Genomic DNA, 115,343 nt, shown 5'->3' on the forward strand with positions numbered 1-115,343 from the left:
TAGCGCCCTGGCTGGCGAATTTCGCGCTGACCTTTGGTCCGGCGGAATACTTCGCGCTGTTCGTGCTGGCGTTCGCCACGTTGGGCGGCATCACCGGCAAGAATCCGGTGAAGACGATTCTGGCGGCGGCGCTGGGCTTGATGATGGCGACAGTGGGCATCGACATGAATACCGGCGTACAGCGTTTCACCTTCAACACGCTGGAGCTGTATGAAGGCGTCGACTTCATCATTCTGATCGTGGGGCTGTTCGCTATCTCGGAACTGCTGTTTTTCATCGAGGCGCATGCGGGGGAAGGCCGCAAGATGATTGCGATGAACAAGCTGAAAATGAAGTTGAAAGACTTCACCAGCATCCTCCCTACATCGCTTCGCGGCAGCGCTATCGGCTTTTTGGCGGGCGTATTGCCTGGCGCCGGCGCCTCACTGGGCAGCTTTGTCAGCTATACCCTGGAGAAGCGCATTCTGGGCAAGAAAGCCCAGTTCGGCGAGGGCGACCCGCGCGGCGTGGCTGCGCCGGAAGCGGGCAACAACGCCGCCGCCAATGGCGCGCTGGTGCCCATGCTGACCCTGGGCGTGCCCGGCAGCGGCACCACTGCTGTTCTGTTGGCGATGCTGATTTCCATGAACATCACCCCAGGCCCGCTGATGTTCCAACAGCATGGAGACATTGTCTGGGGCGTTATCGCTGCGCTGTTGATCGGCAACCTGATGCTGCTGTTGCTCAACATTCCGCTGGTCGGCGTGTTTGTGAAACTGCTGTCGGTGCCGCCCAAATACCTGTTGCCGATTGTCACCATGGTCGCTTTTGTGGGCGTCTATTCAATCAGCCACAGTGTGTTTGATCTGTACTTCATGATTTTCTTCGGCGTGCTCGGCTATGTCCTGCGCAAAGTCGAAATCCCGCTGGTGCCTGTCATTCTGGGCACCCTGCTGGGGCCGGAGATGGAGAAAAACCTGCGGCACGCCATGACGTTGTCGGACGGCGACTGGAGCATCCTCTGGGGCAGCGGTCTGTCCATCACGCTCTGGATTGTCGCGGGAGTGGGTCTCATCGCTCCCTACATTATCGGTCCTATCCTGCGCAAGCGCATGAAAGGCGTCGATCATGAAGTGGACGAGGCGGTGACCACCGACTGACCCCGGCGTCCAGGGATGGGCGCGCAACTGAGATTTGATTGTAAGTCTTGGTCCCATTTTGGGGTCGAAAGACCCTTTTTTCCTCGGTGTGGAAACTATGCCCGCTCTCCTCCTGTTAAAGTCATAGTTTCCATCGCCCTGGCTGCGCGGCCCCTGATTTTCGCCGTCGCAGCCTTTCTTTTCTCTTTTTTCTATTTTCCTTTTCTTTATTTCTTCACCTCTTCACTTCTTTATTCATTCGTTTCTTCACATGCCTTGTTGCAGATTGACCGTCCTGATTACGCGGGTTCTGGACGCACAGGTTTGCCTGGCTCCGCCTCCACATTAGCCGTCAGCCGGATGCGCCAGGTTCTGTCGTCGTCCGCCAGCTCGCCATCTTTCAGCGTCATCGGTTGCGCCACTGGCGCCACAAGACCTTCTGGATCGCATACGCGGACTTCAAGCGTCCAGGACTCTCCGGCAGGGATAGCGTCCACGCGCACGAACTGGGATTTGTCCGCCCGCAACAAACGCGCCTCCGCCTGCAGTTGTAATTGTGAGCCGTGCATGGGAATGACGGTGGGTTTTTCCCACTCAAAATCCCGGGGACTGGCGTTGGCGAAGGGCAGCGGCGCGTACAAGCCGGACGACACGATCTGCCACAACGTAACGGGTTTGCGGTTCGATACCGCCTGATCCGCAGGATTGGCCAGGGTCATGCGCGCCAGGGCGCAGAGATGCTGATCGCCGCCGACAAAGATTACGTTAGCGATCTGCCGCTCATAGATCAGCCTCATCACCGCCGCCAGAGTGTGAGGATAGCCGCACCAGCTGTCGTTATTGCGCCACAAGTCCGGGTGCTGCGTGAGGCGTTTTTCCACTGGCGCTATAACGCTGCCGGAGAAGATAAATTTGGGCCGCTCCGGGGTCAGTCGTTGTGCTTCTGATAACCAGTTGGATAAGGCGGCGAATTGCGTTGCGTCGATCATTTCCGCTTGGGCCCCGGCGACGCCGGCGCTGCGCAGCCGGCGTTCGGTGCGGGCGTCCATGACGAAGACCGGACAGTCGAACTCCCGCCTTGCGCTAACGCCCTGGGGATACCAGAGCGCGTCCGGCTGGCGTCCGCTGCATTGAAAACTGCGGGCGGCGCGGAGTGCGAAATCGAAACGTTCGCGTTCTTTCAGATGAGCGTCCAATTGCGGCGGACGTCCCGAGCAGTCGTCGCTGAACTCATGGTCATCCACGGCGAAGTGAACGGGCGCCAGTTGCAGCAGCTTTCGCATGTTGGGTGAGTTGAACGCATCCCGGTAGCGAGTGATGTAGCGTTCTTTCAAAGCTGTGTTGTCAAACGCCTCGGCGGTGGCGTCCGCGTATATCTGGTCCCCGATGAAGAAAACCGAATCCGCGCCAGGCAATTGGGCGTCGCCCCTGACCTGACGTCCCATACCGACGAAGACGCGATCAGCGAGATCGCGTTCCAGCACGGCGCCTGGATAACGGCATGATCCCACCAGAAAACGCATGGCTGGGCTGACGCCGCGATGCAGGCAAAGCTCGCGCAGGCGTTGCAGCCAACCCGTGGAGGCGGGGATATGCACTGTTTGCGACAGCGCCTGCTGCGCCGCAGGATCAAACTGACGCTGGGTCAGACTGAAGCGGATGCGCACATCCCGTTCCTGCGCCGGATCAACTTTCACCGCCACGTCCAGCAATAAATGATGAGGATCATTGGCGACGCAGAACTGACACTGAATCAACTCTGCGCCTTCCAACGCCAGACGTCGGGTGGGCGTGGCCTGCGCGTCCGCCAGGTCCGCCAGATCAGAGAGCTCCGCCCATAGTCGCAGCACAATGCGGGGGCGACCTATGCCTGTGTTGTCCAGCCAGGCCCCGCGGATAATTGGGCCAGCGCTGAACAGATTGGCGTTCGCGGCATGGAGATCGTCTGATGGACGATAGCTGTCAAATAACTGGTGGTGAAACTCGACGCGGTCGCCGGCGGAGTGGCGCAGACATTCCGCATCTTCGCTGAAAAAGGCGCGCACACTGGGAAAAACGTCCTTGTAAGCGTTTTGCGCCAGAATGACGTCCATATGACCGTAATGTGGCGCCCGTTTGAGCAGTACTGGCGGGACGGGCGTACAACCTTTCAGCATTTCACTGAGGCGGATGGCGGAACGGGTGGCGGATTGCGGATTGAATACCTTGCTTTGCTCGCCATGGAGGAACAGGGTGGGATAACGCCAGTGTTTGCGCACTGCAGAGGGGGTGAGAAACGTATTTTCGCCGTCCCGGGAAGTGACCCGTTGTTGCTGGGCGAAGTAATACAGGTGCCGATAGACGGCGCCTGGAGCTTGTCCCAGCATGTCCTGAAAGGCTTTGTGGGTGGCGGGGGAAATCTGGTCGTGCCGCCACATGCGGCCGTACAGAAAACTCATTTTGTCGCAGATGCCTTGGGAGATTTCCACACCGCCATCGGGCGCATGGTCGCTGTGCGTATGCCGCTCGCCGCCGTTGCGCGCTCTACCTTCTTCCGCCTCCTGCAGCTCGCCCAGGCGCGCGAAAGAGAAAGCCAGACGATCGAACATGGAATCGAAGGCGCTGGGGTTAGGCTGAGGTATAGGGTTGAGTTGAGCGTCATTGACGGAATCGCGCAGGAAGCTGCCCAGCTTTGCGCGGCTGCGGTTGACCGGGGAAGGGATGATCCAGGGGTGGATGGCGTTGAAGGCCACCCGGCCAATATAGGGATCGGCGGGATCGTCCAGCCAGCCTTTGAGAATGCCCATTGCGGCGGCGGTGGCGCCGACGCAATGGGCGAACAGGTTGATCTTGCCTGGGTTGACCCGGTGAATATGGCGCACCGCGGCGGGTATGTCGTAACGGGCGATCTCTTCAATGCTCCAGCCCTGCATGGGAACCGGGGCGGGCAGGGCGTTGCTGAGCCGATAATCCAGCACCCACACATCAAAGCCGGCGCGCCACAGATAGACCGCCATGTTCTCGGGGATGGCTTCGGAGCAATAAATAAGGCTGCCCTGGGCGAGTCCATGAATAAGCAGCAAAGGCTGACCCGGCCGCTGCGCGTTGGTTTGCGGATAGCGGGTCAAAACAATACCGATCTGCTCCGAGGACGTATCATTCAAGGGAACGCTGAGCTCGGTCCGCTGCGGGCTGATTACCCGGTTTCCCGCGACGCGCAACGCTCTGGGATGCGGATTGGAGGCGATGGGCTTGTCGGGATAGTGAGGCGAGCCGAAATCCCAGAACTGGGTTTGCAGCAAGCAGCGTAGAAACAGCATGCCCAACCCCGCCGCCGCCATGGCGGACTCCGGCAGATTGGGAGATTTGACCACCTGAGCCAGCCCCCTTTCCGACATGTACTCCATGTCCACGTACAGAGAGCCCGACGCGGCGTCGCCATGGCGTTCGTGGGACAGCTCGATGGGAAGATTGGTCAAGGCGCGCCAGAGTCTGGGAGCGCTGTTCTTCCAGGCCAGCAGCTTTTCTCCACGCAGATGAATCATTGCCCCGGGAATGTTTTCGAAAAGAGGGGCGTGCGAGCCCTTGGTGTTGGGTGTGAACTGGAAGTTGTAACTCATGCGGCGGTATTGCGCATGATGCTTGGCGACAGTCCAGAAGTGCTTGATTTGCTTGGCCAGCCCTGGCGCAGATTGTTTTTGCGAGGCGTCTGAATCCCAGCGACTGAGTCGCTGTTTGAGCTGACGCAAGGCGAAACCGGACAGGGATTGACGTCGGGTGCGGTAAGCGTTGAGCGCCTGAGCGCCGCGCCAGGCGGTGGCCAGCGGACCGGGCTCATCGCAGTGCAGCAGACGCACTACGCCTTCGCCGACGGCGATGGGAATGGCGTCTTGCAACAGTTCCGGAGGCAGGCCGTAAGTGTGCATTTTGGCGGTTTGCTCCGCGCTGAGCGGATTCAGGTACAGTTTCGCCGTCGCTTTCAGCTCCTTTCCTGGTTTCTGCAACCAGTCATGCAGATCATCTATCTGCGTTTCCACCTTGAAAATCAGTCCCTGATCGCCGGTGAGGCGCGCAGCGGCGCCACTGGCGGGCTGGGATGAAGAGGGAAGCGCCTCGGCCCACTGCCTGATCCAGCTTTCTATCCAGTCAGGCAGATCAGTGTGGACTTCCTGCGCCTGCAAACGGCCGAACATCTGTTCACTGATGCTTAGCGTCACCGTCGGGCTGGGTCTGGCCGTAGTGGTCGCCGCTGGCTGTCGCATTGGCGATAAGGCTTGCGCCAGCTCAGGATCGACCCGCTCCTGCGTCGGCGCAAGCCAGTCATGTTGTTTCTGAATCGCCTCCGCGGCCCGAAGGGACAGCGCGGATATGGTCAGGAATGGATTGACGCCCAGGGCGGCCGGCAGGATGGAGCCATCCAGCACATATAACCCTTCATGCAAAGCGGGCGCGTCAACGCCATGGGCGCGGTTGTCAGCCTTGAAGACCTGACCGTAATGGTTGACGACGCCAGTGTCGGGACCATCGCCCATGGCGCAGCCGCCCAGCGGGTGTACGGTGATGACGCGGCCGCCGGGAAGTTGGCCGCTCATGACGGTAGAGGCGTCGTCCGGCAGCGTTTTCCAAAGAGGGTTGGGGAGGTATTGGCCGCCGTCGAAGCCTTCCTTTCTGTCCTGGCTGCGCAACAACGCGTCAGCAGCGGTCAGACAGGCGTTCTCCGCCGCTTTGGGCCATTCGACGCGGATGCGGGAATAGTCCGTGTCAGCCTGCTGGGCGGGGTTATCGCTGGCGCGCAGAGAAAGTCCGCCGATGGCGCCGTCGTCCCCCATAATCAGAAGGATTTGCGAATGCGCCATGGCGTCGCTGTGATGAGCCAGAGGGTCTTTGAACACGCCGTTTTGGCCTGCATTGAGAAACCAGGCGGGCAAGGTCATGTCGGTGAGACGGTTCAGTTGGGCGCCGGTCGTGGCGATTTCGCCGAAAAGGCGCGCCACGCCATAGGGCGCGGCGCCATCCTCCAGGGTCAGGCGCACTTCGGCGCCGGTGTTGGGATGGCGCGCCATAGGGCGGGATACGGCGGTGATGGTGGGGCCAACCCTGGGCTCCTCGCCGGCTTGCAAAGAGTCGTCAGACCTGCCTATCGCCATGACCGGGTTCGCCTGTCCATAACTCATGGCGAAGCCGTCGCCGTTGGTGGAGAAGCGTTTGCCCAGTCTGTCGGAAAGCCGCATGCGGCCGGACTCCTGAGACCGCAACAGAATTTCCGTGCTGCCCAGGGCGCCCGCCGCCAGGATGACGGTGGCGGCTTCAATCCAGAATACCTCGTCGGCCAGACTGTTCTTTTCCGTGGCGGTGCGTCGCACCCGAACCCGCCAACGCCGCCTGTTCGACCCGGTCGTATTGTCGTCTGCTGACGGAACGATGGGCTCCAGTGTGAGAACCGTGGCGCCGGTATAAAATCTGGCGCCGCGGGCTTTCGCCAGTGGAATGACGTTCATGGCCAGCGTATTCTTCGCGCCCTGATTGCATCCGGAAACGCAGTTGCCGCAGAGGTTGCAGCCCGGCTGCTCAACGCCGACGGCGTTAGCGCCAGGGCGTAAGCTGACAGTCAATGGCGCTGTTTCCACTGGCGCGCCAATCGCCCTGGCGAGCCTGGTCAGCGCCTGAAACTTGGGGAGACGGCGTAGCCTGTCGCGGGTGGTTTGATCCTGATTGCGGACTCCCAACAAGTGACGCACTTTCTGAAAATGCGGTCGCAGCAGTCCTGGATGCTCCCGAAACTCACGAGGCCAGGCGGCCTGGGCCAAGGTTTCTGAATCCGGCTCCAGGGCCACATTGGCGTTAATCAACGATCCGCCGCCAAGCCCGCAGCCCAACAAAACATCCACTTCTTTACCAATGCGAAAATCATAGAGCGCGTCGGCGTAGCCAATAGGGCGGTTGGAGCCGGATTTCAGTAATTGCATGTGGCCGGGAATATCGCCCAGCGCTTCCGGGAAATCGCCAGGGCGGTATTCTTTGCCTCGTTCCAACACCGTCACTGACGCGCCGCTGGCCCTGGATTTGGAGGACTTGCCGCCCGCCAGTCGCATGGCGGCGATGGAGCCGCCATAGCCGGAGCCGATAATCAATACGTCGGTGTCGTGGACCCGCGTTTCGGGGAGCGCATCTTTAATTAAAGTTTCAAACGGTTCGGAAAGATGAAAGTGCATGGCCGGAACTCCTTCCCTAGCAAAGGACTTGTTATGAGGTTGATGTCCGTTCGGCGACGTTTGGACTGCGTTGTCCGGGCGCAGGGGAGCGCCGGACTTCGCCGCTCTGGTTCCAGGGTGGTGGGCTATGTCAACGCGTGGGTCGCATTGCATTGACCGACAATATGTTGACCGACAAGAGGATGGCGTTCGGCTTATCAGTCGATCGGGTCATTATTGTTAGAGGACTGCTTGAATCAGGATAACAATGAAAATTTGTTTTGGTTAATTTTTGAACAAAATACAGGTTGAATACGCAGAAAGGAATAAACGAGGGGCCTAAACCTAGGTTTACTTGCAATCGACGAAAATTCTGCTGTTAAACTGAAATTGAGTCGGCGTGCGGTAATCAAACTCATCTAAGATTAAAAGAGAGCGTGGCGTGACGCTCATCCACCGATGAGGCGCGTTCTCAGCCCAGCCCGGAGAGCAAGGTGAGACAAGAGCATAAAGCTAAGGATTCCAGTCGCTTAGGGACGGCGCCGGAGGAGTTTGAGCGCGCCCATCTGATCGAATCCGTCAAAATCCGCTGCCAACAAACGCTTCCTGCAGTGCAGGGCGTGTTTCTCATCATGGCGATCTTTCTATTCATGTTATGGGATCAGGCGCCCTTGTCGCGCATCCTGCTCTGGGTCGGCCCCGTTGCGGCGGCGCAATTGCTGCGTCTGCAGATCAGCCGCCAGATTATGCGTCAGCTGGACAGCATGATCTTTCAGGAAATTCTGCGCAGCGACAGGCGCTTGTTGCGCAGCAGTCTTATCAACCAGGCCCTGGTCGGTACGGGCATCTGGACTGTCGGCGCGGTGGAGACGGATAATGTCGCTTTTTTCATGACCCTGGCTATCAGCCTGTACGGGGTGGGGGCCATGGTGAATCTGGCGTCCGATTACCGTTCCTTTTTGTTGTCCATTCCCCTGTTGATGGGGCAGCCGATTTTGTACTGGTCCCTGCAAGGAGTGGATGAACTGCGCATCGCCGCGCCTCTGGCGACCCTGACTCTGTTGATGATCAGCTCCGTGCGCCGCAGCAGCCGCACCTTTGCGGAAAGCGTCGCGATGCGTTTTGAAAAAAACGCGTTGCTGAACAAAGTCGAGGCGGAGCGCAAAAAAGCCGAGGAAGCGTTAGCGGTGGCGCAGGAGGCGAATAAAGCCAAAACCTACTTCATGGCCGCCGCCAGTCACGACCTGCGCCAGCCCTTGTACGCGGTGTCACTGTTGACGGATACGCTGTCTTACCAGCCCTTGGGCGAGACGGCGCAGGAAATCGTCAGCAAACAACGGCAGGCCATTGAAGTATTGCGCACGCTGTTCAACAACCTGCTGGATTTGTCGCGCTTCGAAGCCGGCAAGTTTCAACCCAATATGAAGGCGTTGTCGCTGGATGAAGTCATGCGGCCTCTGGAGGCGGAGTTCCAGCCACTATGTCAGGCTAAAGGTCTGACATGGCGATGCAGTTATACGCGGGTCAGTCTTTATTCGGACCTGGAGCTGCTGAGTCGTTTACTCAATAACCTGATTTCCAATGCAATCCGTTACACCCATAAAGGCGAAGTCAGCGTGGAGGCGACGGTGGAAGGGCGTCAAGTGGCGTTCACCATCAGCGACACGGGGCCGGGCATTGAGCGTGACGACCAGGTGCGTATTTTTGAAGACTTTGTGCAACTCAATAATCCCAGCCGCAACCGGGACAAGGGCATCGGCATGGGGCTGGCCATAGTGCGCCGCATCAATGAACTCCTTGATGCGGGGCTGACCGTACAGTCTTCGCCGGGCAAGGGCTCGCGCTTTTCTTTTTACGCGCCCCTGGCGGAATATGCCTGTCTTGCCCCCAGTCTTCGCGATATGGAAGCCCCGGATAACGCCTTCATTGATCTCAATGTCTGGTTGGTGGAGGATGATCCGTTAGTGAGGTCGGCGCTCTCTTTTCAATTCGACGCCTGGGGGTGCCGCTACGAAATCGTCGCCAACAAAGATGAACTGCTGGCGCTGCGCCATCGCAGCCAGGGCTGGCCGGACGCGCTGATACTCGACGATATGCTGGACAAAGGCGAAGATGGACTGGATATCGCCGACAGTCTGTCCCGGCAAATGCCCAAGGAAAAGATGCTGCTGGTATCCGGCAATGTGCAGCCTGAGCGAGTAAGAGAGCTGCAGGAGAGTGGGTTCAGCTTTCTCACCAAACCCATCTCTTCGCACCAGCTGCAAACCTGGATAGAGTCTGTGGCGCACCACTAGCGACGGTGGATACGTTTCAGATCACGCCCAGCTGCCGCGCCTTCAGAATCGCCTGCGCGCGATTACGCACCCCTAATGCCCTGAAAATAGTGTTCATATGGGTTTTCACCGTGCCTTCCGCCATATCCAGGCGCGCGGCGATTACCTTATTGGGCATGCCTTCCAGCAAATAGTGAAACACCTGCTCCTGACGGGGAGAGAAGTACGGACGGGTCTCCACTGCAGTATTGCCGATGGCCACGGTTCCGGCCGCGGGCTCAAAACCCAGCATGCGGATGGCGTGAGGCGGGATGTAGCAACTACCGGCGAGCACGACTTTGACTGCGCTCACCACCACCTCCACAGGCGAGTTCTTCGGCACATAGCCGCGTACGCCATACTCGAACGCCTTGGCGATGGTGTCGGTGGAGTCGTCGCCGGAGAAGATAATGATGGGAATGTCGGGATAGGCCTCCCGCATGGTCATCATGGCGTGAATGCCCTCGGCGTCAGACAGGTGCAGATCAAGCAACACCAGGCTGAAATCCGCGTCGTTGGCCAGTTTTTCCTTGGCTTCCGCCAGCGTGTTGGCCTTGTCGATCCAGTTACACAGCTTCAACGCCAGCAATGAGGTGGAGAGTGCGTCGATCACAATAGGATGGTCATCGACCAGAAGGGCGCGAACGTCAGCGCAATGAGTGCTTTCCATGTTTTTCCCCTTGGCGAAATCGCGTATACGCCTTGATTTCCAGTGTAGTAATGCTGGCCCAGCGCAACAATAAAATCGATATTTCTTTGGCCCTAAACTTTGGTTTAGGCGGGACTGTGGATAGGCGGAAGAGGGCGGGAGGCGTATAAATGACAGTGAGACAGGAGATACGACGGGTGGGGACTGACAGTCATCTCTCTGAGAAGAAGCACGGGCGCGAAGGTTATCCTCCGCGCCCGTTTTTTTGGCTTCCTCGTCTCAATCTCTCGATGAGTGCGAGTTGCGTCGAGCCTCTCTGCACAGGGCTGTTTAGAACAGCACGCGGCAGCGAATAGTGCCTTTGACGGACTTGAGTTTTTGCAGGGCCAGATCGCTGTAATCTTTGTTCACGTCCACGACCACATAACCGACTTTGTCGTTGGTCTGCAGATACTGGCCGCAGATGTTGATGCCGTTGTCGGAGAACACGCTGTTGATCTCGGACAGTACGCCCGGCACGTTTTCGTGAATGTGCAGCAGACGGTGGTTCTGCGGGTGTGACGGCAGGGAAACTTCGGGGAAGTTCACGGAGGTCACGGTGGCGCCGGTGTCGCTGTATCTGGCCAGCTTTTCGCCGACTTCGCGACCGATGTTTTCCTGGGCTTCCATGGTGCTGCCGCCGACATGTGGCGTCAGAATGACGTTGTCGAATTCACGCAGGGGAGAAACGAACTCTTCGTCATTGGAGCGAGGCTCCACCGGGAATACGTCGATGGCGGCGCCGAGCAGCTTCTTGGCGCGCAACGCGTCCGCCAGGGCGTCGATATCCACGACAGTGCCGCGGGAAGCGTTGATGAAGATGCTCTTGTCCTTCATCGCTTCGAATTCCGCAGCGCCCATCATATCTTTGGTGCTTGGAGTTTCCGGCACGTGCAGGGTGACGATATCGCTGATGGCCAGTAAATCTTTCAGGCTGTCCATCTGTGTGGCGTTGCCCAGGGGCAGCTTGGTGGAAACGTCGTAGAAGTAGACTTTCATCCCCATGGCTTCCGCCATGACGCTCAACTGCGCGCCGATGCTGCCGTAACCGACGATGCCCAGGTTCTTGCCGCGAATTTCAAAGCTGTCTTTCGCGTGCTTCAACCAGCCGCCGCGGTGCGCCGAAGCGTTTTTCTCGGGAATGCCGCGCAACAGCAGAATGGCTTCCGCCAGCACCAGTTCGGCGACGGAGCGGGTGTTGGAGTAGGGGGCGTTGAAGACGGCGACGCCTTTCGCCAGCGCTGCGTCAAGGTCGACCTGGTTGGTTCCGATACAGAAACAGCCGATCGCAATCAGCTTTTTCGCTTCTTCCAGCACGCTTTCAGTGAGCTGGGTGCGGGAGCGTATTCCGATGAAGTGAGCGTCAGCGATGCGTTCTTTCAGTTCCTGTTCGGGCAGGGAGCCCTTGTGATACTCGATATTGGTGTAGCCAGCCGCTTGCAGGGTGTCTATCGCAGACTGGTGCACACCTTCGAGAAGAAGGAACTTGATCTTGCTCTTGTCTAAGGACGTCTGTGTCATATCGGTTCGGACCTTTTGTGTAATCGCACTTATTTCCGCCGCTAAGTTCTTAAACAGAAAGGCTTCCCGGGCCGCCTCCATCGTTATTCTGTTTTTCAGGCTGGGAACGGCGCCGACAAACTCCGCCACTGGCGCTTAGCATTTTGGGCTCTGCTGTTGGTGACCAAACCCCGGATTCAGACATAAATCGCATCAGGGATCTACAGCGCAGGGCGCGTATGATACCATAATCGCCGCTTTTTGAACTCGCATATTCATATAAATCGCCGGTTGACCGATGTCTCTCCACGCCATGTGGAAAAAGGCTGCGCGCGCAGTGGCGACGCGGTTTTCCGGACGCTGATTACAAGGTGTTGTTGAGAAATTCTATGAGTAAGGTTGCGGCGGAACAGATCGTTGAGAGGCTTAAGGCCATTGTCGTCTCCGGCAAAGTGTTGACGGACGCGGATTCATTACAGGCGTACGGCAAGGACTGGACCAAGAAATACGAGCCCGATCCCGTGGCTGTCGTACTGCCCAAAACCACGGAAGAAGTGCAGGCGATCGTGCTGGCGGCCAATGAGATGGGCTTCGCCCTGGTGCCTTCCGGCGGCCGCACTGGTCTGAGCGCTGGCGCTGTAGCGGCCTCCGGCGAGGTGGTGGTGGCGTTTGACGCCATGAACAGGATCAGCGACTTCAACCCCGCCGACCGCACGTTAGTGTGTCAGGCCGGAGTGATTACCGAGCAACTGCAGAACTTCGCCGAGGAGCAGGGGCTGTTCTATCCGGTGGACTTCGCCTCCGCGGGCTCCAGTCAGATCGGCGGCAACCTGTCCACCAACGCTGGCGGCATCAAGGTGATCCGCTGGGGCATGAGTCGCGACTGGGTGGCGGGCCTGAAAGTGGTCACCGGCAAGGGCGATATTCTCGAACTCAACAAAGGCCTGGCCAAGAACAACACCGGCTATGATCTGCGTCACCTGTTTATTGGCGCCGAGGGCACTCTGGGCTTCATCACCGAAGCCACCATGAAGCTGACCCGTCAGCCTAAAAACCTCACGGTGCTGGTGCTCGGCCTGAGCCATTTCAATCACGTGATGGATGTATTGCAGGCGTTCTCCCGCCGCATCGACCTCACTGCATTCGAATTTTTCTCCGACAAAGCCCTGCGCCATGTGCTGGCCAATGGCGATGTGACGGCGCCCTTCGAAGGCGAAGCGCCGTTTTACGCGTTGCTGGAGTTTGAGTCGCTGACGGAAGAAACTCTGGAAGAGGCCATGGGCGTATTCGAAGAGTGTATGGAGAACGGCTGGGTAGTGGATGGCGTCATCAGCCAGAGCGAAACCCAGGCTAAGAATCTGTGGCGTCTGCGCGAGGATATTTCCGAAACCATTTCCAAGTTCACGCCTTATAAGAACGATATCTCGGTCGTTCCCAGCAAGGTGCCTGCATTCCTGACTGAAATCGACGAAATTGTCGCCAGTCGTTATCCGGATTTCGAGATCATCTGGTTCGGCCACATCGGCGACGGCAACCTGCACTTGAATATTCTGAAGCCGGAAGGACTGGCCAAGGAAGAGTTCTTCGCCAAGTGTGAAGAAGTGAACACCCAGGTGTTTGAAACCGTGCAGCGTCATCAAGGCAGTGTTTCCGCTGAGCATGGCGTAGGCTTGCTGAAAAAAGACTATCTGCAATACACCCGCGCTCCGGAAGAAATCGCTTATCTGAAAGCGATCAAGGTAGCGTTTGATCCCAATAATGTGATGAATCCCGGCAAAGTGCTGGATATATAAGCGGAAAAACGGCAGCGGGAAAACGACGAGGTTCCTATGGTCAAGGCGCGTTTTATTGGCGGCGGCGATTTTGAGAGTCAGATTGGTAAAGTGGTGTGCGTAGGGCGCAATTACGCTGAGCACGCCCGGGAATTAAACAATCCGGTGCCGACCACCCCCATCCTGTTCATCAAGCCGAGCACGGCGGTGGTGGATATGCGGGGCCCACTCGTTATTCCTGAGGGGGATGTGCATTATGAAACGGAAATCGCCTTGCTGATCGGCAAGACGTTGAAAAACGCGACGCCCCAGGAAGCGCGTAGCGCTGTCATCGGCGTTGGGCTGGCCCTGGACCTGACCCGTCGCGACCTGCAATCCGCTCTGAAGGAAAAAGGCCTTCCGTGGGAAGTCGCCAAAAGCTTCGATGGCGCCTGCCCGTTGTCGGATTTCGTTTCCGTGACGGCGCAAGACGACCTTGCCGACCTGACTTTCAGCATGTATTTGAACGGCGAACTGCGCCAGGACGGCAAAGCGTCGGACATGATTACCGCGATAGCGCCTCTCCTGGCCTATATGTCCTCTCACTTCACATTGATGCCAGGCGATGTGGCGCTTACCGGCACGCCGGCGGGCGTTGGTCGTCTGCAATCCGGCGATCGCGTTGAGCTGTCTCTGTCACTGGGTCTTGATATCGCCACTTCCGTCGTGTGATAGAAATGGGCGCATTGCGCCCGTTCATTTCTTCTCTTCTTTTTTTTCTTTTTTTCTTTTTTTCTTTTTTTCTTTTTTTCTCTATTCGTATTACCTAAATCCACGGGTTTATCCTTGCTTGGCCCTGTTGCAATCCGCCTTTGAGCGTTCTGACTGCGCCGCTTCAACAACTTATTACAGTTGCGCCAGGTAAGCTCTCCAGCGCGGTCTATACTTAGTTGGTTGCACACCAAAAAAATAAATTTGTAGAGGTTGGTCATGAGGTTACCTACGTCAATGCGCTCGTTGATGACCATTAAGGCGCGCGTTATCTTCTTGTTCCTGGTTTTCATTCTTATCTCGGCGACGTCGTCCTACTTTTTGAATCTCCGCATTACTGAAATTTCCGATACGGTCTCTGTGCAGCTGCAAAGTATCGACGCCCAGAATGAGTTGGTCAGGGAACAAAATCAGTTGATGGCGGAGCAGCAGAAAATCTATGACCGGGTGGCGGCGATTACGCAGGCGCAGTTGTTGTTGAGCGAGTTGCAGTATTGGTTTTTTCACGCCTCGCTGGCGGCGGATCGTAATTCCCTGAGTCTCGGAGAAACCACATACGGAAGGGTGAAAACAATGCTCGCCGATCTGGCGGCGAATGATCCTGAGCGTGAGGAGCGTTTCAAGAAAATTCAGGATGCGCTGGACCGTTATCAAAATTTCGCGGTGAGAATGTTCGGGTTCTACGAGGAGCGCTCCATGACCATGGGGAAGTCCATGAGCGAGCGGGCCCGGGGAGAGGCCATCAAGTTCATCACTATGTTGAACCAGATTCGCGGCGAATATGAAGCGGCGCAGAAAACCTCCGCGGAGGGCGTAGCGGCGGCGGCCGACAAGGTCGCGCATCAAGGCAGTCTGGTGCAGGAAGGCGCCTTATCGATTGGCGGCGCCGTGGAGGATGCGCGCCGGGCCAGCCTGGCCGGACTGGGGTTTATGGTGATTTCCTGCCTGTTGTTGGGCGCCTTTTTCATCTGGTCGGTCGTGCGTCCGGTGCGCAAAGTGACCCGGGTGATTTCCGATATCGAAGCGCAAAATGATCTGACTCGAACCATCGATTACGACAACTCAGATGAGTTGCAGGATATCACTGAGGCCCTGGACCGCATGCTGCTCAAATTCCGCAGTCTGATCAGCGATGTGGGTAAAGCCACAGAAGTTTTACAGGGCGTGGCGGCGGAAGGAGCGGACGGGAGTCTGAAGCTGGCGGACCAAGTCAATCAGCAGCAGGCGGAAACCTCTATGGTGGCGGCGGCGACTAACCAGATGACGGCAACGGCCAAAGGCATTCAGGAGACGACGGACAGCGCTGCGCATATTGCGGAGGAAGTGACGGATCTGACGGAAGCGGGGCGCAGCGCAATGGCGGCGTCGGTGCGTTCGATCGAGGATCTTTCCCATCGCATTCAGAGCGCCAGTGAAGTTATTGGCAAGCTGGCGCAGCGCACCGAAGCCATTGGCGGCGTTTTAGACGTTATTCGCGGCATTTCTGAGCAAACCAACTTGTTGGCGTTGAACGCCGCCATCGAAGCGGCGCGGGCGGGCGAGCTGGGGCGCGGTTTCGCGGTGGTGGCGGATGAAGTGAGGAGTCTGGCCAAGCGCACCAATGAATCCACCACGGAAATACAGGAGGTGGTGCAAAACCTCCAGCGCGATGCGGAAAGCGCCGTGGGCGAAATTGGCGTCAGCATGAATGAAAGCAAGCTCAGCGTGGCGAAGATCGACGACTGCCGCAAAGCGCTGGAAGCTATTTCGGGCGCCGTGGCGCGTATGCACGAATTGAATCATCAAGTCGCGCAGGCGACGGCGGAGCAGTGTGAAGCGGTGCAGAGCATTGATCGCAGTATCGATAATCTGAGCGGGCAAACCAATGAGATTAACGGACTGGCGGAAGCCACCACGGATATGTCCTCAAGATTAAACGAGGTCAGCAGCGACATCCGCACGGCTGTTGGGTTGTTTAAATTCTAAACTCTTTGATAAACAGAAAAAGGAGCAGGCGGGAATACCGTCTGCTCCTTTTCGTTGTGTTTTCTGGTCGTTGTGCTTTCTGATCGTTGCGTTTTCTGGTCCAGATAAGCGTCAGCTTAGAAGATGGTTTTGCTCATCAGCTCGGAGAAGTCGCTTTCAACGCCGTCAGTGTCGATCGCGGTGATGGCGAAGTAGTGCGTGCCAGTCTCCAGATTGTCGAAGTAGTGGTAGTACTGACCGGCGGGCACGTTATAAGTCGCTTCCAGAGAACCTGCCTCGTTAGTTACATAGATGCGATAGCTTGAGATGTTTTCCAGAGCCAGCGCGCTGCCGTCCTCGCGAGTAGTGGGCGGCTGCCAGAACATGTTGGCGGTTCTGTCGACAAATACTGTGACTTGCGCGCTGTTGCTGACGACTGAGCCCGTGCTGTTAGAAACAATGACGTCGTAGGCTCCTTGGTCTTCCATGGTCGCTGCGCTGATGTCGTAGTAAGACTTGACTGCGTCAGGAATGGCGACGCCGTTCTTACGCCATTGATAAGACAGAGTTCCGCTGCCGGTGGCGGCGACGTTCAGCGTAGTCAGGTTGTTCACGGAAACATACTGAGACATCGGTTGAAAAGTAATGTTGATGTCTACCGCGACAGTTTGTTCTTGTGTGGTGTTTGTTGCGCTACTTTGCAAAGGGTTTACAGCGCTGACCTGTGTTTTATTGGCGCGTTTCCAGGAAGCGGCTTCCACCATAGGAGCCAATTGAGCCAACAGGCCGCTAGCCAGAATGACGCTGAAAACTTTTGCTGTGAATTTAGTAGTAGTAGTCATTTTGTTGTTCCCCCAGATGAATGGTGATTCGTAACTGATGGGGTCATTCTACGGTTTAATTTTTAGTCAAAAGTTGTAAAACGCACATAAAATGTACAAAAATGCGTCAAAAAATTGGCTATTTCTTGAACTGAGATCTAGTCCATTTGGGATATGTGAACTAATTGGGACAAAGGCGCCGATTAGTTCACGTCAAGAAAACCCGAAAAGGGAAAGCAGGCAAAAAGGTTGAAGGTTTTGGCGGGTGAAGATCGCTTGCCGACGAATTTATCTCTCCGCCAGGCGCTTTATTGAACGAAATGAGCGCCAAGAAAGTCCAAAAAAGCGCGAATGGCCGGACGCATGTAATGATTGTCGATGTAAGCCGCGTAGATCTCGCCGCCGTTTTCTGGATAGAGAGACGCGCGCCATTGCGGCAGCAGTGGCAGCAATCGTCCTTCATCTATATAGGGTTGCAATGACCATTGGGTGAGCAGCGTTATCCCCACGCCCTGTAAGGCGCTTTCCAACAAGGGCGTGCCGCCGGCGGAACGAAGGGAGCCTTGTACTTGCACGCGACGATGTTCCTGGCCTTTGTGAAAACGCCACCAAACCTGGCGGCGTCCGCGACTGATCAGCAGACAATTGTGGCGCGCCAAGTCTTCCGGGGCCTGGGGTGGGCCGAAGGACGCCACATAATCCGGACTGGCGCATAGCAACATGCGTCCGTCCGTTAATTTCTTGGCCTTGAGCCGCGAGTCCTCTGGCGGCCCTATGCGTATGGCGATATCCACCGCGTCCCGGTAGAGATCCACCATCTGATTTTCCAATTCAATATCGACGCTGACTTTGGGGTATAGCGCCAGGAACTTCGGCAACAGAGGGGAGATATGCAGTCTGCCGTAAGTCTCCAACACGGAGATGCGCAGTCGTCCCTCGGGTTCGCCGTGCAGCTGTCGTAGCGAGGCGACGGTGTCGTCGAGGCGGGCCAGAATGTCTTCCGCGCGCTCCAACAGGAAGCGGCCCTCGTCACTCAGGATAAGCTGCCTCGTGGTGCGCTGGAACAACTTGGTCTGCAGCTTGGTTTCCAGGCTGTCGATCTGCCGTGAGACGGAGGAAGGCGACAGGAGCAAAGTCTTGCCGGCGGCGGAGAAACTGCCGCACTCACAGCACTTTATAAAGGTTTTGAGTTCGTCGAGCATGACTGCATCTTACTGTTTTCGGCGAATGAATGGCTTTGCGTTATGCGCAAAACAGATTTGATTATAGAGATTATTCTCAATATTTTTGCATGGATTGATAATGATTTTGTCTCAAGTTGATATCGCTAACTTACAGAAGGAGCATGATGATGAGCACTCGTATCGCCCTGGCGGAAATTCCCAAGCCCTTATATGCGGCCATGATGACAGTGGAAAGCTATGTGCGTGAAAGCGGGCTTCCTCTAGAACTGCTGGAACTGGTGCGCCTGCGGGCGTCGCAGATTAACGGCTGCGCTTACTGTGTGGACATGCATTATAAGGACGCGGTGGCGGCTGGCTTCGACCCGTTGAAATTGAACGCCGTCGTAGTGTGGCGGGAAATGGCATGCTTTGATGACAAGGAGCGGGCGGCGCTGGCGTTGACGGAGACATTGACCTTGGTGGCGGAGCAGAAAGTGGAGGACGCCTTGATGGAAAAGGTAATCAGTCTGTTTGGGCATGCGCAGGCGGCGAATCTCGCTCTGGCTATCGCCCAGATCAACAGTTGGAACCGCCTGACGAAGTTGTTCGCGTATGAGCCAGGCAGTTACCAGGTTGGGCAGTTCGATTAACAGACCTTGCTGGATATCTCCGCGCGGCGGGAGCCTTCGCTCCTTCCGCTTTCTCCTTGCACTCCTGTTCGACTGTCATCGCTTCTTTTATTAATATGGCAATGATATTGGCATGTTAATAATCAGGCGCATGGATGCGCCTGCGCGGCGGCAAGCCGCGGGAGACAGGGCCTGACCTGTGCAGGCCCTGTCGTTGCAGACAAATAGAAGGAAGCTATTTGTCTGCCTGATTAATATATAGGCGATAGATCGCTTTAAGCTCTCCCTGTCTACGGATAATCATCCGGCCATCCCTCCGCGGCAGTTTAATCCTCACGCCCGATTACCTGGGCGGTAATTTTGCTAGTAATCTTTTGCACATGATTATCTACGTATTTTCACGTAAAATGACGCGCTCTTCGCTTGCTTCGGAACGGATGGGGACCCGTAATGAAGCGTCTGCGGCGATCTTTGCGGCATCATGTCGCACAGGTCTGTCGATGCGCGAAGGGATTCAGGAAACCACAAGAGAGTGTGTTGAGGCTTACTATGACAGATAGAGTACAAGTAGGCGGCTTACAGGTCGCCAAGGTTCTGTACGACTTTGTAAATGAAAAAGCGATCCCCGGAACTGGCGTTTCTGCGGATAAGTTCTGGTCCGAGCTGGAAGCCGTCGTTAACGAAATGGCTCCCAGAAACAAGGCGTTACTGAAAAAACGCGATGAACTGCAGGCGCAGATCGACGCCTGGCACCGCGAGAACCCAGGTAAGGTCGATCTGTCGGCCTATAAAACATTTCTACAAGACATCGGTTATTTGGCGCCGGAAGCGGACGACTTCCAGATCGCCACCGCCAATGTGGACCCGGAAATCGCCACTATGGCCGGTCCGCAGCTGGTTGTGCCGGTGATGAACGCCCGTTTCGCCCTTAATGCCGCCAATGCGCGCTGGGGCAGTCTGTACGACGCGCTGTACGGCACTGACGTTATCTCCGAAGAAAACGGCGCGGAAAAGGGTAAAGGCTATAATCCGGTGCGCGGCGCCATGGTCATCGAGTTCGCCCGTAAGTTTCTGGACGAAGCCGCTCCTCTGGCCTCCGGCAGCCATAAGGACTCCATCGGCTATAGCATAGAAAGCGGACGTCTGGCGGTGAAACTGCAGTCCGGCGCCAGCATCGGTCTGTTGGATGAAAGCAAACTGGCCGGCTACGTCGGCGAACCCTCCGCGCCTGAAGGCATTCTGCTGCAAAACAATGGATTGCGTTTCGAGGTTCAGATCGACGCTGACAGCCCTATCGGTAAAACCGATCCCGCCGGCGTTAAAGACGTTCTGATGGAAGCGGCCCTGACCACTATTCAGGACTGTGAAGACTCCGTCGCTGCGGTGGACGCGGAAGACAAAGTGGTGGTTTACGGCAACTGGCTGGGTCTGATGAAAGGCGATCTGGCGGAAACCTTCAACAAGGGAGGCAAATCCGTTACCCGTACGTTGCACGCAGACCGTGAGTATATCGCCCCGAATGGCGAGCGTTTCAGTTTGCCGGGACGCAGCCTGTTGTTCGTGCGCAACGTCGGTCATTTGATGACGATCGACGCCGTGCTCGACAGCAACGGTGAAGAAATTCCGGAAGGCATACTGGACGGCATGATGACGTCGCTGATCGCCATGCATGATCTGAAAGGCGCAGGCCCTCTGCGCAACAGCAAGACCGGCAGCGTTTATATTGTTAAGCCCAAGATGCATGGCCCGGAAGAGGTGACGTTCACCAACGACCTGTTCGCCCGTATCGAAGATGCGCTGGAATTGCCGCGCTTCACTCTGAAAGTCGGCATCATGGACGAAGAGCGTCGCACTACCATCAATTTGAAGGCGTGTATCAAGGCGGCGGCGGATCGGGTGGTGTTCATCAATACCGGATTCCTGGACCGCACGGGCGATGAAATCCACACCAGTATGGAAGCGGGCCCGGTGGTGCGTAAGGCGGCGATGAAGCAACAGCCCTGGATCAACGCTTATGAAGACTGGAACGTGGATACCGGTCTGGCGGCAGGTCTGAAAGGCAAAGCGCAAATCGGCAAAGGCATGTGGCCGATTCCCGATGAAATGGCGCAGATGCTTCAGGCCAAAATTGGCCACCCGCAAGCGGGCGCCAACTGCGCCTGGGTGCCGTCTCCCACTGCTGCGACCTTGCACGCCTTGCATTATCACAAGGTAAGCGTGGCGGCGCGTCAGGAGGAGCTCGCCTCCCGTAAGCGGGCGTCTCTGGATGATATCCTGACTATTCCATTGCTGGGCGACCAGGCTTTGTCCGCACAGGATATCCAGCAGGAGCTGGATAATAACGCGCAGGGCATCCTGGGGTATGTTGTACGCTGGGTCGATCAGGGCGTGGGTTGTTCCAAAGTGCCTGATATTAACGACGTGGGCCTGATGGAAGACCGCGCCACGTTGCGGATTTCCAGCCAGCATATCGCCAACTGGCTGCGCCATGGCGTTTGCTCGAAGGAGCAGGTGCTGGAAACCATGCAGCGTATGGCGGCGATCGTGGATCGTCAGAACGCTGGCGACCCCAGCTATCGCAACATGGCTCCGAATTTTGACGATAGCGTGGCGTTTCAAGCCGCCTGCGACTTGGTGCTGAAAGGTTGCGAACAGCCTAACGGTTACACCGAGCCGTTGCTGCATGCATATCGTCGCAAGGCGAAGGCAAAATTCGGCGGTTGATTCCCCATCGTCAAATGCAAAACGCCCGGCCTTAGCGTCGGGCGTTTTCGTTTATGGGCGAAGGATTTCGCCGAATGCGCGCCGACAGGCTCTTAAGTGACGGAACCCACCGCCAGCAATGGCGACGCGTCAATATCGGTGGCGTCCATCATGTCCGCTACCTTGGCGAGACTGGCCAGGATCAGATATTGCTCCCACTCCGGCAGATTGTCGAAGCGGGAGGTGAACAGTTCCTGCAGCGGCCGGGGGGCGCCGGCCAGCACTTCTTTGCCTTCATCCGTCAGCACCAGATAAATACGCCGCTTGTCCACCGAATCGCGAATGCGCGCCACCAGACTTTTCTTTTCCAGGCGGTCGACAATGCTGGTGACCGTCGCCTGGCTCAGACTGATGTTTTGCGCCACTTGGCTCATCGTTGTATTTCGGGAGTCGCCGATAGACCGAAGAATGAGTAACTGCGGCGCGGTGAGTCCGGTTTCTTTGCCCAATTGCTTGGAGCGGAGGTCTGCTGCACGAATAATCCTTCGTATCAGGACCAATACTTCATCGTGTCGAGTCATGAGTAAAAATTACATCAATGGAAAAACTCATATTATCCTTCATACTTGGTGGGCTATCCACCTTTTAATTTGTGACATAAATATTACATGACAAAATTTTTAAATTGCCTAAAAACAGAAGTATAGATGGATTTGTGCTTTGTGTTTACTTTGTTGTCAAAGTAAATGTGTGCTAATATTGATCAGCTATATGTTTGAACAAACCAAGGAGTTCATATGTGTGGCATATGCGGAGAGATCCGCTTCGACAACCACTCGCCCGATTTAAATTTCATCCGACTCGCCAACGACATTCAAACCCCCCGCGGCCCGGACGCCGAAGGCGTCTTCGCTCAAAACAATATCGCATTCGGCCACCGGCGCCTGAAAATCATGGACCTCTCCGACGCATCCCAGCAGCCTCTATACGATCCTGCGCTGGGCCTGGCGGTGGTGTTCAACGGCGCCATCTATAACCATCGTGAGTTGCGCTCCGAACTGGAGGGACAGGGTTACAAATTCTATTCCGACGGCGACACGGAAGTGGTGTTGAAAGCCTATCACGCCTGGGGCAGGGAGTGCCTGAGCCGCTTCAATGGCATGTTTGCGCTGGCGGTCTGGGAGCGCGATAGCGGCAAGACGTTGCTGGCGCGCGACCGTCTCGGCATCAAGCCGCTTTATTTTCAACATGACGCCAAGGCGCTGCGTTTCGCCTCATTTATGCCGGCGTTGGCGAAAGCTCCGGGTTTCAGCGCGAAGATCAATCCGAAAGCGCTGAACATGTATCTCAACTTCCACTCCGTCACACCAGCGCCTGATACGATTTTCGAAGGCATTTACAAGGTGCAGCCGGGCACCTGGATGGAGCTGGATAAAAGCGGAAACATCAACACGGGCAGCTATTGGAGCCTTACTTTCGGCATGCAGCCCGGCGACGAAGCGATGACGGCGGAAGACTGGCGCGATCGTCTGCTGGAAGCGCTGTTTGCGTCCGTACGCCGCCGCAATAACGCAGCGGTTGAGGTCGGCGTGCTACTTTCCGGTGGCGTCGACAGCAGCCTGCTGGTTGGATTGTTGGCGGAAGTCGTCCCGGACGGATTCCAGACCTTCTCCATTGGCTTTGAAGCTGTGGGCGGGGAAGAGGGAGATGAATTTCATTACTCCGATATCATCGCCAATCATTTCAACACTCGTCATCACAAGATTCAGATCGCATCAGATCGCATGTTCTCGGCGTTGCCGAAAGCTATCGACGCCATGTCAGAGCCCATGGTGAGTCACGACTGCGTGGCGTTCTATCTGTTGTCCCAGGAAGTCAGCAAGTATTGCCGGGTGGTGCAGAGCGGGCAGGGCGCTGATGAAGTGTTTGGCGGCTATCACTGGTATCCGCCTCTGGTGGGCGCGCAAGACCCCTACGCTTGTTATCGCGAAGCGTTTTTCGACCGCAGTTATGAGGAATACAGGCAGACAGTGCAACCCCGCTGGATAGCGCCGGATTACGCCGGCGAATTCGTCAAGCAGCACTTCCTGCGTCCTGGCGCTGATGATCCGGTGGACAAGGCGTTGCGCCTGGATATGAGCGTCATGTTGGTGGATGACCCGGTTAAGCGGGTGGATAACATGACCATGTCCGCCGGGCTGGAGGCGCGGGTGCCGTTCCTTGATCATGAACTGGTGGAGCTGGCGGCGCGTATTCCGTCGCCGCTGAAAGTACGGGATGAAGGCAAATGGATTTTGAAAGAGGCGGCGCGTCGTGTGATTCCTCACCAGGTGATCGACCGCCCCAAAGGCTATTTTCCGGTGCCTGCGCTGAAGTATCTGCGCGGAACCATTCTGGAATGGGTGAAGGAAGCCCTGTCCACGCAAAGCGCACGGGAGCGCGGCCTGTTTGATCAGGCATATGTGGACAACCTGTTGTTGTCGCCCGATATGCACATTACGCCGTTGCGCGGCTCCAAACTCTGGCAGCTTGGCCTGCTGGAGCTCTGGCTGCAGCGCCACAATTTATAACGGTAAGCATTATCAGCCGTGAAGCCCGCAGCGTCACACTGACGTTGCGGTAAGCAACCTCAGGCACGAAAGGTTACATCAATATGGCTATTACACCCCGCCATCATCATGAAAGGATGTTGCGCAAACAAATGCCGTCATATGAATCGCTGCAGGCGGAGCATATACGCACAGACGCGGAAGCGGACGCTCCCAGCAGTGTGAGCGTTCACTGCGGCTGGGGCCGTCTACTGCTGGCTAATACGTTTGAAAGCCCGAAAGAACTGGCGAAGAGTCTGGCGGAAGAATCCACCGGCGATCGCGATATCGCCCTCTACGTAGCGGACCCCCATGTGGTGCTGAGTCATGCGCCGCAGTCTCTGTTTCTGGACCCCTCCGACACCATGCGCTTGTGGATGAGCCAATATCGTCCGCGCACTCGCGCGCTGCCGGGCGTTACCGTTCGACGAGCCAGCAGCACGGTGGATGTGGAGGCGCTGAATGCGATTTTCACCCAGAGAAAAATGGTCTGTGCGCCAGTAGAGCATGTACTCGCGCATCGTCATTCCAAGGATATTGTCTATCTGGTCGCCGAGGCGCTGGGCAGCGGCAAGATCATCGGCACGGTTATGGGCGTGAACCATATCAAAGCGTTTGGCGACCCCAGCAAGGGCTCCAGCCTGTGGTGTCTGGCGGTGTCCCCGGACAGCAAGACCCCGGGCGTCGGCGAGGCGTTGGTGCGTTATCTGGCGGAATACTTTCAGACGCGGGAGTGTCAGTACATGGATCTCAGCGTGTTGCATGATAACTACGAGGCCAAAGCGCTGTACGAAAAGCTCGGGTTTCAGGCCATACGCACCTTCGCGCTGAAAAAGAAGAACGCCATCAACGAGAAACTGTTTGTAGGGCCGGAGCCGTCCGCGAAACTGAATCCGTACGCCAAAATCATCGTCAACGAAGCAATGCGTCGGGGCATTGAAGTGGTGATCGACGATGAGGTCAACAATCTGTTCACCCTCAGCTTCGGCGGTCGTCGCATACGTTGTCATGAGTCTCTCACCGACATGACCACGGCGCTGTCCATGTCGCTATGTCAGAACAAAATGCTGACGCATCGCTCCTGCGCCCGCGCCGGGTTGCGCACCCCCATTTATCAACTGTATCGCTCGCGGGAACAGGCGGAAGAGTTTCTCGCCGATCACGGAGCTGTGGTGGTGAAGCCCCTGGATAGCGAGCAGGGCAAAGGCATTTCCGTGGATGTCCGCAATGTGGACGACCTGCACGCCGCCATTAGCAAGGCGGAGAGCGTTTCCTCATCGGTGCTGCTGGAGACTTATCATCCAGGATTCGACCTGCGGGTGGTGGTGATCGACTTCGATACCGTGGCGGCGGCGATTCGTCGTCCGGCGGAGATTTACGGCAACGGCCGCGACTCTATTCGCACTCTGGTGGAAAAGCAGAGCCGTCGCCGCGCCGCCGCAACGGGAGGGGAAAGCCAGATTCCCATAGATGCGGAAACCGAGCGTTGCATCCGCGAGGCCGGTTACGACTGGGACAGTGTGCTGCCAGTGGAAGCGCATCTGTTTGTGCGTCGCACCGCCAATCTGCATACCGGCGGTACGCTGATTGACGTCACTGACGATCTGCATCCTGAGTTGCGGGCTGCGGCGGAAGAAGCCGCCAGAGCGCTACAGATTCCGGTGGTGGGCATGGACTTCATCGTCAAAGACCACACATCGCCGGATTACGTCATCATTGAAGCCAATGAACGTCCTGGACTGGAAAATCACGCGCCGCAGCCGACGGCGCAACGTTTTATCGATTTGCTGTTCCCGCTGACGCGGAGCGTACGACATGCATCTTAGAGGCGAAGTTATGATAGAAGAGAAAGGCTATACCCTGGACTCTGAGTACCTCACCAAAGTGTTACTCGAATTGCTGGCGATACCTTGCCCTACGGGATTCACCGATGGAGCGGTTGTATATGTATGTGAGCGTTTGAGCGATCTGGGCATCGATTATGAGTTGACCCGGCGCGGCACCATCAAAGGACGATTGCAGGGCAAACTGAATGCGCCGCAACGCGCCGTGGTGACGCATCTGGACACTATCGGCGCCATGGTGCGTGAAATCAAACCCAACGGTCGACTGTGTCTGACGCCGGTGGGGCACTGGTCGAGCCGCTTCGCGGAAGGTTCTCGCGTGACCATATTCAGCGACAGCGGTTGTTTCAGAGGGTCGGTATTGCCTTTGTATGCGGCGGGACATCGCTACAACGAAGAGGTGGATCGCCTCCCTGTCACCTGGGATCACGTGGAAATCCGCGTGGACGAATGCATATACTCGAAAGAAGACGCCTTCAGAATTGGCATTTCCGTTGGCGACTTTGTAGCCTTTGATCCCAATCCGGAATTTCTGCCCAATGGTTTCGTTGTTTCCCGCCATTTGGATAACAAAGCGGGCACCGCCGCGTTGTTGACGGGGTTGAAAGCTATAGTGGAGCACGATCTGCCGCTGGCCATGGATTGTCTGCCGATATTTACCCTGACGGAAGAAATCGGCTCAGGCGTCGGGCATGCGATCGAAGCGGACGTCACTGAGTTTGTCGGCATTGATATCGGTCCGGTGGCGGAAGGTCAGAACGCGAAAGAGCATGGCGTCACCATCGCCATGAAAGATTCCTCGGGGCCATTCGACTGGCATCTGACCCGGCATCTGATTCATCTGTGTCAGGATCATCATATTCCCCATCAGCGCGATGTGTTCCGCTACTACTACAGCGATGCGGTGTCGGCGGTGCAGGCGGGCCATGATATCCGCCATGCGCTGGTGACCTTCGGCACTGACGCCACGCATGGCTACGAACGCACCCATATTGACGCATTGACCGCCATTTCTGATCTGGTGGTGCGATACGCTCAGAGTGAACCGGTGCGTCCGCATGACGCACAGGCGAATATTCCCAAAGAGGACTTCCAGGATCAGATCACCTGGGATGAAATGCAGTTCGGCGGCACCGCCGTGCCGATGGTGAACGAAGTGCTGGGCGAGCGTGAGAAAGGCGGGCGAGGCAAAAAGCAGGTTCTGAAGTAGGCGTTAAAATTTTCCTTTGAGCATGTCGTCCATGTAAGTGTCGAAGACGCCGTCTTTGTCCATTTCCTCCAGGCTGACCGTCAGCAGGGAGGAAAGGCGCTCGCTGTCAGGATGGGCGCGGGAAAATAGAATGAAGCCCTGCGTGCTGGTCAGCGGCTTGGCCAGAGTGGTCAGCAGGTCCGCCATACCGGCGTCGAACTGCTCACGCACGATTCGCCAGCCGGTCATTTCGTCAATAGGGAAGAGGTCAATGCGGCGGCGTAGCAGCTTGCGGAAGTTGATGTCGTCGCGAGCGGTTTCTTCCAACCCGAATACGTTACTGCGGGCTGCGTTCCAGAACTCGTTGGAGTAGGTGTAGCCGATAGTGGCGCCGATCCGGTAAGGCTTCAGGTCGGAGAATTTGCTCCAATTGGGGATTGGGTTGGACTTGAGGTGAAAGAACACCTCGTTATGCCAGGAAACCGGCCCTACCTGATAGAACTCCGCGTTGCGTTCTTCATTGAAAAACCAGAAAGAGCTGGCGTGGACGCGCAAGGTGCGCACTTCCTCATAAGCGCGTTTCCAGGGCAGATAAACAAATTCCACCTTTATGTTTTTGCGCTTAAATGCTTCCCGCACCAGACGGTTGACATAACCGCCATAGGTGGACTTTTCGGTGGCCCAGGGGGAATAGTCGCCTGTGCTGATAGTGATGGTTTCCGCCGCGCTGCAGAAAGTCGCGGCGAGCGTCAGGATGATGCCTCCCAGAAAAGTCGTCACACGTCTATTCATAACATTCAACCCAGCACGCCGAGATGATGGCGCGACTCGGAAGACTGCGCCCGGCTGCTGCGGGAAGTCGAAGGGTCGCTATATTCTAAGCATAGGCCATAGTCGGGAAACCGCTAGGGTCTGTCGATGTTTGGGCGTCGCTGCCGTACGGGACTATCCGCGGGAGAAGGGGCTGACATGTGCAGGCCCTGTCGTTGCAGACAAATAGAAGGAAGCTATTTGTCTGCCTGATTAATAAAGCAGGTTCGGGTGCGAGACTATTTTCCTGTGCTTTCCTGTAACTTTTTCAGCACCCGCGACACCGCGATAAAACCGAAAGTGGCGGTGACCGCCGTGGCGGCGCCGAAGCCGGAAGCGCAGTCCAGACGCGTACTCTCCATGTTCCCCGGTTTGCTCTGGCAGACTTCTCCCTCCGCATCCGGATAGACCTGCTGTTCGGTGGAGAACACCGCCTCCACGCCGAAACGGCGTTGCGGGTTATCGGGAAAGTTGTACTCCTGGCGCAAACGCTTGCGGGTTTTCGCCAGCAGCGGATCGTGATAGGTGCGGCTCAAGTCGCAGGCCTCGATGCGGGTCGGGTCGGTCTGGCCGCCGGCGCCGCCGACGGTGACGAGCTTGATCTTGTTGCGTCGACAGTAGGCGATGATGGCGCATTTATGGCGCACGCTATCGATAGCGTCGATGACGAAGTCATAGCCGCGATCCAGCAGCTCCGCCACATTTTTCTCGGTGACGAATTTAAACTCGGTGCGCACGTTGCATTCTGGATTGATCGCCTTGATACGCTCCGCCATGACATCGGTTTTATTGCGTCCGACGGTGCTTTGCAGGGCGTGAATCTGCCGGTTGGTGTTGGAGACGCAGATGTCGTCCATATCGATCAGGGTGATGGCCCCCACGCCTGAGCGAGCCAGCGCCTCAGCCGCCCAGGAGCCGACGCCGCCAATGCCGATCACGCAGACGTGGGCGTTGCGAAAGCGCTCCAGGGCGCGTTGGCCGTACAGGCGGGCGATGCCCCCGAAACGAAAACTGTAATCTGAATCTGTCATGGCGGTCTGATCCGGGACTAATGCTGAATGAATCCGGCTGGGCGCGCGGGAACCTTGGCGCGGCGCAGGCAAAGCGCGGATTATAAGCGCCATCGGGCAATTTTTCTAAATTTTCCAAGCCCTCATGGGCGGCTCTTTTTTTGCTAATAAGGGCAAGATGATCTTTACTTATCTACAAGATATCGGCAAGAGCGCGCCTAAAATTTCGACTTCATAAGCCAACCAGAGGAAGATTTTGACCACCTGCAAATTGGCTGCTGACGAAAGACAGGTGGAGACCGTTCGCTGGACTCAGCAGTCACATCCAAACAACCGCTATCGTATATGCAGACAACTATAACTGGACTTATACATGACCATTCCCATTCTTATTTGCGATGACTCAGGCGTAGCGCGCAAGCAGATGGCCAAGTCGCTGCCTGCGGGCTGGGATGTTGAGGTCAATTTCGCCGCCAACGGCCAGGAAGCGATTGATATGATTCATCAGGGGCTGGGGGATGTGTTGTTTCTCGACCTCAACATGCCGGTTATGGACGGCTACCAGACGCTTGAAGTGATCAGCAAAGAAGAGTTGCCGACCGTCGTCATTGTCGTATCCGGCGACATTCAGCCCGACGCTAAAAAACGCGTGATTGGGCTTGGCGCTTTCGATTTCATTAAAAAGCCGATCAACAGTGACGAGCTGACGGCGATTCTGCAGAAGACCGGTCTTTATGCCGAAACCGACGAGCCGGCCCAAGCCGCCGCCCCTGCGGTGGATCGCGCCGCCAGTCATCAGGGCTCCATTTCCATGTTCGACGCCTTTCAGGAGGTGGCCAACGTCGCCATGGGGCAGGCGGCCGACCTGCTGGCGCGCTTATTGGACGTATTTGTGCTGTTGCCGATACCGCGGGTGAATCTGCTGGAGATATCCGAACTGCAAATGGCGCTACAGGCGACGGAAGACAATGATACGTATTCCGGCGTGTGTCAGGGTTTTATTGGTTCAGGCATCGCCGGCGAAGCCTTCCTGCTGTTCCATGACTCCAGCTTCAAGGATATGGCGAAGCTGATGCGCTATGACGGCAAACTGAATGAGCTGGTTGAGCTGGAGTTGCTGATGGATGTGTCCTCGGTGCTGATCGGCGCCTGCATCAAAGGCATCGCCGAGCAGCTGGACATCGCCTTCAGCCAGGGACATCCGGTAGTGCTGGGGCAACATGTGAACGTCGGCGATCTGTTGAGCAACAACAACTGGCGCTGGACCAAAACCCTGGCCATTGAAATTTGCTACAGCATTGAGAATTACAACATCAATTGCGATCTGCTGCTGCTTTTTACGGAAGACTCGCTGCCGGTATTTCGCGATAAAGTGGCGTACCTAATATAAGGGCGTACGTAATGTCAGGCGTATGTAATAAAAAAATATAAGGAAAACGATAAATCCATGGCTGAGAATCACTTCGACATTACAGAATTCCACTGGGTAATGGATATGCTCCAGACCATCGATGTCGGGTTGGTGGTGCTGGATTCGGAATACCGCATTAACGTATGGAACAGCTTCATGGAGAACCATAGCGGGCTGCGGCCGCATGTGGTGAAGGATCGTGTGTTGTTTGAGGTCTTCAAGGAGATCCCTGAGGAGTGGTTCAAGCATAAAACCCAATCCGTGTTCCTGCTTAAAAACCGCACTTTCACTACCTGGGAGCAGCGTCCCTTTCTGTTTCGCTTCAAAAACTACCGTCCGATTACCGGGACGGAAGAGTTCATGTACCAGAACATCACCATTACGCCTCTGGTGTCGCCTAACGGCGAGGTGCAGAACATCTGCCTGATCATTTATGACGTCACCGACATCGCCAGTAACCGGCGCCAGTTGGAAGCCGCCAATTCCAAGCTGGAGAAGCTTAGCCGCATCGACCGGCTGACCCAGCTCAACAATCGCGGCTATTGGGAGGAGCAGTTGGTGAAAGAGTATCAGCGGGTGAAGCGCACCAATGAAGCCAGTACGCTGATTATGTTCGATATCGACCACTTTAAGAAGGTCAACGACACTTATGGCCATCCGGCGGGAGATGAAGTGATTCGAGTGGTCTCCGCCGCGTTGCGGGACACCATGCGCAGCACTGATATTGCGGGCCGATACGGCGGCGAAGAATTCAGCGTCATTTTGGTGAATACCGATGGTAAAAACGCGATGAACTTCGCTGAGCGTCTGCGCACCCGTATTGAGAACCTGGAAGTGACCCACGAGGGGCGCGATATCCGTTTCACCATCAGTTTGGGCCTGGCTGAGTTGGATAAAAAGATTAAAGATCATAAAGAATGGATCGAGCGCGCCGACACGGCTTTGTACGCTTCCAAACAGGGTGGACGCAACCGCGCCACGACCTATGAAAAATAACGAGCGAATTCAGCGAACTGCGCGTCCCCAAAGGCTTAGGTCGGAGTTATGATGTGATAAAAAGTCACCGCTAGGGAAAGTGGGCGCTATCAACATTTTTTTGCTTTTAAACGGTCGTTTGGTTAGAGTTTCGGCGGTCGTTTGTCGCGAGAACCAGAAATGAAGGCGTCCCCAAGGAGTCGGTTGAAAAATCCAGCTACCCACCTGCATGCTGAATTGAAAATCAAGCGAGGACTGTTGTCGCGGGAGTGGGTAAAGGTGCAGATTCTGCAATTTTCTGCAGAAGGCATGCTATTGCGCACCGATGAAAACCTTCAGGTCGGAGGCAAGGCGGTTATTTCTCTCAAACTGCCCATGGACTTTGGCGATATCGCCATTAATAAAGTCGAAATCAACGTCAAAGACCGCCAGAAGGTGTGCAGCTGCTTCGACTACGAGGTTGAGTTCAATTTGGGCGGCGGCATGCTGCAGAGCGACAGGGTCCGTAAGGACCTCAAACAGATTGAATCCCTTCTTTCCCGCTACGACTCCCTGATCAATAAAATCCGTAACGGTCCGCTGTCCAGCAATAATCCCGGCTGATCTTTCCCGCCCGTCAACCGGTGCGCGCTCCGCTTCATTCTTACGTAATCCCAAGTCAAAACTGGCGGCTTCCGCTGTTGTCTGAAAAACTTGTAAAGCAAACCATGTTAACCCAGGTTAATGTATGGAGTATGCTAGTCCCGCCAGAGAGTTTAATCGCCGTGGAGGTAAATTTTGGCTAAGCGGACAAAGGACGACAGCAAGCAAAAAACAGCGCCGGCTACCAGAACCAAGCGGTTTCTGAAGCTGGCCGGCATGACGGCGTCCGTGGCGGGCAGTTATGCGGCTGAACGGGTGCGACGGGCCTTCAATGAGGAAGACAAGGAAGAACGTCAGGCTCGCGCCTATGACAAGATGGCCAATCAGATCGCTGATACTCTGGGCGAATTGAAAGGCGCGGTGATGAAAGTGGGGCAGATCGCCTCGCAAACCCAGGACTTTTTGCCCAAAGAGTTTTCTCAGGCGCTGCAGCGCTTGCAAAAAGAAGCGCCGCCCATGGACTATGAGGTGATCGCCAGGCAGGTTGAAAGAGAGCTGGGCGCGCCGCCGGAAGAATTGTTCAAAGAATTCAGCGAGGAGCCCTACGCTGCGGCCTCTATTGGTCAGGTTCACAAGGCCGTCACCTTGGATGGCAAAGAGGTCATCGTCAAGGTGCAGTACCCTGGCGTGGATCGATCCGTGGACTCCGATCTCAAGCAACTTAAGTTGACGCTGAAGTTGGGTGGGCTGCTCAAGCTGCCGAAAGAGAGCGTCGATCAGCTGTTCGAGGAAATTCGCGAGCGCCTTAACGAAGAGCTCGATTATGAGAATGAAGCCCGCAACATTGCGGATTTTCAGCGCTTTCACGCCAAAGACGAAGGCTTGATCATTCCCAGCGTGGTGCGTCAGCTGTCCAGCAAGCGGGTGTTGACGATGGAGTGCGTGGAAGGGGATCACATCAGCGCGGTCAGCGCAGAGGCATATGGCCAGGAGGTCATCAATCTTATCGGTCGACGTCTGTTCCGCATCATGGCGGATCAGTTATTCAAGTTCCACGCGATTCACGGCGACCCGCACGCCGGCAATTTCGCCTTTCGGCCTGACGGCTCCATCATCATGTACGACTTCGGTTGCGTGAAACGCCTGAAGCCGGAAATCGTGCATGCCTATAGCCAGGCGTTGACGGCGGGGCTTAATGCGGACTACGACGCGCTGGACAATTACCTGGTCGACCTGGGTGTCAGAGTGAGCGGAAAGCCGGCGGTGGAGCAGGACTACTACGCGATGTGGCGCGATATCTTCATACGTCCGTTTCGCAGTAAGGATGAAGAGTTCGACTTCGCCAGCTCCAATCTGCATAAGCAAGTGGCCTCCAAGGCGACCACTGTCTTCAAGTACATGGACTTCTTTCAGCCGCCGGTGGAGAGCCTGTTTATCGACAGGATGATCGCTGGCCACTATTGGATGATGATGCGTTTAGGGGTGCAAGCGGCCTTCCGCAAGGAACTGGAAGACTACCTCGATCTTTCCTCAGCCGCCTGACAGGGCGCCAAAAATGGTCACATTCTGCCCTTTTCGGGCGGAATTGTGACGTGGTTTGGGTTTGTAACGCCGTATTTCTCACGGAAAACGAGCTGGCTCAGTGGCAATATAGACGCTCGCGAAAAGCTAAGCGTTGTTGTATTGATAGGGTAGTGAGTTAGTAAGTCCATGTTGAAAAATCTTCGTGAAACACTGATGGGACGAATCGCCGGCGAGAAGCGTTCCAGTAAGCAGGCTGAGGAGAAAAAGGCGGAAGTCAAAGCTCCTCAAGTGGAATTTGAAATGAGCGCACTTGAAGCACTGCGCGTTTCCACAGTGACTCGCCGGGTGTAATAGCCCGCTGAACAAAACAACATAACGCCAAAAGATGTAGCTGAGCGCTTTCTTTTGTGTGAATAGGGACCTGGATGGTCCCTGTTTTTTTTGCCCCCTTTGAAACAAATCTCAAACTTTTTCAAGTATCAGTAATACCCCACAAACCCTGACGCAATGTGGGGGGAATGTTGGAAAGTTTACCCTCAAGCCCTTACACCCGCCTTTAAATCTGTTATATAACAGGGCTTTATTCGCCCGGATTAACAACGTGTCTGTCGTCAATCATCCCGAATGCGCTATCTACCTTGCTGACATCCGCCAGATCGACCCGGATCTTGACGCCCGTTACTGCGCCATGCTGGGTCCCGGGGAAGATGAGCGCCTGTCTTCTTTTCGCTTTCCCGAAGGCCGTTTGAGCTATTTGCTGGGGCGTGCGCTGGTTCGGACTCAATTGGCGGATAGGCTGGGCTGCGAGCCAGCGGGTGTGGCGATCGGTATAAGCGAAAAAGGCAAGCCCTTCCTAAGTGATAGGGAGGCGCCATGGTGTTTCAGCATCGCCCACGCTGGCGCATGGGTGGCGGTGGCGGTCGCCAGGGCTTCGGTGGGGCTTGATCTTGAGCGTGCGGAACAACGTAACGTCAAGGCGCTGGCGCGTCGCTTTTATACAGAGCGGGAATATCAGTGGGTATGCGCGCAGCCGGAAGAGACCCAGGCGCATTGCTTTTTTCGCATCTGGACCTTGAAAGAGGCGGAGGTGAAACGGCGCGGCTCGACCATGTCGGAGCTGCTGTCCGGGGCTCCGTTTGCTCTGCATGACGACTTGGCGGTGGCGGAATTTGCTGAAGGCGCGGCCTGTGGCTATGGGCTGTTTCAATGGCGTGAAGAGCAGTTGCTAGGGGTGGCCCTGAGCGAGCCGCGCCCTATGTGCTTTTTTGAGGGCTTGCCAGGACAGGGCTACGCCCAGGTTGCGCCATGTCTCCTGGCTGGTTCAGAAAACTGGCGACATCAATAATAGAAAGAGAGTGGATACTAATAATGTCAGAATACTCAACACTTAGCGTTACACAGGAAGGCGGCGTCGCCGTCATTGAATTGAATCGTCCCGATAAGGCCAACGCGCTGAACATGGCGATGTGGGAAGAAATCGGACTGGCGTTTCGCCGGGCGGATCAGGAAAGCACGGTGCGGGTGGTGGTGCTGCGCGGCGCGGGTAAGCATTTCTGCTCAGGTATCGACTTGATGGATTTCGCTTCCGTGATGACGGGCAAGGAAAAGTGCGACGGCCGTCGTCGTGAAGAGCTGCGCCGTCTGATTCTCAAACTACAGGGGTGTCTTTCCGCTATTGAAGAATGCCGTAAGCCTGTGCTGGCGGCTCTGCACGGCGGTTGTATCGGCGGCGGCGTGGACATGGTGGCCAGCTGCGATATGCGCTACATCTCTGCGGAAGGCTATCTACAGATCAAGGAGATAGATATCGGCATGACGGCGGATGTGGGTACGCTACAAAGGTTGCCTCATATCATCGGCGATGGCGTCATGCGGGAGCTGGCGTATACCGGCCGCAAAGTCGATGCGGAAGAGGCGCGGGCCATCGGTTTGGTCAATCGTGTTTATGAGTCGCCGGAAGCCTTGATGGCGGGCGTCATGGAAACCGCTCAGGTGATCGCCGGCAAGTCGCCCTTGGCGATTCGCGGCACGAAAGAGATGATCAAGTACACTCGCGATCACAGTGTCGCAGACAGTCTGAATTACGTCGCTACCTGGAATGCGGCGATGTTGATCAGTGAGGATATTCAGGAAGCCATGATGGCGCAGATGCAGAAACGGGAGCCCAAATTCAGGGACTAGCCGGCGGTAGATGAAGGGGAGGATGATCCTCCCCTGAAATGATAAGCCTTACTTTTTGTTCCCGCGTCTCGGTCTTTCTTCGTTGATCTTCAGGAACATATCCCGCGCTCTGACGCCCAGGTCAGGGTTGTCCGTGAAAAATCCGCTCACTCCAAGGCCCAGCATTTGAATGGCTTCGCCAGTCAGCGTCTGCGGCTCATCGTTCGGGTGTAAGGTCAGGAACTGTTCTTCCACGCGTAGCGTGTAAGGGTGAATCTCCAGCCCGTTCGCCAGGGCTTCCTGTAAGAAGGGATGCACGCCGCCGGTCAGCTTGCTGCCGACTTCCGCCACGCCGTCGCCGTTGGTGTCCTGCTTTTCGTCAAGACTGGCGCGTAGCAGGAAACTGTTCTTCCAGGGACCGACGCCCTCTGCGTAGTTATCCGCAATAAACTTGACTGTTTTCGGGGTGACCAGTTTGCCGTAACCGGTGGTATCGGTGACGCCGCCTTCGATCAGCTCATTCAACTCGCCATAGATTGTCGCCACGTCCGCGCCGTGTTTCGCGTTGTAGTACATGTCGTAGGGGCGGGAGAAGTTGCTGGCGGGCTGCACATAGATATCGTCAAAGTCGCCATACAACTGCACCAGCGGCAAATCCACGTTGTTGCTCGGCATGATGTCCTTTTGCAACTCCATCAGGTTCTCAACCTCGAAAGACTGGATATAAACCCGCGTGGGATCGGTGAAGTTTTCGCTGACCAGGGTTTCGATCAGCTTGCGGCCGAGGGACATGTTAATTTTGCCGCCCCCCAGAAACTCGCCTTCTTTGGCGAAGTAGGTGGGGTGCTTGGTTTCTGGATAGATGCCGACTTTTTTGCCGGTATTGTGTTCGATCAGACGCACCATGCCAATGATTTCTTCCAGCGTGGGAATCGCGAATTTGCCGTCAAAACGGGTATTACGGGGACGCACATCTGGAATGCGCTCTTTGGCGCGCAAGGTTTTGATTTCCGCCAGGGTGAAGTCTTCGCTGAACCAGCCGGTCATGGCGACGCCATCTATCATCTTGGTGGCTTTGCGGTCAGCGAATTCAGGGTGGTCCGCTACGTCAGTGGAGCCGCCCAGTTCGTTTTCATGGCGGGCGATCAGGTGGCCGTCTTTGGTCGGTACGAGGTCAGGTTCGATAAAATCCGCGCCCTGGCGAATGGCCAGCCAGTAGCTGGCGAGCGTGTGCTCAGGACGGTATCCGGGGGCGCCTCGATGGCCGATGACGATAGGGTGGTCGGCGGCTGCGGTGACGACCGTAGGTTGCTTGGCCTGCGCTGCGGTAGCTCCTGCGCTGAGCGCGGCCGCGGCGATCCAGGGTAGACACTTCGGCCAAGTGAAATACTGTTTCATCGTTATATCCCTAATTAGATTTCTCATTCACAATCAGTAGAGTACAAACTAATCGAAGAAAATGACAGTTTAAGGTCACGCTATTTTTAGCCGCTTAAAGCCATCGTCAGCAAGTTTCAATTTGGTCATGAAAACCAGGTTTGCAGGCGTTTACAGACGCTCTTCAAGCGCTCTCAGAGGCTTTCATGGCGACGGCCAGCCGCCGTTTTGGGTGCGCTTTACGGAAATTTAATGCGCCTTTTTACAAGGGGAAGATATTGAACGTTGCGTTTGGATCGACGAGGCGGCGTTGACTTGTAAAAACGGACATTGTTTTCAAGGAAAGGTAGAACAAAAAACGGGGCCAAAGGCCCCTAATGACATCGTTGGGAAAAGACGGTTAAGAGGGCCCCTCAGGGCTCAGAAAATCTGCTTGCTCATGACGTTGGAGAAGTCGCTCTCAATGCCTGAGGTGTCCACCACGGTGACTGCGAAGTAGTGAACGCCGCTGTCCAGCTCACTGAATGTGTATTCGGTCGAGTCAGGCTGCGCTTCCACGCTGGCGCCCCAGGAACCATCTTCGGTGGTGTGATAAATACGATAAGCGGAAATGTCCTGCTGAGGCAGTGCGCTGCCGTCCTCACGGGAACTCGGCGCGCTCCAGGCCAGGCGCACGCTGCGGTCAACCGTCAAAGACAGTGTCGCGCCGCTGCTGGTTACTGATCCGGTGGCGTTGCTGATGATGACGTCATAAACGCCTGCGTCGTTGTCGTCCAGGTTTGACAGGCTCAGATAAGACTGTACGGCGTCAGCGATGATTGCGCCGTCTTTACGCCATTGGTAGTTCAACGCGCCGCTGCCTGATGCGCTGACGTTGAGCGTCACGTCGCCGCCTTTGTCTGCGCTCTGCGAAACAGGTTGCAGGCTGATCGCGATATCCAGTTCAACACTGTTTTCCTGGCTGGCGTCCTGAGAGTCGTTCTGGACCTGATCTTGTTGGTCTGTCTGTTGTGTATCCTGCTGAGTTTGTGTGGAAGAGCCGGAGCTGGCCTGGCTGTTATCCACTGTATTGTCGTCAGTAGTCGTTGTGTTGGTGGCGTCCGTTTGAGTAGATGTTTGCGAGCTGGAGTCAGACGCCGAGCTTGTATCTTCCGCTTCTGAAGATGAGGTTCCTTGAACTGAGACGGAGCCGTTGTCGGAACTTTCACCCGCCGCCCCGCCGCCGCAGCCATGTAACGCCAGCGTCGCGGCTAAAATCGCGGTGGACAGTAATCTGGTTTGGGTGGTTTGAGCAGCCATCGGTCACTTCCTTCGTTATATGTCAACTTATGATCAATAGTAGATGGCTATAAATGAAAAAGACTGTAAAACGTCACACGTGGCGCACTGAAATCGTCAAAAAAATGGCGAATTGGGCTGAATCTTGAACTTTGTATGAAAAGTGTGCGGTTCCTCTCAGTTTGTGAGAGCCGGAAAGAGTCCGAGAAAGGAAAAAGAGCGAGGATCGAATAGTCCAATGCGCGGATGTACGTTCTGATAGCTATCGAGTAAAGTGGCCGGCCCTCGCAATCGCTAACATGGCGAGCGGCTCAGACGAGCGTTGTCGTTATCTTTACCTTTACTTTACTTAACTTAGGGATGAGCGCCTCCATGAACCTCTATGAACAATATCTTGCGCCCTGGCTGACGGACTGGACCGATTGGGCGTTGCTGGCGTGCGGCGTCTATACGGTTATATTTGGGATGTTTGAGATGTTCTGGCGGCGGACAAGGGCGTATGATTATTTGTCTACTGCAAACTTTGTCCTGCTTCTGTTACTGCAATTCCTGTTACCTGTAATGGCCGTCTGGGGCGCTGAATTTGTACAGCCAGGGCTGGTTTTCATGGCGATATACACGGCGCTCTTTTTTATCAGCACCTCTCATGTAAACGAGGGCGGAATCGCTTTTATGATCCACCTCCAACTATTGATGGTAATCCTTCCCCTCGCGATTCTGATCCGGGTGATCCGGTTTATTTGGATGCTGTTTTAAGGGAGAACAGGGAGTAGAAAGGCCCTCATCCGAGGGCCTTTTGCGTATTATTCATTGCTAAGCACAATCAACGTAAGCTTTCTATCAAGCTTTCACATTCGCTGGCGCTGATATTTTCACCGCAGACCGGGATTTGATTTTGCGGTTTGCCGTTGGCGATGTCGTTTACCAAGGTGTTGCCGAGAACGTGGTTGACGGCGTTGAGGTTGTAGCCGTTGTCCTGCTCCGCCATCCAGAAGAAAACGCCGGCGAAACCGTTGTCTTTGGCGTACTGCGCTTTTAGTGCGGCGGTTCTCGGCGACTCTATCGTGATGAAGGAGCCGATGGCGGGCTGTACGAGATAGTCGGCGTTGGAGGCTTTGTCGGTGTACAGCTTATACCCGTTGTAGGGACGCAACGACGGATCAAGGAAGCTCTGATACATGTCGTAGCCTTCCAGAACACCGGCTTCCCAGCTGCCGTATCCGGCGATGGCGAGAATGAAATTGGTCGTTCCCGGCGCCTGATTCGGCTGGTGAGCAGTCGCGCCGGCGATTCCGTCGCTGTACTCAGTGATGTCCGCCGCGCTGTTAAGGCGCTTGGCGCGATGATAATTCGCCACACCGACCATCAGTTTATTATTGGGAACGCCTTTGCTTTGCAGATAAGACATCGCTGTGGTGACCGAGGTATTGGCGGATGAGCCCTGAGCGCTCGGATTGACCTGCATGGGCGTATGATTGCTCAATTCGCGCTCCCAGGCGCCGGTCAGGTCGTAAGTCATCACATACAGGCGGTCCATATAAGGATGCGCGGCGGGCCAGTCGATCAGGTCGAGACGACCGGTTCCTGCAGGGATTGCGGAAGACAGGCGATACTGCTTGCCGGTTTTCCGCCCCAGCCAGTCCATGCCTGCGCGAATTTCCTTCAACAGGCGCACATAATTGGCGGCGTCTTCCGGTCTGTCCGCGTCGGGAACGGCGCCGTCGGAGGCGGGGTACTCCCAGTCAATATCGATGCCGTCAAAGTCGAAGCGTTGCAAGAAGTGAATCAGAGAGTCGACGAAGGCTTTGCGTCTGGCGTCATCCCGCGACATCCAGCCGAAGCCTTCGGACAAGGTCCAACCGCCGACGGAGAGATCCAGCTTCAGATGCGGATTTTCTTTTCTCAGTTTATAGAGCACGCCGAATACGCCGCCGACGCTCGCCGGCTCCAGTTCATACATGCTTTCTGTACCGGTTACGCCGCCGGGAACGCCTACGTTGCGCACGAAAGCCGCTTCGAAATCGGCGATGGCCATGGCGCCGTCAGGCAGGTTGCTTTGATTGCAGGTGCGATTCACCGCCGCGGGAGCGGAAGTGGGGAAGCCCGGGTCCTGAGTGTCGGAGGCGTCGGGATAACAGATGCCGGAAAAGCCGTAGACGATGCGATGCAGGTTTTTCACTGGAAGCTTGGTGAAATCATAGCGACGACCGTAAATCACCCAGTCGCCGATATAGGTGACAATTTCCGTTCCTGCGCGCAGGGAGTAGGTATTGTGTTGCAACGGCACGGTTCCGGGAGGCAGTTTGGAGACTCTGGCTCCGTTGTCTGCGTCGAAGCCGGGATGATCCCCTCCTGGATCGGTGGACGGAACTGAAGAGCGCGGCGTACCGGTGGATGGCGTATTGGAGATGCGCGCCGCGCCGATGACGCCGCCAGGGAAGGTGACCCCTGCGTTGGGGTTGCCGTCGACAGGTTGCGGATCGCCATAATCGATGTCGTTGGGAATAGGCACTGGGCATAAACTGTCATCGGGGACCCCCACCAGTTTCCAGCGATCAGGGTAAGTAGGATCATTGGGAGGAATGCCCCAAACATCTACCTGGGCCTGGTAAACGCCGCCTTGATAAGCCGCCACGGCTCCGGTCCGATAGACTTTGCTGGCGTTCCATGCGCTGGCGCAGAATGGCGTATCCGGTCCTGGTCCGGGATCATCTGGGTCGTCGGGATCGTCTGTTCCGCAAGGTCCTATTAAGGTCCAGGCGGAACTCCAGCTACTGCCGACGCCAGGCTCATACGCCCAGGCGGCGGCGGATGAGCACCAGCCGGGGACGTCGCAGCGATAGTCGTTACCAATATTCTGCACGACTTGTCCTGCGCTGTAGGCGGTTCCGGCGGAATATTGCGGAGCGTCACAGGCGCTGGGGTCATCATCGGGGCCTCCATCGTCGGGTGGCGAATCGCCGTCGCAGGCGCCGAGCCCGTTCCAGGCCTGCTCCCAGGCCCAGCCTACGCCGGGTTCATAGGCTCCGCCCAATCCGCACCAGCCGCTGACGTTGCAGCGGTAAGCATTGTCGTGATGCTGGCGAATGGCGCCGGCGCCGATAGCGCCGGTTTCAAAAGGAGCTACGTCTGTGCAGTCATAAGCGTAGCTGTTGGCGGCGATGGTCCAAACGCCGCCAGCTAAGAGGGTGGCCAATAGCTTCTTCATGGTCCATTTCTCTCGTGTGGTTGGTTAACAATCCTGGGTCAGCCAACTGTCATACCACCAAAATGGCTTCGCCAAGCGGTGGCCGAGCGCACCCGTGCTGGACCGGCGCACGGTCAGTTTTGGTGGGCCGGATTCGTCGCGGGGAGCAAGGAATCCGGCCCGGTACTGCAGAGGTTCTTTATAGTAGTTGGTGAGTTTTTAACCTTTTTTCCCGTTGTTGGCAATAGGCCGGTTGGAAGAAGAAAATAGCCGCTAAAATAGAGGGTTATGCGATTTTGTCGGAGAAGCCTTTAACCGTCTTTGCCGGCTTGGGCGTCAACGTGCAACAAACCGGCTTTTCCCCAATTACTGTCGTCATAGTCCTGCAAAAATATGGTGACCGACTCCGGTTTTACGCCGTAGCTGGTCACAAAGGCGTCGGTAATCTTTTTCACCAACTCCCGTTTCTGCTCCAAGGACCGGCCGGGGGATTGCGCGATGGTGACGACGGGCATAATTGTCTCCTGCAAATATATGAATGGAAGGATGGATGCGTCAGCTTTGTTGTCTGGCCAGCGAGGCAGGACGCCACCAGAGTTTGGAGACCATCAAGAAATTACCGAAGATGATGACGCCAACGCCGGAGAACGTTGTGGCGTCCCATCGATAGTCTTCAAACAGGGTGGAGATAAGGATAGCGACGACCGGAAAAGCCACCATGCAATACGCGGCTTTGTTGATGCCGATCTTATTCACCAGAGTCAGATAGATCGTAAAGCCGAGCACTGACGCGAAAATAGCCAAATACAACAGGCTAAAAATATATTGGGAAGTGAAGCTGAACCTGAGCGGCGTGTCGGTGGCGAATACGGCGATTAACAGCACCATGGCGCCGTAAGCCATTGAATAGCCATTTCCGGTGAGCGGCGTGATGCCCTTGGCTCCGTTGCGCACAGAGACCATGTTGCCCAGCGAAAAGATCAGTGTGCCCAGTAAGGCGAACAACATGCCGGTGAAAAAATCCGCGCCGAAGTTTTGTTGCGTCAGCTCCCGCCAAAACAAAAGCACAATGCCGACAATGCCGAAAGCGATGCCGATAAACTCGCTTTGCGAAGTGCTCTGACGCAGAAACAGCCAGCGGTTGATGCTGTTGAACAGCAATACGGTGGAGAAAATGATCGCAACGATGCCGCTGGGGATGTATTGGGTGGCGTGATAGAAACACAGAAAGTTCAGGGAAAAAAAGCATAACCCCTGCCCGGCGAACCAAAGGTGGTCGACAGGCTGCGTTTTCTGGATCTTCTTAAGTAGAAACAAGGTGGGCAGCAGCAATAATGCGGCGATGGCGAAGCGATAGAAAATGGAAGTCAGAATGGGAACTTCGCCTAACTGCATGTGGATAGCGATCCATGACGTGCCCCACAGCAGAATGCAGGCGATATATAAAAAAGCGGTCATAACGAGCTTGTCTCCCTTGCTCTCTAGCTGGCGGCCGCCGTTTCGGGCGTGCGCAGGGCCAGACGTTCCTTGATAAAGTCGCGCAGGCGTGAAACTCCTTCGCTGATCTGCTCTGGCGTCAGGTAACTGAATGAGAGCCTGATTTCATTGGACTCTCTGGGGGGCGAGTAAAACATCTCCATAGGCGTCCAAAGCACCCCGTATTGCTCCGCCGACGCTTTCAGCTGCGTCAGGGTAACAGTGAACGGCAGCTTGAGCACGAGAAAAAAGCCGCCGTCCGGTCTGTTCCAGGTGATTTGCGAACGCATGGTCGATCCCTTGGGAAAGGCGATCTCAAGCTGATGCAGCAGGTGTTTCAGGTTGTTCTGATAAAAGTGAATCCGGTTTTCACAATGCAGGCGAAGATCTCCCTTGCACTCCAGTAGAACGCCGCCGACCACCGCCTGACAGATCGGCGAGGTGTTTAGCGTCAGCATGCTTTTGATTTTGGTGAGCGCTTGCGCCAGTCGCCGGGATACAACAAACCCCATGCGCACGCCGGGAAACAGAGTTTTGGAGAACGAGCCCAGATACGCCACGGAGCGGCCGTGTCTATCCAGCGAGGCGAGAGTAGGCTTGATGGCGCTCGCCGCGCCGAAAATGCCGTAAGGATTGTCTTCCAGCACGGTGAAGTGATAGGTGTGGGAAAGCCAGACCAGATCCATGCGCTGGCTAAGCGGTAGCGAGACGCCGGTGGGATTGCAGAAGTCGGCGTTGATATAGAGCGCTTTGACTTTATTGCCTTCCGCCTCCAGCGCTTGAATCTTGCTTTCGACTTCACTGATATCCACGCCTTGATCGTGAATATCGAAAGTTTCGACCCGGATATCCAGCAGTCTGGCGGCGCCGATGATGCCGACATACACCGGCTGTGGGACCAGCAGGACATCGCGCGGATCAGCAAACAGGGCGCGCAGCGTTAAAATCATCCCCTCCTGCGCGCCGGAGGTGACCACGATATCCTCCGGGCGACAGGCGACGCCGTCGGTTTTCTCCAGCATATCGGCGATGAGCGCGCGAATGTGTCCTTCCGAGGGGCCGTACTGGAAAAGCTGGGTAATAACGGCGCCTTCGGAGCGATGCTCATGTTGGGTAAGGTGTTCGACATAGCGTTGCAGATAACGGTCGATATCTTCGATCCGAAAGTCCTTCTCGATAGGTCGTCCGGGTGCGAACGATATCGCCTTGGGATATTGCCCGGCGATATCGTTGAGAAAGGTCATGGAATTAAGACAGGGGTCCGCCAGGGATGCGTGCAGTGGCGGCTCTTCATGCCTGTCCTGGGATGGCGTTACGCTCATGGTTCACTCCTTCCAGATTTGCGGACAAAAATCCGGGTCGGCGTAATCCGGATCGCCGTTTTGGTTTTGGCGGCAAAAATAATCGTTGTTGTATTTCAGCGGCTTCCCGTCCGCCATCTGGTGGCGTTTGTATCTATTGCCGCCATCCTGCAGGTGAAGGGAAATCGATACCCGGTCGATCTGGCTGTAATTGGGGGCGCTGCCATGGAAGGTGTGACAGTTGTGGAAGCTGATGTGGCCGCGTTTGCTGGTCATGGGTATTTTTCTGACGGTGTCGCCATTAAGCTGGGCGGTTTCTTCCAGCATGGTTTGCAGCTCATCGATGCTGCGACGCCCGAAGTGACGCGTGACGCTGTCGTCGGCGTCGATTTCCCGCCAGCGATGGCTGCCGTCGATCATTTCCAGCGCGCCCATGCCCTCGAAGCAGTCGTAAAAGTTGATAAAGGCGGTCAGCAGATTGTTGGAAGTGCAGGTAGACCAGTAATGGGCGTCCTTATGCCAGGGCACCACCGGCCGGAACATGCCCTCCGCTGCGAAGTCGCCCCGCGCGGGTTTGGTGATAAGGGCGCTGTTCCACACGCGGATTTCGTCAGTCTGCGCCAGCCGGGCGGCGATGGCGCCAATGATGGGTTTGGTCAGCAGGCGTCGAAACGTATCGCTTTCATAATGCACGTAGTCGTTGTTACGAGCCACGTCGCCGTCTTCGGGAGTCCAGTAGGCCAATGTGGAAGGCATGGTCGGCAAGCGTCTGTCGCGCTTGCCTGCATAATAATCGCGACTTTCCTGAGCGAAGGCGTCCAGCTCCTCATCTGTGAAAACCTTGCCGGTCATGAACCAACCGTGCTCTTGATAAAAACGCACGTCCTCATCGCTGGGCAACAGTGCGCGCTCCTGTTCGCTCAGTGGGTATTCCGCTATAAACACGTCGTCATCCTTTCTAAATTTGTTGTCGGAGAGAGTCGCCGCAGTATGGCGGCGTTTATCAGTAGGCGTCGCTGGCTTCCAGTTGTCGGAACAGGTCCTCGACGTTCTGTTCCGAAAAGCCTTCTTCTTCGTTGCGCTCTATGAACTCGATCATGACCCCGGAGTTGGGGCAACGCACGGTGAAGCGCTGGATGAGTTCCGGGCCTTTGATGGTTTTGGTGCTGAAGTCCAGTCCCTGTTTTTCCAGCTCCTTGCACAGGCTTTCCACATTCTCCACCTCAATGGCGATATGCTGTGGTCCGGGGCCGTATTCGTTGATGAAACGGGTAATCTGGGAGGTTTCGTTGGCGCCTTCCAGCAGAACGAATTTGATCGGTCCTGCTTCCATGACGGCGGAATGCATGGCGCTATGCGCGCCGGTGGTGGTCATGCGGTCGGAGAGGGTGAATCCCATCATGCTGAAATAGCCGATGGCTTGCTCCAGATCCAGCACCGCAATGGCAACGTGATCGATTTTTTTCGCTTTATGCCTGAGCATTAACTTAGACATGCTTTCCCAACCTGTCGTCATAGGGGGTCTCCTTGATATGAGGGATGTTTGGTGCAAATGATTTCCTGGTTAATGTCCGCCAGAGATGCGCAGCCGCAGATATGCATGCTGAGTATGAGGTCGTCGATGAGCTGTCGTAACACGGCGGCGACGCCCTGTGCGCCGGCGGCGGCCAGCCCCCACAACGCCGGACGGCCCACGCCCACGGCGTCGGCCCCCAGGGCCAAAGCTTTGAGAATGTCTGCGCCGCTGCGTATACCGCCGTCCACGATCAGCGGCATGGCCGCGCCCAGGCGCTGACGGATATGTGGCAGCATGTCGATGGCGGAGACGTGATGGTCAAGTTGCCGGCCGCCGTGATTCGATAGATACAGAGCGTCGACTTCGTGTTTCTGTGCGATTTCCGCATCCTGTGGATGCAGCACGCCTTTCAATATCAGCGGCATGCGGGTCTGGCTTTTCACCCAGGCGACATCGGTCCAGGAAATCGCTGGCTCCAGGTGCTCGGCGACGAAAGCGGCGACTCTGGACCGCCCGGAATTGTGTGGTTGAATCAGCGGTTGCTCGCCAGACCTGTCTGCGCTTTTTCGATATCGATTAACATCGAACTCATTACGACGGTCGCGCAGGCGCGCCCCCATGCGGGGAACGTCAACGGTGAGCATGAGGGCGCTGCATCCGGCGTCTTGCGCCTGCTGAATGATATCTCTGTTGCGAGCCCGGTCTTTGTACAGATAGAGCTGGAACATGACCGGCGCTGTCGATTGTTTGCAGACTGTTTCCAGCGGCGTATCGGACATCGTGCTGAGCGCAAGGGGAGCGCCGCACTGGTTGGCGGCGGCGAGCGTCGCCAGTTCGCCGTCTGGATGAACAAGCTGGTGGTGCGCGCTGGGAGCGATGATAAGCGGGGTGGCCGGGGTGCGGCCGTGTTGAACGGGTGACAGGCGGGGCGCGCTGATATCGACTTTGCTAACGCCTCGCAACACTCTGGATATCAGCCTGATTTGACTCAGAGCGTTGATGTTTTCCTTTAAAGTCCGCTCTCGCCCTGCGCCGCCGGCGATAAAGTCATAGACTTCCGGCGCTAAGCGGCGTTTGGCGAGATCTTCCCAGTCTTCAATACAAACCGGCTCCATGCTGGCTCCCTGTGATTGGTTCGGCTTCCTTGTCCGCTGAGGGGCGCATCCTGTGACGATGTTTCGCCTGCTGCCCCTCAGTCGGACGGAAAATATCCAGATTCGTCTATGATTGAATATTTTCGTAAATTTTCTAATTTGTAAGTATTTTTTACTGTATTGGCCACATTAATTCTCTGTCAATGAAAATTTGATGAGATTTCGAATAATGACGAATATTGGGAAGACTGGGAATAAATTGCTCATAACGGGCGTTATGAATGTTTTTCCCCGCTTTCCGTTGCGATCTGTGGCATGGCCAGGCGGGAAAAAGAAAGTTTTTCTCTTTTCTATGCAATCCCTGCGTCGCAACTAGACTATGTCTACATGACCGTTTACATGAACGGATGAAAGGAGCTCAGACCATGACGAAATCGTTGCAGGATCTTCAAGTTGGTGAAAATTTGGGCGAAAGTCGGTGGGTGACCATAGATCAGCCTCTTATCGAACAATTCGCCGACTGCACTCGTGACAGACAGTGGATTCATGTCGATGAGGAGCGTTGCCGGAGGGAGAGTCCCTACGGCCAGCCTATTGCTCATGGCTTTTTGGCGTTATCGCTGTTGCCGGGATTGTTATACGAGCTGATCTCGCCGCCAGGGGAGGGTTATGCGCTGATTAATTATGGCCTGGAGCAAGTGCGATTTCTGGAGGCTGTGCGAAGCGGCGATGAAATTCGTCTGGAGGCGGCGCTGGATGGCATTCAACAAAAGCAAAGCGGAACGCTTTATCGCATAAACTGTGCGGCGCGCATTCATCATCGGGAGAAGCCAGCCTTGGCGGCTGCATTGTTGGTGCTGTGTGCGGAGCTGAAGCCGTAGCCTGTATTGACGCCGGCTTCAGCGCTATCTTGTGTTCGTTTAGAAACCTTGCAGGCTGGCGAGGTCTTTGACTTTACCTGCGCTGACGGTGCAAAAGCTTAAAGGAGCTTGCTTTTGCTGATCGCTGATAACCTTTACCTGAGCCGCCGCCACTTTGCGCAGGCTGTCGAAAGGCAGTGTGGTCACGGAATCGTCTTTTTGGGTGAGGGCTCTAAGAAGTTTGCTGAACATGATGTCGTATCCCGTAATTATTGTTGCTTACATTCAGTAGCGACCTTCTCTGACCAATCCCGTCAAAAAAGTAAAAAAATGTCATATTTGGCTGGGCGAGCGGCGGGTCTCTGCGGTCCTCTTGGGTGCGCGGACAATAAAAACATGAGATTATCACCGCCCATCTTTCGAAATACCCTGTAAGAGAATTTCCTGAATGCAACGAAAACTCGAAGACCGATCCTTTCTGCTACTGTTGCTGGTTGTGACTTTTGGGTTCGGGCTGCTGATATTGCCGTTCTTCTACGCCATATTCTGGGCGGCGATGTTAGCGATACTGTTTGCGCCGCTGCATCGCTGGCTGATTCGGCGCTTCCCCGGGAGAGACAATATCAGCGCCCTGCTGACGCTCCTGGCCAGTCTGTTGATTGTGGTGATTCCTCTGGCGGTGATGATGACGATGCTGGCGAAAGAGGGCGCCAGGGTATATCAGCAGGTAAGCTCCGGCGAAATCCAGCTGCAGGCGTTGGTGGATAAGGCGAGGGCGACCATGCCGGTGATTCAGGAGCTGGCTGAACGCTTTGATATTGATCTGGGCAACGTCAAGCAGATGTTGTCGCAAGCCGCGTTGACCGGCAGTAAGTTTTTCGCCACCCAGGCATTCAATTTTGGCCAAGAGTATCTGCAGTTCACTGTCAGTTTTGTGTTGATGCTATATCTGACATTTTTCTTTCTGCGGGACGGCGGCAGTCTGATACAACTTTTAATCCGCGCTCTGCCATTGGGCGACACCCGTGAAATGCATCTCTTTCAGAAGTTTGCGGAGGTATCCCGGGCGACGGTGAAGGGAAACCTGGTGGTGGCTATCGTACAGGGTACCCTGGGAGGGCTGATCTTCTGGGCGCTGGGGATCAAAGGCGCGCTCCTTTGGGGTGTGGTGATGGTGGTGTTGTCTTTATTGCCGGCGGTGGGATCAGCTCTGGTCTGGGCCCCGGCGGCGGCGTATTTGTTTTTTAGTGGCGACGTCTTCAAAGGCGTTGTGCTGGTGCTGTTCGGCTTTTTTGTCATTGGGCTGGTGGATAATGTTTTGCGTCCGGTATTGGTGGGGCGCGACACCAAAATGCCGGACTATCTGGTCTTGCTGTCGACGCTGGGAGGTTTGTCGCTGTTCGGCTTGAACGGGTTTGTATTAGGACCGGTGTTGACCGCCTTGTTCCTGGCGTTTTGGCAGATCTTTATGGAAGAGTTCAACAATAACGAAGAGAAAAGTATTTCGGATGAGGAAGACGCGTCCGGTGGGTGATCAAGCCGGGCGCGCGGCGCCCGGCAATGGCTGTCAGCCGAGGTAGAACGAGGCTTCCGGCATCGTCATTAAGCTGTCCGCACCAGCACTGACGCTTGTCGCCAGAGAGCGTGTGCGAGGCAGCAGGCGCTCAAAGTAGAACTCCGCTGTGTGCAGCTTGGCCTGATAAAAGTCGTTGTCTCCGATCTGTGAGTCCAGCTTCTCCTTCGCTGTAACCGCTATCCGCAGCCAGAAATAAGCCAGGCAGACATAGCCGGAGTACATCAGAAACTCCACTGACGCGGCGCCGATCTCATCTGGATTGGTTTTAGCCTTTTCCGCTACGCCCTGGGCGAGTTGCAGCCATTCATCCAGGTGTTGCAGAAGGGCGTCCGTCCAGGCGCTGAAACGACGGGCCTCATTTTGGCCTTCACAGTAAGCGCGGGCTTCATTGACGAACTGACGCAGCAGTTCGCCTTGGCTGCCGATAATTTTGCGAGCCAGTAAATCAATGGCCTGGATGCCGGTGGTGCCTTCATACATGGTGCAAATGCGGGTGTCTCTGGCCAATTGCTCCATGCCCCATTCCTTGATGAAGCCATGACCGCCGTAAACCTGCATGCCGTAGCTCGCGCACTCCTGCGCGGTTTCCGTCAAAAAGGCTTTGACGATTGGCGTCAGCAGCGCCAGTTTCGCCTCGGCGGCGGCTTTAACGTCAGCATCTTCGCTGTACAGGGTCAGGTCTATCTGCTGGGTGCAATACATCGCCAGGGCGCGTCCGCCTTCTCGAATCGCTTTCTGCGTCAGCAGCATGCGCCGTACATCGGGATGCACGATGATCGGATCGGCGGGTTTGTCCTTGTTAACGGGGCCTTTGAGCGAGCGCATCTGGAGACGATCGCGAGCGTAGCTGATCGCGCCTTGAAACGCCGCTTCCGTGGCGGCCAGCCCTTCCAGTCCTACGCCAACGCGAGCCGCGTTCATGAAGGTGAACATACAGTTGAGGCCGCGGTTGGGCTCGCCGATCAGATAGCCGCGCGCGCCGTCGAAATTCATAACGCAGGTGGCGCTGCCTTTGATGCCCATCTTATGTTCAAGGGAGCCGCAGGAAAGTGAGTTGGGCGTTGTGATTTCGCCGCCGTCGGACACATTGAACTTGGGAACGATAAACAGGGAGATTCCTTTAGTGCCTGCCGGCGCGTCCGGCAGGCGGGCCAGGACGACGTGGACGATGTTGTCGGACAGGTCATGGTCGCCGGCGGAGATGAATATTTTGGTTCCGGTGATCGCATAGGCGCCGTCAGGCAGGGGCTCGGCTTTGGTTTTCAGGAGTCCCAGATCAGATCCGCAATGGGGCTCAGTGAGACACATGGTGCCGGTCCAGCGACCCGCAATAAGATGAGGTAAAAAGCGCTGTTTTTGTGAGTCCGAACCGTGGGCGAGGATAGTTTCAATACAACCCTGACTCAGTCCGGGATACATGGCCCAGGCGTGATTGGCGCCGGAAAACCACTCGGATAGAATGCTCGACAACGAATAGGGCAAACCCTGACCGTCGTACTCTAACGGCTGCGACATGGCCGGCCAGCCGCCCTCGACATACTGCTGGTAGGCTTCTTTAAACCCTTTAGGCGTCGTCACTACGCCGTCATTCCAGGAACAACCCTCTGTATCACCCACCGCATTCAGCGGCGCCAGGATATTCTCCGCAAACTTGCCGCCTTCCTGCAGGATCGCCTTCACCATATCCGGCGTCGCATCCGCGAACCTCAGCCTTTCGTAATGCTCGAAGAAACCCAACAGTTCATCCATCACAAACGCCACATCACGCTGTGGAGCTTTGTAGTTCAACATATGCCTACCTCGTATTATCAATCCCGAACAGCCAAATAGACTCAGCCCATGAACCCAGTTTACCCGTAGAGGCAGGTTAAGCCGTTGGTGGTTTTTGACAAAAATGATGCTACTTCAGACGATAGGGGGAGTAGATGTTTTGTAAAGGGGGATGATTTATTGATGGGAAAAAAGTGATAGGGTCATGTGTTTGGCGTTGTGATCAGGGTGGGAGAAAGGTGCGCACTGCTCATGAAGAGAACTCAGTTACAGCAATTTTGCTAAGTTATTTACGACCTGAAAATGTCCAGAAGATATTTGGGCAATTGGCAAAGAGTAAATATATTGGCAAAATTATTGTTTCTAATAACAACCCTGACATTGATCTTTGTCTATATATTGAACAGCACCCGAAGCTAAGTTTAATTCAGCAGGTCGTTCACTATCCGCCTTGGATAAGATTTGAATTTGCTGCTCATGATTCCGCCAACTATTTTTTGTCCATTGATGACGACATTTTTTTATCATTGGAACAAATTGATCTCTTACTTGAGCGATTATTTAATGGCCCTGCCGTGCCGCATGGAGTGTGGGGACAACGAATAGTTAATACTCCTAAGGGGCTCAAGTTGGTTGACGGCGTCCAGAGGGAGAACCGAAGCGTAGATGTGCTTAATAGAGTGTACGCCTGTACAAAAGAGCATGTTTTAAACTCCTTTAGACTGTTAAAAATTTTAGGCTTGAATCACGCCAGAAAAATCGGCCCCTTCGAAGATGTTCTTCTAAGTTTCGGGTCAATGGAGAAACCACTATGCCATGACTTGGGAGTATTAGATGAGTGTGACTCTTCGAGTAGCATGGAAAAAGCGTTGCATATGAAACCCGGCTTTATTGGGCTCAGACAGCAGTTGGTTTTAGATATATTTGAGCGTTCTAAAGATATACCTTGGCTTGGAGCAGATAGATGCAAGGTTGTTGAATTTTTAGACGGATATGAGCGTTTTTTGCTCGAAACGTAGCTTGGGTCAGATTGTTGCCAGTTATGATGTATGGTGATTAAATGACATTATCTTTTTTCTATAGAGAGCTGTTAGGTGAAGCGTTGTAAGGATACTGTAACGAGGATGCGTTTCTTCCTTTTAGCTCAGTTCACATCGTTTATATTATATAAAGCAATAGGCCGCTGACGACAGGCGCAAAGTCTGCCGTCAGCGGCTTTTTTATGCGTTAAAAAAGTCAGTCGAAGTATTTCAGGAGTCATCGAATGGTTGCGGTCGTTTCAGGGGAAGGTCTGGGATTGTTTGGCGCGTCCTTGTCAGGCGCGGGCGCGGGGTTATCGCAAGCGGGCGTCGGTCAGAGCGGCGAGCGGGTCTACGTCAACGCCGTCACGGGCAACCTGGTGCTGCAGCGCCGCGATGAACTGCTGTTAGGCGCGGGGCGCGACGCCAGCCTGATCCGCACCTACAACAGCCAGGGCCGCTTCACCGACGACAACGGCGACAACTTCTACTTCAGCTTCAACCAGCGTCTGGAATTCAACGGCGGCAATCTGAACAAAGCCGGCAGTCTGATCACGCGGATCGCCGGCGACGGCAGCCGCACGGACTATCATTATGACGAGAGCCGCGGGCTGTATGTCTCCAGCGTCGGCGAAGGGGCCCACGACACCCTGGAGTTCCGCGGCGGCACCGGTTCTGACGCGTTCCTGTGGACGGAAGGCGAGAGCGGCGCGCAGGAAGTGTACAGCTGGCAGGGCAAACTGAGCGCGCTGGCCCATCGCGACGAACCGGGACGAGTGACCATCAGCCGCAGCGCGGCCGCAACGACCCTGACGACGGCGTCGGGGGAGAAACTGGAGATTCAGTACGACGGCGCCGGCCGGGCGGTGCTGGTGAAGACGGTGGGCGCGGACGGCGCGCAACGCAACCAGACATATTACGGCTATGACGCCCAGGGCCGTCTGACGACGGTGACGGTGGACCTGACCCCGGCGGACAACAGCATCGGCGACGGCCGCACCTTCGTGACGCGCTACAGCTACGACGGCGACAGCAAACGGGTGGCGAAGATGCAGGCCAGCGACGGCGTGTCGGTGAGCTTCCAGTACCAGGACATCGGCGGCGAATACCGGGTGACCCGGGTGACCCAGGGCGACGGCGCGGACGCTATTGTCACCACTTACGCCTACGATCTGGCGCAGCGCACCGCGACGGTGACGCGGGTGTTGGACCCCGCGACGCTGAGCGGCCTGCAGACGGTGCTGCGCTACGACGAACGCACGCGCCTGGTGGAAATGCGCCTGCCGCAGCAGGACGGAACCCAGAGCGTGCGCCGCTACGCCTACGACGCCGACGACAATCTCATCCAAAGCACGGACGCCGACGGCCACAGCGAGACCTACCGCTACGACGCCATGGGCAATCTGCTGACCCATACCGACCGTTTGGGGGGCGCCACCGACTACACCTATAACGCCCACAACCAGACCCTGACGGAGACCACGGACGGCGCCACCCAGCGCTACGTTTACGACAGCGCGCACCGTTTGCGTTACCGCGTGGACGCCGAGGGCGGGGTCACCGAATTCCGCTACAACCACCTGGGCCAGCTGACGGCGACCCAGGGGTACTTGGCGCGCTACGACCTGAGCGGCCTGAGTTCCAATCAAGCGCTGAGCGAAGGACCTCTTAATACGTGGGCGCCCGGCGCCCGGGCGCAGGGAACCAGCCTGACGGAATACGCCTACGACTTCCGCGGCCAGCTGAGCCGTCAGACCCGCTACAGCAAGACTGACGCCACGGGCGCGGGAATCGGCGCGGCGACGACGCACTTTATCTACGACGCGGAAGGACGCCTGCTGAAACAGGTCAACCCCGAGCAGGCGGCGCCGACGGAGAACGCGAGCGCGGCCCCGGAGAGCCTGGGGCATCGCACGGGAGAAACGCTGTACGTCTACGACGGCCTGGGCCGGCTGCTGTCGGTGAAGGACGCGCTGGGCGCGGTGACCACGCAGACCGAATACCAGGGCGCGACCATCCTGAGCCGCGACGCGGCGGGTCTGCAAAGCGTGAAGACGTACAACAGCGCCGGCGCGCTGATCGACGTGGTGGAGCGCGACGCCGGCGGCGCCCAGCTGGGCAAGGCGCAACAGTACTACGACGCCCAGGGCCGGGTGATCCGCAGCGTGGACGCGCAGGGCGCGCAGACCCGCTACATCTATGACGGCCAGGACCGGGTGCGTTTTGAAATCGACGCCCTGGGCTACGTCACGGAGAACCGCTATGACGCCCTGGGCCGGGTGACGCAAACGCGTCGCTACGAGGCCGCCTATGGCGGCGCCGACGTGAACCTGACGGCGCTGGAAACGTTCGCCGCGGGCCAGAGCGCGATCACGACGCGACGCTTCTATGACGCGGCGGGCCAGGTGCGTTTCGAAATCGACGCCCAGGGCTATGTGACCGGCTACGAGTACGACGGACAAGGGCGCGTTGCGAAGAAGACCCGCTACGACAAGGCGGCGGACCTGAACGCGGCGAATCTGGCGTCGCTGGCGGCGCATGCGCCGAGCTGGCGCGGCGACGGCGTCGTGCAGATCGACGCGGGACGGATTATCAAGACCGCCGCCACCGGACTCAGCGGAGGCCGGGCGGTGGCGAACGAAACGCTGCGACAAGGCCGCGGCGCGCTGGAGTTCACCGTGGCGGCGCTGCCGACCGGGGCGTCCCTGGGCGCGGTGGGTTTCAACAAGACCCCGGAGACCGTCCTGAGCGGGAACGCTTACCTGAATGAAGTGGACCTGGGCGTTTTCATCCGCGACCCGGACGGGGCGGGTTCGCAGGGCCACAGCCTGATGATCCAGGTGAACGGCGTGCGCACGGAGCCAACCTCGGCGACGCCGATTCAGGTCGGCGACCGCCTGCGCATCGAAATGCGGGGCGCGGACGCGCGCATCCTGCTTCAGCGTCCTGGCCAGCACGGCTTCACATTGATACAGACCCTGACGGGCGTGGTGGATGCGAACGCGAATTACACGGCGCAAACCAACCTGTACGGCGCCGGCGCGGCCATTGAGGCGGTGGCGCTCAGCGGCGATGCGGACTACCACAGCGCGGGCGTCTCCACCCGCTACGTCTATGACGCCAAGGGACAGGCGCGCTTTGAGGTGGACGCGCAAGGCTACGTCACGGAGAACCGCTACGACGCCCAGGGGCGCGTGGTGGAGACGGTGCGTTACCTGGACGCGCAGGCGTTGACGCCGGCGCAGCTGGCGCAACTGCAGCGGCAGGCGGACAGCGGCGCGGCGGGGGGCGTGGGAGACGTCGTCTTGGACAGCGAAACCCTGCCGGCGCCGGCGGGCTGGAGCGAGTCAACCAGCACAGCGGGCTATGAAGGCCGACAGTACCTGACGGCCAAAGGGGCGTCTGCTGCGGTCGAGTGGCGCTCGGCGCTGACGCAGGCGGGACGCCATGGCGTGTACGCGACCTGGACCGCGCACGCCAATCGGGCGAGCAATGCGACCTATCGGGTTCATCATGTGGACGCCGCAGGCAAGGCGAGCGTGACGGACGTGAAAGTGAACCAGCGGACGCAGGGTGGTCAGTGGGTGTTGCTGGGCGACTTTGATTTCGGCGCAGAAGGCCGGGTGGAGCTGCTGGGCGGCGGAGATGGCTATGTGGTGGCCGATGCGGTGAAATTCGCGCGCGCGAACTACGCCACGCAGAGCAAGAAAGTCGTGTACGACGCCCAGGGTCGTGCGCGTTTCAGTCTGGACGAACAGGGCTATGTCACCGAGAACCGCTATGACGCGGCGGGCCGGGTCGTGGCCACCCTTCGCTACGATAGCGCTTACCAGGGCGACGCATGGGGCGAGAGCGACCTGGAGACCTTCGTCAACGGCGAACCCCCGGCTTCCCACTCCCAACGGGTCTACGACGCGAAAGGCCAGACGCGCTTCACGATTGACGGTTTGGGCTACGTCACCGAGAACCGGTACGACGCGCTGGGCCGTATAACCGAAAAACCCAGTTACAGCTCCGCCTACACGGGCGCCGCTTTTACCGAAAGCGCCCTGCAGAGCTTTATCAGCGGCAAAACGCCAGCTGCCCATTCCCGGTTGGTCTACGACGTCAAAGGCCAGGCGCGCTTCACCCTCGACGCCCTGGGCCAGGTAACGGAGACCCGTTACGACAGCCTGGGGCGGGTAATTGAAACGCTAACTTACAAAGGCGTTTATACCGCTGCGAGCACTACCGAAAGCGATCTGCAATCCTTTGTCAATGGTAAAACCATTCTTACTAAATCTCGTGTGATCTATGACGCCAGAGGCCAGGCGCGCTTCACCCTCGACGCTTTGGGGTATGTCACCGAGAACCGCTACGACGCCCAAGGGCGGGTAACGGAGAAACAACGCTTTAATGCGATCTACACCGGTGCGGACTTTAGTGAAAGCGCCTTGCAGACGTTCACGAACGGCAAAACCCCGGCTTCCCATTCCCGATTGGTCTACGACGCTAAAGGCCAGGCGCGCTTCACTCTGGACGCTCTGGGTCAAGTGACGGAGAACCGCTACGATGCGTTGGGTCGAATAACCGAAAAACTCAGTTACAGTTCTACATACACCGGCGCGGCATTTACTGAAAGCGCCTTGCAGACGTTCACGAACGGCAAAACCCCGGCTTCCCATTCCCGGTTGGTCTACGACGCCAAAGGCCAGACGCGCTTCATCCTCGACGCCCTGGGTCAGGTGACGGAGAACCGTTACGACGCCCTGGGCCGGGTGACCGAAAAACGCAGCTACAGCCATGCTTATACCGGCGGCGTATTCACCGAAAGCGCCCTGCAGACGTTCGCAAACGGTGAGCCCCCCGCCTCCCGCACTCGTTTGGTCTATGACGCCAAAAACCAGGTGCGTTTTGAGGTCGACGCGTTGGGACAAGTAACCGAGACCCGCTACGACGCGTTGGGACAAGTGATCGAAACGCGCAGTTACGATGGCGTTTATACGGGGACCAGCGCTACCGAAAGCGCTTTGCAGTCCTTTGTCAGCGGCAAAACCGTTCACGCTCGATCTCGCGTGGCCTACGACGCCAAAGGCCAGGCGCGCTTCATCATCGACGCCCTGGGTTACGTCACCGAGAGCCGTTACGACGCCCTGGGACAGGTGGCGGAAAAACTCAGCTATGACCGCGTTTACGCCGGTTCGGATTACAGCGAAGCGGCGCTGACCCAGTTCGTCAGCGCGCAAAGTCAGCCGCGCAGCGCGCGTCTGGTGTATAACGCCAAGGGACAGGCGCGGTTTGAAATCGACGCTCTGGGCCATGTGACGGAGCGGGAATACGACGCGGCGGGACGGGTGATCGCCACCTACCAATACGATGGAGCGCTGCCGGCGGATGCGACCTACACCGAAGCGGGCGTGGAGCAATGGCTGCCGCAGGCGGCGGAGTGGTCGAAGCGCACCGGCGCGCTGGTGGGCGGTTCGTCGCGCATTGAGCAGCTGGACGTACCGGAAGCGAGAGAGTTTACCGGCAGCGTGAGATCGCGGCAGACCATCCGCGGTGAAGGCTATGTGGAGTTCAGCTTGCCCTCGGAAGGCGTCAATGCGGTGTTCTGTGGTTTCAGCGAGAAGGATGCGGGGACTTCCTACGAGGATCTGAACTTCGCGTTTTACCGCAAGCAGGGCGGCGTGGTGCGCTGCTATGAAGATTCGGCCAAGGTGAAAGAGCTGGGCGTGTTGCCTGGGGACACCCGTTACCGCATCGAGCTGAAAGACGGCAAGGTCAACTACTACATCAAGCGGGAAAGCGACGCGACTTTCACTTTGGTGCACACCTCCACCAGAACGGTGGAGCCCGGCAAGGCGTACGCCATCGACAGCTCCTTCTACAAAGGCGGCTCCCTGCTGAAAGACGTGGTGATCGGAACGCGACTGGACGCCCCGGCGGGACGCGTGAACGTCAGCCGCACGATCTACGACGCGCGCGGTCTGGCGCGCTTCAGCCTGAACGCCCTGGGGCAGGTGACGGAGACCCGTTACGATGCGGCGGGCAGAGCGACGCAGACGCTGCGCTATGAGACCGCCTACAGCGGCGCCGATTACAGTGAGGCGGCGCTGGCGCAGTTCGTCGCGGGCGAGACCCGGGCGCAACATGCCTACATGGTGTACGACAGCCTGGGTCAGGCGCGCTTCAAGCTGGACCACCAGGGCCATATCACCGAACTGGAATACGATCACAACGGTCAGGTGACGCGCACGCTGAGTTACGTCGCGGCCTATGACCTGAGCCAGCCGCTGACGGCGGCGGCGCTGGAAACTTATGTGCAAGGCCACGCTTCAGCCGGGGACCGGGTGGAGCAGGTCTTCTACGACGCCCGCGGCCTGGAAATCTACCGGATAGACGCTGGCGGACGCCTCACCGCACAGGAATATGACCACGCCGGTCGTCTGACCCACCGCGTGCGCTACGCCGCCAGCCTGAATCTCGGAACCGCCGCGACCCTGACGCAAGTGACGCAGGCGGCGGACGCCCATCGCAGCGTGGCGGCGAACCAGCACAGCCGTCTGGTTTACGACGCCCTGGGACGTCTGCGCTACAGCCTGGACGGCGAGAATTACGTCTCGGAAACCCTGTACAACGGACAGGGGCAGGTGACGGAAGAACGCCGTTACGCCGCCCCCTGGACCCAGGCGGCGACCCTGAGCGCCCTGACGGGGCTGCACCCGGACGCCGAGACCCGCATCACCCGCTACGCCTATGACGACGCCGGCCGCAAGATCAGCCAGTCGCAGCGGCTGATGACCGGCGGCGCGGAGACCTGGATTACTGAAAGCTACGCCTACGACGCCCACGGCAACCGCACGGCGGTGACCGACGCGCGGGGCAACGTCACCAGCTTCGCCTACGATGCGGACAACCGCCTGATCGCCAAGCTGACGCCGAAAGACGCTATCGACGATGCGGACATCAGCGCCAGCGCGCGCAAAGGCGCGGTGACGCGCTACCAGTACGACGGCTTCGACAACCTGATCCAGGAAAGCCAGTACGTCACCGAAGTATCGATCCATGAACGCACGGCGGCGGATTACGCCACGGCGAACGTCCCGGCCAATAACGATCCGGTCAGCGGAGACCGGCATACCCGCTACGAATACGACGCGCTCAACCGTCAGGAGCGCATCCGCACGCCGGAGCTGAATGGCGTCTCCACACTGACGCGCAAGGAATACGACCGCTACGGCAACGTCACGGCCTTGATCGAAGCGGAAGGCTCCGCTCTGGAGCGCACCACGCGTTACGAATTCGACGACCTGAACCGGGTGGTGAAAGAAACCAAAGCGTTCGGCACGGCGAACGCCAGCAGCACGGGCTATGTTTACGACGCCTTCGGCCAGGTGGAGCGGGTGATCGATCCGCGCGCCTACGAGATTCTCGACAGTCAAAGCGACTGGGCCAAAGGGGAGCGGGCGCGGTTGCGCCTGCTGGCGGAAAACTATCAGGCCAACCCTGCGGGACTGTGGCAGTCTCAGCAGGCGCAGTGGCTAAAGGACAATGCGTTATTGCTGAGCTTCCTGAGCCGGGAGCACCTGCCGGAGGGCGAGCACCGGGCGTTGCTGCTGCAGATTTACAGCAAATCGCAGACGTTCGACGCGCGGGGCCTGAAAACCTCGGAAACCAACGGCGAAGGCTATACGACGCACACGCAATACGACGCGTTCGGCAACATCACCTCGGTGACCGACCCGAACGGCGCCACCGGCTACTTCTTCTATGACGCCCTCAACCGCCAGACGCTGCAGGTCAGCGCCGGCGGCGCGGCGAAGGACTTCACCTACAACGCGGCGGGACAGGTGATCGCCCAGCGCAGCTGGGCCAACCGGATCAACGCGGCGTCCCTGGCGGGCAAAACCGAGGCGCAGGCGCGGGCGATGCTGACGGTGGACGCGGCGCATGACCAGTTCACCCGCAGCGACTTCGACAGCCTGGGCCGACTGAAGACGCAGACGGCGCAAGCGACGTCTGCGCAACAGGTCAGTGAAAGCTACAGCTATGACGCGCAGGGCAACCGGATCAGCTGGACCGACCGTGGCGGCCATGTTTACGCCTACCGTTACGACGCGCAGGGACGCCTGCTGGAGACCATCAAACCCAGCGTGCGGGTGACCTTCAACGCCGATGCGAGCCTGACGGGAGAGCGGCGTCTGAGCGACCGCAACAGTTACGACGCACTGGGCAACCGCATTCGCGTGGTGGAAGGCGGCTATCGCGATGCGGACGGCTCCTACAAAACCATCAGCGGGCAGACGCGCGCGACGGAATACGTTTACGACAAACTGAACCGGGAAGTTCAGGTGTGGTCGGACCTCATCGACATCGGCTTCGCCAACGACGCGGGCGAGATCCGACGCTATAACCGGGTGCGGCAGGTGACCCAGCGCGAATACGACGCCTTGGGCAACCAACTGAAAGAGACCGTGCAGGCGTTTCAGGTGGACGGCGCCAACCGGCCCACCACGGCGGTGGGCGCGCAGCGCAAGCAACTGTTCGAATACGATAACCTGAGTCGGGTGAAGGCGGCGGTGGACGCGGCCGGCGGCGTGACCGCCTACGACTACGACCCCAGCGGCAACCGCATCCTGGAGCGACGTTACGGCGAGGCCTTGAGCAATCCCGGCAATGCCGCGCTGGCGGCGTTGCTGGGCAAAGATACGGACGATTACCGGGAACTGCGTTACACATTCGACCTGAACAACCGCCAGGTGGAGACACGCACCCGGGGCGAGACCCACTTTGATCTGGCGCTGAGCAATCAGCAACTGGCGGCGCTGACCCAGGGCGAAAGCGCAGTGAGCAAGGGCTTCTACAGCTCCGCGTACAGCCAGGAGGAGGTGGTGACGCAAACGCTCTACAACCGCAACGGCGACGTGATCGCGGAGCGGGACGGTCGCGGCGGCGTGACGCGTCACTTCTATACGGCGCAGGGCGACCTGCAGGCGACGCTGGCGGCGGGCGTCACGGATTACCAGCGCGAAGGGGGAGCGGTGACGGTGACGCGCCGTCACGCCCTGACGCAATGGACGACGGACGCATTAGGCCAGATCCGGGAGCAGGTCCAGTACGCCTATGAGGCGAAAAAACCCGCAGAAACGGCGACCCTGGCGGAGCTGCTGGCGAACGTGGCGGCGCAGCGGGCGGCGGCGGAGAGCGACGCGGCGAAGCTGGCCGGGCGCGACCTGACGGACCTGAGCGACGCGGAAGTGGCGCAGAAACTGGTGCGGGGCGACCGCAGACAGACATACGACTATGACCGCCTGGGACGCCGCATCACGGAAACCGTGCACGGGGTGGAGGACTACCAGTTCGTGAACGGGGCGCCAAAGAAGACCACGGCGAGCAGTCGCAGCACCCGCTACGACTACGACAACCTGAACCGCCTGCAACGCACGATTGCGCCGGGAGAAGGCGCGGAGACGCTGCGCACGCTGGAGACGACCTACGACGCCCTGGGCCGCAAGACGACGGAGAAAGGACAGAGCTTTACGGACTACAAAGGCCGCATGGCGCGCGCGACCGTGACCTATGGTTATGACGCGTTAGGACGTCAGGTGACGCAGACGCGAGTGGCGCTGGAGGCGGGCGCCAACCAGACCAGCCGCACGCTGGTGAACGCGCTGGGCTTTGCGGTGGCGGACATTGACGCCAGCGGCGCGCGGACGGATTACGCGACGGACGCGTTCGGCGCGGTGGCGGAGAAAAGCTGGAGCCAGCGGCAGGCGGAAGGTGGTAGCCAGAGCTATTGGAACCGTTACTGGTATGACGGCGCCGGCCGTGAAATCAAGCGCGTGGACACCACCGGCCTGAGCCACGAGACGCGTTATAACGGCTACGGCGACATCACGGCGAAAGGGATGAACGGGCAATACCAGGAGCAGTTCAAGTACGACCGCCTGGGCCGTCTGTTCAGCACCAACAAGGAAACCGGCGCGCCGCAGCTTTACCTGTACGACAAGAACGGCAACGCCTCGGCGGAATTCATTCTGGTGGACGACCTGAAGGACGCGTCAGGCAATCCGATCGACCTGGCGACGCTGACGTCGCCGGAGCAGGTGAAGGCGCTGGGCGTACTGCAGACGCAGATGAAAGTCAGCGTGTATGACGAACGCAACCGCCATACGGACACCTTTGAGGCGCCTCATGATTATAGCCAGTTGAGCGCTTCTTTGACGGAAGAGGAGGTTGATAAGAATTGGAGTTCAACCGTCGACTTTGAGGAGTACAGGCAACGACTGCTGGGAACGCAGGCGCCTCAGCCTGGGCTTACAGCTTGGGAGGATGTCAAAGAGGAAACGACGGTAGAGTATAACGAAAAGAATGTTGGGTATTATTCCAGTGCTCCAGGCACAAGTTCTTCTACCTCTCCTATTGGATTCGATGGCTTTGATTTAACTCAGGTCGAATCTGCGCTGGCGTTGCAGTATGAGTTAACAAAAGTAGGTAAAGGCTTAAGTGACGTTGCATTAAGTAACGCCACCAATAGCTACGACTCCGCCTGGCAAGCGGAGAGAGTGGAAAAAGATCCAGCAAACGAAAATAGGTATATCAAAACAACTGTCCGAATCTGGCGAGCTGCTGAGCCAGTAGGGACCGCCCATAATTACTATATCTATCGTGACGTGCAGACGCAGGAGTTTACCTTCAAACCTGATCTTGAGTTGGACGCGGAGGCGCTTTCAAGCCTCAAAATCGAGGAGAAGGAAAACAGCTATCACGTATTGATCAGTTATGAGCGTGGCGGAACTGTGACAGTGACTGCCCCTATGAAAACCACTCATGACACTAAGAGAGTCAGGCTTGAAAGAAGTGTTGTTGATGAGTATGTGAAGGTAGGCGGAAAAAAAGGAGAGGTCAAGGCTATTGGCAGGGATGTGGTGGAAATAGAAGGAGCAATAGATGTAACGCATGCTATAGGAACATATGGTCAAGCTACTGCGGCAATATGGAAAAATTTATATAAAGTAAAAATTCCACAGCAACTTAGAGAATTAGGGCTTCCATTAAAAGTCGATTTTTATTATGGATCTAAGCTGGTTAACACAGGGGTGTCGACCAATATTTCTGACTATGTTGAGTTTCAACATAATGGGAGTGTCGGGAAAGGGGGGATTCATGATCAGACTGTCTCCTTTAAGATTTATGTTCCATCGCTCGGTGGTTTAAAGTTATTTGAAGGTAGTTATAGTTTTTCGTTAAATCAAGGACGACGAACGACGAGGGTATCTAAACCTACTGAATTTGGTATGTTGATTATCGGTGAGCCAAATACTCTGGATTCAATTGTGGGCTCGCTTTCTGCTCCAAAAGATCATGGGCTTCCAAGTAAAACAACAGTCACAATCAACGGGAAAGAAGATGTTGTATATGCGGATGAAAAATACGGTTGGCCAACTACCGCAAGATGGAGTAACTCATATACAGTTGAAATTCCTCCTGAGCTGAAACGGCTTGGGGTTCCGCTAAAAATAAAGTTTTCCAGTTCTGAGAAGGTTGATGAAAAGATAGTTAATCCGGGGCAGCAAAGTATTGTTTTTACCCATGTAGGGCGGGTCGAAAGGTTTGGTCGTAATGACTTTCCTGGTCAGACAGTAGGTTTTAGTATTTATGTTCCAAGCATAAGTAATATTAAAGTTTTTGATGGCGTATATAACTATTCTCTTCAGGAAGGGAGAAAAACTGGTTCAGCTACAAGTACTAGTTTTGTTGAATCCGCAGAGTTAGGCGGGCGGGCTATAAAATATAAAGATAGATTTTACTTTACGCTTTCTGAAGGGGCATATCAGTTAGATTATGAAACACGTAACGCACAAGGGGGAGTTCAAAATAGAGCTTCAGCCAGCGTTTATGTAGGAATGGGATCTGGTAATGTAGATGGCTATAAGTATGAGTTTATTCATAATTACGTAGTATCTAAGAAAACACACACAGAGTCAGCCCAGACAACATCGTCAGAAAATATAGGCGGCTCCTGGAAGCTAGAGAGTCCTGAGCAAAGAAATGTAATTCAAAATTACCGCGTTAGTTGGTTGTTAGGTGAGCAGTCAAGTTATCAGATTCACCGCAGTCAGAGATACAACGCGTTTGGCGAGATTGTAAAAGAGGTGGATGGTAACGGTAACGCCACTCACATGGCCTATGACGCTCAAGGCAGACTTACTTATAAAGTTGATCCGAAAGTGGCTGTATATCAGGATCATGGGCCTGAGTCCGCAAGCGATTCTAATAGTTCATTGAAGTCGCTAAACGCCCATCCTGTAACTAAATACTATTACGACGGTCAGAATAACCTCGTCGCAAGTCAAGATGCGAACAGCTATTTGCATCAACAGAAATCGGGGTATTCCAATGAATGGAAAGGCGATACAGCATTTTATCGTGGTCAGGAGTACGCTGCAGGACAAGTCGCGTCTGAAGTAGATGCGATGGGAGCGAAGAAGACTTATAAGTACGATCAGTTAGGCAATAAGCGTTTAATGATCGATGAGTTGGGTCGCTATCATTCTTTCATTTATGACAAAGCGAACCGTTTGCAGGAAGTTCGTCAATTTAGCTCTCTCAGCAACTATCTCCAGGGCTCGTCATATTCCAGTGAGCGTTATAGTTATGACGAAGCTGGCAATAGGATCACTCATACTAATGCGGCGAACTTTCAACAGAAGTATTTTTATGATGGTGAAGGGCGTATCACTAAGCATATCAGCTTCGACGATGGCGATATCTCCAATAACAGCGCCAAATGGGAAAGAAGAGAAACCTATTATAAATATTCCTATGACGCTGAAATCGGCGGCATTGGCGGTTTCAGAAAAACGACGGAAAATGGTCTTAATACAGAAACCAACGCTAACTATAGAACGAATCACCTTTTAACCGATGACGTCGATTATTTTGGAAAAATTCGCTACCACAAGGACCTGGGGGGGCATGAATTCTATTATGAGTATAACCAAGCTGGCTGGTTAACAAAGCAAACCAGCAATACAGCATTTAACTACTCTGATAGCATCATTCCTGCAGACACAGGAATTGCCGATAGGGTGAGGCAGCGTAAGTCACAAAAGATTGAGTATAAGTACTATGCGAATGGAAGTTTGCATCAAGTACTTGATGAGGGAGCTAAAAGCTTTACTGAATTTCGGTATGACGCCAATGGAAATGTTGTTGGCGAAACCTATCGTAGTAAGCCATTTTCTGACTTGGCGGGTGGGCTCGAGAACGACACGCTTCCTTATCAAAATGTGACGGCTAAATATGATGCGCTAAATCGTGTCTATGAAATTGATGATTATGACTACAAGCTCAATTACTTTTATGACGCGGTGGGCAATCGTCGTAGGGTGAAAGCTGAGTATGACAATGCGGCTATTTCAAGCGATAAATATGGAGAAAATAAGCTAACGCAGGATTTCTATTATCTCTACGATAAAGAGAATCGCTTCCTGGTAACCATGGGTGCGCTAAATCAAGCTGCTAATGGAGTGCGGAGGATTGGCGCAGGGAATACGGGATATTCTATCAAGTATGACGCTATGGGGCGTCGCCTCAGTAGCGATAGCGCGCAACTATCCGAAAATAGCGGTTCTCCACAAGAGGTTCGGCAGAAATACGGCTATGACGAAAGAGGCAACCTGGAAACCATCTGGTTATATGACGAAAAATTTAAAGATGCTACTGGCGCAAACTTTGATGCTGGGTATGTTTTAATCTCACGGAGAGAGAACATTGATCCGTTAGGAAGAACGAAAAAGAAAACCGAGTATAAGTACGAAAAATATAATGGAAACGTTCAGACGTTCAAGGTCAGTGAAGAATCCTATGATTATAATGCTGATAACCGTCTATTAGAAAGTAAGATTACTGTCGCTGATAGCCGCGCTGTCGATAGAAGTATTAAATATCACTATCTAAATGACGGTCAGACTCTGCGTCAAACGGAGTTTAAAGGAAGTGGCGATGATGCGAATAGTGTTACTGACTATTTCTATGATTCTCAAGACCGCTGGGATACTTATAAGGAAAGTAAAGTTACCATCACGGCTACAAAGAGTGGCGTAGATAACTGGAAACCAGGAACTTCGTATTACGCATACGACGCCAACGGCCATAATCTGTTTGTATACGACCATGCAGCGGACCGTAGCCTGAGTTACGTCAATAATCATAATGGGCAAATACTTTTCCGGGATGAAGTGGACTGGGAGGAAAAAGGAGGTAAGGCGCCGGTCCGACGCAAATTCTTCTATCTGAACGGTATTGTTCGAGGCGATATGGGGAGTGATGATGTTCCATCTCGCACTGACTATGTTCAGCATTTGGCTAACATGCCGGATACAGAACACGTTGTTGGCCAGGAGCAGGTGACGATCCCGGTTGGAAAAGAGGGACACTTTACCTTCAATCGGGATGTTAAGCGTAAGGTAGGGTACTCAAATCTGAAGCGAATAGTTCCTGTTACCTCTGCGGACTTCGATCAAAACTTTCAGCCTATAAACTCGAACTATCCGGGTAAGGCGCCGACATATTATCGCGTAAACAGTGGCGACACTTTGGCGACGATTGCTTCAAGACTCTGGGGCGACGCCAGTCTTTGGTATCTGATTGCTGATGCGAACGGGTTGTCAGGAGATCAGGATCTAAAAGCAGACTTGAATCTGGTCGTCCCGAACGTGGTAACGAACATCCACAATAATGCGTCAACGTTCAGGCCTTACGATCCTGGTCTGGCGTTGGGCGATACGACGCCGACACTGCCTGAACCGCCTCCTCCGCCCAAGAAGGGCAAATGTGCCGGCGCCGCGATATTTGTGATGATTATCGCAATCGCCGTAACCGCTATAGTGGCTCCGGCAATGGCGGGCGTTGTTGGTGATGCGCTGTTCTCTGCAGGCATGACTACCGTTACCAGCATAGGCGCAGGTGGCGCCACTATAACCACGCTAACAGCGGGAGCAAGCGCCTTTGCAACAGCGGCGGGGGCATTTGTCGGCGGCCTTGCCGGCAGCGCTGTTTCTCAACTTGCGGCAAAAGAGCTGGACCTTCAGGACCACTTTTCACTTCGGTCTGCGCTACGCGGAGGGCTTACTGCCGCCGCCACGGCTGGGGTCAGCCAGTACATGGGGTGGGGGAAAGATATATCTTGGTCGGCAACCGCCGGCAAAGCTTTGACGGCGGTAGGCGCAAACTACGCCGCAGGTAAACTCGTCAATCAAGAGACTCACTTCAGATGGCGAGATGTCGCTGCAAGTCTGGCGACGAGCGCCATTATGGGGGGAACCGGACTCGGTAAGACAGGCAGTATTCTTCACAGCGGACTGGAAGCGCAAAGCTGGATGCCGAGCCCCCTGAGCACGCCTCTATCCTATTCAGCGATAAGCGGAATAACGTCGGGAGTCGTGTCTGAAGCAGTGAAGACTGCTGTTTATGACAGTGAAGACTATCGTCCTGACTATGTGGGGATGATAGCGGGGGTTGTTGGGAGTACTTTAGGTAGATTGGCAGTTGATGGATTAGCAGGAAGGAGCCAGCGCAGCAACGCTTTGGAAGTAAAAGCTGAAGCAGCAAAGAGCCAGGGTGGCAATGCATTGGAAGAAAAAGCTGAAGCAGCAAAGAACCAGAGTGGCAATACTTTGGAAGTAAAGGCTGAAGCAGCCAAGAGCCAGAGTAGCAATGCTTTGGAAGTAAAATCTGAAACAACCTACCCTAAAAAAATTATATATGAAGACGGTCGGCCAGGCTTTTTATATGAGGATGGTACTATATCAATAGGCTTGCCTGACTCTCCTTTATTATTGGTGGAAGACCTCCCTGAATACCCAACGAATACAGGGGGAGATGTAAATAAGGAAAAGATTAATACAAATTCTTATGGCGCGCCTAGGACGCTAGGTGCCACGGAACCTAGTATGCTGGAATCGTTAGGGACGCAATATGATTATTTCTTCGGTGAGTGGGAATTAGGGACGAAATATGATTATTTCTTAGGTGCATGGGAGTTAGGGAAGCAAAGGGTGTTAGACAACCTTGACCAAGCAGCAATACAGGATGATGGTGGCATTATAACTTTTGCAGCAGCATTTATTAAATTCCCTGCTGAGATTGGGTTTGGGCTAATTGATACAGGCTTATCTCTTGGTGGAATTGCTGTATCGCCAAAGGTACGCCAATACCAAGTAGAACAGTGGGAATCTGCATGGAAAGACTTTACTACTACGTCACCCCTCATCATTGATGAGCTTGCTACAGATATCTTCTCTGGAGAGGATGATATCAGGTTTACTATAGATAGTGATAGGGAGGTGATTAATGGGAAGGTGGTGATTGGGACTGATTTTTACGGGGCACAGTTTAAAAATGTCAATACGGCTGAAAAAAAAGGAGGGCGGTTTAAGACGGATGACGTGGTTAGATACGCTTCTGATTGGGATGGTAATAATTCAACCTCTATAATTCTTGAAAAAACAATGGAATCTTTCTTTTTTCCATTACCTAAAGCATGGAAAGAAGCCGGTATAAAAATGGAGGTTTCAGCTGGGGCAAGATACAACCTGACTAGTTCGCAAGTTCGGTCTGCAGTTAACTTTAAGTTTAAAACGCCAGTACTGGACTTTGGTATTGATTGGAGAGGTGCGAGTCACAAGACCTCTAATGAGGAAGATTTTTATAATATTCTTGATGAGGGTGACGGCTATGATAACAGCGATTATTAAATCCTCTATGTTTTCCGAAAATGTTTTTTGTAAATCGGAGGACGTCAACTTGTCTATGTATTCGTATTCTCTAAATGGTTTCTTTATTGATATTGTTAGGAGTGGTGATGTTGTTGCAAGAAGTGACTGTCTGAATGAGCTTGAATACCCTATTGGGAAGAAGTGGAATATACATAGATGTTATAAAGGAAAATTGATTGATAAAGTGATTGACTCTGATGGTTGTGAGCTGCTAAATATTGAGCGAGATTACAGGCCTGGTACATATTCGTTTTTTAATAATTATCTAAAAATAGATGTTCTTAATGAACGGTTTTCGATGGTTACTGAGCGTAAGCAGTGGAAGCTGTTTTCTCCAATAGAAGTTAAAGCTTTCTGTGAGGGGGATGTTGATATGGATTTATTGGTGATAAGTCTATTGTTGGCTTGGTTTAGATATGAGTATAGCTCTCATGATCAAATGTATTAATTTTCTTTTTTGGGAATATAAACTTCCCCTCTCGCGTGGGGGGGTGACTGAAAAAAGGGGGTGAAAATCATTTTGTGATATAAATCCGTATTTGTTGAAATTATATGTATATATGTTTTTCGAGTTAATATGAGCGTTTGTTAAAGTTTGTCTACAGCTGTGCGAGCACTTCAGTGGCGACATGTAAGTCTTCTTTTTACTGTAATGAAATAGCTTCTGGTTAGGGTCTATCAAATTCCCAGGCTATTAGAAACATTCCGATAGCTGGAATGTTCAGAGTTTTTCTGGGGTTAAATAATTTGATGCATGGATCATGTTTATTAATAAAAAAACTATCCTACTAGCCTGGGAATGGGGTGAAGGTTTAGGGCATTTAAGCAACTTGTTATTCGTTGCCAATTCGTTGCGGGAGTCTGGATGTGAGGTTGTTGTTGCAGTAAGAGATAAGGTTGCGGCATCTAAGCTTATTCGTGACCCGAATATTAAACTCATTCAGGCTCCTGCATGGAGACGAAGAGCTAGGTCGATTGTTCATGATGTATCTAGCTTTTCAACAGTTTTATATAACTTTGGATTTACGGATCTTGCTTGTCTATATGACTGCGTCAGCGGTTGGAAGAGAGTGCTTCAAAATTACCAGCCGCAGATAGTTGTTTGTGAATTTGCGCCAGGGCTACAAGTCGCGGCTTATGGCTTGGGTATTGATACTGTTGCTGTTGGGAGCAGCTTTGCTGAACCTGACCCCAACCGCTATGGACTCAAAATTACAGGCGAAGCTGAAAAGCCTGAGGACATCGATCTTCATATGGCGGTGCAAGACAACATTAATCGGGTCTTATCGCGCTTAAAAATGGCGACGCTGGAGTCTCTGGATGAACTCTTCAGAGTAAAGGGAACGTTGCTAACAACCTTGCCAGAAATTGATGTTTACCAGAGAAGGGTGGGTGGAGACTATCTTGGTCCTTTATCCATGACGCTTGGTGAATCTGAAATCCGCTGGACTGAGCATGATAAACCCAAAGTTCTGGCTTACGTTAAGCCAGACTCTATGTTCTTCGAAGCTTTGATGCTAATGCTGTCGCGTTCGGGATGTAATGTGATCGCTTACGTCCCTAAGTCTGATAAAAGAGTCGCCGCCTCTGAATATGTCAGTGACACTATGAAAGTCTTTTCAAGCCCATTGGATGTAGTCTCGTTGATAGAGGGTGCGGACATTGTCGTCCATCATGGTGGGAATGGGCTTTTGTGCCAAACCTTATTAAAAGGCAAACCTCAGCTCCTTGCGCCAAATCACCAGGAACAGCAGCTAAATGCGTTTAAACTTCAGGACCTGGGAGTGGGCTTGGTTGTGGAAAATGCTGATCTTGAGGAATGTGAGGAGTCTTTTAAGCAGCTTCTGGCAGATGTGTCCTATTCTGAATGCGCAAAAGGAGTTGCTGCTCGTTATAGTTTTATGACACAGGACTGGCAGAGAGAAAAAGTACGCTCAGTATTTTCGCAAAGCTAGGCGCCGATAAGCGCCGTTATTTGCATCAAAAAAGCCCGCAACAGCGGGCTTCTAATTCAAGTCATTAACTTTGGACTTTGCCTTTAGGCAGTCCAATGACAATCGATATCAGCGCCATAAGCCCCAGTAGCCAGCAGTAGTGGATATTGCCGATCAGTTCTACTGGGGAGACTTTGGCCAGGGATGACGCCAGCAGGGCTTGTGCGCCGTAGGGGATGACGCCCTGGACGACGCAGGAGAAAATGTCCATGAGGCTGGCGCTGCGACGTGGGTCGACCTGATAGCGGTCGGCGATATCTTTCGCCAGGCTGCCGGATAGAAGAATTGCAACGGTGTTATTGGCGGTGCAGACGTTGGTCAGGGCGACGGTGGCGCTGATGCTCAGTTCGCCGGCGCGGCTGGTGTGTTGTTTGGCTCCGCCCAGTCTGCTGATGCGGTCGATGGTTTTCGCCAGCCAGTCCAGGCCGCCCTGAGACTTCATCATGGCGCCGAGGCCGCCGATCAGCAGCGATAGGATCAGAATTTCCTGCATCCCTGTGTAGCCGGCGTAGATGTCCTTGGACCAGGCCGCCACGCTGTAGTCAGGCTGCATGAACAGACCAATCCCACCCGCCAGCACAATACCGCTGAACAGCACCAGCATAACGTTGACGCCCAATACCGCCAGCGCCAGCACTGCCACATAGGGCAGGATGCGGATCAATTCATAGTCTTTGGGCGCTTCCACTACCGCACTGCTGCTTTGGAAATACAGCCAGATCAGGGTCAATATGGCCGCTGGCGCCGCGATCATGAAGTTCAGCTTGAATTTGTCGCGCATTTCGCAGCCTTGGGTGCGAGTCGCGGCGATGGTGGTGTCGGAAATAATAGACAGGTTGTCGCCGAACATGGCGCCCCCTACTACGGTGCCGATGGTCAGCAGCATGGGGAGTTCCGTTGCGTCAGCAACGCCCACAGCGATAGGGGCGATAGCGGCGATGGTGCCCATGGAGGTGCCCATGGCGGTAGCGACGAAAGCGGTGATGATGAACAGCCCCGGCAGCACCAGAGAAGGCGGTATCACGCTGAGTCCGAAGTTGACCGTGGCGTCCACACCGCCTACGGCTTTGGCGACGCTGGCGAAACCGCCCGCCAGCAGATAAATCAGAACCATGGTGATGATCGTGTTGTCGCCGACGCCTTTGATAAAGGTTTCTATGCGCTCATTCAAGGTTCCGCGGGCCATCATTACCGCTAATAGAATGGCGGGCAGGATCGCGACCGGCGCGGAGATTTGATAAAAGGCGTATTCAACGCCTTCCGCCTGATACCAGAGGCCGCTGCCGACAAACAGCGCCAGGAACAGCGCCAGCGGAAGCAAAGCTAAGGGAGATGCTTGGGACATATTACTTCTTTATTCCACGATTGGTTGAGAGCCGCTCTGGTTGTGTGCAGACGCAGAGCGTGGACTGTAAAAAGGCGAAAGATTATAGGAAACGAAAAATTAATCTCTAATAATTTATCGTGATCGGGAGCTTAGTTTCGGTTATAAGCTTCGGCTTTTTAAGGCCATCTGGAAATATTTGGCGCTAAAACAAATCTTTATGTCTCTTCATTATTGAGGAGTAACCGCGTCGCCTTGAGCGCGCCATGAGTTTTTCGTAGAGTCAACAAGCTGTCAGCTTTTCCGGGTGTCGGGTTTTCTGTAAATCCTTGGAAGTAGGGAAGCGCTGGCTGCTCACTGCAGTACTTTACGCAACTTCAGTCAAGGAATGATGGTTATGAGATTAGCTTTGTTGTTGATGACGGCAGTAGTATTGACAGGACTTCAGGGAGAGAGTGTTTTAGCGCAAGATTTCACTCTCCGACCGCAACGACTTATTGTTCACTATGCAGGCGATGCTTCGCCGCCTCGATCCTCTTCTTCCTTCTCTATAATTTCTCCCTCCGCACGCAACGCTTTGCAAAGCATGGATTATCTACGCCCCCTCGCTGTTGGCGCCCGCCGCTTGTATCAGGCAAAACGACGGCTGACGCAGAGTGAGCTGGCGCAGTTGAAACGAGACTTACTCAGTGACGCCAGTATCCTTGATGTGGAAGAGGACATATTGCTGCAAAAGGCGACGGCGCCTAATGACCCACGTTATGGCGAGCAATGGGGATATTTCGACGAAGTGGCTGGCGTCAACGCACCGGCCGCCTGGTCCCTGGCTACAGGCGCGGGCGTGATTGCGGCTGTGTTGGATACGGGAATCGTCGCCCATTCGGATATGGACGCGAATGTTGTTCCGGGGTACGACTTTATCAGTGATCCAATCGTCGCCAATGATGGCGATGGGCGTGACGCTGATGCTGGCGACCCAGGGGACTGGGTGGCGCAAGATGAGTGCTATGACGGGTCGGAAGCAGAGAACTCCAGCTGGCACGGTTCGCATGTGGCGGGAACGATCGCTGCTGTCACCAATAACCAGGTTGGCGTTGCAGGCCTTGCGTTTAACGCTCGCATATTGCCCGTTCGCGTACTGGGCAAGTGTGGTGGGTATCTGTCGGATATTGCGGACGCTCTGGTATGGGCGGCGGGGGCTCCTGTCGATGGCGCGCCAGAGAATTTACATCCCGCCAAGGTTATCAACATGAGTCTGACAGGGCAGGGGCGTTGCGGTGGAACCATGCAGTCGGCGATCAATATGGCGCGCCAGCGTCATGTCAGTGTGGTGGTCGCCGCTGGCAACGCCAATGCGGATGTCCGCCAGTTTTTACCGGCGAACTGCAAAGGCGTGATCGCGGTGGCCGCCAACAACAGAGAGGGCGCGCGGGCCTGGTATTCCAACTTCGGGCGCAAAGTCGATGTCTCCGCGCCGGGTGGCGAGACTGATGTGCCCGGCAATGGCGTGCTGTCCATTTGGAATACTGGCCTGACTGTGCCGGGGGAGGAGGCCTATCAATTCTATCAAGGCACCAGTATGGCGACGCCCCATGTGGCCGGGATAGCTACTCTTCTGTATGAAGCTGACCCGGGGGCGACGCCGGGACGGATCGAAAGCGCTATAAAACTGGGAGCGAGACCCCTGCCCGGAGATTGTGACGGCGGATGCGGCGCAGGCATCGCTGACGCTGCGCGGGCGCTGGCGGCGCTGAATGGCGACCTGCCGGCGCCGGCGCGGGGCGTGTTAAGGCTGGAGAATCTGCAAGGGGAGGAAAACGCATGGGACTACTATCGCTTCGAAGTTCCGCGCGGCGCTATTGAAATGGTGGTCAGAAGCTTTGGCGGGACTGGCGACGTAGATCTTTATGTCGCCGACGATGTACGCCCCACACCGAATAAATATGATTGCCGCCCTTTCATAGACGGCAATGAAGAGCAATGCGTGTTTCCCAATCCTGAACCCGGCGTGTGGTTTATCGGGTTGCGCGGACGCCATAGCTATCGCGGCGTCAGCGTCACCGCCAGTTGGCGTAAACCCTAGCCGCCGCTATTTCCATTCAGACTGAGTTGACCTGCCTGATGCTGTCAAAATGAAGGCCGTATTTGGCCAGATATTGACGCAACCGATGGGAGTCGTTCGTCTGTTTTTTGCGCAGGCGGGATGCATTATAAATCGTGCGTCCCGCCTCCGCGCCGTCCCGGCAGTTTCTGCACACTTCGATGACGGCTTTCAGTTGCACTTTCTCAATGTAATCAACATGCTCAAGCTGTTCGAGGTCGAGATATTGGGCCAGAAAGTCATCCAGAGATAAGCTGCTCGCCATGGTCGGCGATTCTGCATGCGACCATAAATAACGCAGTCGCTGTAGCTCCTCGTCCACATGATCCGTCTTGATGCGCCCTTTGTCCGCCAGAGTCGCCATGCGCACGATGCTGGCGTTGAGGTCGCGGAAATTGGCGGGCCAAAGCGCTTCAGGAGACAATGCGAACTCAAGATAGCGGGCGCGGGCTTCTTTGTTGAACGTCACCCTCTCACCGTGGTTGCGCTCAAATCGATCCAGTTCGTACTCAATATTGGGTTCGACGTCCTGTTTTCGCTCCGCCAGTCCGGGAAGACGGTAAGTCCATAAATTGATGCGGGCAAAAAGATCTTCTCTGAAGCGTCCTTCCCTGACTTCCTTGCGCAGGTCCTTATTAGTGCCGGCGATCAGCTGAAAGTCGCTTTTCTCCTCCAGGTCCGCGCCCATGGGCAGAAAGCATTTGTCTTCGATGGCGCGTAACAGCATGGCCTGTTCATCCAGGCCCAGTTCGCCGACTTCATCAAGAAACACCATGCCTTTATCGGCGCGTTTCAGTAAGCCGTCCCGCTTGTCTACGGCACCGGTGAATGCGCCTTTTTTATGGCCGAATAAGGTGGACATGGCGTTGTCGCCCACCAGTGTGGCGCAGTTGGTTTCCACGAAGTCGCCGCTTACCAGGTTGCGTTTCTTCTTCAGCTCATAGATACGGCGAGCGATATGGGACTTGCCGGCGCCGGTCGGACCGGTGATTAACATAGGCGCGATAGAGCGCTGCGCGACCAGTTCGATTTGCTGAATCATCCGGTTGAACGCCGGGTTGCGGGTCTGAATGCCGGATTTCAGAAAATCCTCACCCTCAAGGTGATCCTTGCGAAAACGCTCCGCAATTGCGTCGTACTTGGAAAGATCCAAATCAATGATCTGGTGGCCCGGTTCGGTCGCGCCTTCCTTGGGCGGCGCTGTTTGCAATAGCTTGCCAGGAAAGAGCCGAGACTCATGTAGCAGGAAGATAACGATCTGCTGAATATGCGAGCCGGTGGTGATGTGGAAGAAATAGTTGGCGCTGGGATCAAACCTGAAGTCGGAAAGAAAGTCTCGTAACTGCAGATAGGTGACTTCCAATTCCCATGGGGAGGAGAAGTTCACTTCATGAATGGCGATTTGCGTGTCAGGGCTGATGACCTTGACGTCTCCCGCGACCTCTTCGGCAAGCGCCATATCTTTGCGGGAGCTGAGTAAATGCAGCTCATCCACCGGAAAATGCTCAGGACGTTGCGCGATAGAGACATTCGGCCGCCAGCGCTCCCAGCGCTTCTCAAACTTGCCGCGACGCTTGGACACGACATCCAAAGTCGTGCCGAGAATAGATAGGACGATATTTTTTCTGTTCATCGAAATTTGGGGCGTATCCAAGGCAATATTTTGATATCCAGCATGATATTTATTGCCGCGCTTATAAGCTACGACCAATACGGTATTTTCTACTCGGTAATTTTATAAATCATTATAAAACAATGTCTTATTGTTATGTTTGGTGAGGCGAAAATAAGTTGGCACGCCGCTCGCTATAACAGCTACAGATTCTGGCTGGCAGCCATACCTTCAGAATCCGGCTCATCTTGCATAAGAGAGCCGCTTTACGCCGCCTTAGCTTAATCGGTTAGAGCAATGGCCTCATAAGCCATAGGTTGTCGGTTCGAGTCCGACAGGCGGCATCAAAAAAGAGGTCGTGGCAGAGCGGTAATGCATCAGTCTGCAAAACTGACGATCGCGGGTTCAAATCCCGCCGACCTCTCCAACACGCAAATATCCACGTTCCATTGCGCCAGTCGTCTAATGGTGAGGACGCAAGGTTTTCAACCTTGCAATGTCGGTTCGACTCCGTCCTGGCGCACCAATACTTTCCCGCGTAGAAATGATAAGGCGTCAGCCACTTTGTGAATAAACACAGACTTACGTCCGGCTTTGCGCGCCTTTGTCCACAACATTACTCACCGACATGCCGTGAGTCGGGTAACCGGTGAATAAGCCAATACCCTACGCTCATTGCCAGAACAACTGCCCCCAAAGCCAGAATGTACATCGGGTCGGCTTGTTCCGTGTCCAGTATTATCACTTTCCGCGCAATGGCCATCAAAGCTGTCGCCAATACAATTTTGACGTGGATGACATCTTCCCGCAGGTAAACGGTAATATTGATAAAGATCTCAATCGCGATGAGCTCCGCCATAAAAGCGCCAAAGGTGGCGAGCATATCCGAGATAGTGAGTATGAAGCGAGGCGGCGCATTTAGCTTCTGGTAAAGCGTCCAGGCAACATCCACGACCCCCATGACAATCACAAACACCATGAGAATTGCCAATACCCGAACAGACCAGTGGATAATATGCTGCAGGTAACCAATCAGCCTGTCGTTATTGTCGATCTTCATACTCACCTCATCCACGCACGGTTAATGCATCTTCTTAGGCTGCTCTTAGTTTACCGTCCTCTATAGCGCCACTGGTTTGCGGCTCTCCCGAGGGAACTTCATAAACATGAAAGGCCTCGGGGCCAAAGGTATCCAGCGCCGTGTCTCTGTATACGTAGTTCATTGGCACAGGCTTACCCGTTAGCACGACAACAAACTCTGTAGCAATGAAAGGCGCATCGACGGAAAGCGGTTCTTCCACCCAAATAAAAACGGCTTTTTCTGTTAATAAATATTCTGAGCGGACAAGGCGATAACCTTGACGTAAATTCAGGGTGTTAATGACCGCTCCACTTTGCAATCGATATTTATGAATCGTTTTCATCTCGGATTCTCCCCTATGTGTTCGACACAGGCAGTCTGCGATAACTCATGCTCAGATAAAATCAGATTATCCGGTATCGTTAATACGTCTTTTTCGATCTATTTACAGGTGAGAACCTCATGATGAAGTAGACGGCGCTAATGACTCAGTCAGATCTTGTTCGGGCTCACTGCAAAGGCGTCAGTGCTGGTAGCGTTTACAGATCGCCTCGACAGCCAAATTGCCCGACAGACGACTTCTGGTGATCGCAAACAGATTTTCCATTACCACGTCTATGTTGCCTATCGATTCAACCTGATACTGCCTGCAGACCTCGTCCGCTACGATGGTGGGAGCGGCGAAGACTCCCAACCCATGGGCGCCAAAAACTTTGATCAGAGCGCTGTCATCAATTTCTGCTCGCACAATTGGCTTGATGCCCTGATTGTTTAACCATTGCATCAACTGATGAAAGTATGGTGATTCCAGCGTGGCCGCCAGGAAAGGCTGGCCGTGAAGACTTTTGGGAAAGCGGGAGCGCAGATCTCTTGCAAGAGAGGGGGCGGCAAACAGGCTGATGGTCGACTCTTCAAGTTTGTACCAGTGGATGGAGCTGCTTCGTTGTATCGTAGGCAACCGGTCAGCCAGGACAATATCGAACCGATGGTGATCCAGTTCCTGCACCAAATACTCGACCTGGCCTGTTTGGCAGCTGAAATCCACCTGACGCTCCAGTTTCATTGCCGGCTCCAGCATCCGGTAGGCGAACAACTTATGAATTGAGGCTGAAATACCCACGGAAACCTTGATGGCCTGCTGAGTCGTAATCATTGAGGTCACATGTTTCAGCTCCTCAGCGACTCTGAACATCTCATCAGCGTATTTCAGTGCAGTATGGCCGAGATGGGTCAACACTAATTGCTTGCCCTGGCGCTTGAATAAAAGCCCTCCTAGTTGGCTTTCCAGGGACGCCAGCTGACCGCTCAACGTTTGCGGCGCCAGATTCAGTTCTCGACTGGCTGCAACTAGCGAACCCTCTCTGGCTATCACCCAAAAGTAATATAAGTGCTTGAAATTGATTGAACTAGGCATGGCGCTCCTACAAGCCGAAAAATACCTGAATTCCAGACAAAATGTTCGTCACGGCCAACGCCGCCAGAATCATTCCCATCACCCGACTAATAATGCTCGTTCCCAGTGTGCCGACAAACCTGTGGATGAAGCTTGAAAGCAGCATCAAGATGAGAGTAATGAACAGTACCAGGCACATGATCGCAGTGGTCAGAAACTGCTCCCATAGATCAAATCGATTATTCTCTGTCAGCAATACCGCCGCCAAAATAGCTCCAGGGCTGGCGATTGACGGAATAGCCAGCGGAAAGGTCGCAGTCTCGGACTCTCTGTTAATCATTTTGATTTCTTCTTCGGGCTTGCTCTCGCCAAAGATCATGGTTAGCGCAAAGAGAAATAAAATGATCCCGCCTGACACTTGAAAAGCGGACAAAGGAATGTCGATGCTGGTTAAGATCAGCTCTCCTGCAATGACAAAAAACACCAGTACAGCGGCTGCAATGGCGATGGACTTGGCCGCCACTCTCCGTTTGGCCGGTTCAGTCATCCCTGCGGTCACCGCCATATATACGGGAATGGTTCCAATTGGATCTATCACAGCGAAGAAGAATACAAACGTGGCGATGAACTCATGCATCTTATCAATCCTGGATGTCTTAACGACCCGAGGCGAGCGCAGGGGGGAGGCCAAGGCCGCCAGCCTATTTCTAGATTATAGAAAGTGTATATGAACTCCCATTGGGCGGCATTTCATTCAAGCTTCACCGGATCTGCCGGCTTTTGTGGTTACTTTCCAGAACGGTTTCACGTGCGGCGCTCATGTTAGGGCGAATAATTGATCCATCGCTGTTACGAAGGCGCACTTTACTTATAAAAAGATATGATATAACGTATCTTTATGGTGAAAAAGTAATCGGCTCGCAAAGAAACAGAAAGCAATAGAAGTGAGTAATGGATGCATTTTATCGCGCGCTTAGAGAGAGCCGGCAGCTGGAGGGCGACGAACTGGGCGGTGAATCAAGCTCGGCAAGGCGCAGTATCGCTGGAGCCGAATAAACCTGGGATCGAGTTTAGGTGGTCATCATGAATCACGTTGATAGCATCATTCATAAAGCAGAGCTGCAATGCAAAGCTCATGGCGCACGCTTAACAGTAAAACGAAAACAAGTCTTAGCCGGGCTTATTCAATCCAAAAAGGCGCTTTCCGCATATGAACTGATCAATTTCTGCAAGGAGCGTTACGGCGAGGTTATACCTGCAATGTCGGTCTACCGCATTCTAGAGTTTTTGAAAGAGGAAAACCTGGTGCATAAGCTCAACCTTGCAAACAAGTATGTCGTGTGTGCGCATATTAGTTGTGATCATGCTCATGCAACCCCGCAATTCTTGATTTGCCAAAAATGCAGCAAAGTGAAAGAAATCAGCGTCAAACTCGCCACGATTACTGAGCTTCAGCAAAGCGTACAAGAAGCCGGGTTCAAGCTGACAAGCCCCCAGTTAGAAATGAACTGCCTGTGTGATGATTGCCTCGCACAAGCGGCCTGACCTGACCGAAAACCTGGAAAATCCCCCTATGAAGGCAACACAGGCAATAACGGATAAGTTGGCCATTGGCTTATCGGCGGTGGGCTCCATCTAATGAGGCGCGACTATTTTATTGGCATAGAACAGCACAGTAGCAACAGCCCGCTGGCGTTACCTGATGTCATAGCTGAGCTTGCCTTTAATGAGCAGGGTTTAATTCCTGTTATCACGCAAGACGCCAGCACCAAGTCCATACTGATGTTCGCCTGGATGAACGTTGAGGCGCTCGAAAAAACCATTTCAACCAGACGCATGACTTATTGGTCGCGAAGCCGTCAACGGTTATGGGTCAAAGGTGAGACTAGCGGCCACGTGCAAAGGTTAGTCTCTATGTCATTTGATTGTGATGGCGACGCTATTCTCTGTCTGGTCGATCAACAAGGCGCGGCCTGCCATACAGGCAGACAGACGTGCTTTTATCTACAAGTCGAACCAGATAAACAGCTCGTTTGGGTAGAGAGAGGCTGTGCGTAATTATGTCCGCTACGCTCATAAAACACGCCCGCGTGGTGAACGAAGGTCTGATCAGAGAAATGGATCTGCGTATTGTCGGCTCTATAATTGAAAAGATAGCGACTGATATTAGAGCAGAACACACGGATCGCATCATTGAAGCGGCTGGTTGCTATTTATTGCCAGGCATGATTGATGATCAGGTGCATTTTCGTGAGCCTGGTTTTACTTATAAGGGAACCATCGCCAGTGAATCTCTCGCAGCAGTGGTGGGGGGCATTACCAGCTATATGGAAATGCCTAACGTCAACCCTGCCACGATAACCATCGAGGCCCTCAATCAAAAATACGCCATCGCCGCAAAGCGATCATATGCTAACTATGCATTCTATTTAGGGGCGACCGAAGATAACCTTGCACAAATACAGCAACTCGACCCTGCCAGGCACTGCGGTGTAAAAGTATTTATGGGAGCATCGACAGGGGGATTGCTAGTAGAAGCCCCTCAAGCTCTCGAAGCCATTTTTCGCGAATCTCCTGTGCTTATCGTTACGCATTGCGAGAGCAACTCAGTCATTCAAAAAAGTCGAGAGGCGCTTCTACGCTCAAAAGCAGTATTGACCATTGAAGATCACCCCAGGATTCGCAACGTCAACGCCTGTTATGAGTCTTCTTCCTATGCCGTTAGTCTGGCCAAGAGATACCAAAGTCAGCTGCATGTATTACATATTACAACGGCAAAGGAATTGGGGCTGTTCGAGCCGGGCTCCATTGAGAATAAACATATTACTTCTGAAGCCTGTGTTCATCATTTATGGTTTAGCGAAGAAGATTACGCAAGTTTAGGTAATTTAATTAAATGTAATCCATCAATTAAAAGCCGGAGCGATCGAGATGCGTTAATTCAGGGGCTGCATACTAACCAGATTGATATTATCGCAACAGATCACGCCCCTCATACCTTGGAGGAGAAGCAGCTTGATTATGATCAGGCCCCAGCAGGGTTACCGCTGGTGCAGCACGCATTATTGAGTTTGCTGGAGCATGTGAGGCATGGACGTCTTAGCTTAACTCAGGTAGTTGAAAAAACTGCACATAACCCGGCAATTCGATACGCCATTACTGGGCGCGGGTTTATCCGTGAGGGCTATTATGCAGATTTGGTTCTTATCGACAGCCAGTCTTCAACAACGATTACACACGAAAATAGTTTGTACCACTGCGCCTGGACACCTTTCGTTGGGCAGGTGTTTTCTTCACGGATTAAAAGTACCTGGGTTAATGGTCAGCGTATGTTTGGCGATGATGGCGTCGTCTCAGGAAAACCGTCTGCTATGGCGCTTGCCTTTTCTCGGTAGGTATCAGCTTTTTAAGCATTGGAAACTAACCTAATTATTCAAACGGAAATTAAATGCAAATAGTAAGAGCACTACCCGATATCGCTAAAACCCGCACCGAATTTGAAACTTATACTTTACAGTGGGTGGGCATGGAAGATATCGCCGTTCCACTAACTCTTAATATTGGCGGCGGGAAACAGCAATCGCTGCCTGCAAAAGCGAACGTGTATGTCAGTCTCGATGACGCTGCCGAGAAAGGCATTCATATGTCGCGCTTACATGCGATTCTCAATCAACTCGCCTCTCAGGTGTGTGACAAGGAAGGACTCGACTTACTGCTGAGAAACATGGTTGCTTCTCAAGGAAAGATCAGCAGAAGCGCAAAGGTTGAATTGGTGTTTGATTTACTGTTGCCAAAGCCCTCGCTTCTAAGCAATGAAACTGGGTTTCAGACCTATCGTATCGAAATAGGCGGTCAATGCTTAAGTGAAAAATACGATTATAGCCTGAAAATTACTGTTCCCTATTCAAGCACTTGTCCTTGTTCTGCTGCACTTTCACGCCAGTTATTTTCCGACGCCATAGATAATGAATTCTCAACGTCGCGTATCGACAAACAAGAGCTGTTGTCATGGGCGCTCACGTCCACCGTCGCCACTCCGCATAGTCAGCGGTCATACGCCTATTTGAACTTATTGCTTGGAAATCATGGTTGGCCTTCCTTGTCATCATTCATTATGCAAATCGAAGAGGCGATTGGTACGCCGGTGCAAACCATGGTTAAGCGTACTGACGAGCAAGAGTTTGCCCGGTTGAATGCTGACAATCTAATGTTCTGCGAGGATGCTGCGCGGAATGTCAAAACCTTGCTGGAGCAATCCTCATGGATTGAAGACTACTGGTTCAAAGTGGAGCACCAAGAAAGTTTGCATGCGCACAATGCTGTGGTGATCGATCAAAAATATTCCAAAGGAGCAATGTTATGAAGTCGTTAGAGTCACAACAGCTATCCGAAAGGGAAATTCTCGCCGCGCCTGAATCGGATTATATGAGCGCTGAACAGCTCGCGTTTTTTAAGGATCGACTTATGGCGCTCCATGAATCAACCTGTGATCGAATACAAGAAGCCAGGGATCAAATAACCGGACCGATGGACTTTAGCGATGAGAATGATCGCGCCTCTCGTGAGGAACAATCCGCCATCGCACTCCGAATTGTTGATCGAGAACAAAAGCTGTTGCCTAAAATTCAACAGTCGCTAAAGCGTATCCGCCTGGGAACATATGGCTATTGTCTGGAGTCGGGTGAGCCGATAGGGATTCCACGTCTTCTGGCGAGACCTACCGCTGAGTATTGCGCAGAAGTTAAGGCGCTGAAAGAAATCAAAGAGCATCACTACAAAAGTTGATCCTTGATAAAAGAAAATACTCTCTTTAACGAATCTTCAAATACGGGTGATAGGTGTTGCAGCATTACATATTGCTGCCTCCAGTAAAGCGGACCTGTTTCTGAAAGCTAAGATATAGACACGTAAAAGGCTGAAGTAAAAAGATTGCGCATCACTCGTTAATATATGGTTTTTGTAAGGAAGAGAATGATGTCTTTCCTGGATTTAATGTTATGAAAATAAAAGGCTGGCGAATGGTGCTTGATCATGTGGCGCGCAGTCAGCAGACGCTTGCTCTAATTCAGATTATATTCGGGTTGATAGCGCTTGCCGGCTTGTACTGGTTTAGTGGCGCTTCGTCACAGGCAGGGACTTCCCAATCTGGTCAGTCCTCCATATCGCAGGTATCCATCAGTCAACAACGCAGCCAAGAACAAATGGATGGCGCTGAGCAGGCGCACCAAGCGCGCAGTCACGCCTCAGAAGAAGCGTCGAAAGAGGAAAAACTTCGCGATCTACAATACATGGTGGAGCCGGGCGATACTCTCGAAGCGATTTTCAGGAAAAGCCAGTTCCCCATAACTGAACTCTACGAGATTCTTGAAGCCGATGAGCCTTATTTGGCGTTGGATGTCTTGCGGCCGGGCGATCGGCTTTCCTTCCGAATTGATCCGTCAAATAAGCTATATGCGCTATCGCTTGTGGTTGACCCCAGTAAAACCGTCAGTTATCTGCGTGGCGAAGACGGTCGCTATGTCTACGATGAAACCTTGACGCCGACGGCCTGGATTACGGAAGTTGTGCGCGGAGAGGTTTCTGGCAGCTTTTTTGTTTCTGCCTCTAATTCGGGTCTCTCGGAAAATATGGTCATGACCATACATCAACTCTTGAAGAACACCCTCAACTTTCGTCGCGACCTTCGTGCTGGAGATCAGTTTCAAGTAGTGATTGAGCGTGAGGTCATCGACGGCATAGCCATCGGTCATGATCGATTACTCGCGGCGCGTATCAATGCGCGCCGCAAGGAGTTTGGCGCTTATCTCCACGGCGATGGCTCTTATTACGATGCGGATGGCTCCAGCTTAATTCCGGCGTTATTACGGTACCCGACGCAAAAGCGGTTTCGCATCAGCTCACCATTCAATCCTCGACGTCTTCATCCTGTTACTGGGCGTTACGCGCCACACAACGGCGTTGATTTCGCTATGCCGGTTGGCTCCCCGGTGATTTCGACGGGTAACGGCCGCGTCACTCGCGTCGCCAACCACCGCTATGCAGGCAAATATATTGCAATTGATGAATTTGGCCCATACTCGGCGCGTTATTTGCGCTTAAGCAAGATATTGGTAACTAAGGGACAGCTTGTTGAACGTGGTCAGGTTATCGCTTTATCTGGTAACACCGGACGCTCTACCGGGCCACACTTACACTATGAATTGCATATCAAAGGCAAACCGGTTAATCCCATGACGGCTGATATACCGGTGCTTCAATCCATTCCCGCTGCCGATATCGCCAGTTTTCGTATGCATGTGCAGAGCATGCAGACATTGATGCTTGATGAGAGCCAGATAGCCAAACGTTTTGAGCATCCCGCCAGTGGAAGTCCGCAAGCCACTGATCCCGCCCAAAAAGAAAACCTATAGTGGTTCAATTATTTTAGAGATCAAAACTCGGTGCTATCCACAGCCTTTTAATGATGGGCTCGGGTTGCGTTTGAGGGGGCGTTTTTCGAGGTCTGGCGGAAGGTTAATTTTCCCAGACTGGGGAAGTCATGATAGATACAGCGTTGCTTTTTATAAGCATGGGAGAAGCAGTGTGGTTTTTGCTTGAGGCTAGAAACAAAAAAAGCGCCTTCAAGCGCTCATTTGTTAGAGTCGATGTTCAACTCTTTAATGTCTTTATCCTTAAATTAAATGGTGCCGAGGAGAGGACTTGAACCTCCACGGGGTTGCCCCCACTAGCACCTGAAGCTAGCGTGTCTACCAATTTCACCACCTCGGCACTTCAGGATGGCGCGAACTTTACGCGTCACCTGGATCTTTGTCAACGCTTTTTTGAGGGTTGGTTTTAAGTTTTTTTAAAACAGCGTTTAAATTGAAAAAATTGAATAAAAAACGGGCGTTAAGGAGTTGTGAATGCCCAGTTTGTTCTAAATTTGTACATGTGGTGAGTGCAGTTCTGAGTGGTTTTTAAATGCGGGAATTATGTTAATGTGATGGAAAACCAACCATATCGGTTGCAGGTCCCGCTATGTTGATGAATTTTGTAGATTTAAGGTCCTTTTAATGGGAAAAAAGAAAAAGAGTAGTTTGGATCCTTTTGCGGAGCGCGAAGCCGCCCGTTATGAACACCCCACTGCAAGTCGCGAATTTATTCTTGCCTTTCTTGAGGAGCGCGGGGCTCCCGCGACCATCGAAGAAATAGCTTCCTCTTTTAATGTTGTGCAGCCTGAGCCCTATGAAGGTTTGCGCCGCCGATTGATCGCCATGTGTCGGGATGGGCAATTGGTGTGCAATCGCAGGGGCGCTTATGGACTGCCGAAGAAAATGAACCTGATTCGTGGCCGGGTCCAGGGACATAAAGATGGCTATGGTTTTGTCATTCCTGAGGAGGGCGGTTCAGATCTGTACCTGTCGTCGCGTCAAATGAAGCGAGTCTTTGATGGCGATATTGTGTTGGTGCGCGAGGAGGGACGCGAATTTAAAGGCAAGCGTGAAGGCGTCATTGTTGAAGTCGTCGAGCGCCGCACTTTCGAAGCCGTTGGGCGTATATATATGGAAAGTGGAGTTGCCTTCGTTGTTCCAGACAATCCTCGCATTACCCAGGATATCCTGGTGCCGGAGCATGCTCTCAATGGAGCCAAACATGGGCAATATGTGACATTGGAGATTGTACGTCAGCCCGATGTGCGCGTTAACCCGATGGGCCATGTTAAAGAAGTGCTGGGTGAGCACATGGCGCCGGGTATGGAAATCGATGTCGCTCTGCGCACCTATTCGATTCCATTCCGGTGGCCTGAAGAGGTTGATGCGGAGGCCGCCAAGTTCAAGTCTAAGTTGAGTGCTCGAGACAAAGCGCACCGAGTCGATATTCGACATCTGCCGTTGGTGACAATCGATGGCGAGGACGCACGGGATTTTGATGACGCGGTCTATTGTGAAGCGAAGAAGTCGGGCGGTTGGCGTTTGTATGTGGCGATTGCCGATGTTTCTCATTATGTGAAGCCGCAGACGGCGCTGGACAAAGAGGCCTTTCAGCGCGGGAACTCAGTTTACTTCCCTAATCGGGTGGTTCCCATGCTGCCCGAGGTGCTCTCCAATGGACTGTGCTCGCTCAATCCTGATGTAGAACGCCTGTGTATGGTCTGTGAAATGACCATTAGTCAGAAGGGCAAGCTGAGCGGCTATAAGTTTTATGAAGGACTGATGTTTTCCAAGGCGCGACTGACCTATACCAAGGTGGGCGCGTATATTGATGACCCGGATTCCGCAGAAGGAAGAGCCTTTGCAGAAAGATATGCGGACTTGGCTCCGCATATTCGAGAGCTGCATAATTTGTATTTGGCTTTGAGGCAGGCTCGGGAAGAGCGTGGCGCTATAGACTTCGAAACTGTTGAAACCCGTATTCTTTTCGATTCGGACCGCAAGATCGACAAAATTGTACCGGTAGTGCGCAATGACGCCCACAAGCTAATTGAAGAGTGCATGCTGTGCGCTAATGTCGCGACGGCGAAGCTGCTGGAGAAGTATGAAATACCCTCGCTGTTTCGTGTGCATGAAGGGCCTACGATGGAGCGGTTGGAAAATCTGCGCGCGTTTCTTGGCGAGTTAAGTTTAAGTCTGGGGGGCGGCTCCAATCCGAAGCCCTCTGATTATCAGGCGCTGACGGAGACTATCCGGGGGCGCCCAGATAGCGCTACGTTGCAGACTGTGATGTTGCGTTCGTTGAGCCAGGCGGTATATCAGCCTGAGAACAAGGGGCACTTTGGACTGGGGTATGAAGCGTATACACATTTTACCTCGCCGATTCGCCGCTATCCGGACCTGTTGGTGCACAGAGCGATCAGAGATCTGATACGAAGTGAACGGCCCTGCAAGAATGTGCAAAGGGTGGCGGGCGCGCCAGCTTTACCTAAAAACGCGCGTTATAACTACGACATGCAGGCGCTGCTGGTTCTTGGGGAGCAGTGCTCAATGACCGAGCGCCGCGCGGATGAGGCCACCCGCGATGTTATGAGTTGGCTCAAATGCGAGTACCTGACTCAACACGTTGGCGAGAAATTTGACGGCATTGTCGCCGCCGTCACTGCATTCGGGCTCTTTGTCGAGCTTAAAGATCTGTATGTCGAAGGGCTTGTCCATGTGTCCTCGCTGAAGAGTGATTATTATCAGTTCGACGCGGTGAAGCATCGTCTCGTCGGCGAGCGCACGGGCGTTACGCATCGCCTGGGCGATGAGGTGAGGGTGCAAGTGGTTCGAGTCGGGCTTGAAGATCGTAAGATCGACTTGGAAATGATTGGCGAGCCCAGACGCTCAGCGCCGGGTAAAAAGAACAAGCGTAAGGAAATTCTGGCGCAATGGAATGAAGAGTGGAAAAGGGAAAAGAAAGCAGGTGGCGGACAGCCTGCAAAAGGCGCCAAGGGAGGTAAGCGTTCGGAGGCGAGTGGTCCTTTGCGTAAGCCGCAAAAAAAAGGACGCCGCAAACGCTCCTAGCAGTATGAAAAAGCTGGCGTAAAGCAAACATTAAACCGGTAGAATGCCGGTTTTTTAACGTACGGAACGAGTTTAACTGTGTCTGAATCAAACATTGTGTTTGGGATGCATGCGGTAAGAGCATTGCTGCAGAAGCATCCGGGTAAAATTGACCGTTTACTGCTGTCGGAGCAGCGCCATGATCACCGCCTGCAGGAGATAGCGCAGCTGGCTCAAGAGCGCCGGGTGCCCTTTTCTCAGGTGGGTAAGTCGGCGTTGGATAAAGCGGCCGATGGCGCACATCAGGGGGTTGTGGCTTACTTGAAAGCGGATCGAATGAGCAATGAGACCGATTTGGAAGAGTTGCTTGAAAAACTGGAAGAGCCCGCGTTGCTGCTTGTCCTGGATGGCGTCACTGATCCCCATAACCTCGGAGCCTGTTTGCGCTCAGCCAATGCGGCGGGCGTGCACGCCGTTATTGTGCCCAAAGATAAGTCCGCTCCGTTGAATGCGGCCGCCAGAAAAGTGGCCTGTGGCGCAGCAGAAGTGACGCCGCTGATTCGTGTCACGAATCTGGCGCGTACATTGAAGCATATTCAAACCTATGGCGTTTGGCTGGTCGGTGCGGCGGGAGAAGCGGAGCAAAGTTTGTATCAGGCGGATCTTAAGGGCTCCGTGGCCATTGTTATGGGGGCGGAGGATAAAGGGATGCGCCGCCTTACCCGCGAAAACTGCGACAGTCTTGTCAATATTCCCATGCTGGGTGAAGTCAGCAGTCTGAATGTGTCTGTCGCAACTGGCGTATGTCTTTTCGAGGCGGTGCGACAGCGTCAGGCTGGTTAGTTTTTGTTCGTGCGCGGGCTTGCAAGTCTTGCTGAACAGGCATAGAATGCTGCCCTCTTAAAACCACCATCAACTCCTTGCTTTACGAAAACGCAACGTAAGGCTGTTAAACCGAAGGGAGCTACAATGCGTCACTACGAAATCGTGATCATGGTTCATCCTGATCAAAGCGAGCAGGTGCCTGCAATGGTTGAGCGTTACACCTCCAGCGTAAACGCTGGCGGCGGTAAAGTTCACCGTCTGGAAGACTGGGGTCGCCGTCACATGGCTTATCCCATCAACAAAATTCACAAAGCGCACTATGTGTTGATGAATATTGAGTGTTCTCAAGAAGTCATCGACGAACTGATGCACAACTTCCGTTTTAACGACGCCATCCTCCGTGACCTGGTTATTCGTCGTAAGGATGCTGTGACCGAAGTGTCGCCCATCAAAGCAGCTGAGTCCCGCGAACAGCGCGCTCCTCGTGGCGAAGATCGTCCCGCCCGCGTCGTTGCTGACGACGTTGACGACTCTGACGACGATACTGACGACGAAGACAGCAACGACGAATAAGTTATAGGAGGCTAACCATGGCTCGTTTCTTTCGCAGAAGAAAGTTCTGCCGTTTTACTGCCGAAGGCGTAAAAGAGATCGATTACAAAGATGTAGAAGTACTGAAAGGCTACATCACTGAAACTGGCAAAATCGTGCCCAGCCGCATCACCGGCACCAAGGCGCGTTATCAGCGTCAGCTCGCTACTGCTATCAAGCGTGCGCGTTACCTGGCTCTGCTGCCTTACACTGATCGCCACGACGACTAAGCGCCTGAAAAGTCTCTCGCCATTTTGTCATCAGCGAAATGGTATAGAAAATCAGGTTCTTAAAGGTTTGCCAATCGGAAGCTCTGAAGCTTCCGATTGTTATAAGATTTGAGGTAAACAAGATGGAAGTTATTCTTCTCGAAAAAGTAGCCAACCTCGGAAACCTTGGCGATAAAGTTAAGGTTCGCGCTGGTTATGGCCGTAACTTTCTGGTGCCTTATGGCAAAGCTGTTCCTGCAACTAAAGCAAATGTAGAGCAGTTCGAAGCTCGTCGCGCAGAGCTTGAAAAATCCGCTGCCGAGAAGCTGTCCGCAGCTCAAGCTCGTGCAGAAGCTATCAACGGTAAAGAAGTAACCATCGTTGCCAAATCTGGCGACGAAGGTAAGTTGTTCGGCTCTGTTGGTACTAAAGACATTGCTGACGCAGTCACTGCTTTGGGCGTTGAGGTTGAGAAAAGCGAAGTTCGCTTGCCTGAAGGCGCTCTGCGCAACACAGGCGAGTACGAAGTAGACGTGCAGATGCACACTGACGTTACTGCTACCGTTAAGGTAATCGTAGTCGGCGAGTAATCTCTGGTCATGCAAGAAAAGGCAGTCCGCTCCATGCGCACTGCCTTTTTTTATGCTCTCAAGACTTCACCACGGTCGTGTTGTCGATGCCTGCAAATTAGCGATAATAAGCGCTACCCTTTAAAGCTCTGCAAGTCACTATGAATGAGTCAGTAATACGTAAAGATTCGACCAAGTCGGAAGGGCAGGGCCCTGGCGGCGCTGCGCTGGTCAGCTCCTCGGCGGTCAAAGCGCCGCCCCATTCAATTGAGGCGGAACAGTCTGTTCTGGGTGGTCTGATGCTGGATAACGCCAGTTGGGACAAGATTTCAGATATCATTACAGCGAAAGACTTTTATCGTCTGGACCATCGCCTGATATTTGGCTCAATTTCACGATTGGCGAATCTCGGCAGTCCTTTGGACGCCATCACCGTCTCAGAAGAGCTGGATAATCGCAACGAGTTAAACTCTGCTGGTGGATTGGCCTACCTGAGTGAGCTGGCCAAGAATACTCCTAGCGCCGCCAATATTCGCGCCTATGCGGAAATTATTCGCGAACGTTCTGTGTTGCGCCAGTTAATCACCGTCGCTAATGAAATCGCCGACGAGGCGTATCAGACGGAAGGGCGCACCAGTACAGAGGTGTTGGACGATGCGGAGCGACGGGTCTTTCAGATAGCGGAGTCGCGGCCAAATCAGGGCGGACCGGAATCGGTGAATCCGATTCTAACGAAGACCCTGAAAAAAATTGATGAGCTGTTTCACTCGGATGGCGCTATCACGGGTGTTACTACAGGGTTTCGCGACCTGGATGATCGCACCTCGGGGATGCAGGCTTCAGACCTGATTATCGTTGCCGGTCGTCCCTCAATGGGTAAGACCACATTCGCTATGAACCTGGTGGAGAACGCACTGATACTGGGAGGGAAGCCTGTCTTGGTTTTCAGTATGGAGATGCCTTCCGACTCCATCGTAATGCGTATGCTGTCTTCCTTGGGGCGCATTGATCAGACTAAAGTGAGAAGCGGAAAACTGGATGAGGATGATTGGCCCCGTCTCACATCAGCCGTCAATATGTTGAAAGACAAGCCTTTATATATCGATGATACGGCAGCGTTAAGTCCAACTGAAATGCGCTCCAGGGCTAGAAGAGTGGCGCGAGATCACAATGGTGAAATTGGCTTGATCATGGTGGATTACCTTCAGCTGATGAGGGTGCCGGGGATGACGGAAGGTCGTACGGCTGAGATTTCTGAAATTTCACGAGGCTTGAAAGCCCTGGCGAAGGAGCTGAACTGTCCTGTAGTCGCGCTCTCCCAGCTTAACCGCAGCTTGGAACAAAGGCCCAATAAGCGCCCGGTCAACTCCGACTTGCGGGAGTCTGGGGCGATTGAGCAGGATGCTGACTTGATTATGTTTATCTATCGGGATGAGGTTTATCACGAGGATAGTCCAGACAAAGGTATTGCAGAAATTATTATCGGTAAGCAGCGTAACGGCCCTATTGGGACGGTGCGCTTGGCGTTCATGGGTAGGTTCACCCGCTTTGAAGATTTGGCCCACGATTATGGCGGGGATTACGAGTAATGCGTCCATCCCGCGCTCTTATTGATCTGGACGCGTTGCGTCACAATATTCGCCTGTTGAACTCCATCGCGCATAACGCCAGGTGTGCAGCGGTAATCAAAGCCGATGCATATGGTCATGGCGCAGTGGAAATTGCCCGTGCGCTGAAAGGGGAAGCCCCCAAGTTGGCGGTGGCTTGTTACGATGAGGCGGTGAGCCTGCGCGAAGCGGGCGTTACGACGCCGCTTCTGGTGCTTGAAGGGTTCTACAGCTCGGAAGAGTTGGCTGACTCCACTCGCTGGTGTGACATAGAGTGGGTTGTGCATGACATGGAGCAGCTGGATATGCTGTCCGAGGTGGCGCCGTTGCGTAAGGCGGGGCCTGACTCCACCCGAATGCAAACCTGGATTAAGCTAAATACAGGTATGAACCGCTTGGGATTGCCGTTAAATAAATTGGCTCACGTCGCAGAGAAACTGCAGCAGTTTCCTGGGCTTTCAGTTATCGGCTTAATGACCCACTTTGCATGTGCTGATGAGTTAGATAGTCTTCTGCAGCAGAGGCAGTGGCGGGCGTTTCAGGCTGGTATGCAGGCAGCGGGGGCGAATGGCTGGAGTTATTCCTCTGCTAATTCTGCGGCTTTGCTGCAGTATCCGGAAACTCATCTGGATTGGGTGCGCCCGGGTATTGCAATGTACGGCGCGTCCCCCATGGCGGATAAGACGGGGGCAGATTTTGGTTTGAAGCCGGTAATGACCTTTGAGTCACGTTTGATTGCTACCAGGGAGCTGCAAGCTGGAGACTCTATTGGCTATGGCGCCGCCTGGACTGCGGACGCCCCAACGCGAATGGGAGTGGTCGCGGTGGGATACGGCGATGGTTATCCAAGGCAGATGCAGAATGGGGCTCCTGTCGCCGTGTGCGGTAAGCGGACAAAAATTATTGGGCGTGTATCCATGGATATGTTGACGGTGGATATCTCCCATATTCCAGAGGCTCGCATTGGGTCTGAAGTGGAGTTGTGGGGCGGGACTGTTTCCGCGGATGAGGTTGCAGGATATGCGTCAACAATCTCCTATACTTTATTTACGGGTATGACCTCGCGGGTTCCCAGAGTATATATTAATCGTTCGGAAGTAGTTTAAGGCGCTGCGTTGGCGGGGGCTCTCGAGGGAGGCTTTGGCGCGGCCTACGGGATGTAAGGCGGGGGAACCCCGATGCGCAGGGTTTGCTAAAATCCCGTCAAGCAGCCAATATTGTAAACATAATATCTTCAGGCGGCCCCGTATTCTGGGGGCTGCCAAAGGCCACGAGATGCATTTAAGGGGTACATGAGTGATTGTTTGTGTGACGGGAATCGATTCGCCATTAGGTAAGGCTATAGCTCAGCGTTTGCAGCAGAGCGGTATAGTGGTGGAGGGCGTCCCCTACGAACAGTTTCTGATGACCAATGATGCGATCGTGCGGGGAATGAAGTCGATGCCGTCAGCGGACTTTGTCGTTCATGCTGCGGAGATGAGCGATTTGTTCAAAGCGGAGCAGCACCCGGACCTGGCGTATCAGGTTAACGTGTCCGCTTGTGCGGCGGTTGCGGAGGTTGCGGACTTATGGAAGGCGCCGATTGTTCATCTTTCCAGTCATCTTGTTTTCGACGGCGTCAAAAAGAATCCTTATATTTCCGCCAACAAAGGGCGTCCTCTCTCTGTGTATGGGCGGACAAAGTTGCAGAGTGAGCAATGGCTTCAGGAAAACTATAGCAAGCATCTGATCTTGAGGGTTGGTTGGTTGCTGGAGGCGGGCGCTCAAGGCTGGTTGCAGACCATGCTTTCGGCATTGTCGTCAGGCAAGCGTCTTAACGCCAGTACCGATATGCAGCTGACCCCTGTTGCGGTGGATGATGTGGCGAGAGTGGTGGACGCTGTTATCAAACAGTTAAGCTGTAACATCTCCGTATGGGGTGTTTACCATTATGCTGGCGCTGAAGCGGTCACCCACTATGAATTGTTGAAGGCGATTGTGTTGCAGGCCTTTGGCCAGGAGGAAATGCTACAGGCTCTGATCGAGAAGAAGGGCGCTGATGTCTTGCCTGGAGTGGCGCTTCCCGCGAATGGGGCGTTGGGCTGCATCAAGCTGCGCAACACCTTTGGCGTCAAACAGCTTCCCTGGCGTCGCTACCTGCCTGCACTGATTGAGCAATGCCAGCAACGTGGGGGCGTGAAGCCCGCTGAAAACTGCTTGGAAGAGAGCCGTTAACGGCCGTTAACGGCGGACTCTTTTTGGTGTTCCAGACACTTAGTGTCGTGGCGGAGAACTTTCTGTAGCTCTTCCAATTGCAAAATCTGAACTTCCCTTCCTTGGACCTTAATAATGCCGTTGTTCTGGAAGCGGGTAATAACCCGACTCACAGTTTCGACCGCCAAACCTAAATAGTTGCCTATATCGCTGCGAGGCATGGGGAGCCTGAAGTTTGTGCCGGACAGGCGACGACGGCTGAAGCGAGTTGATAAGGACAATAGCAGCGAGGCTATGCGCTCTTCCGCAGAGTTTTTGCTCAGTAGCATAGTAAGCTGCCTGCTTTCCTGAATTTCTTTACTCATCAGCGAGAAAAAGTGGTGCTGCAGGCTGGGAATGTCTGAGGCTAAGTCTTCAAATTTTTCCAAAGGAATTTCGCACACGCTAGTGCGTTCGAGAGCGACGGCGGAGCAGGAGTATTTTTCCATGCTAACGCTGTCCAGCCCGATAATCTCACCTGGCAGGTAGAAGCCGGTTACCTGCTCCTCGCCTTCCTCAGATACGGTGAATGTTTTGATTGCGCCGCTACGAACGGCGAAGCAGGAGCGAAATGGCGTATGCTGCTCAAAGATATATTCACCGCGATTGAGCATTTTGCCCTGGCGAATGATTTCTTCCAGGCGATCAATGTCTTCAGCCCCGACCGCTATTGGAATGCAAAGTTTGCTCAAGTTACATTCATGGCAGCCCCTGTGTAAGCTAAAAGGAGAGGAGGTTGCTATATGCTTGCTTTCCATCGGTCGCCTCGTGGCTGAATGAGTGAAACTGCTTAAAGAGGCTTCTAGGATAGCCAATAGCCATTTAAAAGCAAATCCCCACAGCAGGAAATTTACAGGGAAAACCTACGCTCGCCGTTGTTTCTACATAGCTTTCACCTTTTGTTACAACTGTGTCTGAGTGTAACGAATTGCTCTTGCCGGGAGTCCTCCGTTGTCCAGGATTTTGTAGTAGTCATCCAGCTGGGTGGCGTTGCGCAACTGGTAGTGGGGCGTGTAAGAGAATGCGCCCAACCCGACGCCATGCAGACAACTGACGCCTTGGCTTATTAAGCCTGTCCAGGGTAGCGCGAAAAAGTCCTGGGTGATCGGAATAAACGATGCGGACTTAATGCGTCGCTTGAAATCTTTTAGCGCTGTTTCCAGGCTAGGTGTGCTGGTGAACTCTGGTTTATGGCTGGAAAGAAGGATGCCCTGCGGTCTTTCCGTCAGAATTTCCTCAAGATGCTGGGACAGTGCGGAGAATGTGATGGGTGACACTTTCAGACGCAGATAGACGGCTTTAAAGTCGAATGCCCTAATGGTTTGTAGCCAATCCTTAAGGTCCTCAATAGGACAGGACTGCGCATATTCACCGGGATCATTGATGCAGATGATGTTAAAGCCCAACCCTTTGATCAGGGCTAGCGCTTCCTCTGAGTCTGGACGAGCGTCCAACTCGATGACATGACGGGCATCGGCGCCGAAGTTCAGCTTGAACTCCCGCCCTAAATAGTACATGACCTGCGTTTGCGCTGCGGGAGTAAGCTGGCGCACCAGATCGCCGAACCAATGCAGGTACTTAACCTGGCAACCGGCAGGAAGGCTTTGCTTGAGTAGTCTCACTTCCTTTACGACATAGTCGATGTACTTCTGCAGATTTGCGCTCATGGATGGAAGTCGGCGGGTATAATTTTCCGCGCTTACGAGTGTGGTGAAGCAGGGCGCTTGAACGCTCAATGCGAACCCGCCTTCATAGTATCGAGCCAGAGAGCTGTTGCGATAGTCCGCATCATAGGCTCCCTCGTTTAAGGCGCTCCAGTTCTCGCTGGAGAACTCTTTGGGAGGGGAGTTGAGCAAATAAACCCAGCTATCATTACCCCCATTTTGTATCGCTTGTTCGACAACCTTTCCAACTGGCATATTGGGTCTCCAACCAGGTAAGAAAACATCTGCGCGCGCTTGACTGTCGTTGTTGGCGAATTGGCGCGCGCGCCTGCTGTCACACTTGCTGGCAAGTGAGTCCCCCTCTCTCCATGCTCAGTGTATCCAGCTCCCAGCGGGGCGCCTTGATATTGATCAAGGGGTGAGCGGGTGGCTGCCTGTGTGGGTGGACTTTAGTCGCAAAAGCCCTCAAACATTGGGTTTCTGGGGCATTGAGGGATAACATTCATTGCAGCTTTGGGCGGGGAGTTGATATCCTTTGCGGGCATTGAAAAAAGGCGGGCAAAAGTGCAGGCATTTCAGCTATTTCGGTCTTTCGTTTTTTACCTTGGGTATGCTTGGGGCGTCATCATCACATCATTAGTTGGTATGTTGGTGGGTCCTTACGTCAATTTTGAAAAGCGCTATTACATCGTATCCCGGTTTAATGTGTTTGCGCTTTGGTGGGCGCGCGTTGTTTGCGGCATACGTTATGAGATTGAGGGGCTGGAGAACATTCCGAAAACAAGCTGTGTGGTTGTCAGCAATCATCAAAGCGCCTGGGAAACCTATTTGTTAGGCGTCATATTCCGTCCTCAATGCACAGTACTGAAACAGGAGTTGATGAAAATTCCGTTTTTTGGCTGGGCGCTAAAAAGATTGAAGCCCATCGCCATTGACCGGAGTAAGCCTTCTGCGGCGCTTAAGCAATTGCTAAAGCAGGGAAAGGAGCGTCTGACTTCTGGGTATTGGGTTGTGATTTACCCTGAAGGAACGCGCGTTCGTCCTGGACAAGTTGGCAAATACAATAAGGGGGGCGCCTTGTTGGCGGTCAGCGCGGGCGTACCTTTACTGCCAGTGGCGCATAATGCAGGCGATTGCTGGCCTGCTGGCAGTATTAGTAAGCGCCCAGGTTTGATAAGGGTCAGGATCGGTGCGCCGATTGAAACCAGTGGGCGCGCTACCGATGAAGTTCATAAGGAAATGGAAGAGTGGATAAGGCGGACCTCCGCCGCCTTAAGCCAGGCGTAAGACTTTCTATTTGTAGTTTGAATATACTTTGTCCAAATAGCCTTCAGTACGCATCTTATCGAGCACTTTATTGAGGTGCTCAATGTGCTCATCAGGCGTGTCCTTGTTCATCGCCAAGTATAGACTGGTGTCTCGTATAGTAAATATAGGTTTGATGTCGGAAACACCGGCCAGCTTAGCGTAGTAATAGCCTGATGCGGTGCTGGAGATCCATAGGTCCACCTGTCTTTGTTGCAGCCTCTTTGGGTTGAGGCTGTCATCTTCCAGCTCTGAAGCGTTGAAGCCGTTGTTCTTCAAAAATTGCGCTCTGGAGTCATCCTTATAGCAACCAATGAGATAAGGCTTGGCGTCCTCTACAGAGTTAATTTTGATAGTAGTGTCATTTCTTGCGAAGAATACCCAGTCGTTCTTGGCGAGTGGACCTACCCACTTGAACAGCGGTTTGCGCGCATCGGTCAATGTAGTGCCGAATACGCCACGGAACTCTTTGCGTTGCGCGAAGTTGTAAGCGTAATTCCAATTTCTGAGCTTCATACGATAGTCATAACCCGAGCGTTTAAAGAGCTCTTTGACTATATCCACATTGATGCCGCTGATAGCGTCAGCTTTGTGTTCGTATTTGTGGTCTTCCTCGCCCATATTAAAAGGCGGGAAATTTTCCGTGACCAGGTTAAAGGTTTCGCCACGTGCAATGGCGGACAGAAAGAGAACAGAAACCAACAATAGCTTCTTAGCGATCATTAAATCACCTCAAACGGCTGGGCGGAATATTGTTCTGACTAACGATTAGTCTGGTTGCTTATTAAACAGCTGGTGTAGGTGTCTTCCTAATAAGTAGTTTTCCGGATGAGTGGGGAGGAAAGGGGAGGAATACCCCTGCGAGCCCCATGAAATAGGGGCTCGCAGGATTTGTAAGGCTCTGTTGTTTATCTGTATCTGGCGGTAATTTTTTCCAATTCGCCACTAGAGCGCATTTTTTCCAGGGCCTCATTGAGCTTGTTGACGTATTCATCCGGCGTTTCTTTGTTAACTGCTAAATACAGTTGTGTCTCCTTAACGGTGAATACAGGTTGAATGTTGGTAACGCCGTTTTTGGCTGCATAGTAGGGGCCGGAAACGGGTCCTGAGATCCAAAGGTCAATTTGACCGTTTTGTAGTCGCTTGGGATTCAAAGCGTCATCGTCGAGGCTGGAGGTCTCAAAGCCATTGGAAAGTAGCCATTGCTCTCTCACATCGCCTTTATACGCTCCAATCTTGTACTTCTTGGCGTCTTCAATCGAGTTTATTTTGATGGAGGAGCCTGATTTTGCGTAGAGGACCCAGCCGTCGGAGGCGATTGGGCCAACCCATTTAAATAGAGGTTTGCGAGCATCGGTGAGTGTGGTTCCGAATACACCTCGAAAATCTTTGCGCTGAGCGTAGTTGTATGCGTAGCTCCAATTACGCAGTTTCATGGTGTAACCGATTTTCGCCTTGGTGAAAATCTGTTTGACAACATCTGTAATCAGACCGGTGATGTCCTCGGGTCTGTGTTCATACTCAGCATCATTAACGCTCATGTTGTAGGGAGGGAAGTTTTCAGTAACCAGGTTGAAAGTTACCTCTTCCGCATTTGCTGATACGCAGAGAGTGGCGCATAACGCCAAAAGAAGGGAGCGAAAATAATACATGTCTTAACCTCGAATGTAGCTACCCCATTAAGGATAGTCCGTCTATCCGAAAAATCCACGGTATGCCGAGAATTTTTTTTGTTATTTTGTTGATTTTATTAACAAAAGTACACACTGAAAATAGAAGCGCTGTATTTTAATGCGTTTTGGTCGATTGGTGCTTAGTGGTGGTGCAAGGGGGAAGGTGAGGGGGAACAAAAAAGCCCGCTTAAAAAGCGGGCTCTCGAAACTTGGTAGCAAGGGGCGGATTTGAACCGCCGACCCCAGCATTATGAGTGCTGTGCTCTAACCAACTGAGCTACCTTGCCGTCTCATTTGAGGCGCGTATTCTGTTGTTTTTTGCTGGGCTTGTCAACCCTAAAAAATCATCAGTTTATACGTTAAATCTGAAATGAATGACGTCGCCGTCCTGAACGATGTAATCCTTGCCTTCCAAGCGCCATTTTCCTGCTTCTTTCGCGCCTTGCTCTCCGTTGAAAGATGTGAAGTCGTCATAGCCGACCACTTCCGCTCGGATGAATCCGCGTTCGAAATCGGAGTGTATGACGCCTGCCGCTTGTGGTGCGGTTGCGCCGATCTTAACGGTCCATGCGCGGACTTCTTTTACGCCCGCCGTAAAATAAGTCTGCAGGCCAAGTAACTTGTAGCCTGCACGAATGACGCGATCAAGTCCGGGTTCTTCCATGCCCAGGTCGGCCAGGAACTCGGCTTTTTCTTCGTCTTCCAGCTCTGCGATTTCCGATTCCAGCTTATTGCAGATGGGGACGACGACAGCGCCTTCTTTTTCGGCAATCGCTCTTACCACGTCGAGGTGGGGGTTGTTTTCGAAGCCGTCTTCAGCAACGTTGGCGATGTACATGGTTGGCTTTACAGTGAGCAGGCACAGCTCTCTGATCACCAGCATTTCCTCCGCGCTCAGATTCAGGGCGCGTACGGGCTTGGCTTCATTCAGGTGCGGCAGTAATTTTTCCATCACCTCAATTTGCTGCTTGGCGAATTTATCCCCGCCTTTGGCGATGCGCGAGATCCGCTTGATGCCCTTTTCTACGGTGTCCAGGTCGGCGAGAGCCAGCTCGGTATTAATGACATCGATATCTGCGGCAGGATCGACTTTATTCGCCACGTGAACCACGTTTTCATCTGCAAAGCAGCGCACTACGTGTGCGATGGCGTCGGTCTGTCTGATGTTCGCCAGGAATTGATTCCCCAGTCCCTCTCCTTTGGAGGCTCCGGCCACCAGGCCGGCGATGTCGACAAACTCCATAGTGGTAGGGATGACTTTCTGCGGCTTGACGATTTCCGCCAGCTTTTGCAGCCGAGGGTCGGGCATGGCGACGATGCCTGAGTTGGGCTCAATGGTGCAAAAAGGGAAGTTTTCGGCGTCGATGCCCGCTTGGGTGAGTGCATTAAACAGGGTTGATTTGCCTACGTTAGGGAGTCCGACTATGCCGCAATTAAATCCCATGATATGTCCTCAAGCTTGGAAATTTAAGTAATTAGGTCTCTATAAGTCTCGTCGGCCCATCCTATGCAGACAATGCAATAACTTGATGTCTGGCGCGGAAGGCGGAAAAACTAAACCGCAGGCTCAAACTTTGAGGGCTGCGGATCAAAATTTTGAAACCGGTGCGCTTTAGGCGCGTTAGTGGGCGCAAATTATACGCATTCGGGAGGGCGTGAGCCAGCTGGGCAGGGTAGGAAATGCGTCAGGCGCGGAAGCTGTGCAGGCGGTTCATGGCGGTGTCCCACTGGCCGGAAATGATGGCTTCCAGGTGGGTGTCCAGCTGATAGAATGCTGACTCCAGCTTGTCCATATCCTCTTTACTGATTCTGCCAAGAACATGGCTGGTCACCTTGCTTTTATCTCCGGGGTGGCCAATGCCTAGCCGCATGCGAGGGAAGTCTTTATTTCCGCCAAAGCAGCGAATGATGTCGCGCAGGCCATTGTGTCCTCCATGTCCGCCGCCAAACTTGAGGCGGAGTGTTCCGGCGTCAATGTCCAGTTCATCGTGCGCCACCAGTATATTTTCCAGTTCGATTTTGTAGAACTGGCTGAGGCTCAGAACGGATTGACCGCTGCGATTCATGAACGTGCTGGGAAATAGAAGGTGGATGTCTTCGCCGGCGATGGATATTTTGCAATAGTCGCCGTGAAGTTTTTTGTCCGGCCTTAAGAATTGGCCTTTTTTTCTGGCCAGATGCTCCAGCCAGAGAGCCCCGGCGTTATGCCGGGTCTGGGCGTAGTCGGGGCCGGGATTTCCCAGCCCGACAATGGCGCGAACAGGCTTCGCCATGGAGCCTTATTCAGCCTCGCCTTCGCCTTCAGCTTCGTCAGCTTTGGCGCCTTTCGGCTTGTGTACTGCAACAACAGGCAGGTCGTGATCTGAGCCTTTTGTCAGCTCAGCCAGTTCAACGCCTTCTGGCAGTTTCAAGTCGGAAAGGTGCAGGATTTGCTCAACCTGTACGGAAGTCATGTCAACTTCGATGAATTCAGGCAGGTTAGCGGGTAAACAGATTACTTCAACTTCTGTTTGTTGATGAGAAATGCTGCCGCCGCCCTGGCGTACGCCTTCACACTTATCTTCGTTGATGAAGTGCAGGGGAACGTTTACGTGCAGTTTTTGATCTTTTTGTACGCGGAGGAAGTCGGCGTGCATGATGATCGGCTTGTACGGATGGCGTTGCAGATCTTTCAGGATGACGGACTCATTGGTTCCTTCAACGTCCAGAGTCAGAATGTGAGAGTAGAACGCTTCATTCTGCAGGGCGTGGCTTAGTTGGTTGTGGCTAACAGAAATTGCTACAGGAGCAGTTTCGCCACCGTAGATGATGCCAGGAACCTTGCCGTCAACGCGACGTAGGCGGCGGCTCGCACCTTTCCCCTGAACGTCACGCTTTTCAGCGTTTAAGCTAAATTCATTACTCATGATGATTTCCTCAGTTTTGAACCCGGCAGGCCCGCGACCAGACCTGAAGGGCGTTGTGGTTACCGGTCGAAAATCGCCGGCGTCTTAAACAAACAAAGCTTCCTGAGAGGAAGCTTTGTCGCTTTATCCCGATGTGGCGGGATAATTATCCGAACATGGCGCTGATCGACTCTTCGTTGCAAACGCGGCGAATCGATTCGGCCAATAGGCCCGCCAAAGAAAGCTGGCGGATTTTATCACACTTCTGGGCTTTGTCACTCAATGGAATTGTGTCTGTGACCACAAGTTCATCCAGGACCGAGTTCTCGATGTTTTCGATGGCTGGGCCGGATAGGACGGGGTGAGTGATATAAGCAATGACTTTACTTGCGCCATGCTCTTTCAGTGCATTAGCCGCTTTGCAAAGTGTCCCTGCCGTATCCACGATGTCGTCGACCAGAATGCAGACCTTGTCCTGCACTTCGCCGATGATGTGCATAACCTGGGCTTCGTTGGCTCGTGGGCGACGTTTGTCGATGATGGCCAAGTCTGCATCGTCCAGGCGTTTGGCGAATGCGCGAGCGCGTACAACGCCGCCGACATCCGGAGATACGACAACAAAATTCTCAAAATTGCGACGCTCTATATCGTCAAGCATAACCGGGGTGGCGTAAGCGTTGTCCACAGGAATGTGGAAGAAGCCCTGAATCTGGTCTGCGTGAAGATCGACGGTCAGTACGCGATTGATGCCGACGCCGGTAAGAATATCCGCCACTACTTTTGCGCTTATGGGGACGCGGGAAGAGCGTGGTCTGCGATCCTGGCGGGCGTAGCCGTAATAAGGGATTACAGCGGTGATTCTTCCTGCCGAAGCTCTTCTCAGCGCATCAGCCATAACCACCAGCTCCATCAAATTATCATTGGTGGGGGCGCAAGTGGGCTGGATAATGAAAACGTCCCGACCGCGCACGTTTTCATTGATTTCCACCGATACTTCACCATCGCTGAAGCGGGTGACGGCGGCGGCGCCCATAGGGATATGGAGCGTATCAACGACGTTCTTGGCAAGTTCGGGGTTTGCTTGGCCGGTAAAAACCATTAACTTGGACACGGGACGTACCTTCATAATAGCGTCTAGGCAAATAATGAATTTTTAAAGGAATGGATTTTGAAGTTGGCTGGGGTGGTAGGATTCGAACCTACGCATGACGGGATCAAAACCCGCTGCCTTACCGCTTGGCTACACCCCAGTGGAGTCGCATCTCTGCTGTTAGTTTTAATGATTTCGCCATTGTTTGAGTTCGTTAAGAACTGGCGATTCATTAATGCTCTTGGCGACAAAGCCTTGATATTTTGTCGGCATTTGGGAGAGAACATATTCCGCTCGCTTTTTGTCGGAGAAGCTTGCAAAAATGCAGGCCCCTGTTCCGGTTAATCTAGCTGGCGAAAACTGATCTAGCCAATTTATCGCCTCGCGAATCTCTGGGTACATCCTGCAAACCACTGTTTCACAGTCGTTTCGGAGGTTTTCGAGATCTCCCTCAAGAGCGGGCGCTATTGTGCTTTTTGGTGTGTCTCTTGTCAACCACTTATCTGAAAAAATTTTCGCGGTAGATATATGAAGATTTGGGTGGACGACTAAATACCATTTTTCCTGAGTGTCAACGGGATGGAGTATGTCTCCCACGCCTTCAGCGAAAGCCGTCGCGCCGCGGACGAATACGGGTACGTCGGCGCCCAGTTTTAACCCAAGCGCAGCTAAAGTCTCGGTATTGATATCGGCATTCCACAACCTATTTAGCGCCAACAATGTCGTTGCTGCGTTTGAACTGCCGCCGCCTATGCCGCCGCCCATTGGCAGCTTCTTATTTATATAGATGGATACTCCGCTGATTTGCCCGGCCTTGTCTGGGCTTGTCGCCGTAATATGTTCTTTCAATAAGCGGGCGGCTTTGATGATGAGGTTGTCGGCTTCTGGCACGCCAGGGAGGCTTGGCTCCAGCGTTATACGTTGATCATCCCTGGGAGTGAAGCTCAGGCTGTCGCCGTAATCCAACAATTGAAACAACGTCTGTAATTCATGGTAGCCATCGGGGCGTCTGCCGGTGATGTGTAGAAAAAGATTAAGCTTGGCGGGAGAGCTTAGGGTCAGGGTTTCGTTGCGCATAAAAGAGTGAGTAGGTTAAAGCTGGTTATTGCCGGGGTGAGATTAAGGCGCTCAGGGGCGCCATTCTGTTATGGCCAGCTTGACGCGGGCGTCTTCGCTGGTAAGGGTGATTTTTTCCGGTAGCGACAGATCGCCGACTTGTTTGAAACGACTATATTCAACCAGCCAGCCGTTTTGTTCGATGCTGATCAGCTCCCCATCAACGCTAAAGGTAAGTTGGTTAGGCTCTCTGACGTCAGGCACGCCGCGCACCCAATAGGGGAGTGATTCGATCGGTATCGACCAGCCGAGTGCGTGCTCCAGTAGTTGCTGAGGGCGTTCGGAGAATAAAGGCTCATTGTCGGGCTGCGAGAGGCGGATGCCTTTGGGCGAGCCTTCTATCTGTGTGGCGCCCAACCCCAATAAAGAAGAAGAAACATGAATGGCGAAGCGCTCGCCCTGTTGATTCCACTCATTGATGATGGCGCTATCCAGTCGATCGCCTCTGCGTACGCTCAGCTTGCCTTGCAGCCGCCAGTGGTCGAACGCCAGTAGTGCGCTTTTACGTTGTGACCAGTCATCTGGCGCATTTAGCGTTGTTTCTTTGGGTGGAGTTAGCTGACAACCGCTCAAAGCGACCAGAGTTGTTAGCAGGGTGGCGAAAAGGCGTCCGCCAGAAAATGTTTTTGACATCTATCGCGTCCGTTTACATGGATTGCTTGGCTGGATTGACGGACGGGCGTGAAAGGCGCCCGTCCGAAAATATGTTATGGGGGAATTAAAGGTCTACGTTCAGGCGCTTTAGGGTTTCATTCAGAAGCTGATGATCGGGTTTTGTATTCAGCGCTTCGCGCCATATATTTTTTGCATCGTCCTGTCTGCCCAGTGACCAGAGTACTTCGCCCAGGTGGGAGGCGACCTCTGGATCAGGAAACTTGGAGTAAGCTTCTTGTAGAAAGCCAACTGCTTCGCCAGATTTGCCTAAACGGAACAGCACCCAGCCCATGCTATCGAGTATGGCGGGATTGCCAGGGTCCAGCTCTAACGCTTTGTTGATCAGGTTGTATGCCTCTTGAGTGCGCTCAGTGCGGTCTGCAAGGGTGTAGCCCAGTGCGTTCAAGGCGACGGCGTTGTCTGGATCAAGAGCAATAATATGGCGCAGGTCGTCTTCCATACCTTGCAGTAAACCCATGCGGTCTTTCAGCATGGCTCTGGCGTATAACAATTGCAGGTCTTCGGGATATTCCTCCACCGCTTGGTTTGAAAACTTCAACGCGGCGTCAAGGTCATCCAGCTCCAGCATGAGGTTGATTTGCAGTTCCCATAATTGACTGGCCTGGGAGGGTAAATTCTCCCGGGCTTCGGTGAACGCGGCTTCCGCTTCGCTTTGGCGACCGGAGCGGATCAGCAGGTAGGCGGAGCGAGCCAAAGCGTTAAAATAGTGGCCGCCGCGGGTCACGTTCTGATAATGCTGGATGGCGTCTTCAACTCTGTCTTCCTGATCGGCGATGCGCGCCAGATAAAAGTGAGCTTCATTGAGATGTTGCCCTTGCTTGACCAGTTCTTCTAAGTGCTTACGGGCTTCCTGGATATGCTGATTTTCCAGGGAGACCAGCGCATAAGAGAGTTTGAGGTGCGGCGTATTAGGGAAGCGATTCATCAGCTCCTTATATATAGACTGCGCAGCGTCGAAATTGTGCGCCTCAATCTGCGTGCGGGCGTACAGCGCGCCTACTTGTACTTCATCGGGATGCTTGGCGTACTGTTTTTTCAAATACGCGAGAGAAACATCAACGCCTTTGACGCTCTTCAGGAGGCGGGCGCGCAAGGCTATCACCGCCGGATTGTCTGGTGAGGTCTTTAGCAGCGGGTCGGTGCTGGCGAGCGCTGCTTCTTCCATGCCGTTGATTTCCTGCAGCACGGCGTAGCCGTACATGAGCTCCCCGTTTTCCGGATGACGCTCCAGAATCTTCTTGTACAGGTTGAGCAGTTCTTTCTTTTCCTCGTCGGTCAGGTTTTTGGCATGGACGGCGAGGCGGTCGAACGTTGTCGGCCCTTCAAGCTCCAGCACCTGCTCCATATGAGACAACGCTTCTGGATACTGCTTTTGTTTGATGAGCTGGAAGGCGGCCAATTGGTGAGCGTCTACGTTGTCCGGCTCCACTTCGGTCCACAGCAGCGTCATTTCGGTCATGGCCGCGTCGTCTTTAATATATTGCGCGGCGTTGAGCGCTCGGCGTATAACGCCGATGTCGCGGGTTTCGCGGGCGACTTTTAGATAATTCTGCAGCAACATATCGACCTGTCCGCGTTGTCCCGCGATTTCCGCGGTAAGCAAGTCCAACAAAGTGGAGCGGCTGAATTGTTGCGGGTAAGGAGATTGTGCGTCCGGGGCGGGAGCAAGCTCGGTGTCATCGTAGGCTTGGAGCACCGGGATGGGGCGTTGCGTGACGGGGTCCGTCACCTCTTGTGCTTTTTGCAGGCCGGCGATCTGACTGCAACCGGGGAAAACAACACAAACCACCGCGCTGAGCAGCGCTCGATGCAAATATTTCATTGATACTATCTTATTACCGGTCTTATGACGTTTTATCGAGAGGTTTGCTGACAAGCTAGCATATACCTCCTACTTAGCATAGCTCTATTCATTAAAGCTTGTTAACCGCTCGAAGCCTTTATTGATGTGATGTAACCCCTTCTCTTATCGGTCTATTTTGCAATGCTTTTCAACCAGGCGGGAGGGAAGGCGGGGAGCGGCAATTTTGGGATTGGCCGCCTATAATTTGTTTTAGATTAAAACTTCGCCGCCGCGATTTCGGTATATTTTTAAGATAAGTCATTGTACGCAGCGGTCAGCGCGTTAAAATGGTCGCCGGCTTGGGAGATGTCCTGGTTGTTATGGCGCTTTTTGTTATAAGTATTAATCATAAAACCGCCCCGGTTGCGATCCGGGAGAAGGTGGCGTTCGGCCCGGAAAAGCTGGCTGATGCGCTGGAGCGCCTGCGCTGCCGCCCCGACATCGACGAAGTCACAATCCTTTCCACGTGCAATCGCACGGAGTTGTACTGCGCCACCCCGGGAGAACCGGATGAAATAAGCCTGATAGAGTGGCTTGGGCAGTACCATCAAGTCAGCCTCACCGAGCTGAAAGCCTGCTGCAATATATATAATGATGAAGATGCTGCGCAGCACATGATGCGCGTCGCCAGCGGCATTGATTCCATGGTGTTGGGCGAGCCTCAGATTCTTGGGCAGATGAAAGAAGCGCATGCTTCCGGCAGAGCCGCTGGTTCGTTGGGCGGCCCACTGGATCGCCTGTTTCAGCATGCATTCGCTGTCGCGAAGCGGGTGCGGACCGAGACGGCGATTGGAGAAAACCCCGTCTCCGTTGCTTATGCGGCGGTAAGCATGGCGTCGCATATTTTCTCCAATATGGAGCAGAATACCGCCTTGCTGATTGGCGCCGGCGAGACGATTGAGCTGGTGGCGCGTCATTTGTACCGCGCCGGGGTGCGTTCTCTGATTGTCGCCAATCGCACGCTCTCCCGGGCCAGAGATCTGGCCGCTGAATTCCATGGCAGCGCTATAGGGCTTTCCGACATCCCGGAATATCTGCACCGTGCGGATATCGTTATCGCTTCCACCGCCAGTCCGCTGCCTATTCTTGGCAAAGGCGCGGTGGAGAAGGCGCTCAAGCGACGCAAGCATAAACCCATGTTTATGGTGGATATCGCTGTTCCCAGGGACATAGAGGAAGAAGTCAGCGAACTCGCCGACGTATATCTCTATACCGTCGACGATCTGCGTCAAGTCATCGAAGACAACATGAAGTCGCGAGAAGGCGCCGCTGAAGAAGCTGAGCGTTTGATTGCGGCAGGCGCCGCGGATTTCATGTATCATCTGCGCGCTCTTGATTCGGTGTCGGTTTTGCGGCGCTTTCGCGACCAGGCGGAAGGCGTCCGCGACGCAGAGCTGCAGAAAGCCATCAGACTGCTTAACCGGGGGGACGACCCCGAATCCGTCCTGCGCATGCTGGCTCATGGACTCACCAATAAGCTGATACACCATCCTACCGTTCAGGTTCGTCGCGCTTCCGCGGAAGGGCGTCAAGAAGTGACTGGCTGGTTGCGGGATTTGTTTCAGCTTCCGGATGAAAAAGTTAACAACGATTAGCGTCCGTTGAGGCCGGAATCCGGCCAACCTCTATCCCCGTTTCGGTCGACTGCGTAATTTCACTATGGTTATTGGTTTATGAAAGAATCGATTAAGTTAAAGCTCGATCTTTTGAAAGATCGTTATGAGGAAGTGGGGGCGCTGCTCTCCGACCCGGATATCATCAGCGTCCAGGAAAAATTTAAAGAACTGTCGAAAGAATATGCGGAACTGGAGCCGGTGGTGCAGTGCTATCAGGAATACCAGAACGCGTTAAACGCCATTGAAGAGTCCAAGTTGTTGCTTAACGACAGCGATGCGGACATGCGGGAAATGGCGAAAGAAGAACTGGCTGCGGCGGAAGAGTCCAGCGAGCAGTTAGAGAAAGATCTGCAGATTCTGTTGTTGCCCCGCGATCCGCGTGATGGCTCCAACGTGTTTCTTGAAATTCGCGCAGGGACCGGCGGTGATGAGGCGGCTATTTTCGCAGGCGACTTGTTCCGCATGTACTCCCGCTACGCCGAACTGAAAAAGTGGAAAGTGGAGATTGTCAGCGAAAGTCCTGGCGAACATGGCGGTTATAAAGAAGTGATCAGTCGCGTTGCCGGCGATAATGTTTTCAACCTGCTGAAATTCGAATCCGGCGCGCATCGTGTGCAACGGGTGCCGGAAACGGAGTCGCAAGGCCGCATTCACACCTCCGCCTGTACGGTGGCCATTCTTCCTGAAGTTGAGGAAGTGGGCGACGTGGACATCAACCCGGCGGATTTGCGTGTGGACACTTACCGCGCCTCCGGGGCGGGTGGTCAGCACGTTAACAAAACTGACTCCGCCATTCGTATCACCCACTTACCGTCAGGCATCGTCGTGGAATGTCAGGACGAGCGTTCGCAGCACAAAAACCGCGCCAAAGCCATGTCGTTGCTGAAAGCCAAATTGCTTTCTTCCGCGCAGGAGAAACAAGCGAAGGAACAGGCTCAGACGCGTAAATCGCTGGTAGGCAGCGGCGACCGCTCCGAACGTATCCGCACCTACAATTATCCGCAAGGGCGTATCACAGATCACCGCATCAATCTGACTTTGTACAAACTGGAGGAAGTGGTGCAGGGCGACCTTGATCCAGTAATCCAGCCCTTGCTGCAAGAGTATCAGGCGGAGATGCTGGCCAGCATCAGCGAATAAGCGATAAACCGGGACCGGACTTATGCGCATAGACGAAGCCCTGGCTTGGGCGAAAAGCCGGCTTGAGACGGAAAGTCCCAGGCTGGACGCCGAAGTGCTGCTTGCTCATGTCTTGGGAAAAGGGCGCACTTATCTGATCAGTCATAACGACAGTGTGTTGGATGAGCCTGCGTTGCAGGCCTACCAGCGCCTCATCGCCGAGCGTGAAACAGGTCGACCGGTGGCGCACTTGATCGGCAAGCGGGAGTTTTGGTCGCTGGAGTTTCAAGTTAGCCCCGCCACGTTGATTCCCAGGCCGGAAACCGAATTGCTGGTTGAGTTGGTCCTGGAGGAAGCGGCTCCTGCAGGCGCCAAGGTACTGGATTTGGGTACTGGAACAGGCGCCATCGCCTGTGCGTTGGCGCATGAACGGCCCGACTGGCGCTTCACGGCGGTGGATGTCAGTCAGGAGGCGGTTGAGCTGGCGACGACGAATGTTTTGTCGCTTGGACTGACGAATGTACGATGTCTGCGGTCGAACTGGTATGACGCAGTCGGGGACGAGCAGTTCCATGTTATTGTCAGCAATCCGCCTTATATTGATGCGCTGGACATTCACCTGACGCAAGGGGATGTGCGCTTTGAACCGGCCTCCGCACTGGTGGCGGCGGATCATGGTTTGGCGGATATTCGCATGATCGCCGCTGGCGCCGGACGTCACCTGCTGGCAGGCGGCTTGCTGGCGGTGGAGCACGGCTACGATCAAGGCGCGGCGGCGCGTGAAATTTTTTCTACTGCCGGCTATGTTGACGTGCGGACACATCAGGACTTGGCGGGGCATGACCGAATCACCCTGGGGCGCTTACCTGAATAGAGTCGGCGCGCCGTGGTATGGAGGAACCTATGCGGGATGAAATGAACGATACGCTGCTGATGCGTTACAACCGGCAGATCATGATGCCGGATTTTGATATCGCCGGTCAGGAGGCGCTGCGAAACAGCTCCGCGCTGGTTATCGGGTTGGGCGGTCTTGGATGTCCCGCCGCCATGTATTTGGGCGCGGCCGGTTGCGGACGTATGGTGTTGGCGGATTTTGACGCAGTGGACTTGTCCAATCTACAGCGTCAGATCGCTCATAGAGAGCAGGACGTTGGCGTCAACAAGGCTGAGTCCGTGCGGCGCGCCCTCGCTGACATCAACCCGGATGTCAGAGTAGAGACCATTACGCAGCCTTTGCAGGATGAATTACTGGCTGCCGCTGTCTCTGATGTGGATGTTGTGCTGGATTGCACTGATAATTTCGCCACCCGATCGGCGGTTAATGAGGCTTGCGTGCAATACGGCAAGCCCTTAGTGTCAGGAGCGGCGATTCGCTCCGAAGGGCAACTGGCGGTGTTTGATCCACGCAGAGACGATGCTCCCTGTTATCACTGCCTATACGGAATGTTGTCCGAACAGCAACTGACCTGCTCCGAGGCGGGCGTCATGGCGCCTTTGGTTGGCGTTATTGGCAGTCTGCAGGCGCTGGAGGCAGTAAAAATCCTTAGCGGATATGGCGACGTCTGCGCCGGCAGACTGCTGCTGTTTGATGGAAAAACCATGCAGTGGCGCGAATTCAAGGTGCGCAAAGATCCGTCATGCGCTGTGTGCGGATGAGGTCGAGTTTTTAAGCTCCCGAAACGCCTGCAACGCTCGCTCGCGACTGGCTTTCAAATCCACAATCGGAACGGGATAGCCCAGCCGACTCCTGACGTCAGACGGGGGCTGGTGGATGAGTTTGGCCGATAGTTCGGCCAGCTCGGGCGCATAGTGACGAATAAAGTCTCCGTTTGGATCGAACCTTTCACTTTGCGCTACCGGATTGAACATGCGGAAATAAGGCGCAGCGTCAACGCCGGTGGAAGCGCTCCATTGCCAGCCTCCGTTATTGGCTGCGAGGTGGCCGTCTATCAGTTTACACATGAAGTAACGCTCGCCCAGGCGCCAGTCGAGCAACAGGTTTTTGCTCAGAAACATGGCGCAGATCATGCGCAGCCGATTGTGCATCCAGCCAGTCTGATTCAACTGCCGCATTGCGGCGTCGACGATAGGGATTCCCGTTTTCCCTTCGCACCATGCCAGAAAGTCTTTTTCAGAATGTCGCCATTGCAGGTTTTCTGTCTCCTGCTTGAAGGCTTTCGTCATGCTGATGCGAGGAAAGTCATACAAAATATGAATGTAGAAATCCCGCCAGATCAATTCATTAATCCAGGTGTCTACGCCTTCGCTTGCATTTGGCGATGCATGGCGATGTCGCTGCGCGGCGTGAAAGCATTGCCGCCCGGAAAGCACGCCCAAAGCGAGGTAGGGGGACAGTTGGCTGACCCCGTCAATGGCGGGAAAGTCTCGTTGTTCATGGTAACGGTCAACTTTGTGCTCCAGAAAGTCGTCCAGCTTCTGCAAGGCGGCGTCCTCTCCGGCGGCGTAAGTCTGCGAAGAGACCTTGTCAAAGCCTGAGACGGACTCCGGTACGTCACCCTCGGGTGTTTGCATTGGCGATGGCTGCTTCGCTGGCTCCGGCCAAAGTTCAATGTGCTCCGGACATTGTGAAAACCAGGCGCGTTTATAGGGGGTAAAAACGGCATAGGGAGTACCCTGGCCGGTACGGATGGAGCCCGCGGGAAGAATGCTTTGATCGCGAAACTTAAGGGCTTCCAGGCCTTCAGCGTTCAATGTCTCCTTGACAGCTTTGTCTCTGCGTCTTTCATTAACGCCAAACTCTTCATTAAAGGTTAACGCGCTACATTGATGCTGTTGCATAAGCGTAAGAAGCTTGGTCGGCGCCTCGTCAAAGCGGGGAGCGTCCAGAATAAACAGGGGAATATTCAGTTTGGCCAGCTCAGCTTGCAATGCTTTGAGGTTGCGCAACATGAAGTCCAGTTTGATATCCGCCATGTCATGACTGCGCCATTGCTCAGGGCTCACCAGGAAGCAGGCGATCAGCTCTGAGTTTTGCTCTCGGGCGCGTTGGGCGGCGGCGTATAATGCCGGGTTGTCGCGGGTGCGCAGGTCGTTGCGGAACCAGTGCAGGGTTCGCGGCATGTGATCTCCTTGAGGGATTATTTGTTTGCGATTTGCGTATCTCGGGTTATTTTATTTACGCATAAAGTTTATGAATGGACGCCCCGGAAGAAAACTTTCCGGCGCGGAATAATTGTGGAGTGGCTGTGAAGCATGTTGAGTGGATGTGAGAATGACTGAAGGCGCAGTGAACAAGCTGGAAGAGACGGCGAAAAGCGATCCTCAAGGTGGAAAAGAGCATTTGGTGGTCGGCTGGCGGGAGTGGGTGGCGTTGCCGGAACTGGGCATCCCCAGAATCAAGGCGAAAGTTGATACTGGAGCGAGAACTTCCGCGCTGCATGCGTTTGAATTGGAGTCTTATGAGTCGCCGATGGGGACTCGGGTGCGCTTTGCGATCCACCCGGTTCAGGGCGATAGCGAGAAAGTCATTGAGTGCGATGCGGCGGTGATCGATCGGCGCATGGTGTCGGACTCCGGCGGCCACCGGGAAATGCGCTTTGTGATCAGTACGCTGCTACAGGTGGGCGGATATGCCTGGCCGGTGGAGATGACGCTCACCAATCGCGACAGCATGCGCTTCCGTATGTTGCTGGGACGCACAGCAATGGAGGGCCGGATACAGGTGAATCCGGCTGCCTCCTATCTGATGGGGAAAATCAGGAAATCATAGATTGGCTTCCGCAAATTCCGCCAGGGCGGATCTGGGCACGCCGCGTAAGTGAACGTGCGCGCCGTGCTTGAAGCCGCGGAAGCGCTCGGTCATATAAGTCAGGCCTGAGCTGGGTGCATTCAAGTAAGGGGTATCGATTTGCGCCAGGTTGCCGAGGCAGACCACCTTACTGCCGTTGCCGGCCCGGGTGATAATCGTTTTCACCTGATGCGGCGTGAGGTTTTGGCACTCGTCAATAACGATCAGACTGTGCTGGAAACTGCGGCCGCGGATATAGTTCAGCGATTTGAACTGTATTGGCACTTTTTGCAGGATGTACTCCACGCTGGCGGACATGTTTTCATCATCGTGATGCAGCGCCTCCAGGTTATCGGTAATGGCGCCCAGCCAGGGCTCCATTTTTTCCGCTTCGGTGCCGGGCAGGAAGCCGATGTCCTCGTCGAGCCCCTGAGTGCTGCGGGTGACGATAATGCGCTTGTAGCGTTTGCTCGCTACGGTCATTTCAATCGCTGCAGCCAGAGCCAGAATGGTCTTGCCTGAGCCGGCGGCGCCGGTCAGATTCACCAAGTGAATGTCCGGGTCCAGCAATAATTGGAGCGCGACCGCCTGATAGATATCACGGGGCGTCAATCCCCAGGCTTCTTGCTGTAACAGCTTGTCGCGAGACAGGTCGCGCACCACCATGTGGTCATCGCGGAAATCAGAAACGCGTCCTACGAATCCTTGCTCGTCAATGATGAAGTCATTACGATTCAGGTCTTTCAGTTCCGGCAGACGCGGTATGACGTGTTCGGTGAGCCCGTCTTTCTGCAGCGTCTCCACCTTGTTGATGTTGTCCCAGAAGCTGTGGTTAAACTCCTGATAGCCTTTGGGCAGCAGATCAATATCGTCGATCAACTGGTCGGTGTGATAGTCCTCAGCCTCCACGCCGCAAGCCCTGGCTTTCAGACGCATGTTGATGTCTTTGCTCACCAGGATGGTGGGGCGGGATTTGTGTTTGCTCTGGAGCGTCACCAGCGCGTTGATGATCTTGTTGTCGTTAAGCGTTTCTGGCAGTTGCACCTGATGGGCGCCTTCCAGGTCCATCAGAATGGAAATGGTTCCGAGAGGCTCGCCTTTAACGACACGTACAATAGGGACGCCTTTTTCTATCTCTTTTGGCGTGGCGTCCCCCAGTAATTTATCGATCAGGCGTATCGCCTGACGGCAATCGGCGGCAATGGATGATTTGCCGGACTTCAGACGGTCTAACTCCTCCAGCACAGTAATGGGAATGACGACTTGGTGTTCTTCGAAGTTGAGAATGGCGTTTGGATCGTGAATAAGGACGTTGGTGTCAAGCACATAGTTCTTCAATTGCGAACGGGATCGCGCCATGCTTTATTTCCTTTGCCGGTTGATGAGCAGCAACGTGTCTGGGAGTGGTTGGCGCAGGCTGCGCCTGATGGTCGAGTGCGAGGATGTATGAGGAATATGTAGGTTTGAATCAACAACCCACTCCCTGCCATTGATGTCTGGTTATTGTTCGACGTTAAAGGACTGGGTTTTTCTGCGCTAACCGAGCAGTCATTTAACGTCCCTCACTTGCATAATAACCTACGCATGTAATTTTGGAAGCATCTGGAATAATAAAAAACGGATTAGGCTGGCTGAAGGACTCCGCGCCAAAGCAAGTTCATAGACTCTCTCAGCGCCGGTTCAAACGCTGGAACCAGTGCGTCCAGGTTGCGTTGCATTAAGACTTCCTTCACTTGGGTTGGAACGCTTTGCATCTGCCACAATCCCAATAGCAGAGCATTAGTGTGAAGCAGCAAATTGAGGCATTGGGTTTCGGTAAGTTGGGGTAAATGACGACGCAAGCCGACGGCCAGTATTTGTATGCGTCCCATCAGTTCCGCTTTAAAATCGGCGACGCGCTCTGCTTCTACATTACGTTCGAGAATGGAACTGGTCATGGAGGCCAAAGGCATGAAATGAGGATGTTCCTGCACAAACCGGGTTGTTTGGTTAATTAATCCGCCGATAAGGTCTTCGTTAGATTTTTCTTTGTCCTCTGCGACCTCCGCGAGTTCTTGTAACAGCTGCTGGTAGAGTCCGCCAAGCAGATCCAGAAAGATTTCTTCTTTGGTTTTGAAGTAGAGGTACACGGTTCCCTTGGCGAGTCCGGCCTGTTGGGCGATGTTGATCACTGACGGCAACTGTGTGGGCTGCAGTAAGTAAAGCGCGCGAGCGGCTTCCAGTATGCTGTGTCGGCGCGCGGCCTTTTCCTGCTCATCAATAGCGCGGCTGCGCCGGGTTGGGTGTTTCACTGAGACGTTTACCTGCTTAGTACTACATCGTTAAACGATAGACGTCGTTATTCTAGCATTTAAGCTCTCTTCAAGTGTTGTGAACTAGGCATGGCTATGGGGGAAGAGTAGAATGTTTTGCGCAACGATAACAATTCCGCCGACCTGAAGAGGATTTTGGACGATGACTCTGGTCGCAAGCGACATCATGACGCCCCACATCAAATCCGTACCCGCCAGCTGGACGATGCAAAAGTTTGGCGCGTTTCTGGCCCAGAATGGCATTTCCGGCAGTCCTGTGGTGAACGACCGCAATGAAGTGGTCGGCATCGCTACTTTGTCCGATATCGCGGACTTCCATCTCAACCACGTCGACACTAATTACGACGCGCAAATGACGCCAGAAGAGCAAAAAGAAGCCCGCCGCCTGCGTCAGTTTATTTTTGAGGAAATGGTGAAAGTGCCG

The 115,343-nt window shown here is 54.2% G+C and carries 85 protein-coding genes and 6 tRNA genes (2 of these 91 cut by a window edge); 49 read left to right on the forward strand and 42 right to left on the reverse strand.

Annotation, left to right across the window (positions count from 1 at the left end; all coding sequences use genetic code 11):
• Window positions 1-1,139 carry the 3' portion of a tripartite tricarboxylate transporter permease gene (locus HCH_RS07435; protein WP_011395568.1) on the forward strand. 397 nt of this gene lie to the left of the window's left edge, so only the last 1,139 of its 1,536 coding nucleotides appear in the window; the start codon falls outside the window, past its left edge; the stop codon is at window positions 1,137-1,139.
• A gap of 278 nt (window positions 1,140-1,417) precedes the next feature.
• Here HCH_RS07435 and HCH_RS07440 read toward each other — a convergent pair whose 3' ends face one another.
• Window positions 1,418-7,309, reverse strand: a complete 5,892-nt coding sequence (locus HCH_RS07440; protein ID WP_011395569.1) for an alpha/beta fold hydrolase — start codon at window positions 7,307-7,309, stop codon at window positions 1,418-1,420.
• 473 nt (window positions 7,310-7,782) lie between these two features.
• Here HCH_RS07440 and HCH_RS07445 point away from each other — a divergent pair, with 473 nt between their 5' ends.
• Window positions 7,783-9,582 carry a hybrid sensor histidine kinase/response regulator gene (locus tag HCH_RS07445; protein ID WP_011395570.1) on the forward strand — a complete coding sequence of 600 codons (1,800 nt, stop codon included), beginning with the start codon at window positions 7,783-7,785 and terminating at the stop codon, window positions 9,580-9,582.
• Window positions 9,583-9,598: 16 nt separating this feature from the next.
• On the opposite strand, the gene HCH_RS07450 is transcribed toward HCH_RS07445, so the two are convergent.
• Together HCH_RS07450 and serA are read right to left on the reverse strand one after the other, a co-directional pair.
• Window positions 9,599-10,270, reverse strand: a complete 672-nt coding sequence (locus HCH_RS07450; protein ID WP_011395571.1) for a response regulator — start codon at window positions 10,268-10,270, stop codon at window positions 9,599-9,601.
• A 309-nt stretch (window positions 10,271-10,579) separates the two neighbouring features.
• Window positions 10,580-11,809, reverse strand: a complete 1,230-nt coding sequence (gene serA / locus HCH_RS07455) for a phosphoglycerate dehydrogenase (protein WP_041599328.1) — start codon at window positions 11,807-11,809, stop codon at window positions 10,580-10,582.
• A gap of 368 nt (window positions 11,810-12,177) precedes the next feature.
• On the opposite strand from serA, the gene HCH_RS07460 reads away from it, so the two are divergent.
• From HCH_RS07460 to HCH_RS07470, 3 genes are all read left to right on the forward strand, one after another.
• Window positions 12,178-13,581, forward strand: a complete 1,404-nt coding sequence (locus tag HCH_RS07460; protein WP_011395573.1) for an FAD-binding oxidoreductase — start codon at window positions 12,178-12,180, stop codon at window positions 13,579-13,581.
• A 36-nt stretch (window positions 13,582-13,617) separates the two neighbouring features.
• Window positions 13,618-14,271: a fumarylacetoacetate hydrolase family protein gene (locus HCH_RS07465; RefSeq protein ID WP_011395574.1), complete on the forward strand. Its 654-nt coding sequence runs from the start codon at window positions 13,618-13,620 to the stop codon at window positions 14,269-14,271.
• Window positions 14,272-14,529: 258 nt separating this feature from the next.
• Window positions 14,530-16,275, forward strand: a complete 1,746-nt coding sequence (locus HCH_RS07470) for a methyl-accepting chemotaxis protein (RefSeq protein WP_011395575.1) — start codon at window positions 14,530-14,532, stop codon at window positions 16,273-16,275.
• Window positions 16,276-16,391: 116 nt separating this feature from the next.
• Here the strand turns inward: HCH_RS07470 and HCH_RS07475 are convergent, their stop codons facing one another.
• Both HCH_RS07475 and HCH_RS07480 read right to left on the reverse strand, forming a co-directional pair.
• Window positions 16,392-17,096, reverse strand: a complete 705-nt coding sequence (locus HCH_RS07475; protein ID WP_011395576.1) for an immunoglobulin domain-containing protein — start codon at window positions 17,094-17,096, stop codon at window positions 16,392-16,394.
• Window positions 17,097-17,383: 287 nt separating this feature from the next.
• A complete protein-coding gene (locus HCH_RS07480) occupies window positions 17,384-18,277 on the reverse strand; it encodes a LysR family transcriptional regulator (RefSeq protein WP_011395577.1) in 894 nt (297 codons plus the stop codon).
• Window positions 18,278-18,426: 149 nt separating this feature from the next.
• On the opposite strand from HCH_RS07480, the gene HCH_RS07485 reads away from it, so the two are divergent.
• Together HCH_RS07485 and HCH_RS07490 are read left to right on the forward strand one after the other, a co-directional pair.
• Window positions 18,427-18,888 (forward strand): carboxymuconolactone decarboxylase family protein, encoded by a 462-nt coding sequence (locus tag HCH_RS07485; RefSeq protein WP_041598494.1) that lies wholly within the window; start codon window positions 18,427-18,429, stop codon window positions 18,886-18,888.
• Between the two features lie 528 nt (window positions 18,889-19,416).
• Window positions 19,417-21,591, forward strand: a complete 2,175-nt coding sequence (locus tag HCH_RS07490; RefSeq protein ID WP_041598495.1) for a malate synthase G — start codon at window positions 19,417-19,419, stop codon at window positions 21,589-21,591.
• Between the two features lie 92 nt (window positions 21,592-21,683).
• On the opposite strand, the gene HCH_RS07495 is transcribed toward HCH_RS07490, so the two are convergent.
• On the reverse strand, window positions 21,684-22,151 hold the full coding sequence (locus HCH_RS07495; RefSeq protein ID WP_011395580.1) for a MarR family winged helix-turn-helix transcriptional regulator: 468 nt from the start codon (window positions 22,149-22,151) through the stop codon (window positions 21,684-21,686).
• A gap of 216 nt (window positions 22,152-22,367) precedes the next feature.
• Here HCH_RS07495 and HCH_RS07500 point away from each other — a divergent pair, with 216 nt between their 5' ends.
• The 3 genes from HCH_RS07500 to HCH_RS07510 all read left to right on the forward strand — a co-directional run bounded on the left by HCH_RS07500 (window position 22,368) and on the right by HCH_RS07510 (window position 27,212).
• The gene (locus HCH_RS07500; protein WP_011395581.1) at window positions 22,368-24,140 is read left to right on the forward strand and encodes an N-acetylglutaminylglutamine amidotransferase; all 1,773 of its coding nucleotides are present in this window, start codon (window positions 22,368-22,370) and stop codon (window positions 24,138-24,140) included.
• 83 nt (window positions 24,141-24,223) lie between these two features.
• Window positions 24,224-25,984, forward strand: a complete 1,761-nt coding sequence (gene ngg, locus HCH_RS07505; RefSeq protein WP_011395582.1) for an N-acetylglutaminylglutamine synthetase — start codon at window positions 24,224-24,226, stop codon at window positions 25,982-25,984.
• 10 nt (window positions 25,985-25,994) lie between these two features.
• Complete coding sequence (locus tag HCH_RS07510) at window positions 25,995-27,212, forward strand: osmoprotectant NAGGN system M42 family peptidase (RefSeq protein WP_011395583.1); 1,218 nt, start codon at window positions 25,995-25,997, stop codon at window positions 27,210-27,212.
• Between the two features lie 3 nt (window positions 27,213-27,215).
• Here the strand turns inward: HCH_RS07510 and HCH_RS07515 are convergent, their stop codons facing one another.
• Both HCH_RS07515 and tcdA read right to left on the reverse strand, forming a co-directional pair.
• A complete protein-coding gene (locus HCH_RS07515) occupies window positions 27,216-27,983 on the reverse strand; it encodes a substrate-binding periplasmic protein (RefSeq protein WP_011395584.1) in 768 nt (255 codons plus the stop codon).
• 257 nt (window positions 27,984-28,240) lie between these two features.
• On the reverse strand, window positions 28,241-29,032 hold the full coding sequence (gene tcdA / locus HCH_RS07520; RefSeq protein ID WP_041599330.1) for a tRNA cyclic N6-threonylcarbamoyladenosine(37) synthase TcdA: 792 nt from the start codon (window positions 29,030-29,032) through the stop codon (window positions 28,241-28,243).
• Between the two features lie 352 nt (window positions 29,033-29,384).
• Between tcdA and HCH_RS07525 the strand changes: the two genes are divergently transcribed.
• The 7 genes from HCH_RS07525 (at window position 29,385) to HCH_RS07550 (ending at window position 35,684) form a co-directional block, all read left to right on the forward strand.
• Window positions 29,385-30,401 carry a response regulator gene (locus HCH_RS07525; protein WP_011395587.1) on the forward strand — a complete coding sequence of 339 codons (1,017 nt, stop codon included), beginning with the start codon at window positions 29,385-29,387 and terminating at the stop codon, window positions 30,399-30,401.
• A gap of 57 nt (window positions 30,402-30,458) precedes the next feature.
• Entirely contained in the window at window positions 30,459-31,418 is a 960-nt protein-coding gene (locus tag HCH_RS07530) for a sensor domain-containing diguanylate cyclase (RefSeq protein WP_041598496.1), read from the forward strand.
• Between the two features lie 183 nt (window positions 31,419-31,601).
• Entirely contained in the window at window positions 31,602-32,000 is a 399-nt protein-coding gene (locus HCH_RS07535) for a hypothetical protein (protein ID WP_041598497.1), read from the forward strand.
• A gap of 174 nt (window positions 32,001-32,174) precedes the next feature.
• Window positions 32,175-33,521: an ABC1 kinase family protein gene (locus HCH_RS07540; protein ID WP_011395590.1), complete on the forward strand. Its 1,347-nt coding sequence runs from the start codon at window positions 32,175-32,177 to the stop codon at window positions 33,519-33,521.
• A 168-nt stretch (window positions 33,522-33,689) separates the two neighbouring features.
• The gene (locus HCH_RS34155; protein WP_011395591.1) at window positions 33,690-33,854 is read left to right on the forward strand and encodes a hypothetical protein; all 165 of its coding nucleotides are present in this window, start codon (window positions 33,690-33,692) and stop codon (window positions 33,852-33,854) included.
• Between the two features lie 250 nt (window positions 33,855-34,104).
• Window positions 34,105-34,848, forward strand: a complete 744-nt coding sequence (locus tag HCH_RS32190; RefSeq protein WP_011395592.1) for a 4'-phosphopantetheinyl transferase family protein — start codon at window positions 34,105-34,107, stop codon at window positions 34,846-34,848.
• Window positions 34,849-34,871: 23 nt separating this feature from the next.
• The gene (locus HCH_RS07550; RefSeq protein WP_011395593.1) at window positions 34,872-35,684 is read left to right on the forward strand and encodes a crotonase/enoyl-CoA hydratase family protein; all 813 of its coding nucleotides are present in this window, start codon (window positions 34,872-34,874) and stop codon (window positions 35,682-35,684) included.
• A 48-nt stretch (window positions 35,685-35,732) separates the two neighbouring features.
• Here the strand turns inward: HCH_RS07550 and HCH_RS07555 are convergent, their stop codons facing one another.
• Together HCH_RS07555 and HCH_RS07560 are read right to left on the reverse strand one after the other, a co-directional pair.
• Window positions 35,733-37,061 (reverse strand): glycerophosphodiester phosphodiesterase family protein, encoded by a 1,329-nt coding sequence (locus HCH_RS07555; protein WP_011395594.1) that lies wholly within the window; start codon window positions 37,059-37,061, stop codon window positions 35,733-35,735.
• A 399-nt stretch (window positions 37,062-37,460) separates the two neighbouring features.
• Window positions 37,461-38,339 carry an immunoglobulin domain-containing protein gene (locus HCH_RS07560; protein WP_011395596.1) on the reverse strand — a complete coding sequence of 293 codons (879 nt, stop codon included), beginning with the start codon at window positions 38,337-38,339 and terminating at the stop codon, window positions 37,461-37,463.
• A gap of 351 nt (window positions 38,340-38,690) precedes the next feature.
• Here HCH_RS07560 and HCH_RS07565 point away from each other — a divergent pair, with 351 nt between their 5' ends.
• Entirely contained in the window at window positions 38,691-39,074 is a 384-nt protein-coding gene (locus HCH_RS07565; protein ID WP_011395597.1) for a hypothetical protein, read from the forward strand.
• A 67-nt stretch (window positions 39,075-39,141) separates the two neighbouring features.
• Here HCH_RS07565 and HCH_RS07570 read toward each other — a convergent pair whose 3' ends face one another.
• From HCH_RS07570 to HCH_RS07600, 7 genes are all read right to left on the reverse strand, one after another.
• Window positions 39,142-41,526 (reverse strand): glycosyl hydrolase family 18 protein, encoded by a 2,385-nt coding sequence (locus HCH_RS07570; protein WP_011395598.1) that lies wholly within the window; start codon window positions 41,524-41,526, stop codon window positions 39,142-39,144.
• Window positions 41,527-41,816: 290 nt separating this feature from the next.
• Entirely contained in the window at window positions 41,817-42,020 is a 204-nt protein-coding gene (locus HCH_RS07575; RefSeq protein WP_011395599.1) for a tautomerase family protein, read from the reverse strand.
• A 40-nt stretch (window positions 42,021-42,060) separates the two neighbouring features.
• Window positions 42,061-42,963, reverse strand: a complete 903-nt coding sequence (locus HCH_RS07580; RefSeq protein WP_011395600.1) for a DMT family transporter — start codon at window positions 42,961-42,963, stop codon at window positions 42,061-42,063.
• 23 nt (window positions 42,964-42,986) lie between these two features.
• On the reverse strand, window positions 42,987-44,303 hold the full coding sequence (locus tag HCH_RS07585; protein WP_011395601.1) for a PLP-dependent aminotransferase family protein: 1,317 nt from the start codon (window positions 44,301-44,303) through the stop codon (window positions 42,987-42,989).
• A gap of 3 nt (window positions 44,304-44,306) precedes the next feature.
• The gene (locus HCH_RS07590) at window positions 44,307-45,227 is read right to left on the reverse strand and encodes a phytanoyl-CoA dioxygenase family protein (RefSeq protein WP_011395602.1); all 921 of its coding nucleotides are present in this window, start codon (window positions 45,225-45,227) and stop codon (window positions 44,307-44,309) included.
• Window positions 45,228-45,285: 58 nt separating this feature from the next.
• Window positions 45,286-45,798 (reverse strand): VOC family protein, encoded by a 513-nt coding sequence (locus HCH_RS07595; protein WP_148212514.1) that lies wholly within the window; start codon window positions 45,796-45,798, stop codon window positions 45,286-45,288.
• Window positions 45,795-46,913, reverse strand: coding sequence for an alpha-hydroxy acid oxidase (locus HCH_RS07600; protein WP_011395604.1), 1,119 nt, complete (start codon window positions 46,911-46,913; stop codon window positions 45,795-45,797). Before HCH_RS07600 ends, HCH_RS07595 begins: the two co-directional genes overlap by 4 nt.
• A gap of 404 nt (window positions 46,914-47,317) precedes the next feature.
• Here HCH_RS07600 and HCH_RS07605 point away from each other — a divergent pair, with 404 nt between their 5' ends.
• The gene (locus HCH_RS07605) at window positions 47,318-47,773 is read left to right on the forward strand and encodes a MaoC/PaaZ C-terminal domain-containing protein (RefSeq protein ID WP_011395606.1); all 456 of its coding nucleotides are present in this window, start codon (window positions 47,318-47,320) and stop codon (window positions 47,771-47,773) included.
• Window positions 47,774-47,812: 39 nt separating this feature from the next.
• Here the strand turns inward: HCH_RS07605 and HCH_RS07610 are convergent, their stop codons facing one another.
• The gene (locus HCH_RS07610) at window positions 47,813-48,004 is read right to left on the reverse strand and encodes a hypothetical protein (RefSeq protein ID WP_011395607.1); all 192 of its coding nucleotides are present in this window, start codon (window positions 48,002-48,004) and stop codon (window positions 47,813-47,815) included.
• Window positions 48,005-48,200: 196 nt separating this feature from the next.
• On the opposite strand from HCH_RS07610, the gene HCH_RS07615 reads away from it, so the two are divergent.
• Window positions 48,201-49,286 carry an AI-2E family transporter gene (locus tag HCH_RS07615; RefSeq protein ID WP_011395608.1) on the forward strand — a complete coding sequence of 362 codons (1,086 nt, stop codon included), beginning with the start codon at window positions 48,201-48,203 and terminating at the stop codon, window positions 49,284-49,286.
• A gap of 33 nt (window positions 49,287-49,319) precedes the next feature.
• Here HCH_RS07615 and HCH_RS07620 read toward each other — a convergent pair whose 3' ends face one another.
• The gene (locus HCH_RS07620) at window positions 49,320-51,119 is read right to left on the reverse strand and encodes an acyl-CoA dehydrogenase C-terminal domain-containing protein (protein ID WP_011395609.1); all 1,800 of its coding nucleotides are present in this window, start codon (window positions 51,117-51,119) and stop codon (window positions 49,320-49,322) included.
• A 218-nt stretch (window positions 51,120-51,337) separates the two neighbouring features.
• Here HCH_RS07620 and HCH_RS07625 point away from each other — a divergent pair, with 218 nt between their 5' ends.
• The 4 genes from HCH_RS07625 (at window position 51,338) to HCH_RS07640 (ending at window position 70,832) form a co-directional block, all read left to right on the forward strand.
• Window positions 51,338-52,117 (forward strand): hypothetical protein, encoded by a 780-nt coding sequence (locus HCH_RS07625; RefSeq protein ID WP_148212515.1) that lies wholly within the window; start codon window positions 51,338-51,340, stop codon window positions 52,115-52,117.
• A gap of 245 nt (window positions 52,118-52,362) precedes the next feature.
• Window positions 52,363-68,856 carry a LysM peptidoglycan-binding domain-containing protein gene (locus HCH_RS07630; protein WP_011395612.1) on the forward strand — a complete coding sequence of 5,498 codons (16,494 nt, stop codon included), beginning with the start codon at window positions 52,363-52,365 and terminating at the stop codon, window positions 68,854-68,856.
• Window positions 68,837-69,325 carry a hypothetical protein gene (locus HCH_RS07635; RefSeq protein ID WP_148212516.1) on the forward strand — a complete coding sequence of 163 codons (489 nt, stop codon included), beginning with the start codon at window positions 68,837-68,839 and terminating at the stop codon, window positions 69,323-69,325. Before HCH_RS07630 ends, HCH_RS07635 begins: the two co-directional genes overlap by 20 nt.
• Window positions 69,326-69,638: 313 nt before the next feature.
• Window positions 69,639-70,832 carry a glycosyltransferase gene (locus HCH_RS07640; protein WP_011395613.1) on the forward strand — a complete coding sequence of 398 codons (1,194 nt, stop codon included), beginning with the start codon at window positions 69,639-69,641 and terminating at the stop codon, window positions 70,830-70,832.
• Window positions 70,833-70,896: 64 nt separating this feature from the next.
• Here the strand turns inward: HCH_RS07640 and HCH_RS07645 are convergent, their stop codons facing one another.
• Window positions 70,897-72,216 (reverse strand): Na+/H+ antiporter NhaC family protein, encoded by a 1,320-nt coding sequence (locus tag HCH_RS07645; protein ID WP_011395614.1) that lies wholly within the window; start codon window positions 72,214-72,216, stop codon window positions 70,897-70,899.
• Between the two features lie 376 nt (window positions 72,217-72,592).
• On the opposite strand from HCH_RS07645, the gene HCH_RS07650 reads away from it, so the two are divergent.
• Entirely contained in the window at window positions 72,593-74,278 is a 1,686-nt protein-coding gene (locus tag HCH_RS07650; RefSeq protein ID WP_011395615.1) for a S8 family peptidase, read from the forward strand.
• 16 nt (window positions 74,279-74,294) lie between these two features.
• On the opposite strand, the gene rtcR is transcribed toward HCH_RS07650, so the two are convergent.
• Complete coding sequence (gene rtcR, locus HCH_RS07655; protein WP_011395616.1) at window positions 74,295-75,929, reverse strand: RNA repair transcriptional activator RtcR; 1,635 nt, start codon at window positions 75,927-75,929, stop codon at window positions 74,295-74,297.
• A gap of 249 nt (window positions 75,930-76,178) precedes the next feature.
• Between rtcR and HCH_RS07660 the strand changes: the two genes are divergently transcribed.
• From HCH_RS07660 to HCH_RS07670, 3 genes are all read left to right on the forward strand, one after another.
• A tRNA-Met gene (locus HCH_RS07660) sits at window positions 76,179-76,252 on the forward strand.
• A gap of 8 nt (window positions 76,253-76,260) precedes the next feature.
• A tRNA-Cys gene (locus tag HCH_RS07665) sits at window positions 76,261-76,335 on the forward strand.
• Between the two features lie 24 nt (window positions 76,336-76,359).
• Window positions 76,360-76,434: transfer RNA gene (locus HCH_RS07670), tRNA-Glu, on the forward strand.
• Between the two features lie 90 nt (window positions 76,435-76,524).
• Here HCH_RS07670 and HCH_RS07675 read toward each other — a convergent pair.
• The 4 genes from HCH_RS07675 to HCH_RS07690 all read right to left on the reverse strand — a co-directional run bounded on the left by HCH_RS07675 (window position 76,525) and on the right by HCH_RS07690 (window position 79,019).
• Window positions 76,525-76,968 (reverse strand): phosphate-starvation-inducible PsiE family protein, encoded by a 444-nt coding sequence (locus HCH_RS07675; protein WP_011395618.1) that lies wholly within the window; start codon window positions 76,966-76,968, stop codon window positions 76,525-76,527.
• 34 nt (window positions 76,969-77,002) lie between these two features.
• Window positions 77,003-77,332, reverse strand: a complete 330-nt coding sequence (locus HCH_RS07680) for a DUF7352 domain-containing protein (RefSeq protein WP_011395619.1) — start codon at window positions 77,330-77,332, stop codon at window positions 77,003-77,005.
• A gap of 180 nt (window positions 77,333-77,512) precedes the next feature.
• Window positions 77,513-78,403 carry a LysR family transcriptional regulator gene (locus HCH_RS07685; RefSeq protein WP_011395620.1) on the reverse strand — a complete coding sequence of 297 codons (891 nt, stop codon included), beginning with the start codon at window positions 78,401-78,403 and terminating at the stop codon, window positions 77,513-77,515.
• Window positions 78,404-78,410: 7 nt separating this feature from the next.
• Window positions 78,411-79,019, reverse strand: coding sequence for a MarC family protein (locus HCH_RS07690; protein WP_011395621.1), 609 nt, complete (start codon window positions 79,017-79,019; stop codon window positions 78,411-78,413).
• Between the two features lie 446 nt (window positions 79,020-79,465).
• On the opposite strand from HCH_RS07690, the gene HCH_RS07695 reads away from it, so the two are divergent.
• The 6 genes from HCH_RS07695 (at window position 79,466) to HCH_RS07720 (ending at window position 84,792) form a co-directional block, all read left to right on the forward strand.
• The gene (locus tag HCH_RS07695; RefSeq protein ID WP_011395623.1) at window positions 79,466-79,927 is read left to right on the forward strand and encodes a Fur family transcriptional regulator; all 462 of its coding nucleotides are present in this window, start codon (window positions 79,466-79,468) and stop codon (window positions 79,925-79,927) included.
• A gap of 93 nt (window positions 79,928-80,020) precedes the next feature.
• Entirely contained in the window at window positions 80,021-80,440 is a 420-nt protein-coding gene (hisI, locus tag HCH_RS07700; protein WP_011395624.1) for a phosphoribosyl-AMP cyclohydrolase, read from the forward strand.
• Window positions 80,441-80,442: 2 nt separating this feature from the next.
• Entirely contained in the window at window positions 80,443-81,777 is a 1,335-nt protein-coding gene (locus HCH_RS07705) for a dihydroorotase (protein WP_011395625.1), read from the forward strand.
• 53 nt (window positions 81,778-81,830) lie between these two features.
• Window positions 81,831-82,745 (forward strand): GTP cyclohydrolase FolE2, encoded by a 915-nt coding sequence (gene folE2, locus HCH_RS07710; RefSeq protein ID WP_011395626.1) that lies wholly within the window; start codon window positions 81,831-81,833, stop codon window positions 82,743-82,745.
• Window positions 82,742-83,167: a TraR/DksA C4-type zinc finger protein gene (locus HCH_RS07715; RefSeq protein ID WP_011395627.1), complete on the forward strand. Its 426-nt coding sequence runs from the start codon at window positions 82,742-82,744 to the stop codon at window positions 83,165-83,167. Before folE2 ends, HCH_RS07715 begins: the two co-directional genes overlap by 4 nt.
• A 212-nt stretch (window positions 83,168-83,379) precedes the next feature.
• On the forward strand, window positions 83,380-84,792 hold the full coding sequence (locus HCH_RS07720; RefSeq protein ID WP_011395628.1) for a peptidoglycan DD-metalloendopeptidase family protein: 1,413 nt from the start codon (window positions 83,380-83,382) through the stop codon (window positions 84,790-84,792).
• 271 nt (window positions 84,793-85,063) lie between these two features.
• Here the strand turns inward: HCH_RS07720 and HCH_RS07725 are convergent.
• Window positions 85,064-85,150, reverse strand: a tRNA-Leu gene (locus HCH_RS07725).
• 308 nt (window positions 85,151-85,458) lie between these two features.
• Between HCH_RS07725 and rnr the strand changes: the two genes are divergently transcribed.
• From rnr to HCH_RS07765, 8 genes are all read left to right on the forward strand, one after another.
• Window positions 85,459-87,861 (forward strand): ribonuclease R, encoded by a 2,403-nt coding sequence (gene rnr, locus HCH_RS07730; protein ID WP_238384976.1) that lies wholly within the window; start codon window positions 85,459-85,461, stop codon window positions 87,859-87,861.
• 78 nt (window positions 87,862-87,939) lie between these two features.
• Window positions 87,940-88,683, forward strand: coding sequence for a 23S rRNA (guanosine(2251)-2'-O)-methyltransferase RlmB (gene rlmB / locus HCH_RS07735; protein WP_041598499.1), 744 nt, complete (start codon window positions 87,940-87,942; stop codon window positions 88,681-88,683).
• Between the two features lie 126 nt (window positions 88,684-88,809).
• Window positions 88,810-89,238 (forward strand): 30S ribosomal protein S6, encoded by a 429-nt coding sequence (gene rpsF, locus HCH_RS07740; RefSeq protein ID WP_011395631.1) that lies wholly within the window; start codon window positions 88,810-88,812, stop codon window positions 89,236-89,238.
• Between the two features lie 17 nt (window positions 89,239-89,255).
• Entirely contained in the window at window positions 89,256-89,486 is a 231-nt protein-coding gene (rpsR, locus tag HCH_RS07745) for a 30S ribosomal protein S18 (RefSeq protein WP_011395632.1), read from the forward strand.
• A 122-nt stretch (window positions 89,487-89,608) separates the two neighbouring features.
• Window positions 89,609-90,055: a 50S ribosomal protein L9 gene (gene rplI / locus HCH_RS07750; protein ID WP_011395633.1), complete on the forward strand. Its 447-nt coding sequence runs from the start codon at window positions 89,609-89,611 to the stop codon at window positions 90,053-90,055.
• 140 nt (window positions 90,056-90,195) lie between these two features.
• Window positions 90,196-91,623 (forward strand): replicative DNA helicase, encoded by a 1,428-nt coding sequence (gene dnaB / locus HCH_RS07755; RefSeq protein ID WP_011395634.1) that lies wholly within the window; start codon window positions 90,196-90,198, stop codon window positions 91,621-91,623.
• Window positions 91,623-92,747 (forward strand): alanine racemase, encoded by a 1,125-nt coding sequence (alr, locus tag HCH_RS07760; RefSeq protein ID WP_011395635.1) that lies wholly within the window; start codon window positions 91,623-91,625, stop codon window positions 92,745-92,747. Before dnaB ends, alr begins: the two co-directional genes overlap by 1 nt.
• A 202-nt stretch (window positions 92,748-92,949) precedes the next feature.
• Window positions 92,950-93,855 (forward strand): SDR family oxidoreductase, encoded by a 906-nt coding sequence (locus HCH_RS07765; RefSeq protein ID WP_158304938.1) that lies wholly within the window; start codon window positions 92,950-92,952, stop codon window positions 93,853-93,855.
• Here the strand turns inward: HCH_RS07765 and fnr are convergent.
• Together fnr and HCH_RS07775 are read right to left on the reverse strand one after the other, a co-directional pair.
• Window positions 93,852-94,631 carry a fumarate/nitrate reduction transcriptional regulator Fnr gene (fnr, locus tag HCH_RS07770; RefSeq protein ID WP_011395637.1) on the reverse strand — a complete coding sequence of 260 codons (780 nt, stop codon included), beginning with the start codon at window positions 94,629-94,631 and terminating at the stop codon, window positions 93,852-93,854. The two genes, HCH_RS07765 and fnr, sit on opposite strands and share 4 nt — an antisense overlap.
• A 144-nt stretch (window positions 94,632-94,775) precedes the next feature.
• Entirely contained in the window at window positions 94,776-95,792 is a 1,017-nt protein-coding gene (locus HCH_RS07775; protein ID WP_011395638.1) for a coproporphyrinogen III oxidase, read from the reverse strand.
• Between the two features lie 309 nt (window positions 95,793-96,101).
• Between HCH_RS07775 and HCH_RS07780 the strand changes: the two genes are divergently transcribed.
• On the forward strand, window positions 96,102-96,824 hold the full coding sequence (locus HCH_RS07780) for a lysophospholipid acyltransferase family protein (protein WP_041599336.1): 723 nt from the start codon (window positions 96,102-96,104) through the stop codon (window positions 96,822-96,824).
• Window positions 96,825-96,830: 6 nt separating this feature from the next.
• Here the strand turns inward: HCH_RS07780 and HCH_RS07785 are convergent, their stop codons facing one another.
• From HCH_RS07785 to HCH_RS07835, 11 genes are all read right to left on the reverse strand, one after another.
• Window positions 96,831-97,565, reverse strand: a complete 735-nt coding sequence (locus HCH_RS07785; protein WP_011395640.1) for a substrate-binding periplasmic protein — start codon at window positions 97,563-97,565, stop codon at window positions 96,831-96,833.
• A gap of 185 nt (window positions 97,566-97,750) precedes the next feature.
• Window positions 97,751-98,494, reverse strand: a complete 744-nt coding sequence (locus HCH_RS07790; RefSeq protein WP_011395641.1) for a substrate-binding periplasmic protein — start codon at window positions 98,492-98,494, stop codon at window positions 97,751-97,753.
• A gap of 231 nt (window positions 98,495-98,725) precedes the next feature.
• A tRNA-Met gene (locus HCH_RS07795) sits at window positions 98,726-98,802 on the reverse strand.
• A 65-nt stretch (window positions 98,803-98,867) separates the two neighbouring features.
• Complete coding sequence (gene ychF, locus HCH_RS07800) at window positions 98,868-99,959, reverse strand: redox-regulated ATPase YchF (protein WP_011395642.1); 1,092 nt, start codon at window positions 99,957-99,959, stop codon at window positions 98,868-98,870.
• 241 nt (window positions 99,960-100,200) lie between these two features.
• Entirely contained in the window at window positions 100,201-100,788 is a 588-nt protein-coding gene (pth, locus tag HCH_RS07805; protein ID WP_011395643.1) for an aminoacyl-tRNA hydrolase, read from the reverse strand.
• Window positions 100,789-100,794: 6 nt separating this feature from the next.
• Window positions 100,795-101,421 (reverse strand): 50S ribosomal protein L25/general stress protein Ctc, encoded by a 627-nt coding sequence (locus HCH_RS07810; RefSeq protein ID WP_011395644.1) that lies wholly within the window; start codon window positions 101,419-101,421, stop codon window positions 100,795-100,797.
• Between the two features lie 145 nt (window positions 101,422-101,566).
• Window positions 101,567-102,511: a ribose-phosphate diphosphokinase gene (locus HCH_RS07815; protein ID WP_011395645.1), complete on the reverse strand. Its 945-nt coding sequence runs from the start codon at window positions 102,509-102,511 to the stop codon at window positions 101,567-101,569.
• A gap of 64 nt (window positions 102,512-102,575) precedes the next feature.
• Window positions 102,576-102,650, reverse strand: a tRNA-Gln gene (locus HCH_RS07820).
• Between the two features lie 26 nt (window positions 102,651-102,676).
• Window positions 102,677-103,567: a 4-(cytidine 5'-diphospho)-2-C-methyl-D-erythritol kinase gene (gene ispE / locus HCH_RS07825; protein WP_011395646.1), complete on the reverse strand. Its 891-nt coding sequence runs from the start codon at window positions 103,565-103,567 to the stop codon at window positions 102,677-102,679.
• A gap of 51 nt (window positions 103,568-103,618) precedes the next feature.
• Entirely contained in the window at window positions 103,619-104,239 is a 621-nt protein-coding gene (gene lolB, locus HCH_RS07830; protein WP_011395647.1) for a lipoprotein insertase outer membrane protein LolB, read from the reverse strand.
• Window positions 104,240-104,324: 85 nt separating this feature from the next.
• Window positions 104,325-106,103, reverse strand: coding sequence for a tetratricopeptide repeat protein (locus HCH_RS07835; protein ID WP_011395648.1), 1,779 nt, complete (start codon window positions 106,101-106,103; stop codon window positions 104,325-104,327).
• A 341-nt stretch (window positions 106,104-106,444) separates the two neighbouring features.
• Here HCH_RS07835 and hemA point away from each other — a divergent pair, with 341 nt between their 5' ends.
• The 4 genes from hemA to HCH_RS07855 all read left to right on the forward strand — a co-directional run bounded on the left by hemA (window position 106,445) and on the right by HCH_RS07855 (window position 110,515).
• Complete coding sequence (hemA, locus tag HCH_RS07840) at window positions 106,445-107,719, forward strand: glutamyl-tRNA reductase (protein WP_011395650.1); 1,275 nt, start codon at window positions 106,445-106,447, stop codon at window positions 107,717-107,719.
• Between the two features lie 78 nt (window positions 107,720-107,797).
• A complete protein-coding gene (gene prfA, locus HCH_RS07845; protein ID WP_011395651.1) occupies window positions 107,798-108,880 on the forward strand; it encodes a peptide chain release factor 1 in 1,083 nt (360 codons plus the stop codon).
• A gap of 22 nt (window positions 108,881-108,902) precedes the next feature.
• A complete protein-coding gene (gene prmC, locus HCH_RS07850) occupies window positions 108,903-109,733 on the forward strand; it encodes a peptide chain release factor N(5)-glutamine methyltransferase (RefSeq protein WP_011395652.1) in 831 nt (276 codons plus the stop codon).
• 29 nt (window positions 109,734-109,762) lie between these two features.
• Window positions 109,763-110,515 carry a molybdopterin-synthase adenylyltransferase MoeB gene (locus HCH_RS07855; protein ID WP_011395653.1) on the forward strand — a complete coding sequence of 251 codons (753 nt, stop codon included), beginning with the start codon at window positions 109,763-109,765 and terminating at the stop codon, window positions 110,513-110,515.
• Here the strand turns inward: HCH_RS07855 and phrB are convergent.
• Entirely contained in the window at window positions 110,495-111,940 is a 1,446-nt protein-coding gene (gene phrB, locus HCH_RS07860) for a deoxyribodipyrimidine photo-lyase (protein ID WP_011395654.1), read from the reverse strand. The genes HCH_RS07855 and phrB overlap by 21 nt on opposite strands.
• A gap of 151 nt (window positions 111,941-112,091) precedes the next feature.
• On the opposite strand from phrB, the gene HCH_RS07865 reads away from it, so the two are divergent.
• Window positions 112,092-112,589: an ATP-dependent zinc protease family protein gene (locus HCH_RS07865; RefSeq protein ID WP_049780875.1), complete on the forward strand. Its 498-nt coding sequence runs from the start codon at window positions 112,092-112,094 to the stop codon at window positions 112,587-112,589.
• Here the strand turns inward: HCH_RS07865 and HCH_RS07870 are convergent.
• Together HCH_RS07870 and HCH_RS07875 are read right to left on the reverse strand one after the other, a co-directional pair.
• Window positions 112,584-113,966, reverse strand: coding sequence for a PhoH family protein (locus tag HCH_RS07870; RefSeq protein WP_011395656.1), 1,383 nt, complete (start codon window positions 113,964-113,966; stop codon window positions 112,584-112,586). The two genes, HCH_RS07865 and HCH_RS07870, sit on opposite strands and share 6 nt — an antisense overlap.
• A 263-nt stretch (window positions 113,967-114,229) precedes the next feature.
• On the reverse strand, window positions 114,230-114,898 hold the full coding sequence (locus HCH_RS07875; protein WP_011395657.1) for a TetR family transcriptional regulator: 669 nt from the start codon (window positions 114,896-114,898) through the stop codon (window positions 114,230-114,232).
• Window positions 114,899-115,061: 163 nt separating this feature from the next.
• Here HCH_RS07875 and HCH_RS07880 point away from each other — a divergent pair, with 163 nt between their 5' ends.
• On the forward strand, window positions 115,062-115,343 hold the 5' portion of the coding sequence (locus HCH_RS07880) for a CBS domain-containing protein (RefSeq protein WP_011395658.1). The gene runs 186 nt beyond the window's last position; only the first 282 of its 468 coding nucleotides appear in the window; it begins with the start codon at window positions 115,062-115,064; its stop codon lies off the right edge, out of view.

It is taken from the genome of Hahella chejuensis KCTC 2396 (genome assembly GCF_000012985.1).
In the GTDB taxonomy this organism is placed as follows: domain Bacteria; phylum Pseudomonadota; class Gammaproteobacteria; order Pseudomonadales; family Oleiphilaceae; genus Hahella; species Hahella chejuensis.

Excerpts from the sequence above, each read along its gene's own strand:
- HCH_RS07440 (WP_011395569.1), bottom strand. The coding sequence starts at position 7,309 with ATGCACTTTCATCTTTCCGAACCGTTTGAAACTTTAATTAAAGATGCG.
- HCH_RS07450 (WP_011395571.1), bottom strand. The coding sequence starts at position 10,270 with ATGGAAAGCACTCATTGCGCTGACGTTCGCGCCCTTCTGGTCGATGAC.
- serA (WP_041599328.1), bottom strand. The coding sequence starts at position 11,809 with ATGACACAGACGTCCTTAGACAAGAGCAAGATCAAGTTCCTTCTTCTC.
- HCH_RS07460 (WP_011395573.1), top strand. The coding sequence starts at position 12,178 with ATGAGTAAGGTTGCGGCGGAACAGATCGTTGAGAGGCTTAAGGCCATT.
- HCH_RS07465 (WP_011395574.1), top strand. The coding sequence starts at position 13,618 with ATGGTCAAGGCGCGTTTTATTGGCGGCGGCGATTTTGAGAGTCAGATT.
- HCH_RS07470 (WP_011395575.1), top strand. The coding sequence starts at position 14,530 with ATGAGGTTACCTACGTCAATGCGCTCGTTGATGACCATTAAGGCGCGC.
- HCH_RS07475 (WP_011395576.1), bottom strand. The coding sequence starts at position 17,096 with ATGACTACTACTACTAAATTCACAGCAAAAGTTTTCAGCGTCATTCTG.
- HCH_RS07480 (WP_011395577.1), bottom strand. The coding sequence starts at position 18,277 with ATGCTCGACGAACTCAAAACCTTTATAAAGTGCTGTGAGTGCGGCAGT.
- HCH_RS07485 (WP_041598494.1), top strand. The coding sequence starts at position 18,427 with ATGAGCACTCGTATCGCCCTGGCGGAAATTCCCAAGCCCTTATATGCG.
- HCH_RS07490 (WP_041598495.1), top strand. The coding sequence starts at position 19,417 with ATGACAGATAGAGTACAAGTAGGCGGCTTACAGGTCGCCAAGGTTCTG.
- HCH_RS07495 (WP_011395580.1), bottom strand. The coding sequence starts at position 22,151 with ATGACTCGACACGATGAAGTATTGGTCCTGATACGAAGGATTATTCGT.
- HCH_RS07500 (WP_011395581.1), top strand. The coding sequence starts at position 22,368 with ATGTGTGGCATATGCGGAGAGATCCGCTTCGACAACCACTCGCCCGAT.
- ngg (WP_011395582.1), top strand. The coding sequence starts at position 24,224 with ATGGCTATTACACCCCGCCATCATCATGAAAGGATGTTGCGCAAACAA.
- HCH_RS07510 (WP_011395583.1), top strand. The coding sequence starts at position 25,995 with ATGATAGAAGAGAAAGGCTATACCCTGGACTCTGAGTACCTCACCAAA.
- HCH_RS07515 (WP_011395584.1), bottom strand. The coding sequence starts at position 27,983 with ATGAATAGACGTGTGACGACTTTTCTGGGAGGCATCATCCTGACGCTC.
- tcdA (WP_041599330.1), bottom strand. The coding sequence starts at position 29,032 with ATGACAGATTCAGATTACAGTTTTCGTTTCGGGGGCATCGCCCGCCTG.
- HCH_RS07525 (WP_011395587.1), top strand. The coding sequence starts at position 29,385 with ATGACCATTCCCATTCTTATTTGCGATGACTCAGGCGTAGCGCGCAAG.
- HCH_RS07530 (WP_041598496.1), top strand. The coding sequence starts at position 30,459 with ATGGCTGAGAATCACTTCGACATTACAGAATTCCACTGGGTAATGGAT.
- HCH_RS34155 (WP_011395591.1), top strand. The coding sequence starts at position 33,690 with ATGTTGAAAAATCTTCGTGAAACACTGATGGGACGAATCGCCGGCGAG.
- HCH_RS07550 (WP_011395593.1), top strand. The coding sequence starts at position 34,872 with ATGTCAGAATACTCAACACTTAGCGTTACACAGGAAGGCGGCGTCGCC.
- HCH_RS07555 (WP_011395594.1), bottom strand. The coding sequence starts at position 37,061 with ATGAAACAGTATTTCACTTGGCCGAAGTGTCTACCCTGGATCGCCGCG.
- HCH_RS07560 (WP_011395596.1), bottom strand. The coding sequence starts at position 38,339 with ATGGCTGCTCAAACCACCCAAACCAGATTACTGTCCACCGCGATTTTA.
- HCH_RS07565 (WP_011395597.1), top strand. The coding sequence starts at position 38,691 with ATGAACCTCTATGAACAATATCTTGCGCCCTGGCTGACGGACTGGACC.
- HCH_RS07570 (WP_011395598.1), bottom strand. The coding sequence starts at position 41,526 with ATGAAGAAGCTATTGGCCACCCTCTTAGCTGGCGGCGTTTGGACCATC.
- HCH_RS07575 (WP_011395599.1), bottom strand. The coding sequence starts at position 42,020 with ATGCCCGTCGTCACCATCGCGCAATCCCCCGGCCGGTCCTTGGAGCAG.
- HCH_RS07580 (WP_011395600.1), bottom strand. The coding sequence starts at position 42,963 with ATGACCGCTTTTTTATATATCGCCTGCATTCTGCTGTGGGGCACGTCA.
- HCH_RS07585 (WP_011395601.1), bottom strand. The coding sequence starts at position 44,303 with ATGAGCGTAACGCCATCCCAGGACAGGCATGAAGAGCCGCCACTGCAC.
- HCH_RS07595 (WP_148212514.1), bottom strand. The coding sequence starts at position 45,798 with ATGACGACAGGTTGGGAAAGCATGTCTAAGTTAATGCTCAGGCATAAA.
- HCH_RS07600 (WP_011395604.1), bottom strand. The coding sequence starts at position 46,913 with ATGGAGCCGGTTTGTATTGAAGACTGGGAAGATCTCGCCAAACGCCGC.
- HCH_RS07605 (WP_011395606.1), top strand. The coding sequence starts at position 47,318 with ATGACGAAATCGTTGCAGGATCTTCAAGTTGGTGAAAATTTGGGCGAA.
- HCH_RS07610 (WP_011395607.1), bottom strand. The coding sequence starts at position 48,004 with ATGTTCAGCAAACTTCTTAGAGCCCTCACCCAAAAAGACGATTCCGTG.
- HCH_RS07615 (WP_011395608.1), top strand. The coding sequence starts at position 48,201 with ATGCAACGAAAACTCGAAGACCGATCCTTTCTGCTACTGTTGCTGGTT.
- HCH_RS07620 (WP_011395609.1), bottom strand. The coding sequence starts at position 51,119 with ATGTTGAACTACAAAGCTCCACAGCGTGATGTGGCGTTTGTGATGGAT.
- HCH_RS07630 (WP_011395612.1), top strand. The coding sequence starts at position 52,363 with ATGGTTGCGGTCGTTTCAGGGGAAGGTCTGGGATTGTTTGGCGCGTCC.
- HCH_RS07635 (WP_148212516.1), top strand. The coding sequence starts at position 68,837 with ATGATAACAGCGATTATTAAATCCTCTATGTTTTCCGAAAATGTTTTT.
- HCH_RS07640 (WP_011395613.1), top strand. The coding sequence starts at position 69,639 with ATGTTTATTAATAAAAAAACTATCCTACTAGCCTGGGAATGGGGTGAA.
- HCH_RS07645 (WP_011395614.1), bottom strand. The coding sequence starts at position 72,216 with ATGTCCCAAGCATCTCCCTTAGCTTTGCTTCCGCTGGCGCTGTTCCTG.
- HCH_RS07650 (WP_011395615.1), top strand. The coding sequence starts at position 72,593 with ATGAGATTAGCTTTGTTGTTGATGACGGCAGTAGTATTGACAGGACTT.
- rtcR (WP_011395616.1), bottom strand. The coding sequence starts at position 75,929 with ATGAACAGAAAAAATATCGTCCTATCTATTCTCGGCACGACTTTGGAT.
- HCH_RS07675 (WP_011395618.1), bottom strand. The coding sequence starts at position 76,968 with ATGAAGATCGACAATAACGACAGGCTGATTGGTTACCTGCAGCATATT.
- HCH_RS07680 (WP_011395619.1), bottom strand. The coding sequence starts at position 77,332 with ATGAAAACGATTCATAAATATCGATTGCAAAGTGGAGCGGTCATTAAC.
- HCH_RS07685 (WP_011395620.1), bottom strand. The coding sequence starts at position 78,403 with ATGCCTAGTTCAATCAATTTCAAGCACTTATATTACTTTTGGGTGATA.
- HCH_RS07690 (WP_011395621.1), bottom strand. The coding sequence starts at position 79,019 with ATGCATGAGTTCATCGCCACGTTTGTATTCTTCTTCGCTGTGATAGAT.
- HCH_RS07695 (WP_011395623.1), top strand. The coding sequence starts at position 79,466 with ATGAATCACGTTGATAGCATCATTCATAAAGCAGAGCTGCAATGCAAA.
- hisI (WP_011395624.1), top strand. The coding sequence starts at position 80,021 with ATGAGGCGCGACTATTTTATTGGCATAGAACAGCACAGTAGCAACAGC.
- HCH_RS07705 (WP_011395625.1), top strand. The coding sequence starts at position 80,443 with ATGTCCGCTACGCTCATAAAACACGCCCGCGTGGTGAACGAAGGTCTG.
- folE2 (WP_011395626.1), top strand. The coding sequence starts at position 81,831 with ATGCAAATAGTAAGAGCACTACCCGATATCGCTAAAACCCGCACCGAA.
- HCH_RS07715 (WP_011395627.1), top strand. The coding sequence starts at position 82,742 with ATGAAGTCGTTAGAGTCACAACAGCTATCCGAAAGGGAAATTCTCGCC.
- HCH_RS07720 (WP_011395628.1), top strand. The coding sequence starts at position 83,380 with ATGAAAATAAAAGGCTGGCGAATGGTGCTTGATCATGTGGCGCGCAGT.
- rpsF (WP_011395631.1), top strand. The coding sequence starts at position 88,810 with ATGCGTCACTACGAAATCGTGATCATGGTTCATCCTGATCAAAGCGAG.
- rpsR (WP_011395632.1), top strand. The coding sequence starts at position 89,256 with ATGGCTCGTTTCTTTCGCAGAAGAAAGTTCTGCCGTTTTACTGCCGAA.
- rplI (WP_011395633.1), top strand. The coding sequence starts at position 89,609 with ATGGAAGTTATTCTTCTCGAAAAAGTAGCCAACCTCGGAAACCTTGGC.
- dnaB (WP_011395634.1), top strand. The coding sequence starts at position 90,196 with ATGAATGAGTCAGTAATACGTAAAGATTCGACCAAGTCGGAAGGGCAG.
- alr (WP_011395635.1), top strand. The coding sequence starts at position 91,623 with ATGCGTCCATCCCGCGCTCTTATTGATCTGGACGCGTTGCGTCACAAT.
- fnr (WP_011395637.1), bottom strand. The coding sequence starts at position 94,631 with ATGGAAAGCAAGCATATAGCAACCTCCTCTCCTTTTAGCTTACACAGG.
- HCH_RS07775 (WP_011395638.1), bottom strand. The coding sequence starts at position 95,792 with ATGCCAGTTGGAAAGGTTGTCGAACAAGCGATACAAAATGGGGGTAAT.
- HCH_RS07785 (WP_011395640.1), bottom strand. The coding sequence starts at position 97,565 with ATGATCGCTAAGAAGCTATTGTTGGTTTCTGTTCTCTTTCTGTCCGCC.
- HCH_RS07790 (WP_011395641.1), bottom strand. The coding sequence starts at position 98,494 with ATGTATTATTTTCGCTCCCTTCTTTTGGCGTTATGCGCCACTCTCTGC.
- ychF (WP_011395642.1), bottom strand. The coding sequence starts at position 99,959 with ATGGGATTTAATTGCGGCATAGTCGGACTCCCTAACGTAGGCAAATCA.
- pth (WP_011395643.1), bottom strand. The coding sequence starts at position 100,788 with ATGGCGAAGCCTGTTCGCGCCATTGTCGGGCTGGGAAATCCCGGCCCC.
- HCH_RS07810 (WP_011395644.1), bottom strand. The coding sequence starts at position 101,421 with ATGAGTAATGAATTTAGCTTAAACGCTGAAAAGCGTGACGTTCAGGGG.
- ispE (WP_011395646.1), bottom strand. The coding sequence starts at position 103,567 with ATGCGCAACGAAACCCTGACCCTAAGCTCTCCCGCCAAGCTTAATCTT.
- lolB (WP_011395647.1), bottom strand. The coding sequence starts at position 104,239 with ATGTCAAAAACATTTTCTGGCGGACGCCTTTTCGCCACCCTGCTAACA.
- HCH_RS07835 (WP_011395648.1), bottom strand. The coding sequence starts at position 106,103 with ATGAAATATTTGCATCGAGCGCTGCTCAGCGCGGTGGTTTGTGTTGTT.
- hemA (WP_011395650.1), top strand. The coding sequence starts at position 106,445 with ATGGCGCTTTTTGTTATAAGTATTAATCATAAAACCGCCCCGGTTGCG.
- prfA (WP_011395651.1), top strand. The coding sequence starts at position 107,798 with ATGAAAGAATCGATTAAGTTAAAGCTCGATCTTTTGAAAGATCGTTAT.
- prmC (WP_011395652.1), top strand. The coding sequence starts at position 108,903 with ATGCGCATAGACGAAGCCCTGGCTTGGGCGAAAAGCCGGCTTGAGACG.
- HCH_RS07855 (WP_011395653.1), top strand. The coding sequence starts at position 109,763 with ATGCGGGATGAAATGAACGATACGCTGCTGATGCGTTACAACCGGCAG.
- phrB (WP_011395654.1), bottom strand. The coding sequence starts at position 111,940 with ATGCCGCGAACCCTGCACTGGTTCCGCAACGACCTGCGCACCCGCGAC.
- HCH_RS07865 (WP_049780875.1), top strand. The coding sequence starts at position 112,092 with ATGACTGAAGGCGCAGTGAACAAGCTGGAAGAGACGGCGAAAAGCGAT.
- HCH_RS07870 (WP_011395656.1), bottom strand. The coding sequence starts at position 113,966 with ATGGCGCGATCCCGTTCGCAATTGAAGAACTATGTGCTTGACACCAAC.